The sequence below is a fragment of the Tabrizicola oligotrophica genome (assembly GCF_011008935.1).
GTDB lineage: Bacteria > Pseudomonadota > Alphaproteobacteria > Rhodobacterales > Rhodobacteraceae > Tabrizicola_A > Tabrizicola_A oligotrophica.
This window is the reverse complement of record NZ_JAAIVJ010000006.1, coordinates 56,522-164,926: the sequence shown is the minus strand read 5'-3', so window position 1 is coordinate 164,926 and position 108,405 is coordinate 56,522. Positions and strand designations below refer to the sequence as shown.

Genomic DNA, 108,405 nt, shown 5'->3' with positions numbered 1-108,405 from the left:
CGGCAATCCCTTCGCCGTGCATCAGGCGGCGGGCAATGTGCGGGCGCAGATGTTCGATGTCTGGCTCGGGCTGTTCGATTCGGTGCTGAAGCGGCACCTGCGACCCGAAACGGCGCAAAGCTGGTCGGAACTGGCGCACCGGATCGGGCGTGGGTTGCGGATGGGGGTCGAGGAAACCGGCGTGCCGGGCCTGCGCTGAAGCCGGCTCTGCACAGGCGTTTCGCCGCTCCTCGCGCGTTCTGGTGACGAGGCGGGGGGCGTCAGGCCTTCTTCAGCCGGATCACCACATCGACCCGCGCAATTTCGGCCCCTTCGGGCGCAGCGGGCAGTTCGGCGATCTTCAGCTGCGCGGCGGGCGCATCGGTCAGCGCGCCGGTGTCTTCCCAGTAGAAATGCGGGTGGTCATCAAGCCGGGTGTCGAAATAGGACCGCGAGCCGTCCACCACCACCTCGTTCATCAGACCGGCGTCGCAGAAGGCGCGCAGCGTGTTGTAGACGGTGGCAAGGCTGACCTTGTCCGCCGTGCCCGCCGCGGCGGCATAAAGCCCCTCGGCCGTGACATGGCGATGTTCACCGTCGCCAACCAGCAGCGAGGCAAGCGCAATGCGCTGCCGCGTGGGCCGAAGCCCCCCGCGCGCCAGCCACTCCACCAGCCGCTGTTCCGTGTGCATGACGGTCAGATCGTTCATGGGGTCAGAAGTAACGCGATATCCTGAACATTTCAATTGTCTTTCCCGCGCGGCACAGGGCCGGCCACTGCCCCCCGCCCTTGCTTCCCTATCCGTGGGGGTGATACACGGGGGAAACAACAGCCTTTGGGGGGACAGCGGGCGCATGGGCCAGTATCCGACATCGTTCAGCAAGGAAGACCTTCTGAAATGCGCGCGCGGCGAGCTCTTTGGCCCCGGCAATGCGCAGCTGCCCGCGCCGCCGATGCTGATGATGGACCGCATCACCGAGATTTCCGAGGAGGGCGGCCTGCACGGCAAGGGTCATGTGGTCGCCGAATTCGACATCACGCCCGACCTGTGGTTCTTCGACTGCCACTTTCCCGGCAACCCGATCATGCCGGGCTGCCTTGGCCTTGACGGGCTTTGGCAACTCACCGGCTTCAACCTGGGCTGGCGCGGCTGGCAAGGGCGCGGCTATGCGCTGGGTGTGGGCGAGGTCAAACTGACCGGCATGGTGCGGCCCGACCGCAAGATGCTGACCTACAAGGTCGACTTCACCAAGGCCATTCAGACCCGCCGGTTGACCATGGGCGTCGCCAACGGCATCGTCGAGGCTGACGGCGAGGTCATCTATCAAGTCACCGACATGAAGGTTGCCCTTTCGGCAAACTGAGGAAAGGAAAGCGCCCATGCGTCGCGTCGTTATCACCGGGATCGGGATCGTTTCGTCCATCGGCAACAATGCCGCCGAGGTTGAGGCCAGCCTGCGGGCCGGCAAATCCGGCATCGTCTTTGCCCCTGATTATGCCGAACACGGGTTCCGCTGCCGGGTGCATGGCCAGCCCAACATCGTGCTGGAAGACCACATCGACAAGCGCGACCTGCGCTTCATGGGCGACGGGGCGGCCTATACCTTCATCGCCATGGATCAGGCGGTAAAGGACTCCGGGCTCTCGGACAGCGACATCTCCAACGACCGCACCGGGATCATCGTCGGCTCGGGTGGGCCGTCGACCAAATCCTTCTTCAAGGCACATAACATCGTGCGCGAAACCGGTGCGCCCAAGCGGATCGGCCCCTTTGGCGTGACCAAGGGCATGTCCTCGACGGTGTCGGCCTGCCTTGCTACGCCGTTCAAGATCCGCGGCGTGAACTATTCGATCACCTCGGCCTGCTCCACCTCGGCGCATTGCATCGGCAATGGCACCGAGCTCATTCAGATGGGCAAGCAGGACATCGTCTTTGCCGGCGGCGGTGAGGAACTGGACTGGACGCTGTCGTGCCTCTTTGACGCCATGGGCGCGATGTCGTCCAAGTATAACGACGCCCCCGAAACCGCCAGCCGCACCTATGACGCCACGCGCGACGGGTTCGTGATTGCTGGTGGCGGCGGGGTCGTGGTGCTGGAGGAGCTGAATCACGCCCTCGCCCGCGGCGCCAAGATTTACGGCGAAGTCACCGGCTATGGTGCCACTTCGGATGGCTATGACATGGTGGCCCCCTCGGGCGAAGGCGGCGAGCGGGCGATGCGGCTGGCGCTGTCTACCCTGCCGCAGGGCCGCAAGATCGACTATATCAACAGCCACGGCACCTCGACCATGGTCGGCGACGTGACCGAGGTCGAGGCGATCCGCCGCGTCTTCGGTCGGGGCAAGACCCCGCCCATCGCGTCGACCAAATCGCTGACCGGCCATTGCCTCGGCGGCGCAGGCGTGTGGGAGGCGATCTATTCGCTCATCATGATGAACAAGGGCTTCATCGCCGCTTCGGCCAACGTCACCACGCTGGACCCTGCGCTCGACCCGTCGGAGATCGTGACCACGCTGCGCGAGGGGGTGGAGATCGACTCGGTCCTGTCCAACAGCTTTGGCTTTGGCGGCACCAACGCGACCTTGGTGATGAGCAAATATCTGGGATAACCGCCCGATTTTTGATAGAAATTCGCTTTGCGGAGAATATTATGGCCGATCTGATGAAGGGCAAGCGCGGGCTTGTCATGGGCGTGGCGAATGAGCGTTCCATCGCCTGGGGCATTGCCAGGGCCTTGGCCGACGAAGGCGCGGAACTGGCGTTCTCCTATCAGGGCGAGGCCTTCGGCAAGCGGGTGGAACCGCTGGCCGCCAGCGTCGGCAGCGACTTTCTGGTCGATGTCGACGTGACCAACGATGACAGCCTCGAGGCCTGTTTCGGCGCGCTGAAATCGCGCTGGGGCAAGATGGATTTCCTGATCCATGCCATCGCCTATTCCGACAAGAACGAGCTGACCGGCCGGTTCATCAACACCAGCCGCGGCAATTTCAGCAACTCGCTGGCGATTTCCTGCTTTTCCTTCATCGACGTCAGCCGCCGCGCGGCAGAGCTGATGCCGGACGGCGGCAGCCTGATTACCCTGACCTATGGCGGCTCGAACCGGGTGACGCCGAATTACAACGTCATGGGGGTCGCGAAGGCGGCGCTGGAAAGCGCCACGCGCTATCTGGCCAATGATCTTGGCCCGCAACAGGTGCGGGTGAACGCCATCTCGCCCGGCCCGATGAAAACCCTTGCCGGCGCGGCCATCGGTGGCGCCCGCGCCACCTTCCGCCACACCGAAGCCAACGCACCGATGCGCCAGAACGCCTCGTTGGAGGCGATTGGCGGCACCGCGGTCTGGCTCTGCAGCGACTATGGCGCCTGCACCACCGGAGAGGTGGTGCATGTCGACTGCGGCTTCCACGTCCTCGGCATGCCGCAGCAGGAGAATCTGTAACCCGACATGCTGTCGCTGCTTGCCGCGCTGGGTCTCTGTCTTGCCACCTGGAAGACCCTGCAGGGTGGCTGGCGCGGGCGCTCGGGTCTGCAGATCGCGGGGCTTGATCTCAACACGGTTGCAATGGCTGCCGTGGCAGTTGGCGCGGCGGTGTATTTCTGGGGCCTGCCCTACGGCATCGCCTTTGTCATCGCCGTGGCGGTTCACGAATTCGGCCATGTCGCGGCCTTCCGGGTCTGCGGCCACGCCGATGCCCGGTTCCGGCTGATCCCGCTGATGGGCGGTGTAACGATTTCAAACACCGCCCCCGCCAGCGCCGAGAAGGCAGTCTTCATCACCCTGATGGGGCCGGCGATCAACCTTGGCCCGATGGTGCTGTGCCTTGCGCTGGCCGAAATGCTGATGGCCTCGCAAAGCCTGGCGGTGTTCCAGATCGGCGGCTTTCTCTACGTTCAGGCTTTGGTCCTTGCGGCGCTGAACTTCTTCAACCTCTTGCCGCTCTGGCCGCTGGACGGCGGCAAGCTGACGCAACGGCTGGCCTACAGCTTTGCCCCCGACGTAACACGGCAGGTTTCCATCGCCATGACGGTGCTCGCCGCGGCACTTTGCCTTGCGACCCGGTCCTGGTTTCTCTTGTTCTTCGTTCTGATGGGCTGGCCGGGGCTGGCCCAATCGGAAACCCTGCTGCGCGCGCAGCGCCCCTTGTCCAGAAAGCGCAGCCTTCTGGCGCTTGCCGCCTATCTGGCCACTGCCGCGGCGTTCTTTGCCGGCGGGCATCCGCTGCTGCTGGGGTTCTTCTGAGAGAGTGGAGCGGGTGACGGGAATCGAACCCGTGTCTCTAGCTTGGAAGGCTAGGGTCTTACCATTACACAACACCCGCGCTGGGGGGTAGATAACACCGCCGGCGGGCAGGCTCAAGCGGGAGCAGGCAAAAACCCGCCCCCGCTTTGGCCGTTACTGGCCCAGCTTGCGGATCCGGCCTTCGACCGCCGGCTTCACCGTGCCCAGCTTCTCGACATAGGCCATCACGTCATTGGCCACGAGCTGTCCGCCCCCCGTGCCGGTGATGATCTTGCCACCGCCAAGGCTGGAATAACCGTCGCCGCCGCCCAGAATGTAGTCGTTGACCGCAACCGTATAGGTCTTGCCCGCATCTAGCGGTGCATCGCCCACCATGACCTCTGACACCCGGCTGCCGGGCTCGGCCGCCGCGTCAAAGGCAAAGCTCAGGCCCGAGACCTGCGCGAAACGGCCGGCGCCCTTTTCCACCTGGCTCACCGCGTTTTCCAGCGCCGCCAGCACCTGCGAGCCCGGCAATTCGGTCACCACCGTCACATTGCCAAAGGGCAGTTCCGTCAGGATGTCGCGCCGCGTCAGCCTGGCGCCCGCATCATAGGTCCGGTCGCCGCGAATGCCGCCGCCGTTCATGAGCGCAATGTCGGCCCCGGTCGCCGCGCGCATCGCATCGGCAATCAAGTTGCCCATGGTCGCCTCCTCGGCGCGCACCACGTTGCGCCGGCTGTCGATGGCGGTCTCGGAGGTGCCGATCTCGACGTTGAGCTTGGCATCCATGTCGGCGGTGAAGGTGTCGGCGAGCGTCTGGGATTCCGGGTCGGGCGTCACGGTTGCGGTGTCGATAAAACGAAACGCCGGCGTCCATTTGATCGTGCGCTTGCCGTCCTTGTCGCCGATCTCGACCGTCAGGTCGATCGGCGTCAGCAGCTGGGCATCGACGCTGGTCTCGACATAGGCCGTGACGCCATCATAGGCCGTGGCATAGGTGTGATCGTCGCCCGACAGGATCACGTCGAAGGCATGGCTTTTCATCAGCGCCCGGTCGTTTTCCATATTGGTCTGCACGACACCCACCACGATATCGGCCCCGCCCTCGCGCGCCGCCTTCGCCGCCTCGACCGCCGTATCGACCGTCGGCAGGAATTTCAGATCGCCCGTCGAGGACACTTCGGGCGAGGTATCCTGTGCCACCGGCACAAGCGCCACCTTCAGCCCGCCCACCTCTTTCACCGTCACCCCGCCAAGGCCCTCGATGGCAGACCCATCGGCCTTGGTGATGTTGATCGCCGCCCAGGGGTATTTCGACGCCTTCATCTTGTCGGCAAAGTTCTCGGGGCCGAAGTCGAATTCGTGATTGCCCGGCACGGCAAGGTCGAAGGGCACCAGATTGGTGAAATCAATGGTGTTCTGCCCCATGTCGAAGCCGGAAATCAGCGAGGGTGACAGCATGTCGCCGTTGAACAGGTAAAGCGTGTTGGGGTTGGCCGCGCGCTCGGCCCTGGCCACTGCATTCAGCCGCGGAAAGCCACCGCGCCCGTCTTCCTCGGCATAGCTGTAGACATCGCCCACGCCCAGCAGCGTCAGCTTCACCGTCTCGGCCATGGCAGGCAGCGCGGTCAGCGCGACAAGGCTGGTGGCCCCAAGGATCGGCCGCAGGGGTCTGAAAGAAATGGACATGGCGAACTCCCGAAGGTTGTGGCTGTTACAATGCCGGTACTTTGCGACCCGTCCCCCGAGTCTGTCAAAGCCGCATTTGACCTTCTGATAAAGCCCGGAACACGACAGGCGGATGACAGCCAAGCTTGACCAAAGGGGCCGCTTTCGGCATGGAAGGCCGATGCTGATCTACAAGATCCTCCGCCGCCCCGAATGGGATGCCTTCCGCGCCGCCGGCGAAACCGCCGGTGCGCCGGTCGATCTGGCCGATGGCTTCGTGCATTTCTCCACCGCGACGCAGGTGGCGGAAACCGCCGCCAAATGGTTTGCCAGCGAAAGCGATCTGGTGCTGGTGGCGTTCGATGCCGACCGCCTGGGCGACGCCCTGAAATGGGAGCCCTCGCGCGGCGGCGCACTGTTTCCGCATCTCTACCGCAAGCTCGCGCTGTCCGAAGTGGTCTGGGACAAGTCCCTGCCGCTTGGGGCGGCCGGCCACATCTTTCCCGAGGGCGTGATTTGACCCCGATCGAAACTCTGGGCCTCGCCCTTCTGCACCGCGTCGATCCCGAACGCGCCCATGGCCTGTCGCTTCTGGCGCTGCGGTCGGGCCTCGCGCCCTTGCCCGGCCCGGTCACCTCGCTCCGGCTGGCGACCACGCTGGCCGGACTGTCGCTGCCGAACCCGGTCGGTCTGGCCGCGGGCTATGACAAGAACGCCAGCGCGCTTGCGGCGCTGGTGCGCGCGGGCTTCGGTTTTGTCGAGGTCGGCGCGGCCACCCCCTTGCCGCAACCCGGCAACCCCAAGCCGCGGCTCTTTCGCCTGACCGAGGACCGCGCGGCGATCAACCGCTTCGGCTTCAACAACGCGGGGGCCGATGCCATCGCCGCCCGCCTTGCCGCCCATCCGCGCGGCGCGGTGCCGGTGGGCCTGAACCTTGGCGCCAACAAGACCAGCGCCGACCGCGCCGCCGATTTCGCCCGCGTGCTGGCCACCTGTGGCCCGCATGTCGATTTCGCCACCGTGAACGTCTCGTCGCCGAACACCGAGAAGCTGCGCGACCTGCAGGGCGCCGCCGCGCTTTCGGCGCTGCTGGCCGGTGTGATGGAAACTCGCGAGGGCCTCGCCCGCCGCATCCCGGTGTTCCTGAAGATCGCCCCCGACCTGAACTCCGACGAACTGGCGCAGCTGGCCGAGGTCGCCCTGGCCTCGGGCGTCGATGCCGTGATCGCCACCAACACCACGCTCTCGCGCGAAGGTCTGAAATCTGCACATGCGGGCGAAACTGGCGGGCTTTCCGGCGCGCCCCTGTTCGAAAAGTCCACCCGCGTTCTGGCGCAGCTATCCAGACTGACCGAGGGCCGGCTGCCGCTGATCGGCGTCGGCGGCATTTCCAATGCCGATGAGGCCTATGCCAAGATCCGCGCCGGCGCCTCTGCCGTGCAGCTTTACACCGCGCTCGTCTATCAGGGCCTGTCGCTCGTCGCCGAAGTGGCGCGCGGGCTGGAGGCGCTTCTGGCGCGCGATGGCCATGCCACCATCGCCGCGGCGACCGGGACCAACCGCGGCGTCTGGCTCTGATCCGGCCTTCAATGTGGCCGAAATATCCTCCGGGGGTGAGGCCGCAGGCCGAGGGGGGCAGACGCCCCCCTTTCCCCGGCGGGCGAAGGGCGCTACATCGGCAAAACCAATCAGGGGAGATCAGCCATGGCCGAGGACGGTTTGAACAGCTTCATGACGGGGCCGGATGAGGCGGGCCGCTTTGGCATTTTCGGCGGGCGCTTCGTGTCGGAAACCCTGATGCCGCTGATCCTCGATCTGGAAGAACGGTACAACCACGCCAAGACCGACCCGACCTTCTGGGCCGAGATGGACGATCTGTGGAAGCATTACGTCGGCCGGCCCTCGCCCTTGTATTTCGCCCCGCGCCTGACGGCGCATCTGGGCGGCGCCAAGGTCTACATGAAGCGCGACGAGCTGAACCATACCGGCGCGCACAAGGTGAACAACGTCCTTGGCCAGATCATCCTGGCCCGTCGCATGGGCAAGACCCGGATCATCGCCGAAACCGGCGCCGGCCAGCACGGGGTGGCGACCGCAACGGTCTGCGCCAAGTTCGGGCTGAAATGCGTGGTCTACATGGGCGCGCATGATGTCGAACGGCAGGCCCCGAACGTATTCCGCATGAAGCTCTTGGGCGCCGAGGTCATTCCGGTGACTTCCGGCCGCGGCACGCTGAAGGACGCGATGAACGACGCGCTGCGCGACTGGGTGACCAACGTGCGCGACACCTTCTATTGCATCGGCACGGTGGCTGGCCCGCACCCCTATCCGGCCATGGTGCGCGATTTCCAGTCGATCATCGGCAAGGAGGTGCGCTGGCAACTGGCCGAGCAGGAGGGCGAAGGCCGTCTGCCCGACACTCTGGTGGCTGCCATTGGTGGCGGCTCGAACGCCATGGGGCTGTTCTATCCCTTCCTCAATGACCCTTCGGTCAACATCATCGGGGTCGAGGCCGGCGGCAAGGGTGTGGATGACCGGATGCAGCATTGCGCCTCGCTCACCGGCGGCCGGCCGGGCGTGCTGCATGGCAACCGCACCTACCTGCTGCAAGATCCCGATGGCCAGATTCTGGAGGGCTTCTCGATCTCGGCCGGCCTCGACTATCCCGGCATCGGGCCGGAACATTCCTGGTTGCATGATGTGGGCCGGGCGAAATACGTCTCGATCACCGATGCCGAGGCGCTGGAAGCGTTCCAGCTTTGCTGCCAGCTGGAAGGCATCATCCCGGCGCTGGAGCCGAGCCATGCGCTCGCCCATGTGATGAAGATCGCCCCCACCCTGCCGAAAGACCACATCATCGTGATGAACATGTGCGGGCGCGGCGACAAGGACATCTTCACCGTCGCCAAACATCTCGGCGTGACGATGAAGGTCTGACGTCACAAGCCCTTGATTTTGCGCATAAACCTTTGTTTATGCGCGCCCATCCGCTCCACAAACTGCCAGCGCAAACCTTTTGCGAATGGTAGCATGCTCCTGTCTCGGGCCTCGTGAAGCTCCGGGCGAATCGTTTCGTCCGCATCTGACGTTTGGACAAGCACGAGTAGGAGATCTGATCGTGGCAAGTGATTTTCTGGTAAGGCGTCTGCTCCGGCAGGCCGGGGTTTCGGTTCTCGCAGGTCTGCTGTTGTCCACGGCCGCGAGCGCCGGGGGCTTCACCGAACCTGTGGGCGAACCGGACCCGGTTTCGATTGATGTCGAAGCAGGCGAGCCCGAGGTTTCCATCGACCCGGTCGATCCGATTGACAGCGAAGCCGACGAAACGGGGGCAGAGCCGGACGACGGCGGCTATGTGGATGGCGGTGAAGAGGATTATACCGACGGCGACGAAGGCGATTACGTCGACGAGGGTTCCGACGGCGAGGAGTACTGGGACGGCGACGAAAGCGACGACCCTGCCGAGGATGGCACCTATGAAGATGGCACCTATGAAGATGGGGACGGCACTGTCGAAGAGGGTTTCGAAGACGACCCGGACGGCGAAGTCACCGATCCCGAATGCGCGGAGTGCAGCGGCGTTCCGGAAATCTCCATTGACCCGATCGAAATGACCGGCGAGCCCCTGGAGCATGTGGCCGATGTCGAGGTCACCTATACCGCCGGGCCGGTGCGCGGCACCGAGCCGAACCAGCGCGGCGAGGTGGCAGGCAGCGCGGGCGACCCTGAGGTCGGCCGCGACGGCGGAACCTACTGGACGAAGCGCCAGCTGACGAACTGACAACAGCCCCGGCCCGGACGACCGGGCCGGGGTTTCCTGCCGACGCCGGGCCTTTTGCGGCTTGACCCCTTGTGCCTGCAAGGCCACTTTGCCCCTTGCACGCCGGAGAACCCAGATGAAACGTCCCCATGCTCCGACCCTTGCGCTGCTGCTGGCGCTGGCCGGGCCTGCTCTGGCGCAAAGCGACGCGACGCTGACCCCGACCGATGAGATCCTGAGTACGCTGTTGTCGCGGGGTTACACGATCCTTGAGGACGAACGCACCTGGCTGGGACGCCAGCGCATTCTGGCCGAGAAGGATGGCACGCTGCGCGAGGTGGTGTTCATTCCCGGCACGGGCGAGATCTTGCGGGACTACTCGGTGCGCAAGGTCATGTCCGACGACAGCCGGTTTGCCGGCACCGGCAATTCCGGTACGACCGGGATCGCCGCGTCCGGCGGCGCCATTGGCGTGACCGGCAGCGCGGATGCCGCCCCCGGCCTGAGCCTGACCGACACGCTCGGCACGGGCCGGGCGCTCGATGGCGCCGTAGTCGGTGCGGGCAGTTCTCCGTGACGCGGGCGTCTTTGGGCCGCGACAATGGGTACGGGACGGCGGCCAATTGACGAGACTTGCCGCATTCGCCCTGCTCTTGGTGCTTCAGGCCGCCTGTGCGCTGGTGTTCATGGGCGACATCCTGCTTTCGGCCTTCGGCATCTACCCGGCGCCGCTGTCTTGGGGCATGCGCGAATTGCTGGAAATCGGGGCGGGGCTTGGCCTGTTGCTGGGGCTCGTCCTCGGCACGCTGCTGGTCCTGCGCGCGGTGCGCGACCTGAAGCGGGCCGAAGCCCGGCTGGAGCGCGCTTCGGCAGCCTTCGTCGATCTGCTGAACGCCCGGTTTGACCAATGGGGGCTTACGGCAGCTGAACGCGATGTCGCGCTTTTTGCGATCAAGGGGCTGTCGGTGCAGGAAATGGCCCGGCTGCGCGAAACCTCCGAAGGCACCATCAAGGCGCAAACCGCGGCGATCTATCGCAAGGCCAATGTCACGGGCCGTCCGCAGCTCCTCTCGCTCTTCATCGAGGACCTGATGGGCACCGACCGCAGCAATCCGGCCGAGATCGAATCATCTGCCTGACGGGCAGACCCGGAAGCCCGGCAACCGCTGCCTCAAGGCCGCCACATTGCTGCCAGGGTTCCGACCAGAAGGGCGAAATTTTCCGACCATGGTCCTAAACTCAGGGTTATGCGCGTCTTCCCGGGGGTCTAAGCCCCCCTGTTTAAACTCAGCGCCGATTTCCTCCTGATCAGCGGGATGGCTTCCTGTGGCTGTCGACGCTGCCCCGAGGAAGGCTGGTCCGCCCAGACCTTCACGGGACAGCCTCACAGCAATGACTTGGCGCAGAACGCGCGGAACCCGCCAGCAATGGCTTGAACAGGAGACTGATGATGAAGCGTATTTTCCTCATTGCCACGATGTTTGCCCTTCCCTCCACCGCGGCGCTCGCCGCGATTGACACCGACGCGCTGATCGCGCAGTTCCAGTCCGAGGGCTACACCAGCATCGAAGTGAAGCAGGGCCCGACCGAAACCAAGATCGAGGCCGTCCGTGAAGGCGCCAAGGTCGAAGTGGTTTATGACAATACCACCGGCTTCGTTCTTGAAACCGAATTCGGCACCCCGGATGAGGACGAAGACATCCAGCCGGGCGTCTCCATCCGGGAAGTCGACGAAGATTTCGTCGGCAACGACGACAGCGACGATGAAGATGAAGACGAGGCCAGCGACGATGACGATGGCGACGACGACAGCAGCGATGACGACGGCGACGATGACAGCGGCGACGACGATGGCGACGATGACAGCGGCGATGACGACGGCGACGATGACAGCGACGGCGATGACAGCGGCGATGACGACGGCGGCGATGACGACGGCGACGACAACGACGGTGACGACAGCGGCGACGACAACGATGGCGATGACAGCGGCGACGACAACGGCGGCGATGACAGCGGCGACGACAACGATGGCGATGACAGCGGCGACGACAACGACGGTGACGACAGCGGCGACGACAACGGCGGTGACAACGGCGGCGATGACAACGATGGCGACGACGACTGATCCCACAAGGGGAAGAGTCCGAAACGTTGAATTCTGGTCGGCCCGGTCTTGCCGGGCCGGCCTTTCTTGAGGATGATGCAGGTCAGATATGACACATGCCCAGCCAAAATTTCGCCGGTCCTTCCTGCTGGCAGTCGCCACCGCAGCCTTGCTTGCGGCCTCCCCGGCGCATGCCGATTTTGTCGATGACGTGCGCGAGCAGTTGCAGCAACAGGGCTATCAGCAGATCTCGGTCAGCTCGACCCTGCTTGGTCGCAGCAAGATCGTTGCCTACGGCAAGAAGGGGATGCGTGAAATCATCATGAACCCCCGGACAGGGGAGATCCTTCGCGACCAGTGGACCTCGGCAGAGGGAGCGATCTTGCCGTCGATCGTTGGCGACGACGATGAGGACGACGACAGCGACGATGACGACGGTGATGACGACAGCGGCGATGACGACAGCGGCGATGACGACGGCGGAGACGACAATTCCGGCAGCGACAGCGACGACGGCGGTGATGACAATTCGGGCAGCGACGGCGACTCAGGCGGCGAAGATGGGGGAGAAGATGACTGACCCCGAATTTCGCCGGCAGGTGATCCGGTGATGCACAGGCAATGGGTCTTGTTGGTCATCTTGTTCGTGCAAGTGGTGTCCGCCGTGTTCTTCGTGGCCGATATCGCCTCGTCCTATGTCGGGCTGTGGTCGGCGCCGCTGCCTTGGGAGGTGCGGGAATATCTTGAACTTTCGGCAGCCTTCGGCCTTGCCCTGGGTGTCGGCTTTGGCATCTGGGCGCTGCGGCGCACATTGCAGGAACGCAATCTGGCCCAGGAACGCCTGCGCCGTGCCTCGGGCGCCTTCATGAACCTCATGGAAGAGCGTTTCGCCGAATGGAGCCTGACACCCGCCGAAAAGGACGTGGCGCTTTTTGCGATCAAGGGTCTGGCGACGCCGGAAATCGCGGCCCTGCGCGCCACTTCGGAAGGCACGGTCAAGGCTCAGACCAACGCCATCTATCGCAAGGCCGGCGTGACCGGGCGGTCGCAACTGCTGTCGCTTTTCATCGAAGACCTGATGCGCGACGCAGGCACGTTGCGCCCGGTCGAGACCGATCAGTCGGCGGCATAAAGCCGAAGCACTTCAAGCGGAACGATCTCCAGCGTCGTGCGGTGCGTGGCGGCAAGATGCACCTGCGGTGCGGCGCCCTCGTCATGCGCCTGCAGGAAGCGCCCGGCGCACAGGCACCAACGGTCGCCCGGCTTCAACCCCGCAAAGCCGAATTCGGGTCGCGGGGTCGACAGGTCATTGCCGAGATACTTCGACAGGGCGAGGAATTCTGCCGTCATCACCGCGCAAACCGTGTGCTGGCCGCGGTCCTCGGGCCCGGTGTCGCAACAGCCATTGCGGTAAAACCCGGTCACAGGAGCCGTGGAACAGGGCGCCAAGGCCCCCCCCAACACATTGATCGAAGCGTCGCGCATCCTGGCCTCCGGTCCGGGGCAGGAATTCCCGACTGGCCCTGCCCTGTCATCCAACCTAAGGTGCCAATCCAGAACGGCAAGCACAAGGGTGCAGGGCATGGACGGCATCATCCTGTTGGCAGCGTTGGCCGTCCTCGCGGTTCCGGTGGCGATCGTTCTGTTGTTCGTCCGGGTGGCGAGGCTGAACAGCCAGTTGAGGGATCTGGAAGCCAGGCTCGCGTCGCAAGACGCCGCCGCGCCCGTGACAGTGCAACCGCCAGAGTCCTTGGGCATTGTCGCGCCCCCCGAAGCTCCACCCGCCACCGCAGAGCGGGTTGCCAGCGGGCTTCCAGCGCCAAGCCCCTGGGAGCGTGCCAAGCCCGCGCCAGCCAAACCGCTGGCACCCCCGCCCCCGCTTGCCGCCACGACTGACCAGAACCGCCCGCTGGTCGTCCGCGCCGACCGTCTTGCCACTCTGGCGCGCTGGTTGCGCGACAATTGGGTCTATGCAGTCTCGGCGGTCTCTCTGGGGCTCGCCGGAATCTTCTTCGTGCAATACGGCGTGGAGCGCGGGTTGCTGCCACCAGCCGCCCGGGTGCTGGGGGCGCTGGTCTTTGGCGCGGGGCTGGTCGGCGCGGGTGAATGGCTGCGTCGTCGGCACGGCGATGAAGGCGCCGGTCCGACAGCCATGTTGCCCTCGGTGTTTTCCGGGGCCGGGATCGTCACGCTGTTCGCGGCTGTTCTGGCGGCGCGGCAGCTTTACGGGCTGATCGGACCGCAGATGGCCTTTGCCGGGCATCTGGCCACCGCCGCCCTTGCCGTGGCGATCGGCTGGTTCTCGGGGCCTCTCCTTGTGGCGGTGGGCCTGATCGGCGCCTTCGCCTCCCCTTTCATCGTCGGCGGATCGACCGAGAACCTGGACTGGCTCTATGGCTATTTCGCGCTGCTGTCCGCGGTTGGCCTTGGGGTCGATGCGGTACGCCGCTGGGCCTGGGTGTCGGTGCTGGCCCTGCTGCTGGGCTATGGCGGCGGCTTCCTGATACAGCTTGACGCGGGCAGCGATGCGGGTTGGGCCGTGCAGCTGGTGGCGCTGGTGGTGCTGAGCCTGACCTTGCCCGAGCTGCGGATCATCCCGGCGCAGTCCGCGCCCGCCGCGCTGCCGGCGCTTCTGACGCGCGGCAAACTCGGCTGGCCGGTCTTTCCGGTGCGGCTGGCGCTTGGGGCGACGCTGGCGGCCTGTGTCGGCCTGTGGTGCCTGTCAACCGGACCTGCCGAGACGGCCATGCTGGCCATGGCGGCGCTGACCGCGCTGGCGCTGGCCTTCCTGCTCTGGGCCGACAAGGCCGAGGGCCTGGCCGACATGGCGTTCTGGCCCACCGCGACGCTGCTGGTCAGCCTCGTGACGCTCGGGCAGGCGCGGGCCGCGCTTTGGCACGACCATGCGGCACAGGCCCTTGCCCTGCGCGGCCCCGAAACGGCGCCGTCGCTGGTGGCCTCGATCCTGCTCGCCATGGCGGCGCTGGTCAGCCTTGCCGCCGCCTGGCGCGCGCTTCGGCCCGGCCCCTGGGGCGTGCCTTTTGCACTTGCCGCCGCGCTGGCGGCGCCCCTCGCCGCAGTCGCGCTGGAAATCTGGTGGCAACCGGCGCTGGTGCTGGGGCCCTATGGTTGGGCCCTGCACGTCATCGCGCTGGCCGCGGGGATGGTGGGCTTCGCGCTGCGACTGGCCAGGACCGACGCCCCCGAGATGCGCCGCACGGCCCATGCCACGCTGTCGGCGCTGGCGCTGATTGCGCTGGCCCTGTTCATCCTGACGACGAAAACCGCCCTCACCCTGGCCCTGGCGGTGCTGGTGGTGGTCGCGGCAGCGCTTGACCGCCGCTTCCGCCTGCCCGAGATGAGCCTGTTCCTGCAGGCCGGCGCGGCGGTTCTGGGCTATCGCCTGCTGGTCGATCCCGGACTTGACTGGGCGCTGGCGGCACCACTCGTGCAGGTGCTGCTGGCCTTCGGCGGCGCCATTGCCGCCATGCTTGCCGCCTTGTGGCTGCAGCGCGGAATGGAGCGCCCCATGGCCCGCGCGGTGGCCGAAAGCGCCGCCGCCGGGCTGGCGGCCATTCTGGCCAACGTGCTTGTCACCCGCTGGCTGGACGCCCTGCCCGAGCCGGTCAGTACCGCCAGCTACGCCCCGCAAACTCCGGCGATGGCGACCCATTGGGGACTGACGCTGAATGCGCTGTCTTGGCTGGTCTTTGCCCTGATGCAGCTTTGGCGTGCCCGCTTGCCCGGCCCGCTGCAAAAGCTGCGGCTTGTGCTGGCGATCCTTGGCGGCCTGCTCGCGGCCCTTGGGCTGACCCTTGCCGCCACGCTCGGCAATCCCCTGTTCAGCTGGAGCGCCGAGGATGCCGGCTCGCTGGTCAAGGGGCCGCTCGTCCTCGACACGCTGGCGCTGGCCTATGCCGTGCCGGGGGGGCTGCTTCTGGCCGTCGCCTGGAGGCTGCCGGGCGTCGGTCGGCGGCTGCGGCTGGGTCTGGTCGTCGCTGGCGCGGCCTTCACCGCGCTTTACACCGGGCTGGAGATCCGCCGGTTCTGGCAGGGCGACTGGCTGGGCGCCCCGACTGTCCCGCAGGAAGAGCTGTATTCCTACACGCTGGCGCTGATGCTGCTGGGGGCGGGGCTTCTGTATCAGGCCATCGCCCGGCGATCCGACGGTCTGCGCCGTCTTGCCATGGCAGTAATCGGGGTGACGGTGGCCAAGGTGTTCCTGATCGACGCCGCCGGCCTGACCGGGCTGACGCGGGTTGTCAGCTTTGCCGGCCTTGGCCTGTCTCTGGCCGGCCTTGCCTGGCTCAACCGCTGGGTCGGACGGCGGCCGTAGGGTGGGCAATCTGCCCGCCTCGCGCTTTTCCTTGACAAAGACCGGCAAAACCCCCATCTGCGCCCCAGCCCTACCACCCCGTCCCGCGTGAGGACCAGGGGGTGCCGGGCCAGGTTCCCCCTTCACGCAAGGTAACCCTGCCGCCACGGCCAACCGCAATCGCGGGGGGCGAGTGGGGGTTGCCTTTTGATGACTGGACGATCCATGACCACTTTTGCCGAACTCGGCCTTTCCCCCTCGATCCTGAAGGCGCTGGAAAAGACCAACCTGAAAACGCCGACGCCGATTCAGGCGCAGGCCATCCCGCATATCATGAAAGGGGCCGACCTGATGGGTCTGGCCCAGACCGGCACCGGCAAGACCGCGGCCTTCGGCCTGCCGCTTCTGCACCGCATCCTTGACCTTGGCCATCCGCCGGGGCCGAAACACGTCCGCGCCCTGATCCTTGCGCCGACGCGCGAACTCATCATCCAGATCAAGGACAACCTTGAGGTCTTCACCAAGGGCACCGCCGTCAAGGTGACGATGGTCGTGGGTGGCGCCTCGGTCTTGAAACAGGCGCAGGCGCTGTCGCGCGGCACCGATGTTCTGGTCGCCACCCCCGGCCGGCTGATCGACCATCTGGAACAGGGCAACGTCAGCCTTGAGAAATGCGGCTATCTGGTGCTGGACGAGGCCGATCACATGCTGGACATGGGGTTCATCCATTCGCTGCGCAAGATCGCCAAGCACATCCCGCAGCGCCGCCAGACGCTCCTGTTCTCGGCCACCATGCCGAAGGACATCGAGGAAATCGCCGACACCTACCTGCGCAATCCCGTGCGCGTGCAGGTCTCGCCCCCCGGCAAACCGGCCGAAAAGATCGCGCAGGGTGTGCATTACATCCCGATGGGCGACAAGGCCAAGCTGCTGGAGGACTACCTGAAGAAGCATCCGACCGAACAGGCGCTGGTCTTTGGCCGCACCAAGCACGGCTCGGAAAAGCTGATGAAGCTCTTGGTAAGCTGGGGCTTCAAGGCCGGCTCGATCCACGGCAACAAGAGCCAGAACCAGCGCGAGCGCACGCTGGCCGAGTTCAAATCGGGTGAGCTCGACATTCTGGTGGCCACCGATGTTGCCGCGCGCGGCATCGACATTCCGACGGTGCGCCATGTCTACAATTACGACATGCCGAACGTGCCGGAAAACTATGTCCACCGCATCGGCCGCACGGCGCGCGCCGGGGCCGAGGGCACGGCGGTGGCCTTCTGCTCTCCGGCAGAGATGGACGAGTTGAAGGCGGTTGAAAAACTGTTGAAAAAGCCGATCCCGGTTCTGGGCGGCGCGCCTTGGGCCGCCGACATCGTGGCCGCCGCGCCGAAACCGGGCCAGAACCGCGGTCAGAACCGCGGCCAGCGTCCCGGCGGCCAGAAGAAGGGCAGCCAGCCGCCGGCCGCGAAACCGGCCCACGCCCGCCCCGCGCCCAAACCGGGCGCCCGTCTGCAAGGCGCGCGGCCGCAGGCCGGCAAGCCCGGTGGCGGCGGTCAGGCGCCGCGCCGCGATGGCGCACGGCCGAAACCGCGCCAGGCCTGACGAAACGGAAAGGGCGGGGAATTCCCCGCCCTATTTCGCCTCTTCCTCAAGGTTCAGCTTCATGTCCAGCAGAACCTGTTGCAGTGCCAGCGTCTCGCGCAACAGGCGCTTTGCCTCGTTGATGGAAATCTTGCCGTCGCCGATCGCCGAATTGTATTCGCTCATCAACATGGCAAAGCGCTGCGCCAGCGTCACCACGTCCTGATTGACGCCGGAGGACGAGGCGTTGCGCTTTTCCGCGTCATAGCTCAGCGTGATGCCGCGCAGATCGGCCAAGGCCGCCGTCACATGCGGAAAGCGCGCGGCGCCCTCCAGTTCGGCCACCACGTCGATCGGCATGAACCGGTCGCCATGTTCGTCATTGTCGGAATAATACCGCCCCAGCGTCGCCTTCGACTTTCCCGTCAGTTCGCAGGCCGCCTCGATCCCCACATCCTTGACCAGCGCTTCGCTATGTTTCTTGAGATAGCTGGCGATACTCATGATCTTCAACCTCTGACCCAACTTCGGGGAATTCGCACTGGGTTTTCCCATTAATGCTTTGGTAGGTATTTGTCATTGATAAAGGTGTTCCGGTCCACCCGGAACAGTAATGAGTGGCCAGCGTCCCCAGCGCTGGCTTGGGTGGGGGTCCGCCGTGCTTCAATCCCGTCAGGGGTGGCCTTGGTTCCAAAGTTCCACGGTCGCGCGGTGGGCCCGTCAGCTTGGTGACGAATTTCCCTGTCGGGTCTGTCCCGGCGGTCAAGGTTCGCTGATGGCCCCCGCGCCCCCTGCCCCTGTTTCCGCCCCCTGCCAAGGCGCGGCGCCCCGCTCGGGCGCTTGCGCCCGGCTTGGGGCATCGGATAGACCGTGCCATGGCCAAGCTCTATTTCAACTATTCCACCATGAATGCCGGGAAGTCGACGCTTCTCCTGCAAGCCTCGCACAACTACCGCGAAGGCGGGATGGAGACCTATCTCATCACCGCCCGGTTCGACAACCGCGCCGGACAGGGCCAGATCGCCAGCCGCATCGGCATCGGCGAGACGGCCGATACCTTCACCCCCGGCGAGGATTTGTTCGATAAGCTGAAGGAACGGTTCGCCCAAAGCCGCGTCGCCTGCGTCTTCATCGACGAGGCGCAGTTCCTGTCCAAGGAACAGGTCTGGCAACTGGCCCGCGCCGTGGACGATCTTGGAGTGCCGGTGATGTGCTACGGGCTGCGGGTGGATTTTCAGGGTAACCTGTTTCCCGGCTCGGCCGCGCTGCTGGCCTGGGCCGATGAGATGCGCGAGGTGCGCACCATCTGCCATTGCGGCAAGAAGGCCACCATGGTGGTGCGCAAGGGGCCGGACGGTCTGCCGCTGAAGGACGGCGATCAGGTGGTGATCGGCGGCAATGAGACCTATCAGAGCCTGTGCCGCCGGCACTGGCGCGAGGCGGTGGAGGCCTGAGGCTCAGCCTTCCTGCGCCCGCGCCCTGAGCGCGATCATCGTCCCCGCGGCCACGATCAGCGCCATGCCTGCGACTGCCAGCGGCTCCAGCCCTGTGCCCCAGATCACCCATGTCCAGAAGGCCGAGGCCGGCAGGATGATGTATTCCAGCACCGAGGCGCGGCTGGCGTCGGTGACCTGATAGGCGCGGATCATGAAGCCGACGCCGATCAGGCTGCCCGCCGCCTGCACGGCGGTCCAGAAATAGAACCCGCCCGAGGCCCAGACCGGCCCACGCTGCAGGAAGCCGTCGGCCCCGGCGGGCACCTCCAGCGGAAAGAGCGTCAGGAACACCATGCCAACCGCGCCGATGATGCCAAGCGCGGCGAAAAAGCCCGCCAGCAGCGTCTGCGCCGTCTCGCCCTCGCACCATTCGCGGGTGGCGATGTTGCCCATCGCGTAAAGCGCGCCGGCCAGGATGGGCAGCACCGCGGCCAGCGACGCCCCACCCATCGCCTCGGGGCCAAGCACCAGCAGGACACCGACGAACCCCAGCGCCACCGCGATGATCCGCACCGGGCCGATCCGGTGCCCATAGGCAAAGCGCGAGATCAGCAGCACCCAGATCGGCGCGGTGAACAGCCCGGCCGCCACCAGGGCAACATCAAGAAACGCCAAAGCGCCGAAATAGATCACCATGGCCGTGCCATGGATGGCCGAGCGCGCCACCACTGCCCCCCAGTTGCGCGGCCGGACCCGCCAGCCGAAGACCGCCGCGCCAAGACCGAGCAGCACCGCCGTCATGCAGGAGCGGGTGAAATGGAACTGCCACAGCCCCGCCTCCTCGGCGATCACCCGGACGTAATTGTCGGTAAAGCCGATGATGAAGGCATAGATCGAAATCAATCCGGCAGCCAGCAAGGTCCGGTCTTTGGTCGCAGTCACGGCAAGATCCTTCGCATTTATCGCTTCCCCTTTGCCCGCTTCCTTCGCAAACTGCCCGCCGGAAAGCGACATTCCACGGCAGAGGGGGCAAGATGGGTTGGCTGGCAGATGAAACCGGACTGGAAAAGACCGCAGCGAACTTTGCCGCGCTGACGCCGCTGTCGCATCTGAAACGCGCCGCCGGGATTTATGCCGGCCGCACCGCGGTCGTCTGGAAGTCCACGCGGCTGTCCTATGCCGACTATGCGGCCCGTGTCAGCCGTCTGGCCAGCGCGCTGGACCGTCGCGGCCTGCGGCCCGGCGACGTGGTGGCGACGCTGCTGCCCAACATCCCCGCCCAGGCCGAGGCGCATTTCGGCGTGCCGGCCTGTGGCGCAGTATTGAACACCATCAACACCCGGCTGGATGCCGACACCGTCGCCTATATCTTCGGCCATGCCGGGGCGAAGATCCTGCTCTGCGACACCGCCTTCCTGCCCCTGGCGCAAGAGGCGAGCCGCCGGATGGAGGGGCCGGCCCCCGAGATCATCGAAGTGGTGGACCATGGCTTCACCGCCTCGGGCGACCACCTGACCTATGAGGAGCTTTTGGCCGAGGGCGACCCCGACGCGCCTTGGCTGATGCCCGAGGATGAATGGGAATCCATCGCCATCAACTACACCTCGGGCACCACCGGGCGGCCGAAGGGGGTGGTCTACCACCACCGCGGCGCCTATCTGGCCACAACTGCCAATGCCATCGCCTGGCGGATGCAGCTTTTCCCGGTCTATCTGACCATCGTGCCGCTGTTTCACTGCAACGGCTGGTGCCACACCTGGATGGTGCCGATGATGGGCGGCACGCTGGTCTGCTGCCGCGATGTGACGGCTAAGGCGATCTATGAGGCCATCGCCGATGAGGGCGTGACTCATTTCGGCGGCGCCCCGATCGTGCTGAACACCATCATCAACTGCAAGGACGAGGACCGCCGCGCCTTTTCCCATATGGTCGAGGTATTCACCGCCGGCGCCCCGCCGCCCGCCGCGACGCTGGCCGCCTTTGAACCCCTGGGCTTCAACGTGACGCAGGTCTACGGCCTGACCGAAACCTATGGCCCGGCCACCGAATGCCTGTGGCAGCCGGAATGGGAGGCGGAAACCGGCGAGGCCCGCGCCGCCCTGAAGGCGCGCACCGGGGTCGCCATGGCGATGCTGGAGGGCGCGGAGGTGCAGGACGATCAGGGCCAGCCCGTACCGCGTGACGCGGCCCATCTGGGCGAGATCGCCATGCGCGGCAACATGGTGATGAAGGGCTATTACAGAAACCCCGAGGCCACGGCAGAGGCGTTCCGCGGCGGCTGGTTCCGCTCGGGCGACATCGCGTTCCAGCATCCGGACGGCTATCTGAAGATCACCGACCGCGCCAAGGACATCATCATCTCGGGCGGCGAGAACGTCTCGTCGGTCGAGGTCGAGGGCGCGCTGATGCACCACCCCGCCGTCAGCCTTTGCGCCGTGGTGGCCAAGCCCGACGACAAATGGGGCGAGGTGCCTTGCGCCTTTGTCGAGCTGAAACCCGGTGCGACGGCGACCGAGGCGGACCTCATCGCCCACTGCCGCGCCCGGCTTGCCGGGTTCAAGACGCCCAAGCATGTGGTTTTCACCGAATTGCCGAAAACCTCGACCGGGAAGATCCAGAAGTTCGAGCTGCGGGCGGTGGCCAAGTTGCTGGGCTGAGGGTCAGTAGATATAGCGGATCTGTTCCGTCCAGTACCGCTCCATCCGCTTCAGCGAGGTGTTCATCTGGTCCATGCCCGCGGCATCGACCAGCCCGCGCTTGGCCAGACCTTCGGCGTGGCGCGAGAAAAGATCGGCCAGCATGCCGCGCACCCGCCGGCCCTTTTCCGTCAACCGCACCCTGACCGAGCGCCGGTCGATTTCCGAACGCTGGTGGTGCATATAGCCCAGATCCACCAGTTTCTTCAGGTTGTAGGACACGTTCGAACCCTGATAATAGCCGCGCGATTTCAGCTCGCCCGCCGTCACCTCGTTCTCGCCGATGTTGAACAGCAACAGCGCCTGCACCGAATTGATCTCAAGGATCGCCAGCCGTTCGAATTCATCCTTGATGACGTCCAGAAGCAGCCGGTGCAGCCGTTCGACCAGCGCCAGATTGTCGAGATAGCCCGCCATCATGGCCTTTTGCGAGCCATCCAGAACCGGGGAATGCATTGTCATGTCGGCCTCCTGAGCAGAAAGGATCTCAGGCGGAGACTGCGGACAAAACGCAAACATAACGTAAACATTTCCGGCAATTTTCGGGCTTTTCAACGAAACCCGAGGACCGCCCCGGTCAGAACCACTGCCCCGGCTCCATCAAGCCAAGGTCCATCAGTTGCTGGGAATGCCACTCGAACCGCACCGAATTGTGCCAGCGGAAATCATGGATGTCGAACATCGAGCCGGCATTGCTGCGCAGGGCCTTTGCCGTGCGGAAGCTCATCACCGTCGTGGTGATGTTGTTGTGCCAAGGGCAGGCATAGGTGTTCATCTCCTCATCGGTCAGGGTGAAATCCGGGCGCATCTCCAGCCCCGGTTTGGTCTTGAACAGGGCGATCCGGTCGATCTTGCGCCGCGCCGGGGGGATGTGTTCCTCGAACCGCCAGCGCAGCCCGCCGAAGAAATCAAGCTGGCGTTCCTTGGGGTAATTGTGGTTGGCCGGATCGGGGCGGCCAAGGGCGTAATAACCCGAACGGTCGAGATGCGCCTGCTCCAGCGATACCGCGTTCGCAAACCGGCCCAGATCATCGGCGTAAAGGTCGATGACATAGGACAGCATCGCATCGCGGCGCTCCTCGGCGTGAAACGTCACCAGTTCGCGCACATTGCGGGCCTCGCAGAACGGGTGGAACAGGTATTCGGCGTTGTAGCAGTAATAAAGCCAGATCCCCGGCGCCGCCTCGATCACCCGGTTAATCGCCTGCACCAATGCCCCTTCGGCATGGACGTCATGGGTGATCCACTGGATCTTTCCGGCCAGCGGATCGGGAACAAGAATGCCCTCTGGCGCCAGCAGCAGCACCTGCACGAAGCCTGCCGCAAGATGGTGGCGCAGCGTGGTGTCGACCTCGACCGGGTCTTCGGCAAAGACGATGGCCACCGGCCCCTTGGCAAGCGTTTCCCTGCCGTCGGTCAGGAACTGGTCGAGCGAGGAATAGCGCATGGGGGCCTGCCGGTTGGATTGCCCCGCAAATTCAGTCAATGTTCCGCCCATTGCAAGCGCCGGATCGGCTGCATTTGGCCTTTGCGTTGCGAAGGGGGCGAGTTTGGCATATGGGCAAGGCCTGCAAACAGGTGCGCCATGGCCGATCCGAAGAAGCTTTTCATCAAGACCTACGGCTGTCAGATGAACGTCTATGACAGCGAGCGCATGGCCGAGGCCATGGGCGCCGAAGGCTATGTGCTGACCGAGGCCGCCGAAGAGGCGGACATGGTGCTGCTCAACACCTGCCACATCCGCGAGAAGGCCAGCGAAAAGCTGTTCTCGGATCTGGGCCGGTTGAAGCCCTTGAAACAGGCCAAGCCCGAATTGAAGATCGGCGTCGCCGGCTGCGTGGCGCAGGCCGAGGGCGATGAGATCCTGCGGCGGATGCCGCTTGTCGACATCGTGGTCGGCCCGCAGGCCTATCACCGCCTGCCCGAAATGGCCCGGGCCAATGGTCAGGCGGTGGACACCGACTTTCCCGAGGAAATGAAGTTCGACCGCCTGCCCGAGCGCAAGGCGCCGCGCGGTCCGACGGCTTTTCTGACGGTGCAGGAAGGCTGCGACAAGTTCTGCGCCTTCTGTGTAGTGCCCTACACCCGCGGCGCCGAGGTGTCGCGCCCGGTGGACCGCATCCTGACCGAGGCGCGCGGGCTGGTGGAGCGTGGCGTGCGCGAACTTACCCTCTTGGGGCAGAATGTGAACGCCTATCATGGCGCGGGGGCCTCGGGCGATTACACCTTGGGCCGTCTCTTGCGGGAAATGGCGCGGATCGACGGGTTGGAACGGCTGCGCTATACCACCAGCCACCCCAACGACATGGACGACGACCTGATCGCCGCCCATGGCGATCTGCCGCAGCTGATGCCCTACCTGCATCTGCCGGTTCAGTCGGGGGCGGACCGCATCCTGAAGGCGATGAACCGCAAGCATACCGCCGAGCAATATCTGCGGCTGGTCGAGCGTATCCGCGCGGCGCGGCCCGACATCCTGCTGTCGTCGGATTTCATCGTGGGCTTCCCCGGCGAAACCGACGCCGATCATCAGGCGACGCTGGATCTGGTGCGGGCGGTGGGCTTTGGCGCGGCCTTCACCTTCAAGTATTCCGCCCGCCCCGGCACCCCTGCCGCCGAGAAACCCCCGGTTCCGACCGAGGTTGCCGATGCACGGCTTTATGAATTGCAGGCGCTCATCACCGAACAACAGCGCGCCGCGCAGGACGCCATGGTCGGGCGCGAAGTTGGCGTGCTTTACGAAAAGCCCGGCAGGCTGGCCGGCCAGATGGTGGGCAAATCCGACCACCTGCACGCCGTGCATGTGACCGACCCCGAAGGCCGGGTGGGCGAACTCGTCCGGGTGCGAATCTCGGCTTCGGCCACCAATTCGCTGGCGGCAGTCCGCGTCGGCTGATCGGCGGCCTTCGCGCGCATTGCTTCTACCCCGGAAGCCCCCCGCGACACGCCCCCGAGATCCCTCCGATCTGCGGCGGCAGGCCCAAGTGGCCAAGGAAAATCCGCTTTACTTCACAAAACCGTGCGGGCAAATCTCGAGTATTGTCAGTAACGGCCCCTGCCAGGGCCGAAATCATAAATGGGGGCTGCCATATTGGAACGCATGTCCAAAACGGTGCTGGGTCTTGTTACGGGGGCAGCACTGGCTGTCGCCGGCTTTGGTGGAGCGGCCTTCGCCCACCCGTCGAAAACTCCACACGAAGCGCATCAGACGATCGAAGGGCCACAGGTCACCGGGCAAATCCAGTGGGGCGTCTGGATTGACGACGACGGCTGCATGCACTGGTGGGCCGATGGCGGCCTTGAAGGCTACATGCTGGACCGGGTGAACCCCAAGACCGGCAAGCCGGTCTGCCTCAAGCGCAACACCTGCCTTGTGGAAAACACCGACACCCTGTTTGCCACCGACAGCCACAAGCTGACCCCGGCCGGCCTGCGCCGGCTTGAAGACTTCTTCCGCAGCGCCGGGGCCTTTGGCTATGCCATCTACGGCCATACCGACAGCCGGGCCTCCGACGAATACAACATGGGCCTGTCGCAGCGCCGCGCCAAATCCGTGGCCGACGTCGCCCGCGCCATGGGGGGCATGGTCGACCGCGAGATCGGCTATGGCGAACGTCGGCCGATCGCCACCAATTCGACCGCGGCAGGCATGCAGAAGAACCGTCGCGTCGAAGTCGTCTGCTATCGGTGGTGATGAACAGGATGGACAAGATGAACACGTTGAAACTCGCCACCGGTCTTGTGTTGGCCACCCTGATCTCGGGCTGCGTTGACGGCCTGACGCCTTACAACGGCACCCCCGACACCGTGATTGCCACCGCCTATGACAAGGGCCGCGACAAGGGCGTTCTGGAAGAGGGCCATGCCGCCATCGCCTATGACCCGGACGGCTGCCAGGGCTGGATCATCGACGACGGCGTCGAAGGCTATTCGGGCCGCCGCTATGACCCGGTCAGCGGCCTGCCGGTCTGCGACAACCAGTATCCGCCGGGAACCGTGCTGAAGGACTACCAGTCGCAATCGCCGGGCCTGAAGGATTATGTGCCGGGCTGGGCCCAGCCCTGACCTTGCATCCTCGACGGCTTGCGCCCATCTGAAGGACAGGGGCCATGGCGCGAGCCGTGGCCCTTTGCCTTTTTGCAACCTGCCCCAGTCCCGCTACATCTTGTGGGATTGTCACGAAAATGAGGCACTTCTTGACGAAACTTGCGCCTGTCCTGCGGAATTTTCTTGCTCCAGAGCCAAAACCGGAGGACGATTCGAATGTGTCCCTCTCATGACCACGACTCTGACAAGGAGACCCAATTGGGCATCAGCGCGCTGACCCCCCCGTCCCGCCCCGAGGATGTTGTCGAAACAGTCCTCGAATTTCCCGACAATCGCCTGTTGATCGGCCTCTGCGGCGAGTTTGACCGCAATCTGGCGCAGATCGAACACCAGATGGGCGTGCATGTGCTGCGGCGCGGCAACCGGCTGTCGGTGATCGGAGACAAGGAGGCGCGCGAACAGGTGGCGGCGGTCCTGCGCGGGCTTTATGCCCGGCTGGAGGCCGGCCGTTCGGTCACGGCGGGCGACATTGACGGCGCGATCCGCATGGGCCGCCCGATGCCCGAAACCACCCGCCCCGAAGGCGAACAGATCGAGATGTTCACCGCCGGCGGCATGGAACTGCGCACCCGCAAGAAACCTATCGAGCCAAGAACCGAAGCGCAGAAGGAATACGTCAAGAACCTGTTTGCCAATGAACTTGGCTTCGGTATCGGCCCGGCCGGCACCGGCAAGACCTATCTTGCCGTGGCCGTGGGCGTGACCATGTTCATCTCGGGGGCGGTGGAAAAGATCATCCTGTCGCGTCCGGCGGTGGAGGCGGGCGAAAGGCTCGGCTTCCTGCCCGGCGACATGAAGGAAAAGGTCGATCCCTACATGCAACCCCTGTACGACGCGCTGAACGATTTCCTGCCGTCGAAACAGGTGCAGAAGCTTCTGGAGGAAAAGCGCATCGAAATCGCCCCCCTGGCCTTCATGCGCGGCCGCACCCTGTCGAACGCCTTTGTCGTTCTGGACGAGGCGCAGAACGCCACCACGATGCAGATGAAGATGTTCCTGACCCGTCTGGGCGAGGGCAGCCGCATGGTCATCACCGGCGACCGCACGCAAGTCGACCTGCCGCGCGGCGTGACCTCGGGTCTGGCCGATGCCGAGCGGATCCTGAAAGGCGTGAAGGGGGTTTCCTTCAACTACTTCACCTCGAAGGATGTCGTGCGCCACCCGCTGGTCGCCCGCGTGATCGAAGCCTATGAAAAGGACGAGGCGCAATCTGGCTGAGCCTGACGCGCGGTGGGCCGCATGGCTTGCCGCGCGGCCCTTTCCCCGCTAGGCAGCGCGCCATGGAACCGCTTGTCGATATCGTCATCGAGGATGACCGCTGGGACGCCGTCGGGCTCGAGCCTTTGGCCGACCGTGCGATCCGCGCCGCGCTGGCCGAACTGGGCCTTGCGCCGGAGGGCTTCACGCTGTGCCTGATGGGCTGCGACGATGCCCGCATTCTGGAGTTGAACGGCGATTTCCGCGGCAAGGCAAAGCCGACGAATGTGCTGAGCTGGCCATCTGACGAGCGCGGGGCCGAGGCAGAAGGCGACATGCCCGTGCCGCCCGAGCCCGGCGAAATGGACGATCCCGAATCGTTGGGTGACATTGCGATGTCGTATGACACCTGCGCCCGCGAGGCGCAGGAGGCCGAAAAGCCGATGGCCGACCATGTCACCCATCTGGTCGTGCATGGTTTCCTGCATCTTCTGGGCTATGACCACATCCGCGACGGCGATGCCACGCTGATGGAGGCTACCGAAGTGCGCATACTTGCGCGCCTGGGTCTTTCTGACCCATATTCATGAGGTCCGGCAGGTTGGCCGGATGTTTGGGACAAAGGACCAATGGGAAGTAGCAACGACGGCTCTCCTGCGGCGCAGGGCGCGCAGGACGGTGATGACGACGGCTCCGAACAGGGACCGCGCACATTCCTTGGGCGTATTCTCAGCGCCTTTTCTCCCTCTGACAGCCAATCCGGCGGGGAAGCCGCGGACCGCCCGGCCAGTGCCGCCGCCGCCGGCCCGGCCCAACTGGGCCTTGCCAACCTGCGCAAGCTGCGGGTCGATGACGTCGCCATCCCCAAGGTCGAGATTGCCGCCGTGCCGCTGGATATCGGCAAGGACGATCTGGTCGAAACCTTTCGCCAGCACGGCTTTTCCCGCCTGCCGGTCTACAAGGGCACGCTGGACCATCCGCAAGGTCTTGTCCTGCTGAAGGACCTCGCCTTGCAGCACGGCTTTGGCGCCACGGGCCGCTTCAGCCTGAAGCGCCTGCTGCGCCCGCTGCTTTACGCGCCGCCCTCGATGCCAGCCGCGACGCTGTTGCAGAAGATGCAACGCGACCGGGTGCATATGGCGCTGGTGATCGACGAATATGGCGGGGTGGATGGTCTGGTGACCATCGAGGACCTGATCGAAACCGTCATCGGCGAGATCGACGACGAACATGACGAGGTCGAAGGCGCGCTCTGGAAGGAAGAAAAGCCCGGCGTGTTCCTGGCCCAGTCCGTAGCGCCCCTGGAGGAGTTCGAAGCCGCCATCGGCATGACGTTGCGCACCGATGAGGATGACGCCGAAATCGACACGCTTGGCGGTCTGGTCTTTGTCCGCACCGGCCGTGTGCCGGCGCGGGGCGAGGTCGTGGCCCACGAAAGCGGGGTGGAGTTCGAGGTGGTCGATGCCGACCCCCGCCGCATCAAGCGCTTGCGCGTGCGTCTGCCCGGCGCCGGCAGCGCCAAACCGGCCGAGCCCGACGAGGCGTGAGGCGCATCTGGCACAGCCGCCCCGGCCCGCGCCCGGCCGTGCTGGCCCTTGTTGCCGGGGCGCTGGGCGCGCTTGGCCATGCGCCGCTCTATCTCTGGCCGCTGACGCTGATCGGTCTTGCCGCGCTGGCCCGGCGTGTCGCTCTGGCGGAAAGGGGTGCGGGTTGGATCGGGCTGCTTGGCGGGATGAGCTATGGCGCGGTGGCACTGTCATGGATCGTCGAGCCCTTCCTGATCGAGCCGGAAACCTACGGCTGGATGGCGCCCTTTGCGCTGGTGTTCATGGCGCTTGGTCTGGGCCTGTTCTGGGCCACCGCGGCATGGGCCGCCCGCGCCCTGCCCTTCCGCGCCCCGGCTTTCGGCTTTGCTCTGACGCTGACCACGGTGGAGTTTCTGCGCGGCCATATCCTGACCGGCTTTCCCTGGGCCATGCCCGGCCATGTCTGGATTTCTACCCCCGTGGCGCAGCTTGGCGCCTGGGTCGGCCCGACCGGGCTGACGCTGGGCCTGCTGCTGCTGACGGCCGCACTGTCCGCCTTGCGCTGGCGGCAGGCGTTGGCGGCAGGCATAGGCCTTGCCGCCGCCTGGGCCTTTGGCCTGTGGACCCTTGCCCAGCCCCTGCCCCCTGACCGTGCCGCCACGCTGCGGCTGGTGCAGCCTAACGCCGAACAGGCGCTGAAATGGGACCCCGATCAGGCCCGCGTGTTCTTTGACCGTCTCTTGACCGCCTCTGCAGCCCCCCCGCGCCCCGATCTGGTGATCTGGCCGGAAACCGCCCTGCCCTATCTGCTGGAGCGTCACGCTGACCTTGCGCCGATGATTGCCGCCGCCGCCCAAGGCGCCCCGGTGGCGCTTGGCGTCCAGCGCGAGGAAGGCAGCCGGTTCTGGAACAGCCTGACCGTGATCGACCCTGACGGTGGCCTTGGCCAACGCTATGACAAGCACCACCTCGTGCCCTTTGGCGAATACATTCCGCTGGGCGATCTGGCCTTCCGCCTGTTTGGCCTGCGCGCCTTTGCCGCACAGCACGGCGCGGGCTACTCGGCCGGCGACGGGCCGAAGCTGGTCGACTTCGGTCCCGGGATGGGCCGCGCCCTGCCCCTGATCTGCTATGAGGCGGTGTTCCCGCAAGACGTGAACGCTGCGCCAGAGCGCCCTGACTGGCTCTTGCAGATCACCAATGACGCCTGGTTCGGCACCCTCTCCGGCCCGTTCCAGCACGCGGATCAGGCCCGGATGCGGGCCATCGAGCAGGGCTTGCCGCTGGTGCGGGTGGCCAATACCGGCGTCACGGCGGTCTATGATGCGCGCGGGCGCGAACGGGCCAGCCTGCCCTTCGGCCGCGAAGGCCATCTCGACAGCGCGCTGCCTGCCCCACTGCCCGCGCCGCCCTTCGCGCGCTACGGCGAAGCCCCGGCGTTGCTGTTACTGGCCGGGCTCGCCCTGATGTCGATCCGCCGTCAAAGCGCCAAGCTTTCTTGACCTTTGCCCGGCAATCGGCCAAGGAAGCGGGCAGACTGCCACAACGGCTTCCTGGCGTGGCAGGTTACTCATATCGGAGCACTTCCATGAGCAGAAAGAACTACGTCTTCACCTCGGAATCGGTGTCCGAGGGCCATCCTGACAAGCTGTGCGACCGGGTGTCGGACGCGGTTCTCGATGCCTTCCTGACCGAAGAGGCCAATGCCCGCGTCGCCTGCGAAACCTTCGCCACGACCGGCCGCGTCGTGGTCGGCGGCGAGGTCGGCCTATCCGACAAGAAGGCGCTGAAGGTGATGAAGGACCGGGTGGAGGACATCGTCCGCGCCTGCGTCAAGGACATCGGCTATGAACAGGACGAGTTCCACTGGGAAACCCTGAAGGTGCAGAACTACCTGCACAGCCAGTCGGCGCATATCGCGCAGGGCGTTGACCGCGACGGTGCGGGCGATCAGGGCATCATGTTCGGCTATGCCTGCCGCGAGACGCCGGAACTGATGCCGGCGCCGATCCAGTATTCCCACGCCATCCTGCGCCGTCTGGCCGAGGTGCGCAAATCCGGCGCCGAGCCGACGCTGCGCCCCGACGCAAAATCGCAGTTGTCGCTGCGCTACGAGGACGGCAAGCCGGTCGAAGTCACCTCGATCGTGCTGTCCACCCAACATGCGCTGGAAAGCCAGACCTCTGCCGACATCCGCGCCATTGTCGAGCCCTATATCCGCGAAGTGCTGCCCTCGGGCTGGATCAGCGAAAAGACCGAATGGTGGGTGAACCCGACTGGCACCTTTGTCATCGGCGGCCCCGATGGCGACGCGGGCCTGACCGGCCGCAAGATCATCGTCGACACCTATGGTGGTGCTGCCCCGCATGGCGGCGGCGCGTTCTCCGGCAAGGACCCGACCAAGGTCGACCGTTCGGCGGCCTATGCCGCGCGCTATCTGGCCAAGAACGTGGTCGCCGCCGGTCTGGCTGAGCGCTGCACCCTGCAGGTCTCCTATGCCATCGGCGTCGCCAAGCCGTTGTCGATCTATGTCGACACCCACGGCACCGGTCAGGTCGAGGCCGAGCGCATCGAACATGCCGTCATGGAATGCATGGACCTGACCCCGCGCGGCATCCGCGAGCATTTGCAGCTGACCCGGCCGATCTACGCCCGCACCGCCGCCTATGGCCACTTCGGTCGCGCCCCCGAGGCCGATGGCGGCTTCTCCTGGGAAAAGACCGATCTGGTCGAGGCCCTGAAAAAGGCGGTCTGACACTGCCTTCCGGCCCAAGGACAGCGCGCCGCCCGCAGCCCGGGCGGCGCAGTCCTTTACCCCGCCGGGGTGAATTTGATCGCAATGTCGCCAGCGCGCTTCTGGGCAGCCAGAAACTCCGCCGAGGTGAAGGCCTGAACCGTCTTGAGCCCCGTCACTGAGCCCGTGGCGCCTGCCACGATCATCGCCGCCAGCATGTCCTGAAGATTGTCGGCCTGAATGACCATCAGGAAATCGGTGTCGCCCGTCGTCAGGTAATAGGCCTCAAGCTTGCCGCCCGCAGCGGAAACCAGCGCCGATGTCGCGGCTTCGCGGTCCGACGGCTTGGCCAGCATCCCCTTCATCCCTGACGAACTGTAACTTCCGGTGACGATGTAGCGTGACATCATATTCCTCCCCGACACCGCCTGCGGCCCGCTGCCACAAGTCCGGCGCCGCCGCGCAGGATAGCACGGGCCGCTCCCGAAGTATTGCGCGTCGCCGGCGGTCGGGCCGATTGACCGGGGCGCAATTGCGCAGTAGGGGGCATATCTTCGCAAGGAGCCATGCCATGACTGCGACCGACGTCTCCGGATTGACCCAGCTGGGCCAGAAGGCCGACCTGCCCGCCTCGCCCGATCAGGCCATTCTGGAAAGGGTTCCGGCCGGCCATGCCGGCACGCTCTATGTCGTGCGCTTCACCGCGCCGGAGTTCACCTCGCTTTGCCCGATGACCGGCCAGCCCGACTTTGCCCATATCGTCATCGACTATGTGCCGCGCGACTGGCTGGTGGAATCGAAATCGCTGAAGCTTTACCTGCACAGCTTCCGCAACCACGGCGCCTTCCACGAGGATTGCTCCATCGACATCGGCAAGAAACTGGTCGCCCTGCTCGATCCGGTCTGGCTGCGCATCGGGGCCTATTGGTATCCGCGCGGCGGCATCCCGATCGACGTCTTCTGGCAGACCGGCACTCCGCCCGACGGCGTCTGGATCCCCGATCAGGGCGTCGCCCCCTATCGCGGCCGCGGCTGAACCCGCCCTTGCGAGCCTCGCCGATCAAGGCTAGAGGCGCGGCAACACTCACGGGGCCCTGGTCATGTACAACTCAGCCGAACGGCGCAATTTCTATGGCCGGGTCCATGGCAAGACGCTGCGGGCGTCGCAGAAAACCTACCTGGACGAAGACCTCGCCCGGCTCAGCCTGCCCGGCGTGACGCTGGACAGCAATCCCGTACGCGCGCCCCTTGACCTTGCCCGCTTCCACGGCAAGCCGCTCTGGCTGGAGATCGGCTTTGGCGGCGGTGAACATCTGGTCCATATGGCCGCCACCTATCCGCAGGTCGAGATCATCGGCTGCGAGCCCTTCGTGAACGGCATCGCCATGCTGCTGGGCAAGATCCGCCAGGCCAAGGTTGCGAACCTCAGCCTGCATCCCGGCGATGTGCGCGACCTGTTCGACGTGCTGCCCGATGGCTGCCTGTCGAAGGTGTTCCTGAACTACCCCGACCCCTGGCCCAAGGCCCGCCACCACCGCCGCCGCTTCGTGACGCAGGACTACCTGCGCCCGCTGGCCCGCTGCATGGCCCCCGGCGCCGAGCTGCGGGTGGCCACCGACATTCCCGATTACGTCCGCCAGACGCTCGAGGAAGTTCCGCAGGCCGGCTTCGACTTCGTCCAGCAAACCGGCCCGGGCGAGGCCTGGGAGGACTGGCTCTCCACCCGCTACGAACAAAAGGCCCTGCGCGAAGGCCGCCAGCCGCATTACCTGACCTTCCAGCGCCGCGCGGGTTGAACCTGCGGGAGCCTCCGGCGGGGACATTGGCACCAAGATAAAGGCCCTTTCATCTTGGCAAAAATACCCCCCGCGGAGCGTCCGACATTTGCCAAAGGCCCGGCACCTCAGGCAATGGACCCCGCCCGCCGCTTGCGCTATCAGGCGGACAACGGGAATGAGGGAGACAGGGCATGTCCGGCCATGGTGACGCACAACCGATGACTTCCGCCAAGTGCGGGCCTTTGAAGGGCATGGCCTCGGTGCCGGGCGACAAGTCGATCTCGCACCGCTCGCTGATCTTCGGCGCGATGGCGGTGGGCCAGACGCGGATCACCGGGCTGCTGGAGGGGCAGGACGTGCTGGACACCGCCTCGGCGATGCGGGCCTTCGGTGCGACCGTGACGCGCCACGGCGAGGGCGCTTGGTCGGTGAACGGCGTCGGCGTCGGCGGGTTTCAGGAGCCGGCGGACGTGATCGACTGCGGCAATTCGGGCACCGGGGTGCGGCTCATCATGGGCTGCATGGCCACCACGGCGATGACCGCGACCTTCACCGGCGATGCCTCGTTGCGCAAGCGCCCGATGGGCCGCGTGACCGATCCCTTGTCGCTGTTCGGAACGCAAGCCTATGGCCGCAAGGGCGGGCGTCTGCCGATGACCGTGGTGGGCGCGGCCAATCCGGTGCCGGTGCGCTATGCCCTGCCTGTGGCCTCGGCGCAGGTGAAATCGGCGGTGCTGCTGGCGGGGTTGAATGCCCCCGGCCAGACTGTGGTGATCGAGAAGGAACCCACCCGCGACCATTCCGAGCGCATGCTTCTGGGCTTCGGCGCCGAGCTGACGGTCGAAAAGACGCCCGAGGGCAATGTCATCACCCTGACCGGCCGGCCCGAGCTGCGGCCGCAGACGGTCGCCGTGCCGCGCGACCCGTCCTCGGCGGCCTTTCCGGTCTGTGCCGCGCTGATCGTGGAAGGCTCGGACATCTTCGTGCCCGGCGTTTCCCAGAACCTTACCCGCAACGGGCTGTATCTGACCCTCGTTGAAATGGGGGCCGAGATCGAGTTCCAGAACCCGCGCGAGGAGGGCGGCGAGCCGGTCGCCGATCTGCGCGTGCGCTTCAGCGCCGACATGAAGGGCATCGAGGTGCCGCCCGAGCGCGCGCCCTCGATGATCGACGAGTACCCGATCCTGTCGGTCGTGGCGGCCTTCGCCAGCGGCAGGACGGTGATGCGCGGGGTCAAGGAGTTGCGGGTCAAGGAAAGCGACCGCATCGACGCCATGGCCCGCGGGCTGGAGGCCAACGGGGTGAAGATCGAGGAGGACGAGGACACGCTCATCGTTCATGGCATGGGCGCCGGCGGCATGCCGGGGGGGGCGACCTGCGCCACCCATCTTGACCACCGCATCGCCATGTCCTTCCTCGTCGCCGGCATGGCGGCGCAAAAGCCGGTCTCCGTAGATGACGCCTCGCCGATTGTCACCTCTTTCCCGATCTTCGAGAGCCTGATGAACGGCCTCGGCGCCGAGATCCGGCGCGGGTGATCCGACGAGAAGCCAACGGCGCGCGAGGAGGCGGCAATGATCTTCACGGTGGCGATCGACGGCCCGGCAGCGGCGGGCAAGGGCACAATCAGCCGGGCTGTGGCCGCGCATTTCGGCTTTGCCCATCTTGATACCGGGGCGCTTTACCGGGCCGTGGGGGTGAAGGGCGGCGATCCGGTTGCCGCCGCGCAAACCCTGACCCCCGAGGATCTGGCGCGCGACGACCTGCGCACGCTCGAGGCCGGGCAGGCCGCCAGCCGTGTCGCGGTGATCCCCGAAGTGCGGGCCGCCCTGTTCGACTTCCAGCGCCGCTTCGCCAGGGCCGAGGGCGGCGCAGTGCTGGATGGCCGCGACATCGGCACAGTGATCTGCCCCGAGGCCGAGGTGAAACTTTACGTCACCGCCAGCCCCGAGGTGCGGGCGCACCGCCGCTGGCTGGAACTGGGCGGCGACGCGGCCGAGGTTCTGGCGCAGGTGAAAGACCGCGACGCCCGCGACATGGGTCGGGCCGACGCGCCCCTGCGCCCGGCAGCGGATGCAGTGGAGATCGACACCAGCGAGCTTTCCATCGAGGAGGCCGTGGCGCGGGCCATCGAGGTGGTGCGCGCACGTCTGGCCTAGGCATTTCGCCGCCGGTGCCGCCGCCGTTTCACCCTTGCCCCGCAGGGGATTCGCGCCTATACGCGGCCCCGGAAAGGGTCCGGCGCTGCCGTGGCCCCTTTGTCATTTGAGCAGCAAGACCGGCGGAGCCAACCGCATGGCCTGTGAAAACGAAAGAAAAGGAACTGAACTGAATGTGCGCTAAAGCATCCATGGACGAATTCGAAGCCCTTCTGAAGGAAAGCTTCGAGATTGACACCCCCGAAGAGGGCACGGTTGTCAAAGGCAAGGTCATCGCGATCGAAGCGGGCCAGGCCATCATCGACGTCGGCTACAAGATGGAAGGCCGGATCGATCTGAAAGAATTCGCAAACCCCGGCGAAGCCCCGTCGATCAACGTGGGCGACGAAGTCGAGGTCTACCTTGACCGCGTGGAAAATGCCCGCGGCGAAGCCCAGATCAGCCGCGAGAAAGCTCGCCGCGAAGAAGCCTGGGACCGTCTGGAAAAAGCCTACGCTTCCGAAACCCGCGTCGACGGCGCGATCTTCGGCCGCGTCAAGGGTGGCTTCACTGTCGATCTGGGCGGCGCTGTTGCGTTCCTGCCGGGCTCGCAGGTTGACGTCCGTCCGGTGCGTGATGCCGGCCCGCTGATGGGCATGAAGCAGCCGTTCCAGATCCTGAAAATGGACCGTCGTCGTGGCAACATCGTTGTCTCGCGCCGTGCGATCCTGGAAGAATCGCGTGCCGAACAGCGCGCCGAAGTCATCGGCAACCTGACCGAAGGTCAGATCGTCGACGGCGTGGTCAAGAACATCACCGAATACGGTGCCTTCGTTGACCTCGGCGGCGTGGACGGCCTGCTGCACGTCACCGACATGGCATGGCGCCGCGTCAACCACCCGTCCGAGATCCTGACGATCGGCGAGACCATCAAGGTCCAGGTCATCAAGATCAACAAGGAAACCCACCGCATCAGCCTCGGCATGAAGCAGCTGCAGTCGGATCCGTGGGATGCGGTTGAAAAGCTTTACGCGCTTGGCACCGTCCACAAGGGCCGCGTCACCAACATCACCGATTACGGCGCCTTCGTGGAGCTGGAAGCCGGTGTCGAGGGTCTGGTTCACGTCTCGGAAATGTCCTGGACCAAGAAGAACGTCCACCCCGGCAAGATCGTCTCGACCTCGCAGGAAGTCGAAGTCATGGTGCTGGAAATCGACAGCGCCAAGCGCCGCGTGTCGCTCGGCCTCAAGCAGACCCAGCGCAACCCGTGGGAAGTCTTTGCCGAAACCCACCCGGTTGGCTCGGCCATCGAAGGCGAAGTCAAGAACATCACCGAATTCGGTCTGTTCGTCGGCCTCGACAACGACATCGACGGCATGGTTCACCTGTCCGACCTGTCGTGGGACCAGCGTGGCGAAGAAGCCATCCAGTCCTATCGCAAGGGCGACGTGGTCAAGGCCGCCGTCACCGAGGTTGACGTCGAGAAAGAGCGCATCTCGCTCTCGATCAAGGCGCTTGGCGACGACACCTTCACCGACGCCGTTGACGGCGTGAAGCGCGGCGGCATCATCACCGTCGCCGTCACTGCCATCGAAGACGGCGGCATCGAGGTGGAATACAACGGCGCCAAGTCGTTCATCCGCCGTTCGGACCTGTCGCGCGACCGCGCCGACCAGCGCCCCGAGCGCTTCAACGTCGGCGACAAGCTCGACGTGCGCGTCACCAACATCGACCCGAAGACCCGCAAGCTGGGCCTGTCGATCAAGGCGCGCGAGATCGCCGAAGAGAAGGAAGCCGTGGAACAGTATGGCTCGTCCGATTCGGGCGCCTCGCTGGGCGACATCCTTGGCGCAGCCCTCAAGGGCGGCAACAAGTGATCTGATACGCTTTGTATCGGAAACAATGACAGGAGGCCCCGTTGCAAGACGGGGCCTCTTTGTCATTCCGGCAGTCGTTGCAGCGAAAACGTTTGTGCGGGCGGAAAAATTTTGCCTATAGTCTTGTTGAAAAACAACAGGTGGCGGCTTCAAGGGTCCGAAAACAGGGCTCATCCGACCACGCAGGGGGATGATACGGATGATCCGCTCGGAACTGATCCAGAAGATTGCAGACGAAAACCCGCATTTGACGCAGCGCCATGTCGAGCGGATCGTCAACACGGTCTTTGAAGAGATCATCGAGGCTTTGGCCAAGGGCGACCGGGTGGAACTGCGCGGCTTTGGCGCTTTCTCGGTCAAGGCGCGCGATGCCCGGATCGGGCGTAACCCGCGCACCGGCGAGGCGGTCAAGGTCGATGACAAGAAGGTGCCCTTCTTCAAGACCGGCAAACTGCTGCGCGACCGGCTGAACGGCAAATAAGCCGCACTTGCCTCTGCCCGCCGCGCGCCCGATATTGGGGCAAAGCAATGCCTGGGGGCCGGGATGATCCGCTATCTGCGTTACCTGTTTCTTGCGGTTCTTGCCCTGTCATTGCTGACGGTGGCGATGGCGAACCGCGCGCCTGTGCAGATCAAGGCCCTGCCCGATGACATCGCGGCCTTCACCGGGCTTGCCTGGCAATTGGAATTGCCGCTGTTTCTGGTGATCTTCGGCGGCATGATCGCCGGTCTGTTGATCGGTTTCGTCTGGGAATGGTTGCGCGAACGCAAGCACCGCAGCGCCGCCAGCCGGCAAAGCCGCGAGGTGACGCGGCTGGAGCGGGAACTCGCGGTGATGAAGGACAGCGTTTCGGTGCCGAAGGACGATGTTCTGGCAATCCTTGAAAAACCGAAGGCGTGAGATGCCCGATATCCGCGTCAAGATCTGCGGCCTGAAGACCGAAGCCGATGTCGCCGCCGTTGCGGCCACCGGCGCGGCCTATATGGGGCTGGTGTTCTTTGCCAAAAGCCCGCGTCACCTGAGCATTGAACAAGCGCGGCGTCTGGCCTTGGTCGCGCCGGTCGGGCTGGCCAAGGTGGCGCTGACGGTCAATGCCGATGACGCGACGCTGGATGCGATCACCGAGGCGATGCCGCTGGACATGCTGCAACTGCATGGCCATGAGTCCCCCGACCGCGTGGCCGAAGTGCGCGCCCGCTATGGCCTGCCGGTGATGAAGGCGGTGGGCGTGGCCGACGAGGGCGATCTGGCGGCGGTGTTCGACTATTCGCTGGTGGCCGACCAGATTCTGGTCGACGCCAAACCGCCGAAAAACGCCGCGCTGCCGGGCGGCAACGGGTTGTCCTTCGACTGGCGGCTGGTGGCGCAGCGCCGCTGGCTGCGGCCGTGGATGCTGGCCGGCGGGCTGACGCCCGAAAACGTGGCCGAGGCGATCCGGCTGACCAACGCGCGGCAGGTGGATGTATCCTCGGGCGTCGAAAGCGCGCCCGGGGTAAAGGATGCAGGCCGGATTGCCGCCTTCGTGAAGGCCGCGATGATGGACGGCCCGCCGATCCTGCGGTGAGGCGGGGGGTGGGGTGAGACCCCACCCCATCGGGTCAGAACGCCTTGAAGGTCATCGTGGTCAGGGTTTTCACGATGCCCGGAATGTCAAACAGCCGGCCCGACAGGTAATGGCCGACATCCTCTTCGTCCGGGATATAGACCTTGGCGATCAGGTCATATTCGCCCGAGGTCGAGTAAAGCTCGCTCACCACTTCGCGGTCATAGATCGCGTCGGCAACCTCATAGGTCTTGCCGGGGGTGCAGCGGAACTGGACGAAGACGCATTTCATGGGCAGGCTCCTGTGGCTGGCCCCCGGGGGTTTCACACCCCCGGACCCCCGCGGGATATTTGAGCCAGTATGAAAGTGTTTGGCCTAGGCTAGCGGCTTTGGCGCGGCAGGAAAAGCCTAGTCGTCGTTGGATCGCAGCTCCAAAGGCGCAGCAGCAGGCTTGAGGTCGGCCACGGTGAGGGGATAGGTCGGGCGGCCAAGCCGGTTGCGCACCACCCACAGCAGGCGCTTTTCGGCGCGGGTGATGGCGACATAGGCGAGGCGCTTCCAGAGCGGCACGCCGGCTTCGGTCCGGCCCGCGGCGGCGGCGGCGTAAAGGTCGGGGGCGAAGACCTGCACGGTCTCCCACTGGCTACCCTGCGCCTTGTGGATTGTCACCGCCGCGCCGTGCAGGAAGGCCGCGCCCATGGTGGCGGCGTGCGGGATGAAGGGTTCTTCCTCGTCGGGCTTTTCGATCTTGATGATCGAGGCGGCGGAGAGCTGCGGCTCCTCGGCGCCGATGACATGAAGCTTGGCAAAGCCGGGGCGGTTGCCGGGGCCAAGGTAGATCACCTGCGCGCCCTTGATGAGGCCGCGCGCCTCGAGGTCGATGCGTTTCTTGCGGTGCTTCAGCGGCAGTTCGATGCCGTCGCAGATCAGCGGTTCGCCGGGCAGCAGGTCATCCTCGGGCGCGCCATGGGCGGCGCGGAAGGCGGTGATGAGCCGGATGCGGGTGGCGTTGCGCCACACCAGCACCGGGCTGCGCGCCATCAGGTCGGCGTCCACCCGCTCGGCCCAGACCACCCGGTCGTCGCGCCGGGCGGTTTCCTGGACCAGCCGTTCGAAATCGTCAAAGCCGACGCGCTCATCGGCCAGGGCATGCGCCAGATCGAGGATCGGATTGTCCTGCGTTTGTCGGTGGATGCGGTGCAGGGTCAGCTTCAGCGGCTCGGCCAGATTGTCGAACACCATCTCGCCGCTTTGGCCCACGGGGGCCAGCTGCGCCGGATCGCCGAACAGCACCAGCGCCGGGAAGATCTCGCGCAGGTCGCCAAGCTGGCGCTCGTCCAGCATCGAGCTTTCGTCGACGAAACCCACGTCCAGTGGTTCTTCGCGCCGTTTCCAGCCCTTGATGAAATCGCTGCCGCGCAGACCCGCCGCCGCCAGCGCGCCGGGGATCGAGGCCACCTGGTCGTAAAACGCCTTGGCCCGGTCGAGCGCCAGTTCGGTCAAGCCTTCGACCACCGGGCGGGTACCTTGCCCGGTCAGCCATTCGGCGATCTTTTCGTATTGCGGGTCATAGACCGGGGTGTAGAGGATGCGATGGATGGTAGTCGCCGGCACGCCGCTCAGGCGCAAGACCGAGGCAGCCTTGTTGGTAGGGGCCAGAATCGCCAGCGTCCGGCGGTCCTTGCGGCGGCGGCCTTCGTAATCGCCCGAGACGATGTCGACACCCGCCCCCTGCATCGCCTTGTAGAGATTGGCCAAAAGCATGGTCTTGCCCGACCCAGCCTTGCCGATCACGGCAAGAACCGAGGCCTTGCCCTCGGCCCGGGGCGTCAGCGTTCCTTCGGCAAGGTCAATGCCCATGGACAGAAGGCTGGCCGCCACGCGGTCATAGGCTTCGGCCTGATCGTCGGAAAAGGTAAGGGTCGGCAGCATGGGCCGACCATAGGCGGTCGGCCCGGAAAGGGCCAGTGCCGCTAATGCGGACGACGCGGCACCGCAGAGCCGGTGCCATCCGGATCGGCGCCCGCTTCGGTCGCAGGCCGCACGGCCATCTCGGCCCGGGCGACCCGCAGCGCCTCGTCCGCCTTCACCGCCAGAGCCGGCAAGCCGTTGGACAGCGCATAGGCCTTGAGATCGCGCAGCACGTCGAAAATCCAGTCATGGCGCATGAGGCCCCCCGTCAGCACATTGCTTGAACCACTGATCCTGCCAAAGGCATCCTGCCCACGGCCCGGAACTCTGCCTAGGATTGTATTGATTCTGGGAATAGTCTAGCGCCGCATGTGCAAAGAGTCCGACCAATAGTTCGGCCGATGGCAAAACACAGGGCCGCAGCGCGGTTCCGCTGCGGCCCTTTTGGCAGTGAGATGCCCGTTCGGGGAAGCTCAGCCCTTGCGACCCGCTTCCAGCGCGTCCTCAAAGGTGCGCAGGCCAGTGGTCGGTGCCTGCACCAGCACGGCCATGTTGCCGGGCTTGTGCTTGTTCTTCCACATCAGCGTATGGGCCTTCGGGATGTCGGCCCAGGGGAAGACCTCGGACATGCAGGGGTCAAGCCGGCGCTCGCACATCAGCTTGTTGGCTGCTGCCGCCTGTTTCAGGTGGGCGAAGTGGCTGCCCTGCAGGCGCTTCTGGTGCATCCACATGTAGCGCACGTCGAAGGTACAGTTGAACCCCGAGGTGCCGGCGCAGATCACCACCATGCCGCCCTTCTTGCAGATCAGTGACGAGACCGGGAAGGTCTGCTCGCCGGGGTGCTCGAACACCATGTCGACGTTCACGCCCTTGCCGGTGATGTCCCAGATCGCCTTGCCGAACTTGCGCGCCTCTTTCAGCCAGGCGTTGTATTCGTCGGAGTTGACCTTCGGGAGCTGGCCCCAGCACTTGAAGTCATTGCGGTTGATGACGCCCTTGGCACCAAGGCTCATCACGAAATCGCGCTTGGATTCGTCCGAGATTACCCCGATCGCATTGGCGCCGGCGGTGTTGACCAGCTGGATCGCGTAAGACCCAAGCCCACCGGAAGCGCCCCAGACCAGCACGTTCTGGCCCGGCTTCAGGTCATGCGGGGCGTGGCCGAAGAGCATCCGGTAGGCGGTGGCCAGCGTCAGCGTGTAGCAGGCCGATTCCTCCCAGGTCAGATGGCGCGGCCGCGGCATCAGTTGCTGGGCCTGGACGCGGGTGAACTGGCTGAAGCTGCCGTCGTTGGTCTCATAACCCCAGATGCGCTGGGAGGGCGAGAACATCGGGTCGCCGCCGTTGCATTCCTCGTCGTCGCCGTCGTCCTGATTGCAGTGGATCACCACCTCGTCGCCGACCTTCCAGCGCTTCACCTTGTCGCCCACCGCCCAGACGATGCCTGCCGCATCCGAACCGGCGATGTGATAGTCCTGCTTGTGGCCGTCAAACGGGCTGATCGGCTGGCCAAGGCCGGCCCAGACGCCGTTGTAGTTGACGCCGGCGGCCATCACCAGCACCAGCACTTCCTGGCTGTCGAGCTTCCAGGTGTCCACCACCTCCAGCTTCATGGCGTCTTCGGGGGCGCCGTGGCGTTCGCGGCGGATGGTCCAGGCGTACATCTGCTTCGGCACATGGCCCAGGGGGGGCATTTCGCCGATCTCGTACAGATCCTTCACCGGAGCGTCATAGGGCGCAATCGTGGGCGCGGTGTCCAAAGCCATCTGGGCCTCCTTGCAAATCGTGCCGCGCCGCAGAATCGGGGCGGGTTGAGGCAATGAAATACTTGGGATGCGCAATATTGCAATAGGTGCAGTGCAGAAATTGTAATTTTATGTCCGCCGCAATGCAGCGCCAGCGGGCAGTCCCGCCTCCAGACGTTGCCAGATCGGGGCGGCGTAAAAGGCCAGCACCGGGGCCGATCCCGCACTGGGCCGCAGATCCTCGCCAACCAACCCACGGCCGAGCAGCGGCGCAAGCCCCTCATCCAGCGCCTGCGCCAGCCCCTGCGGCGGCAGTTTCAACACCGCCCCTGCGCCGTCCAGGGCGGCCGCGAGAGCCGCCATGCGGTCCGCCAGCGCGGCGCGGTCGGCGGGCTGGCTTTCCAGCGCGGCGGCGACCAAAGGCACCGGCAGCACCGGCACGACCTTTTCGATCTCGGCCATCAGATGCGCGCCCAGCACCTCGGTCGGGGCTTCCGGATTGGCGGCCATGAAGGCCCTGAGCGATAGCGGCGGGCCAAACCCCGCCGCCGCCGTGCCAAAGCCCTTGAAGCGGCCGCGCAGCCGGCGCCAGAGATTGACCAGGACAAAGCGCAGGATCGCCCCGATGCCGGCGCGGAACCGCCGCTCCCCCGCCTGCCCGGCGCGGATCAGCACCCGATCCTCCAGCACCCGGTCATAGGCGATGCCGACCGGCACGAACAACACATCGCGCCCCAGTCCCGCCCCGGTGACGATGTAGTTCAACAGCCCCATCTTGGCCTGCCCGACCCGACCGTCCAGCGAAAGCCCGCCTTCGGGAAAGATCGCCTGCGTGGTGCCCTCTTCGGTCGCCATCTGCACATAGCGCGCCAGCACCCGGCGATAGAGCGTGTTGCGGCTGCCGCGCCTTATGAAATAGGCCCCCATCGCCCGGATCAGCCGCGACAGCGGCCAGACCCGCGCCCATTCGCCCACCGCATAGGACAGCGCCGAGCGGTTGGCCACCAGCCATGTCACCAGCACATAATCCATGTTCGAGCGGTGGTTCATCACGAAGATCACCGTCGCCTTTCGGTCAAGCCCGCTGGTCAGCGCCGGGTCCACCTTGCCGATGCGCACCCGGTAAAGCCCGCGGCTGATCCAGCGGGCAAGCCGCGTGGCGACGCCGAAATAGAGCGTCGCGGAGAACCCCGGCACGATCTCGCGCGCATAGTGGCGGGCCTCCTCGAAGGCCACCTCGCCGGGAATGCCCGCTTCGACCGCATGGTCCGCTACCGCCGCCATCACCTTCGGATCATAGGCCAGCCGCACGATCATGTCCTGCCGCCGGGCCAGCTTGAACCACTCGATCGGGCGGTCGAGCCTTGCGTTCAGTTGCGCCAACGCCCGTTCCGCCCGCTTGCGGAAAAACCAGCGCACCGAAGGGAACAGGAAATGCGAGGCGAAGGTCACGGCGGCAAAGCCGACGATCAGCACAAGCAGCCAAAACGGAAGCGCAACCTCACGAAACATGTCGCCAGCCTGCCCGAATTTCCGGCAAAGTCAAAATCCCTCTTCGTCGGCTGCGCCGCTCATCGGCCACCATCCCACGACGAGAAGCCGCAGGCGCCCGAGGAGTTCGCCGCAGCGCAGCGATTGACAGCGCCCGAAAATGTCGCCTATCTACCCCATGACGAAATAAAATTGCCGCCGCGATTCACCGATGAGGCCCGCCATGACCGCGCAAGAAACGACCGCGCAAAAAGAACAGCCCTGGCTTTTCCGCACCTATGCGGGCCATTCGACCGCCGCCGCCTCGAACGCGCTTTACCGCACCAACCTTGCCAAGGGTCAGACCGGCCTGTCGGTGGCCTTCGATCTGCCGACCCAGACCGGCTATGACAGCGACCATGAGCTTTCGAAGGGCGAGGTCGGCAAGGTCGGCGTGCCGGTCTGCCACCTTGGCGACATGCGCGCCCTGTTCAAGGACATCCCGCTTGAGCAGATGAACACCTCGATGACGATCAATGCCACCGCCCCCTGGCTCTTGGCGCTGTATATCGCCGTGGCCGAGGAACAGGGCGCCGATATCACCGCCCTGCAAGGCACGGTGCAGAACGACATCATCAAGGAGTATCTCTCGCGCGGCACCTATATCGCCCCGCCGAAACCCTCGCTGCGCATGATCACCGACGTTGCCGCCTATACGCAGAAGCATCTGCCGAAGTGGAACCCGATGAACGTCTGTTCCTACCACCTGCAAGAGGCCGGCGCGACGCCCGAACAGGAACTGGCCTTTGCGCTGGCCACCGCCTGCGCCGTGCTGGATGATCTGAAAGGGAAAGTTTCGGCGGCAGATTTCCCGAATATGGTCGGCAGAATCTCGTTTTTCGTCAATGCCGGCATCCGGTTCGTGACCGAACTGTGCAAGATGCGCGCCTTCGTCGACCTCTGGGACGAGATCCTGTCGGACCGCTACGGCATCGCCGACGCCAAGTATCGCCGCTTCCGCTATGGGGTGCAGGTGAACTCGCTGGGGCTGACCGAGCAGCAGCCGGAGAACAACGTCTACCGCATCCTCTTGGAAATGCTGGCCGTCACCCTGTCGAAAAAGGCCCGCGCCCGCGCCGTGCAATTGCCCGCCTGGAACGAGGCTTTGGGCCTGCCGCGGCCCTGGGATCAGCAATGGTCGCTCAGGATGCAGCAGATCCTCGCCTATGAAACCGATCTTCTGGAATATGATGACCTCTTTGACGGCAACCCGGCCATCGACCGCAAGGTCAGCGCGCTGAAAGACGGCGCGCGGGCGGAACTGGCGCAGATCGACGCCATGGGCGGGGCGGTGGCGGCCATCGACTACATGAAGGGCCGGCTGGTGGAGGCCAATGCCGAGCGGATCGGCAAGATTGAGGCGAAGGAAACCGTGGTCGTCGGTGTCAATCGCTGGACCGAAGCCGCGCCCTCACCGCTGACCGCGGGGGATGGTGCGATCATGGTGGTCGACGCGGCGGCTGAGGCCGACCAGATTGCCCGCCTGAGGGACTGGCGCGCAACCCGCGACGAAGCCCGCGTGAATGCCGCCCTCGCCGCGCTGCGGCAGGCGGCGGCCTCGGGCGAGAACATCATGCCGGCCTCCATCGCCGCGGCCAAGGCGGGATGCACCACCGGCGAATGGGGCGCCATGGTGCGCAGCGCTTTCGGCGAATACCGCGCGCCTACCGGCGTGTCGCGCAGCCCGTCGAACCGCACCGAAGGGCTGGAGCCGGTGCGCGAGGCCGTCGATGCGGTGTCCTCGAAACTCGGCCGCCGGCTGAAGTTCCTTGTCGGCAAGCCGGGCCTTGACGGCCATTCCAACGGCGCCGAGCAGATCGCCGCCCGCGCCCGCGATGTCGGCATGGACATCCATTACGACGGCATCCGCCTGACCCCGGCCGAGATCGTCTCGGCCGCCGCCGACCAGGAGGCGCATGTCGTCGGCCTGTCGATCCTGTCTGGCAGCCATATCCCGCTGATCACCGAAACGCTCGACCGGATGCGGCAGGCGGGGCTGGACCATGTCCCGCTGGTCGTCGGCGGCATCATCCCCGAGGACGACGCCGCAAAGCTGCGCGCCATGGGCGTCGCCGCCGTCTACACGCCCAAGGATTTCGAGTTGAACCGCATCATGCTCGACATCGTGGCGCTGGTCGATCAGGCGCCGCTGGCGGCGGAATGATGGAAACCCATCAGGATTTCCGGCGTTGAGCCCGCCGGAAACCGCCTGACTTGCGCCAGATCAAGGTTTCCCCTGACAAAGGGAGGACATTGGCCGCAACCGCAAGTCAGGAGACGGCCATGTTCGAACGGATCAAAGCCCTTGTTGAACGCTGGAACGAAGTGCGCGAGGTCGATGCGCTGACCGACCGCGACCTTGACGATCTCGGCATGAGCCGGGCTCAGGTCGAGGCCTTCGTGCGCATGCCGCATGACGTGCCGGACCGGGTGATTGCCATGGCCGCGATCTTCGGTCTGTCCGAGGACGAGGTGAAGGCCGACCACGCCGAATGGCTGGAGCTGCTGGAAACCTGCGGCACCTGCCATGATCGCGGCGCCTGCCGGTTGGTGCTGGACCGGGGCGAGTTGTCCCGGCCGCAGGATTGCAGCTTCTGCCTCAATGCCCATCAGTTCGAAGCCAAGACCCATCAGCACGCCTGACGGGCTTTCGCTTCCGGAGAACCTGTCATAGCCTGCCCGGCGACGGGGAGATTGCGATGACGTTCCATATCGGTGCCAAACCCGGCGAGATTGCCGAGACTGTGCTTTTGCCGGGCGACCCTTACCGCGCCCGCTGGGCGGCCCAGACCTATCTGGAAAACCCGGTTCTGGTGAACGAGGTGCGCGGGATGCTGGGCTACACCGGCACTTGGCGCGGGCATCGCGTGACGATCCACGGCTCGGGCATGGGCATGCCGTCGCTGTCGATCTACGCCAATGAGCTGATGCAGGATTACGGCGCGCAGACCCTGATCCGCATCGGCAGCGCCGGGGCTCTGCAACACCACGTCAAGGTGCGTGATCTGGTGCTGGCGCAGACCGCTTCGACCTGCGGCTCGCCCTCGCGGTCGATCTTCCGCGAGCTGAACTTCGCCCCCTGCGCGGATTTTGGGCTGCTCATGGCCGCCCACGCCGCCGCATTGAAGGTTGGCGTGCCGGTGCATGTCGGCGGCATCTTTTCGTCGGACACCTTCTATGACGAACGCCCCGACCTGTCGGACCAGTTGCAGCGCCACGGCACGCTTTGCGTCGAGATGGAAGCGGCCGAGCTTTACCACCTTGCCGCGCGTCACGGTCGTCGGGCGCTTGCGGTGCTGACAATCTCGGACCACATGCTGACCAATGAGGCCCTGCCCGCCGACCAGCGGGAAACAAGTTTCGGCGCCATGGTCGAGGTGGCGCTGGAGGCAGCCTTCGCCTGACGCCGCCCCCGCCGCCAGTGCCCCGGCTCAGCCGCCGAGGAAATCCACCTTGCCGACTTCGACGCCATTGGCGCGCAGGATGTTGTAGGCCGTGCTCATGTGGAAATAGAAATTCGGCACGGCATAGCTGTGCAGATATTGCAGGGCCGGAAAGGTCAGTTCGCGCGAACCGGCCCGGACGGTGATGGTGCGGGCCTCGGCACCTTCATAGGCGCTGTCGGGAATGGTCTTCAGAAAGTCGATGGTCTTGGCGATGCGGGCCTGCAAGTCCGCGATCGTGGTTTCGGTGTCGGGAAAGGACGGCACCTCCAGCCCGGCCAACCGGGCCGAGGCGCCCTTGGCATGGTCGGTCACGATGGCGATCTGCCGCCAGAGCGGGAACATGTCGGCGATCAGCCGCAACTGCGGCAGCACCTCGGGCTTGATCTTCTTCGCCTCGGCATGGGCCTCGGCCTTGGTGAGGATGGCCGAAAGGGCGGTCAGGGAATGGATGAAATGGGATGTGGGGGCGTGCATCGCGGTCTCCTGTCAGCGTGCGCCCATCAAGCGCCAAGAGGCGGACGGGCGCAAGGCTGTTCCGGGCAGCGACAAGGTCAGTCACGCCACTGGGTGGCTTTCCACTCGGCCAGAACAGCCGCGCGGAGGCGGGGCGGGCTGTCCGGCAGGACGTCCACCTCAAGCATGCGGTCAAACCGAAAGCTGCGGTATTCGCCGCGCAACTCGCACCAGCCGACAAGGCAGGCGTCGCGATAGTGCAGAACCAAGGGCCATAGCGTGCGCTCGGTAATCGCGCCAGAGGCGGCCTCATAGCGCAGCCGCAACCGACGCCATTGGCGGATCGCATCGACCACCGGGGCGAGGGCGGCGGGTTCCTCCCCCTCCAGCCCCGGCGCGACAGGCGGGGCGGCAACATCGACCAGCTGGCGCAGGGTGGGCGGCAGCATGAAAGACAGCCGGTTGCGCAGCACCGCATAGTTTTCGGATTGCGTGGTGGACAGGCTGAGGTCTTGCGCCTGTTTCAGCGCGGCAAAGATCAGCGCCAGTTGCGCGCCGTCAAGGTCGAAGATCAGCGGGCCAGTGGCGGCGGAACTGCCGACCAGACGGTTGCGCCCGGCCCAGAGGATCTGGCCATGATGCGGGCCGGGTTCGCAGAGCCAGCCGTCGATTTCCGCGCGCAGGTCACGCCGGCGCAGCCCCAGCGCGCGGCCAAGGGCTCTGGTCAGCTTCAGACAGCCGGAGCATGCGACGAGAAAGCGGATCAGGTTGCGGCGGGCAAGCATGGCGTCGTATTCGGCGCGCGACAGGCCGGTCGCGAGGCGCAGGATGCCGTCGGCATCCATCGCCTGCAGGGCGAAAGATTGCGGCCCGGCTGTCTTGCGCTTTGCCATGCCTGCCCTCCTCCTCGTCGCCTCTGGCACACGTCCTGGTCTGCGATGCGGCGCCGAAGGCCCCGAGAGGGTCAGACCCCGAGGCACCAGCGCATGATCGCCTTTTGCGCATGCAGCCGGTTTTCCGCCTCGTCGAAGATCACCGAATGCGGGCCGTCCATCACGGCCGAGGTCGCCTCGTCGTTGCGATGCGCCGGCAGGCAATGCATGAACAGGCTGTCGGGCTTGGCGCGCGCCATCAGCGCCTCGTTGACCTGATAGCCGCGCAACTGGTTGTGGCGACGCTCCTTGGCGCTTTCGGGATCGTGCATCGACACCCAGGTGTCCGTGACCACCAGATCAGCCCCATCCACGGCCTTGTGCGGGTCGCGTTCGATCTGGACGTTGGCGCCCTTGGCGCGCGCGAAGTCGACAAAGGCGGCCTCGGGGTCCAGCGTCTCGGGGCCGGTGAAGGTGAAATCGAAACCGAACTGTCCGGCGGCGTGCAGGAAGGAGGCGGCGACGTTGTTGCCGTCGCCGGCCCAGACCACCTTCTTGCCGGCGATCGGACCGCGATGTTCCTCATAGGTCATGACATCGGCCATGATCTGGCAGGGGTGGGTGCGGTTGGTCAGGCCGTTGATCACCGGCACGGTGGCATGTTCTGCCATTTCGAGCAGCGTCGCCTCCTCGAAGGTGCGGATCATGATGAGATCGACATAGCGCGACAGAACGCGCGCGGTGTCGGCGATGGTCTCGCCATGGCCAAGCTGCATTTCCTTGCCGGACAGCACCATGGTCTGCCCACCCATCTGCCGCACGCCGACATCGAAGGACACGCGGGTACGGGTCGAGGGTTTCTCGAAGATCAGCGCCACCATGCGGCCCGCCAGCGGCTGGTCGTCATCGGGCGTGCCCTTGGGGCGATTGTTGCGGGCGATCTTCATGGCATGGGCGTTGTCGATCATCGCCCTGAGGTCGGAAGCTTGGGTCTTGTGGATATCGAGGAAGTGTTTCATGTCGAACCGGTTTTCTGGTGGAGCCCCCGGGGGTTTTGCACCCCCGGACCCCTGCAGGATATTTGTGAACAGATGAAGTCAGCGTCAGTTCACAGTCGTCGGCGGCTGCGGTGTGCGGTTTCGATGGCGGCGTGCATCAGGCCTCCAGTGCGCTGGCGGCGCGGTCAAGCCGGGCCAGCGCCTCGGTGATGTCGGCGTCGGGAATGTTCAGGGCCGGCAGCAGGCGGATCACGTTGTCAGCCGCGGCGACGGTCAGCAGGTGCTGGTCATAGTTGGCCTTGACCACATCGGTATTGGTCGCCTTGCATTTCAGGCCGAGCATCAGGCCCTGGCCGCGCACGGCCTCGTAGACCTTGGGGTGGCGGGCGACGAGGGATTCGAGGCCCTGGGCGAAGAGCCCGCCCTTGCGGTTGACCTCGGCGAGGAAGGCGTCGTCGGAGACGATCTCCAGCACCTTGGACCCGATGGCGCAGCCCAGCGGGTTGCCGCCATAGGTGGAGCCATGGCTGCCCGCGACCATGCCGGAGGCGGCGTTTTCGGTGGCCAGCACCGCGCCCAGGGGAAAGCCACCGCCGATGCCTTTGGCGACCATCATGATATCGGGGGTGACGCCGGCCCATTCATGGGCAAAGAGCCGTCCCGTGCGCGAGACGCCGCATTGCACCTCGTCGAAGATCAGCAACGCGCCGTGCTGGTCGCACAGGTCGCGCAGGCCCTTCAGGCAGGCGTCGGGCAGGGTGCGGATGCCGCCCTCGCCCTGGATCGGCTCGATGATGACGGCGCAGGTCTGCGGCCCGACGGCGGCCTTCAGCGCCTCGTGGTCGCCGAAGGGCAGATGGGTGAAGCCGGGCATCAGGGGGCCAAAGCCCTTGACCATCTTCTCCGACCCGGCCGCGGCAATCGCCCCGGTGGAGCGGCCATGGAACGCGCCTTCGAAGGCGATGATCTCGGCCCGCGGGGTGCCTTTGTCATGGTGGTACTTGCGGGCCATCTTGATGGCGAGTTCGGCGGCTTCCGTGCCGGAATTGGTGAAGAACACCGTGTCGGCAAAGGTCTTGTCGACCAGCGCCTCGGCCAGCTTCTCCTGTTCGGGGATGCGATAGACGTTCGACACATGCCAGAGCTTCTGCGCCTGTTCGGTCAGCGTCTGCACCAGCGCCGGGTGGGCATGGCCAAGCGCGTTCACCGCGATGCCAGCACCGAGATCGAGGTATCGGCTGCCGTCCTCGGCAGTCAGCCAGCTGCCTTCGCCTTTGACGAAAGCGATCGGGGCACGGTTGTAGGTCGGCAGGACGGCGGAGATCATGGGCAGGGTTCCTTCAGGGAAGGCCAAGGGATGCCAAGGCCGGGACGAAAGGTCAATGCTGTAAGGGGATTTGGCCGGGATCACGACGGATCGGGCCACGGCAGATCGGGCGCAGGCGCTCAGCGTCGGCGTCGGGGCAGCGAGATCAGGGTGCCATGTGCGATCATGCCTGCGCCATAGCCGCAAGTCGGCCCGTTGCAAAGCGGATTCTCGGGCGGCGGTGCAGAACTGGAGCGGTCTCCGGACGATTGCCGGAGGATAGTTGCGGAAATGCATGGGTTCGGCTTTCGGAACCGGCGGAGCGCCTCCTCCGCCACTTTGCCGAATTCCCCTTCTCAGGTGCATGCCGGAAAGCCGGCTACCGCCCGGAACACCGGGTGACCTGCAGCCCCGGCGCCGCAGGCCTGTAAACCCTTATCCAGCCAATCGCCGGGCCAGTATCTTCTGCCGCTCCACCACCCGGGCGAGGTCGATCGTTCTCGTCTCGCCGTCGCGCACCACCTGTCGCCCCTCGACGAACAAATCCCGCACCCGGGGCGGGCCGCACAGCACCAGCGCCGCGACCGGGTCCCACGCTCCCGCCGCCTCGATGCCCGAAACGTCCCAGATCGCGATATCGGCGCGCTTGCCGACCTCCAGCGCGCCGCAGTCGGGGCGGCCCAGCACCCGCGCGCCGCCCAGCGTGGCGATTTCAAGCGCCTCGCGCGCGCTCATCGCGTTGGCGCCACGCGCCACGCGCTGCAGCAAAAGCGCCTGACGCGCCTCCAGCACCAGATTGCCGGCGTCGTTGGAGGCCGAGCCATCCACCCCCAGCCCCACCTTGACCCCCGCGTCGCGCATGGCCCGCACCGGCGCAATGCCGGAGCCGAGACGGCAGTTCGAGCAGGGGCAATGCGCCACCCCGGTGCCGGTGCGGGCGAACAGATCTATTTCGCCGGCGTCGAGCTTGACACAATGGGCGTGCCAGACGTCCTCGCCCGTCCAGCCCAGATCCTCGGCATATTGCCCGGGCCGGCAGCCGAACCGTGCAAGGCTATAGGCGATGTCCTCGTCATTCTCGGCCAGATGGGTGTGCAGCATCACCCCCTTGTCGCGCGCCAGCAGCGCGGTGTCGCGCATCAGATCGCGCGTGACCGAGAAGGGCGAGCAAGGTGCCAGCCCCACCCGTACCATCGCGCCCTCACGCGGGTCATGATGGGCGTCCACCACGCGCACCATGTCCGCCAAGATCGCCGCCTCGCGCTCCACCAGCGAATCCGGCGGCAGGCCCCCCGCGCTTTCGCCGATGCTCATGGCGCCGCGGGTCGGGTGGAAACGCAGCCCCACCTCCTGCGCGGCGGCAATGGTGTCATCCAGCCGCGCGCCGTTGGGAAAGAGGTAGAGATGGTCCGACGTCAGGGTGCAGCCCGAAAGCGCCAGTTCCGCCAACCCCACCTGCGCCGAAACGAAGATCTCCTCGGGGCCGAACCCTGCCCAGATCGGGTACAGCGTCTTGAGCCAGCCAAAAAGCAGGGCATCCTGCCCACCGGGAACGGCCCGCGTCAGGGTCTGGTAGAGGTGATGATGCGTGTTGACCAAACCCGGCGTCACGACGCAGCCCCGGGCTTCCACGATCTCGGCCCCCGGCGCGACGATGCCCTTGGCCACAGCCGCGACGGCTCCGCCGCGGATCAGCACGTCGCCGCCGGAAATTTCGTCACGCGCGCCGTTCATGGTGACGACGACGTCGGCATTGCGGATCAGGATATCAGGCATGGCGGTTCCCTTGTCTGCCCACCCCTTCGGTGGATCGGGAACGCCGGGCGCGACAGAAGGGGGAAGGACTCGCGGCCTGCCCGTGGCACTCTACCAGCCCGCCTCGGCAAGCCCAAGCCCTTTCATACTGGCGGAAATATCCCGGGGGAGTCGCGGGAACCGCGACGGGGGCGGCGCCCCCTTCGCGACGAGAAGCGCGGCCGCGCGGCCGAGGAGCTAGCCCCGCAGCAGCGCCAGCGCCTCGGCATGGATCGCGGCATTGGCGGCGGCGAGAACCCGGCCCCCGTCATGGCAGGGCCGGCCCTCCCAATCGGTGACCACCCCCCCCGCGGCCTCGATCACCGCGATCGGAGCCTGCACGTCATAGGCCTGCAGCCCCGCCTCGATCACCAGGTCGATCTGGCCCGCCGCAATCAAGGCATAGGCATAGCAATCGTTGCCATAACGTACGAGCCGCGCCTTGTCCGCCACCCGGCGAAAGGCCGCCCCTTCGACGGGGCTGCCGACCTCGGGGAATGTGGTCATCACGATGGCCTCGGACAGCGGCCGCGGCGGTCTTGCCTGCAGCTCTGCCCGGCCCATCGGACCGTTCACCTCGGCCCGGCCGAAACCGCCCTCGAAGCGCTCGCGGATATAGGGCTGGTCGATCAGGCCGAACAGCGGCCCCTGCGCGTCGGCAACCGAGATCAGCACGCCCCAGGTCGGCGTGCCGGAGAGATAGCCGCGTGTGCCGTCGATCGGATCCAGCACCCAGGTCAGGCCGCTTTGGCCGGTGGTGCGGCCATATTCCTCGCCCAGGATGCCATCCTGCGGCCGGCGTGCCGCCAGAATGGCCCGCATGCGTTCCTCCGACAGCCGGTCGGCCACCGTCACCGGATCAAACCGCGCGGTTTCCTTGGTATCCGCCGTCAACCCGCGCCGGCGGAAATGCATCAGCGTCGCCTCGCGTGCGGCATCCGCAAGCGCATGGGCTGTCGCCATCAGCTCTGCTTCTTCTGCCCCATCCAACCTGCGCATGACCCACTCCCGGAAAATGAAAAGCCCCCGCAGCCGGGCTAGCGGCACGGGGGCTTGCGGTCAAGCGACCGAAATTTCAGGCAGCGTCAGACAGCACGCGCGCCAGGTCGAACAGGCGGCGGCGCTGGGCTTCGGGAATGGCGTAGTAGGACCGCACCAGTTCCAGCGCCTCCTTGTCGGCCATCAGGTCGCTTCCGGCGGCCTTCGGCACGTCGCTCTCGGCAAGACCATCGAAAAAGAAGGCGATCGTCACCCCAAGTGCTTCGGCAACATCCCAGAGCCGCGAGGCAGAGACCCGGTTCATGCCCGTCTCATACTTCTGGATCTGTTGAAACTTGATGCCGACCTTGTCCGCCAGCTGCTGTTGGGTCATCCCGATCATCCAACGGCGATGACGGATTCTCTTGCCCACATGGGCGTCGACCGGATGCTTCATTCGTGGCTTCCCTCTTTTCAAAATCTTACCAGGTACAGGGGCACACCCCTGCTCATCTATAAGCAAATTTTACGCCAAAATGTGCATTTCACATTGTTTACGATAAATTTTTCGGCCCCACCCCGACAAGCCCGGCAAACCTGTCCTTTTGGATATGTCCAATTATACAGATGTAGAAAATCACATGGGCAACGGCCCATCTGCGCGCTAAAATTTCATTGTCGTCGCCGGACTCGCGCCTAAGGCGTTTTGCATTTTGCACTGCATTATGCAATGCTTTCGCTGCCGTTCTTTGCATCCTGCAAATTCCGCCGCCTCTTGACGGGTCGACCCCGCCCGAGTCTGATGCGGCGGCGCGCATTCAGGGGCAGGCAGGATGAAAAGCTGGAGACTGGCAGAGTTGAACGGCACCTTCCAGCTGCAGGAGGTGCCCCTGCCCTCTCCCGGCCCGGGAGAGCTGCTTGTCAGGGTCATGGCTTGCGGGCTGAACTTCGCCGACCTCCTGATGCGCGAAGGCAAGTATCAGGAGAAGCCCCCCCTGCCCTATACGCCCGGCATGGAAGTGGCGGGCGTCGTCACCGCGCTTGGTCCGGGCGTGGCGGGTCCGCTGCCCGGCACGCGGGTTCTGGCCTTCCTGAACCATGGGGGCCTGGCGGATGAGGCGCTTGCCCCGGCCGAGCGGGTGGTGCCGATCCCCGACGCCATGCCCTTTGATCAGGCCGCCGCCTTTCCGATCGCCTATGGCACCTCGCATCTGGCGCTGGCGCACAAGGCGCGGCTGCAACCGGACGAGACGCTGCTGGTGCTGGGCGCGGCGGGCGGCGTGGGGCTGACGGCGGTCGAGATCGGCAAGCGCATGGGCGCGCGGGTGGTGGCCTCGGCGCGCGGGGCCGAGAAACTTGAGATCGCCCGCGCCGCCGGCGCCGACGCGGTGATCGACAGCGACACGCCCGACCTGAAATCCGCCTTCAAGGCGCTGGGCGGGGTTGACGTGGTTTATGACGCCGTGGGCGGCGCGGGGTTTGACGCCGCGCTCTCGGCCTGTCGGCCCGAGGGGCGGCTTCTGGCCATCGGCTTTGCCAGCGGTCAGGTGCCGCAGGTGCCGGCCAACCTGCTTCTGGTGAAGAACCTGTCGGTCATGGGGCTTTACTGGGGCGGCTACCTGAAATTCGCCCCGCAGCTGCTGACCGGCAGCCTTGCCACCCTGCTGGGCTGGTATGCCGAGGGCGGCCTGCGCCCCCATATCAGCCACCGCCTGCCCTTCGCGCAACTGCCGCAGGCGCTGGAGCTGTTGCGCGACCGCAAGTCCACCGGCAAGGTGGTCGTCCGGGTTCAGGACTGAACCAGCTTCAACTCGCGCTCCTGCACCACCTGGCGCCCGCCGCTTTGGGTATAGGCCCGGTGGATCATCTCGGCCAACGCCTGAATGGTCGGCGAATGCGCGGGTTGGGCGATGTAGAGGTTGACCTTCTTCGTCGCCAGATCCGGCAGCGTTCCGCCATGGTTGATCCGCTCGACATAGGGCGGCTCGGACCCGGCCAGCACGGTATGCACCGCGAGATCGGCCGAAACGCTGGCCTCGACCGTGCGGGTCGAATCGCTTTCGACCGCCATCTCCCAGGCAATGCCGGCCTTGTCCAGGGCCGCCTGCACCCCTTGCCGGAAGATGCAGTTGTGCTCATAGGCCAATCGCAGCGGGCGGCTTTTCCAGGCCGTGCCCTGCGGCGCCCCGACCCAGACCAGCGGCAGTTCGGCGATGGTCTCGCCCTCCGGCTCCACCTCGGATTCGGTGGTCAGGATCAGGTCGCATTCCCCCCGCGCGAACTGCGCCTTCAAGACCCGCGTGAACGATGACAACAGCGTCACCTTCATCTTCGGATAGTCCTTGGAAAAGCGGCGCAGCACCTGCGGGATGGCGGGATAGACGATGTCATGCGGCACGCCGAGAATGATCTCGCCCTCATGTACGTCTGTGGTAAGCCGATGAAATGCCTCGTCATTCAGCGCCAACATCTTGCGGGCATAGCCCAGAAGCTGTTCGCCCTCCGCCGTGATCCCCACCTTGCGGGCCGAGCGGTCCAGGAGCTGGCAGCCCAGTAATTCCTCCAGCCGCTTGATCTGCATCGACACCGCCGATTGCGTCAGGTTCAGAAAGCCCGCGGCACGGGTCACGCCGCCGGCATCGACGATGGCCACGAACGACCGCAGCGAGGTCAGGTCCAGATTGCGGATCATATCACAACTCCTGATGTCAGCCGTCAAAAGCATTCATTTTCGAAATGTCGATGATTCGAGTAGAACAATCAAGTGCCCTGATGGAATTCCCCAAAAGGATCACCGCTGCAAATGTCCTGAAAGGAAAGATCATGTTCGCCTCTGTCACCACCTCCACGATGACGATCCGTCGCGTCCAGAAGCAGAGCATCCTCGGCCGTCTGGCCGAAACCCTGCGTCTGGGCGCCGCCGCCCGCCGTCAGCGCGCCGCGCTGGCCAATCTCGATGACGCCCTGCTGACCGACATCGGCCTTTCGGCCCGCACCGCCAGGACCGAGGCCGACCGCCCGTTCTGGGACGTGCCCGCCAGCTGGCGCCGCGGTATGTAAATTCCGCGGACGAAATGCCGGATTTCCACCGGAAATCCTTGAAATCCCGGCCCTGCCTCCCGATATTCAGCGCATAAGGCGGCGCGCGGAACCTCTGCGCGCCGCCTGCCAGAAACATCGGAGGCTATACATGGCACAGTTTGACACGATCCGGACCGTGGGCGCTGCCCAGCAGGCCCAGATCGACGCGGGCCTTCGCGCCCATATGAACAAGGTCTACGGCCTGATGTCGGTGGCCATGCTGGTCACTGCAGGCGTGGCTTGGGCGGTCGGCACCAATGAGGCGATGCTGAGCGTGATCTTCGGCTCGCCGCTGAAATGGGTGGTGATGTTCGCGCCCCTGGTCATGGTCTTTGCCTTCGGCGCGCTGATCAACCGCCTGTCGGTCGCGGCCGCACAGCTGTTCTTCTATGTCTATGCCGCTGCGGTCGGCCTGTCGCTGTCGTTCATCTTCGCCGTCTACACCGGCACGTCGATCGCGCAGACCTTCCTTGTGACCGCCATCGCCTTCGCCGGCCTGTCGCTTTACGGCTACACCACGAAGAAAGACCTCTCGGCGATGGGTTCGTTCCTCATCATGGGTCTGATTGGCCTGGTCGTCGCCTCGATCGTGAACATCTTCCTCGCCTCCTCGGCGCTGGCCTTCGCGATCTCGGTGATCGGCGTGCTGATCTTCGCCGGCCTCACCGCCTGGGACACGCAGAGCATCAAGAACACCTATATCGAACATGCCGTGCATGGCGATCAGGAGTGGCTGGGCAAGGCCGCCGTCATGGGCGCGCTGAACCTCTACCTCGACTTCATCAACATGTTCATGTTCCTGCTGCAATTCCTCGGCAACCGCGAGTAACGCCGTCCGCAGCAAAACCGCAAAGGCCGGGGGAAACCCCGGCCTTTTTCATTTCGAAGCCCCCGCGACACGCGGGCGACGATGGGGCGCAAAGCAAAACCGCGCCCGGTGGGGCGCGGCGTGCGGTTCGGCAATCGGGCAGGCAGATCTTACTTGATCTTGCCTTCCTTGTATTCGACATGCTCACGCTTGACGGGGTCGTACTTCTTCACGACCATCTTTTCGGTCATGGTGCGCGCGTTCTTCTTGGTCACATAGAAGTGCCCGGTGCCAGCCGTCGAGTTCAGACGGATCTTGATCGTCGCCGGTTTGGCCATGGTCGTCTCTCCTGCATCGGGGAAGCGGCGTCCCCCGGTCAAATCCTTGAAGCCCGCCTTTTACCCGGGACCAAGGCAGAGTCAACAGCAAAAGCGCCCTTTCAGGCAACCGATCGTGCCGCCGCGTCGCCCCCGGCCCCGGCATCGCGGCTTGCGGGGGCGTCGGCGTCCTCATCCACCTCGTCCAGCTGCACCAGAAGCCGGCGGAACCAGTCGGCGGCGGCCAGTTCAAAGCGGTCCGCCCCGGCGGTATGGCGCAGCTCGTCCATGCGGGCGCGCAGCCAGTCGAGCGCAATGCCCTCCTGCTCCGCCAGACCCCGAGCATCGACCAGATCCTGAAACCGCCCCCGGAACCAGGCCATCGCGGCGGCCTCCAGTTCGGCGACCCGGGGCAGGCCGCGAATCTGCGCCTCGATGGCGGCAACCTGCGGGCGGAAGCGGACAAGCGACTTGCTTTCCACCTCGTTGCGATTGGCAAGGTTGTAAAAGTCGGAGCCGATCACCCGCTTCTTGTTCTTGCGGCCGTTGGCATCGCCGCGGGCGTGCTTCAGCAGATGCAGGTCATCGGACTTGACGTGGTGGTGGTGCAGGCTCGCGTTGGCCCAGGTACACTGCGCCGCCTCGACCGGGTAGCCCGACTTGCGCCTGGACAACATGGCATCCACCGGCATCGGCACGCCTGCGGTGTTGACCACCACCGGCACCCGCCGTTTGAGCGGCAGCTTCGGCGTATGCACCCCCATCATGCGGAATTTCTGCGGCCGGAACAGGGTCTTGAACCCGATCTGCGCCGCGGCCCCCGGCACCGGCACCTCGCGCTCGCAGCGGGTGAAGGTTTCCACCACCGAGCCCCCCTGCCAGCGCGCCACCCCGGCGCTGCCGAAATGGCGCCACTGCACCGCAATGGCGTCGACCTCGGGATAAAGCGTGATCAGATCGTCGATGCGGCGGTTTCCGGCCTCGATGTTCAGGTATTCATCGGCATCAATGTGCAGCACCCATTCCGCCTGCCGCACCTGCGGCAAGGCAAAGGCCAGCTCCAGAGCCTGCTTCTGGATGGTGCCGGCCGGATAGGGGCCGGGGTTGTCGTAATGCTCGACCGGCACGAAGCCAGCCATGGCATCCAGCAGCCTGTCGGTTCCGTCCGAACAATCGTTGGTATAGACGATGATCCGGTCGAACCCCGCCGCCAGATGATGCGCCACCCATTCCACCACGAACAGCGCCTCATCTCGCATGCAGGCGACGATGACCTTTTCGGCAGGTGTGGTAGCGGCTTTGTCGGGTTTTGGCATGGGCAATCAGGGCGACCGTTTGACGATGGTGCGAACTATTCAACATTTCGCCGCAAATCGCCATGGCTTTTGCCCATAGGGGGAAATCGCGCGGAGGGCCTGTAAGCCGGATTCTGTCCAAGGGCCCCGGCTTGCGCCATTGCCCTCTGGATGACCATTCCTCTGCCGCACCCGTTGCCGGGGCGGTCAAGCTGCCAACCCGGACCTCTGGGCTGAAGTGTCCCTGTGGAGGTCTCCGCCGTCGCCTTGCGGCGGTCGCGGACCTTTCCACGCGAGGCCCCTATTCGGCATTGCTCCGGGTGGGGCTTGCCGTGCCGTCCCTGTTGCCAGGGCCGCGGTGGGCTCTTACCCCACCGTTTCACCCTTACCCCGCGTGCGGGGCGGTCTCTTCTCTGTGGCGCTTTCCCTGGGGTTGCCCCCGCCGGGCGTTACCCGGCACCCTTCCTTCATGGAGTCCGGACTTTCCTCGAACCGATCGGCCCGCGGTCATCCAGCCCTCCGCGCGATTGCGGGCATAGGCCGAAAGCACCGGCGCTTCAAGCCCCTGCGGCGCTGGCCCTGCCGCCGGATTGCCCCGGCCCGGCGGCAGGAGCCTCCGGCGGGGATATTTGGAAACAGATGAAGGGCCTTCGCCGAAGCGCGCGCATCAGGCGGCGGGGAAGCGGGCCGCAAGATCAGCGGCCAGCGCGCGGTCAGCGGCGTCTTCCGGCCCGTTTGCCCAAGGGCGGAACCGCAGGCGGAAGGCCGCCAGGCGCACGTCGGGCGGCGCCTCGGGATAGCCGAAAGCCGTCAGGCTTTCGGCAAGCGGCGCGTCAGCCCTGCCCGGTTCGGGCCAGACCGCCAGACCCTGCCGTGCCAGCCTGTGCCAGTCGAAATGCGGGCCGGGATCGGATTTGCGGGCCAAGGCCATGTCGGAATGGCCGATGACGCGCTGGGCCGGGATCGCCCAGCGCGCCATGATGGCCGCCAGAAGCGTCTCCAGCGCCACCATCTGCGGCTCGGCAAAGGGCTGGCTGCCGTCATTGGCCAGCTCGATGCCGATGGAGTGGCTGTTGATGTCGTCCAGCCCCGCCCAGCCGCCCGCGCCGGCGTGCCAGGCCCGGTGGCGCTCGTCCACCAGCGCCTCGGCCGTGCCGGTTTCGGAAATCAGCCAATGCGCCGACACCTCGGCCGCCGGATCGCAGAGCCGCGCGCGCGCCGCATCACAGGAAATCGCCGTGTAGTGGATCACCACCAGCGAGGGCGCGACACCCCCGCGCCGGTCGCCAAAATTCGGCGAGGGCAGGCTCACTGCAGGGCGGCGCGGAAGGGCGCGGGATCCCAGCCGCAGGCATAGCCGTCGCCGTCCGGGTCGATGCCGCGGCGGTCACGCTCCGGCCCGCCGGCGGCGAGGAAATCTTCCTGCGCCTCGATGTCGGAGGAATATTTCAGGCAGGCCGCGTCGGGGCTTTTCAGCTTCAGCCCGGCGCGGTCATACATCTGGGTGCCAACCGGGTGGCTGGTGGACAGCGCGAACTGGATGGCCGGCGAGGCCCCGGCATCGCCCGGCCGCGACGGCAGCGCCGTGGGCTGGTCGACGGTGTATTGCGCCTTGTTGCGCTCGATCCGTTCCTTGTCGCTGGCAATGGTCTCGCGGGCACTGACGGCCTGAAAGTCGTTCTCGTCCGAGATGCCGGCATGGGTCATCTCGCCGCTTTCTTCCTTGATGCCTTCGGGCGCATTGCCGCGCGGGCGCTGGCCGTTCGCGTCAAGCGGCACTGTATCCATCGGCGCGGGAGCAAGCGTCGAGGCCATCGGCGCGGGGGCGGCGGGGAAAGCCGCCGGATCGGTCGAGGTGACGCCGGTTGCGCGGTCGATTGCCGCCGAGGCACCCGCCGGCGAAAAGCCGGTTGCGGGGGGCATCGTCACCGGGGCGGGCTGGGCGCTCATCGGGGCAAGCGGCACTGCCGGGGCGGGCTGGGCGTTACGGACGTACGAGTTGTAATCCGTGAACCCCACGCCGCCTCCCGACTCCGGGACTTGCGGAGAACAGGCGGCCAAACCGAGAACGGCGGCGACAACAGGAAGAACGCGCATCATGTCTGCCTTTGTAGAAGGGCGAATTTTTCCGCCCCTTACCACCATTTTTCGGGCTTGGAAACAAAGCCGGCGGCGCGTTCCAGCACATAGGCGTGATTGAGCAGATCGCCTTCTTCCCAGGGCTTGCCGATCAGTTGCAGCCCCAGCGGCAGGCCTTTGGCATCCAGCCCGACCGGCACCGAGATGCCCGGCAGCCCGGCAAGGTTCACCGTCACGGTAAAGACGTCGTTCAGATACATCTCGACCGGATCGGCGCTGGCAATCTCGCCCAGACCGAAGGCCGAGGAGGGGGTGGCGGGCGTCAGGATCGCGTCGATCCCGGCGGCGAAGACCTGTTCGAAGTCGCGCTTGATGAGCGCGCGCACCTTGCGGGCACGGTTGTAATAGGCGTCGTAGAACCCCGCCGACAGCACATAGGTGCCGACCATGATCCGGCGCTGCACCTCTTTGCCAAAGCCCTCGGCGCGGGTCTTTTCATACATCTCGGTGATGCCGTCGCCCTGCGCCAGCTTGGCGCGGTGGCCATAGCGCACCCCGTCATAACGCGCGAGGTTCGACGAGGCTTCGGCGGGGGCGATGACGTAATAGGCCGGCAGCGCGTATTTGGTATGCGGCAGCGAGATGTCGACGATCTCGGCGCCGGCGTCGCGCAGCATCTCGATGCCCTGCTGCCAGAGCGCGTCAATTTCCGCCGGAATGCCATCGAGCCGGTATTCGCGCGGAATGCCGATCTTCTTGCCGCGGATGTCGCCGGTCAGCGCCGCCTCGAAATCCGGCACCGCGATGTCGGCGCTGGTCGAATCCTTCGGGTCATGGCCCGACATGGCGTTGAGGAAGATCGCCGCATCGCGTACCGATTTGGTCATCGGACCGGCCTGATCCAGCGAGGAGGCGAAAGCCACCACTCCCCAGCGCGAGACGCGGCCATAGGTCGGCTTGATGCCGGTGATGCCGGTAAAGGCCGCCGGCTGGCGGATCGAGCCGCCGGTGTCGGTGCCGGTCGCGGCAAGGCAAAGATCGGCTGCCACGGCAGAGGCCGAGCCGCCGGACGATCCGCCGGGCGTCAACGCCGTGGTATCTCCCTTGCGCCGCCAGGGGCTGACGACATTGCCATAGCAGGCGGTCTCATTGGACGAGCCCATGGCAAATTCGTCCATCGACAGCTTGCCGAGCATCACCGCGCCAGCATCGAAAAGCTTCGTCGTGACGGTCGATTCGTATTCCGGCTTGAACCCCTTCAGGATGTTCGAGGCCGCCTGCGACGGCACGCCTTTGGTGCAGAACAGATCCTTGATGCCAAGGGGAATGCCGCACATCGCCGGCGCATCGCCCGCCTTCAGCCGCGCATCGGCGGCGCGGGCCTGCTCCAGCGCAATCTCGGGTGTCTTGTGGACAAAGGCGTTCAGCCCGTCGCCCGCGTCGATCGCGGTGAGGCAGGACATCGTTAGATCGACGGCGGAAATCTCGCCCTTGCGCAGGGCTTCGCGGGCGGCCGCGATGGTCCAGGAGTTCGGGGTGGTCATCGGCTTACTCCACAACCTTCGGGACGGCGAAAAAGCCCTCGCGGGCGTCGGGGGCGTTCTTCAGCACCTGGGCCTGGATATTGCCATCCGTCACCACATCGGCCCGCCGCTTCAGCCGCATCGGCGTGACCGAGGTCATCGGCTCCACGCCCTCGACATTCACCTCGTTGAGCTGTTCCATGAACCCGAGGATGCCCGACAGTTCGCGGGCAAGCTCGGGCAGCGCCGCTTCTTCGACGCGGATGCGCGCCAGCTTGGCCACCTTGCGGGCGGTGTCGATGTCGATGGACATGGAAAACCTCGGAAAAAGAGTCTGGCCCCGTTTAGCCCCCCGCCCCCGGTCCTGCAAGCCTTGGGGCGCGGCTTTTGCACCCTGCCGACACACGAGCGCCCGACCAACCGCCATGGCGAGGTCGGCCCTTCCCCGAATCCCGGATCACGCTAGACTTTGCCGGACAGGTTCACGAGGCACCCCCATGCGCATCATCTGGCTTGGCCATTCCGGCTTTCGCATCGAGATCGAACAGGCGGTCCTGCTGATCGACCCCTGGCTGACCGGCAATCCGATGTTTCCCGCCGGCCGCCGGGCCGAGGCGATTGCCGGCGCGACCCATGTGCTTGTCACCCACGGGCACGGCGACCATTCCTCCGATGCCGCAGCCATTGGCAGGGAACGGCGCATCCCCCTCGTCGGCATCTATGACCTGATGAGCTGGCTGGAGGCCAAGGAGGGCGTGGCGACCATCGGTTTCAACAAGGGCGGCACGGTCGATCTGGGCGGTGCCCGCGTGACCATGGTGAACGCCTGCCATTCCTCGTCGGTCTCCACCCCCGACGGCCCGCGTTATGCCGGGGCCGAGGCGGGGTTCATGATCGCGGGCGACGGCCATGTGACCTATGTCTCGGGCGATACCGACATCATGGCCGACATGGGCTGGATGGGCGAATATCACCAGCCCGACATCGGCATTCTGGCGGCGGGCGGGCATTACACCATGGACATGGCGCGCGCCGCCTTTGCCGCGCGTCGGTTCTTCAATTTCAAGACGGTGATCCCCTGCCACTACCGCACCTTCCCGGCGCTGGCGCAATCGGCCGGCGTTCTGGCAGATGGCCTGCCCGGGGTTCGCGTCATCGAACCGCAGGTGCTGCAGGCGATTGCGCTTTAGGCCGGGCTCAGGCAGCCTGCCAGACCGGACCGAGCATGGCGGCGAGGGCGGCAAAGGCCTCATCCCGGCCCTCGCAGACCGGCCCGGCCTTGACCGCCACCGATGAGGCCCAACCGAACCGCCCGGCAAGCGCGGGCTTCAAGGTGATCTCCAGCCCCTTCGGGCCGGCTACCACCCGCTCCAGCGCATCTTCCGCGCCAAAGCTGTCATCCGTCACCTCGAACCAGACCGGGCCGCCAGTCAGCGGCTGGCGAAAGAGGCAATAGACCTCGTCCTCGGCCTCGCCTTCCGCGAAGCCGACAAACAGCTGGCCTTCTTCTTCATCCTCAACCACCGAGGCATAGGCCGCCCTGATCGTGATATCCGCCATGGTCACTCCTTACGTCTTTGCCAGCACCCAAAGCGCCACCAACCCCAGCGCCAGCGCCTGAACCCGGTGCAGCCGCGCCGAGGCCACCGGGTTTTCCGCGATCCGCCGGGCCTTGGCCGCAGCAAGGCAGATGCCAAGGTGAACGCTGCTTGCCACGATCAGATAAAGCAGCACAAGCAGCGCCGCATCCGGCCAGCCGCTGCCCTTCGGCAGAAAACCAGGCAACATGGCAAGATAGAACAGTGCCGCCTTGGGGTTCAGCAGATTGGTCACCAGGCCCGAACGAAAGGCCGCGCCCGGCGTCTCGCCGCCACCGGGCCGGTGATGCGCCGGATTGCCGGCATCCTGCCAGCTTTGCCAGCCCAACCACAGCAGGTATCCGACACCCGCCCAGCGCAGGGCCTGATAGGCGGCTGGCACAGCCTCGAACAGCGCGCTGATCCCTGCCATGGCCAAGGCGCCCTGCAGCGCCAGACCAAGCGTGATTCCCGCCACCGCCGCCATGCCCGTCCGACGCCCTTCGGTGGCCGACATCAGCGCCAGCCAGACCATGTTCGGGCCGGGGGTGATCTCGACGATCAGCACGGTCAGCAGAAAGCCTGCCAGCGCCCCCGCTGTCAGGTCCACTTGGCCACCGGCGGCAGGCTCATCAGCACGGCATTGGCGTCATGGCCGGTTTCCAGCCCGAATCTGGTGCCGCGGTCGTAGACAAGGTTGTATTCGGCATAAAGCCCGCGATGGATGAGCTGGGTCTCGCGGTCGGCCTCTGACGCCGGCGTGCCAAGGCGGCGTTCGGTCACCGGCAGGAAAGCGGGCAGGAAAGCCTCGCCCACGCTTCGGGTAAACGCGAAATCGGCCTGCCAGTCGCCGGTGTTCAGATCATCATAGAAGATGCCGCCCACTCCGCGCGCCCGGCCACGATGGGGAACAAAGAAATACTCGTCCGCCCAGGCCTTGAAGCGGGCGTAATAGGCCGGGTCATGGGCATCGCAGGCCCGCTTCATCTCGGCGTGAAAATGCGCGGTGTCCTCGGGGTATTCGATGCAGGGGTTGAGATCGGCCCCCCCGCCGAACCACCAGGCGCCGGGGGTCCAGAACATCCGGGTGTTCATGTGGACGGCGGGGGTATGGGGGTTCACCATATGCGCCACCAGAGAGATGCCGCTGGCCCAAAACCGCGGATCGCCCTCGATCCCCGGCACGCCGCGCGCCGCCATGGCCTTTTGCGCGCGCTCGCCCAAAGTGCCATGCACCTCCGACCAGTTGACCCCGACTTTCTCGAACACAAGACCGCCGCGCAGCACCGACATGATCCCGCCGCCGCCGTCATCGGCGCGTGTGGTGGGCGTGACCTCGAACGTCGCAGGCGGCGTTCCCACCGGCGCCGCCCGGCGTTCCAGCTCTTCGAAGGCGGCCACGATCCGGTCCCGCAGGGTGCGGAACCAGGTGGCGGCCTCGCCCTTGCGAACGGCGACATCATCGGTCATCGGCAATCTCCTTGCTGCAACCCTGCCTAACACCCGCCGCGTGGCGGCTCAACGTGCCGCGAACGGGGCGGCGTGATATGGCATAGCGGCGGGCAAAGCGTATAGTGGGGCGCAGTGGTCATCCTTGCGAGTCGCCCTCATGAAACGCCTTTTCCTTGCATCATTTCTGCTGCTTGCCGCCTGCGGCACCCCGCAAGAGCAGTGCATCAGCATCAATACCCGCGACTTGCAGGTCGTCGACCGGCTGATCCGCGAATCCGAAAGCAACATCGCACGCGGCTATGCCATTGAGACAGAAACCGTCTACGAACCGGATTGGATTGACTGCACGCCGATGCCGACCGCCGCGCGTCCGAAACCCGTGCGCCGGATGTGTTATGATCAGGTCCCCGTCACGGTGAGGCGTGAAGTGGCCATCGACCTGAACGCCGAGGCCGCCAAGCTGCAAAGCCTGAAAGCCAAGCGGGCGAGTCTTGCCGCCGCCGCCGAAGGCGTCATTGCCGCCTGCCGGACGAAATACCCCGAATAGGGCGCGTCGAAGCCCGTTCCGGGCACTCCTTGCAAGGCACCCCCGGGGCGGCTCAATGCGCCGGGGCGAACACTGAATCCAGCAGGCTGCGCCCGCCGTCGACCGTCAACACCTGCCCGGTCAGGAAGGACGAGGCGTCCGAGGCGAGATATTGCACGGTCTCCACGATCTCCGAGGCCGGCGCGATGCGGCCAAGCGGCGTGCCGGCCTCGATCTGCCCGCGCCAGTCCGGCTCGGCCTTCAGCGCCGCTTGCAGGCTGCCCGACAGCACCGAGCCGAAGGCCACGGCATTGACGCGGATGCCGTGCGGCGCCAGCGCCACGGCCATCGAGCGGGTCATCTGATCCACCGCCGCCGAGGCGATGGAATAGCCCATCAGGCAGGTCTGCGTCCGGGTCGCGGCAATCGACGACAGGTTGATGATGCTGCCTGCTGCCGGCTGCGGCCCGTCGGTTTCGGCCAGACCCTCAGCCTGCTTCATCATCCGCCGCGCGGTCATCTGGCTGAGCCGCAGGCTGGTCATCAGGTTCTGCTGGATCATCTCCTCGACCGCATCCTCCTCGACCTTCAGCGGATCCGAGACCTTCATCATCCGGCTGGCATTGACCAGAATGTCCACCCGGTCAAAGGCGTCGATCGTGGCCGACAGGAGGTTGGCGATGGTCAGCTTCTGCCGCAGGTCGCCCGAGAACATCCGCACCGGACCATCGCCGCGCGCCTCGTCGCCGATTTCATCGGTCAGCCGCGCTTCGTCCATGTCGGCGAACATCACCTGCACGCCCTTGTCCAGAAAATGCCGGGCAATGGCGAGCCCGATGCCGTTGGCCGAGCCGGTGACGATGGCGGTCTTGCCGGAGATGGAGAAGGACATGGGCTTCCTTTCGAGAAGTCAGAGCCGCGCGCGGATCGGGTTTGCGGCGCGGATCAGGCGGAAGGCGGCGTCACCGCCGATGTCCTCCACGCTGCGGAACAGGGGCGTCAGGATGCGATCATAGGGAAGGTGGCGATTGGCGACCAGCCAGAGCGTGCCGGTCGGCAAGAGGCCACGATGCGCGGCGCGGATGAAGGCCGCGCCCAGTTCGGGGTCCGCAGCGCGCGAGGTGTGAAACGGCGGGTTCATCACCACCGCATCCCAAGGCCGGGCCGGTTTGAAGCCGGTGGCATCGGCCCAATGGAACTGGGCGCGCGGGTCGGTGATGTTTTCGCGGGCACAGTCCAGCGCCTCGCGGTCGGCCTCCACCAGATCCAGCGAGGTCACGCCCTGCCGGGCCAGAATGGCGCGGGCAAGATAGCCCCAGCCTGCCCCCAGATCGGCGACATGGCCCTTGATCTTGTCCGGCAGGACCGCCGCCAGCAGCTCCGAGCCCCGATCCGGTCCGTCGGCCGAGAACACGCCGGGTCGGGTAACAAACCCGCCAGCAACCCGCCGCGGCGCCGCGGTCCAACCCGCGGGCGCCGGACCGGCGCGCAGGACAAAGGCCTTGCCATGGGCTTTCGAGATCACCTCGCCATGGGCAATGCCCGCCGCGCAGGCCAGCTTCAACACTGCTTCCGGCCCGTCGGTCTTTTGCCCGTCCACCAGCACCGGCGCCCCGGCGGGCAAAAGTGAAAAGGCCTGCGCGATCAAGGCCAAAGCCTCGGCCTTGGCGCGCGGCAGGCACAGCACGGCTGCCGTCGCGCGGGCGGTGTCCATCCGGTAACCCAGCCGCTGAAAGTGGTCGTAATCCGGCTTGAACCCGGTCAGCACCACAACCCGCAGCTTTGGCAGCGCCGAAAGGTCATCGCCGGCCTGCGGCGCCAGCACGACGACATCGCCTTCGGGCGGCACGACAAAGGCGCCGCTCTCCAGCGCCATTTCAAGGCGGGCAGATCGCATGGGCGGGGGCCTTCCGGCCTACTCCTTTTCCATGGTGCATTGCAACGGATGCTGGTGCCGGCGGGCGAAATCCATCACCTGCGCCACTTTGGTCTCGGCGATCTCATAGGAGAACACCCCCACCACCGCGAGCCCCTTCTTGTGAACGGTCAGCATGATTTCGAAGGCCTGCGCATGGTTCAGTCCGAAGAACCGCTCCAGAACATGCACGACGAATTCCATCGGCGTATAATCGTCGTTCAAGAGCATGACCTTGAACAGCGGCGGGCGCTGGGTGCGCGTCTTGGTTCTGGTCATGAGCCCGGTTTCCGGGCCGCGTCCCGGCCCGTTCCCGTTGTCCGACAATGTGTAGGGCTCAAGCGCCAAGGTCGCCTCGTGGTCCGGGATTCGCAAATGCGGGGTCTGACATCGGAATATAGCGGATTTCCGGCTTGCGAAAAGACCCCCGCTCCGCAAAGCCTGCAGGATGAAGGAGTTCCCCATGCTGACCACCATCGGATTCGATGCCGACGACACGCTTTGGCACAACGAGACCTTCTTTCGCCTGACGCAGGACCGGTTCACCCGGCTGCTGGCCGACCATTCCGACCCCGTCCGTCTGCACGACCGGCTGCTGGCCGCCGAGCGGCGCAACCTTGGGGCCTATGGCTTTGGCGTCAAGGGCTTTACCCTGTCGATGATCGAAACCGCGATCGAGGTTTCCGGCGGGCAGGTGCCGGCCTCGGTCATCGGAGAAATTCTGGCGGCGGGGCGCGAGATGCTGGAGCATCCCGTCAACCTCTTGCCCCACGCGCGGGCGACGGTGACGGCGCTGGCCGCCGAATACCGCGTCGTCCTCATCACCAAGGGCGATCTTCTGGATCAGGAGCGCAAGCTCGCGCAGTCGGGTCTGGGCGAGCTGTTCGACGGGGTGGAGATCGTGTCCGACAAGACGCCCGAGATCTACCGCGCCGCCTTTGCCCGCCATGGCACCGGCGCGGATCAGGGGCTGATGGTCGGCAATTCGCTGAAATCCGACGTGCTGCCGATGCTGGCGGCAGGCGGCTGGGGCGTGCATGTGCCGCATGAGCTGACCTGGGCGCTGGAACGCGCCGATCCGCCCACCGGTCACGGCCGGTTTCACCACCTGCCCGACCTGTCGTTGCTGCCCGATTTGGTGGGCAAGCTGGCCTCACCCCACAACAGGTAGTAGGGACAGGGGCGGCAGCGGCAAATTGCAACTTTGAAGAATGACGCGAAACCCATTGAAACAAAGGGGTTTTCCGACTGCGCGGCTCATGCTAGACTTTTGCAAAGAACAGATAAGCCTCCGGCAACAGGGGGCATCGAGGCAGAATATGATCGGCAAGGCCATTGCGCTCCGGGCGGGGCAGTATGTCCGCAATTTCATTGCATTCGCGGCCTTTGCGCTGCTTGCGGCCTGTTCCGGCCCGCAAGCGGCGGATGCCGCCCCCTATGCCGCCTATGTGATGGACGCCCGCACCGGCGAGACGCTCTATTCCGAGAATGCCGATACCCGCCTGCACCCGGCCTCGCTGACCAAGATGATGACGCTGTATATCGCGTTTGAAGAGATCGAGCGCGGCCGGCTGTCGCTGGATACCATGGTGACGGTGTCGAAGAATGCAGCCGGGCAGCCGCCCTCGCGCCTTGGGCTGAAGGCCGGGCAGAAGATCCAACTGCGCTATCTGATCCGGGCGGCGGCGGTAAAATCGGCCAATGACGCCGCGGCCGCGATCGGCGACCATATCGGCGGCGACACCGCAAGCTTTGCCGCCCGCATGACCAAAACCGCGAAGGCGCTTGGCATGAAGAACACCACCTTCAAGAATGCCAACGGCCTGACGGCCAAGGGCCATCTGTCCACCACGCGCGACATGTCCATCCTTGGCCGGCACCTGTTTTACGATTTCCCGCAATATTACAACATCTTCTCGCGCCGATCGACCGATGCCGGCATGGCCGAGGTGAACAATACCAACCGCCGCTTCCTTGACGCCTACAAGGGCGCCGACGGCATCAAGACCGGCTATACCGACGCAGCGGGCTTCAACCTGACCGGCAGCGCCGAGCGCGGCGGGGTGCGGATCATCGCCACGGTGTTCGGTGGCAAATCCACCGCCGACCGTAACGCCAAGATGGCCGACCTGCTGGACCTTGGCTTCCGCAAGGCCGGCAAGAACGTGGTCGAAGAACCGCCGACCAAGGTCGCCCCCGCCGATGACGAGGCGCTGGTGGCCGATGCCGGGACCGACGAGGCCTTGCCCGAGATCGAGGGCGGCGCGGCCAAGACCATCCGGGTGCAGATGGCGGTTGCCAGCTCTCCCCGGCCGATGGCCCGCCCCGAGACCGGCGAGGCTGCGGGTCAGGCCGTGGCCGCGATGCAGGACAGTATTGCCGGCGCCCTGGCCGAAGCCACCGCCCCGCCGCCGCCCGCCGACAGTCTGGAAGGTCAGGCTGTGGCCTTGGCCGAAGCCGAGACCGCGCCGCAAGAGCTGACTGTGACCGCCGCCCCGGCCTCCGGCACGCAGCTGGCGCTGGTCGCCGTCGCCCCGCGCCCGCCAAAGCGCAAGGCCCCGATCTATGACGAACCGCAGATCGCCAAGGCCGATGCGGCCGAAGTGGAGGCGACCGAGGCCGAGGTGATTACCCTGTCAACCTCGGGCGGGCGGCATTACGGCGTGACCGTGGGTCGCTTTTCCAGCAATTACGAGGCCGATCGCTTCCTGACCAAGACGGTGCTGGCCGAGGGCGCGACGCTGGGCAACGGCCTGCGCAAGGTGGTCAAGGGCAAGAAGGGCTTTGACGCCAACGTCGTGGGCCTGACCCAGCGCGAGGCCGAAATCGCCTGTTCGCGGTTGCAGGCCAAGGGCGTTTCCTGCTTCACGCTGGGCGAGTGAGCGCATGGCGGGGTTCGTCTTTGCCCCGCCGCCGCCGGTTTCCATCGCCATTGACGGGCGGGCCGAGCGCTTTGCGGTCCGCCGGATCTTCTGCGTCGGGCGCAACTATGCCGAACATGCCCGCGAGATGGGCCATGACCCGGCAGCCGAGCCGCCGTTCTTCTTCACCAAGCCCGCCGATGCAGTGGTGGAAAGCGGGGCGCAGATCCCCTACCCGCTCGCCACCACGGACCTGCATCACGAGGCCGAGCTTGTCGTGGCCATCGGCCGCGCCGGGGTTGCGGTTCCGCCAGCCGAGGCCCTGGCGCTGGTCTTCGGCTATACCGCGGGCAATGACCTGACCCGCCGCGACCTGCAGGCCGCCGCCAAGGCGGCACGCCGGCCCTGGGACATGGCGAAGGGATTCGACCAAAGCGCAGTGATCGGGGCGATCCGGCAGGGGGCAGAAGTGCCGCAAGGCCGCATCCGCTGCTCGGTCGGCAGGCGCGTGACGCAGGACGCGGCCTTGTCCGAAATGATCTGGCCGGTGCCCGACATCATCGCCCATCTGTCCCGGCTGGTGGCGCTGGCGCCCGGCGATCTCATCATGACCGGCACGCCGGCGGGCGTCGGCCCGATTGCCCGCGGCCAGACCTGCACGGTAGAGATCGACGGGCTTTCGCCGGCCAGTGTCACGGTGAACTGACCGGACCCCGGCGCAGGCCGCTAGGGGCGCGGAGCCGCGGCGCGGGCGAGCCGGTCGTTGATGGCGCGGCCGAGCCCTTCGTTCGGGATCGGGGCCGCGGAAATCCGGCCTTGCGGCCCGGCCAGACGATCCGCCTCGCGCAGCATGTGAAAGAGGTTGGCGGCAGCCTCTGCCAGATCGCCGGCGGGTGACAGGTTCAGCGTCGCCGGGCCGGCTGCGGTATCGGGACCGAACCCGATGTGAACCTCTCCGGCCGCGGGCTGCGCGTTCAGGCGCAGGGGCGCGGCGGGGGCGTAGTGGCTGGCCAGTTGCCCCGGCGCGCTGAGCTTGTCGCCCGTCTGGCGCAGCGCGACGGGACCGATCAACGCCTCCAGCGCCTCCAGCGCGACGCCGCCGGGGCGCAGCAGCGTGGCGGGGCCAGCAAGGCCGAGGATCGTCGATTCCACGCCCACCGCACAGGCGCCCCCATCGACAATGGCGGCGATTCGGCCCGAAAGCCCCTGCGCCACATGCTCGGCGCGGGTGGGCGAGACCTTGCCGGAAGGATTGGCCGAGGGGGCGGCAAGCGGGCCCCCGAAGGCACGGATCAGCGCCTGTGCCACCGGATGCGCCGGAATGCGGATCGCGACGGTGTCAAGCTCTGCCGTGACCAGCGGCGACAGGCCGGTGTCGGGCAAAAGCGGCAGCACCAGCGTCAGCGGGCCGGGCCAGAAAGCCGCCGCAACCGCGCGCGCGCGGTCGTCGAAGAGCGCGAAGCGTTCGGCCATGGCAAGATCGGCCACATGCACGATCAGCGGGTTGAAGCGCGGCCGGCCCTTGGCCTCGTAGATCCCGGCCACCGCGAGGCTGTTCTTCGCGTCGCCTCCCAGCCCGTAGACCGTCTCGGTCGGAAAGGCCACCAGCCCGCCTTTCGCCAGAATGGCGGCGGCGCGGGCAAGACCCGGTGCATCGGGCGACAGGCTTTCGGTCAAAGGCAGGGCGGGATCGGGCATCTCGTGACGCAGCGTTGGGGTTGCGGGGTTGGGCAAAGGGTCTAGCTTGACGGGCAAGGCCATACCCGGCCACAAGCCATTTGCCAAGCACAGCTCACGGAGCCTTTCATGCCCTATCGTGCCCCCCTGATCGATTTGCGCTTTGTGCTGGACCATGTGGCGGGCTTTGCCGACGTGGCTGCAACCGACCGCTTTGCCGAGGCCGTGCCGGAAACCGTCGAGGCGATCCTGACCGAAGCCGGGCGGCTTTGCGAGGAAACCCTCGCCCCTTTGAACCGCGCGGGCGACATGCACCCGGCGCGGCTGGAAAACGGCGTGGTGCGCACCTCGCCCGGCTTTGCCGAAGGCTACAAGGCGATCACCGAAGGCGGCTGGGTCGGCATCGCCGCCGATCCGGCCTTTGGCGGCATGGGATTGCCAATGGCCCTGGCCACCTGCGTCAATGACATGATGGGCTCGGCCTGCCTGTCGTTGCAGTTGAACCCGCTGATGACCCAGGGCCAGATCGAGGCCCTGGAGCATCACGCCAGCGACGCGATCAAGGCGCTTTATATTCCGAAGCTGATTTCGGGCGAGTGGTGCGCCACGATGAACCTGACCGAGGCGCAGGCCGGATCGGACGTCGGCGCGCTGCGCACCCGGGCGGAACCCTTGGGCGACGGCACCTATGCCATCACCGGGCAGAAGATCTTCATCACCTGGGGCGACAACGACTTCAGCGCGAACGTCTGCCATCTGGTCCTTGCCCGCCTGCCGGACGGGGCCGCAGGCACGCGCGGCATCAGCCTGTTCATGGTGCCAAAGATCATCCCCGACGATCAGGGCGCCCTTGGCGCACGCAATTCCCTGAACGTGGTCAGCCTTGAGCACAAGCTTGGCCTGCACGGCTCGCCCACCGCCGTCATGCAGTTTGACGCGGCCAGGGGCTGGCTGGTGGGCGAGCCGCACAAGGGCATGGCCGCGATGTTCACCATGATGAACAACGCCCGCCTTGGTGTGGGCGTGCAGGGCATTTCGGTGGCCGAGGCCGCATTCCAGCAGGCGCTGGCCTATGCGATGGAGCGCAAGCAGGGCAAGACGCCGCTGGGATCAGGCGCGATCATCGACCACGCCGACGTGCGCCGCATGCTGGGCCAGATGAAGGCCGAGATCTTTGCCGCACGCTCGATTGCGCTTGCCTGTGCTGTGGCGATCGACATGGGCCGGGCCACGGGGGATGCCGCATGGGCGGCCCGGGCGGCGTTCCTTACCCCCATCGCCAAGGCCTATGGCACCGACATCGGCAATGAGGTGGCCTATCTTGGCGTGCAAGTGCATGGCGGCATGGGCTTTATCGAGGAGACCGGCGCGGCGCAGTTTGCCCGCGACGTGCGGGTCACGGCGATCTATGAGGGCACCAACGGCATTCAGGCGATGGATCTGGTGGGCCGCAAGATGATGGATGGCGGCGAGGCCGCTTTCCGGCTGATCGACGAGATCGAGGCCGGGGCCGAGGCGGCCCGCAGCGCCTTTCCCGATCTGGCCACGCCGCTGTGGCACGCCGCCGAGGCGCTGCGCGACGGCACCGAGGCGCTGCTGGCACAACAGGGAAATGACCGCAATGCCGGGGCGGTGCCCTATCTGCGGGCCTTTGCCCGCGTGCTGGGGGGACATTGCCACCTGAAAGCCGCGCTGGCCGATGCCAGCCGCGCCGATCTGGCCCGGTTCCACATCCGCCGGCTTCTGCCCGAACATGGCGCGCTGCTGGCGCAGGTGCGCGAGGGGGCCTCTGGGATCTATGCCCTGACACCCGAGGTCTTGCAGGCGTGATCATCCGGCATCCCTTCGAAGTTCCGCCCGCGCACGGGCAGGCGGTTGAGGTGGCCGAGGGCATCCTGTGGTTGCGCCTGCCGCTGCCGATGGCGCTGGATCATGTGAACGTCTATGCCTTGGCCGATGCCGATGGCTGGACGCTCATCGACAGCGGCATGAACAGCCGCAAGACCCGCGCAATCTGGGAGACGGCGCTGGCTGGGCCGCTGGCCGGCAAGCCGGTGGCGCGGGTTCTCCTGACCCATCATCACCCCGACCATGTCGGCCTTGTCGGCTGGTTTCAGGAGCGCGGCGCGGAGTTGCTGACCACCCGCACGGCCTGGCTTTACGCCCGCATGCTTACGCTCGACGCGCAGGACCGCCCCGGCCCGCAGGCGATGCAGTTCTATGCACGGGCAGGCATGGCGCCGGACATGCTGGCCAAACGCGCCGGCGAGCGGCCCTTCAACTTTGCCGACGTGGTGGCCCCGATGCCGCTTGGCTTTACCCGCGTCGAGGAAGGCCAGACCCTGACGCTTGCCGGTCGGCGCTGGCGCGTGCGGCTGGGTCAGGGCCATGCGCCCGACCACATCACGCTCTGGTCCGACGACGGGCTGGTGATCGGCGGCGACCAGCTTCTGCCCGGCATATCGCCCAACATCGGCGTCTACCCGACCGAACCTGAAGCCGATCCGCTAACCGACTGGATCGCCGCGACCGACAGCTTCAAACCCCACGCGCGCAGCGATCACCTGGTCCTGCCCGGCCACAAGATGCCCTTCACCGGCCTGCCCTTCCGGCTGGAGCAGATGACCGACAACCACCATGCCGCGCTGGAGCGGCTTCTGGATCATCTGCGGACGCCCCGCACCGCCGTCGGGTGTTTCCCCGCCCTGTTCCGGCGCCAGATCGGTGAAGGCGAATACGGCCTTGCGCTGGTCGAAGCGGTGGCGCATCTGAACTGCCTCTTGCGGCGGGGCTGCGTTTGGCGTTCCTTGGGACAGGACGGGGCTTACCTCTGGCAAGCCCTTTGAGACCGGATCAGGACTGGCGCCACCTGCCCGCCCCCCTCGGAGGAAACGGGAGGCGGCATGAGGAGGAACACCATGGCGCAAAAAGACCCCGATGCAGAGGCCAAGCTGGCCGAAGCGGTCCACAAGGCCACCGGCCTGCCCGACCTGCCCGACCATGAAAGCGAAACCGCACTCGCCCCGGCCGGCCCGCCGGTGGATCTTCCCGAACCCCAGCCCGTACACAAATCCCCGGCACGCTGGGCCTATGAACGGCTAGTGCAGTACATCCGCAACTTCGAGGCCCAGCTGGATGGCAATCACGAGGTTGCCATGGGCTTTGCCGGCTCCGAAGTGGGCGTGCTGCGGATCGAGGGTCTTGGCTATTACGACCCCGATATCCTGACCTTCTACGGCCGCGACGACGAAGGGCTGAACACGCAGCTCATCCAGCATGTCACCCAGTTGTCGGTCATGCTGCGGGCGGTGCCCAAAACCGTGCCGGAAGTCCCCGCCCGCCGCATCGGCTTTCACCTGCCGCCGGGCTGGAGCGGCGGTGAAGCGGGGGACGGTTCGGCCTGAGCGCGGGGCGACATCACGCCGGGCGCTTGACATTCCCGGCGTCAGGCGGACTAGACGGGGCAACCTTGCCCTTGACCGGAGTCCAGTCATGACCACCCGCCCCCGCATCGTCCTGTCGAGCGATCACGCCGCCATTGCCCTGCGCCAGACCATTGCCGCCCATGTCGCCAGCCTTGGCTGGGAGCCGGTGGACATCGGCCCGATGACCCCCGAAAGCACCCCCTACCCGCAGCATGGCGAGGCGGCGGCGCGGCGCGTGGCTTCGGGCGACTGTCAGCTGGGCATCATCCTGTGCGGCACGGGACAGGGCATCATGATGGCCGCCAACAAGGTGAAAGGCATCCGTTGCGGCGTGTGCGGCGATGCGTTCTCGGCCCGGATGATCCGCCAGCACAACGATGCCAACATGCTGTCCATCGGCGCGCGTGTCGTGGGCGAAGGTCTGGCGCTGGACATCGTGACAGCCTTCCTGACCGCCACGTTCGAAGGCGGCCGGCATGCAACCCGCGTTGACATGATCACCGCGCTTGAGCCCTGAGACCGGACCGGGGCCACGACAGCCGCCGGCAAATCTTGCTGGCGGTTTGCGACGTCTCCCCCCGTGACAGTCGCGCATGAATCGGCTAAAGGCCAAGGAAACGCGACAGGAAGGGACTGCGACATGGCCGAACACAAGCATGGCTCGATGGATATCCGCGCTCAGGAAAAGACCTTTGCCGGCTTTGTGAAGCTGAGCATCTGGGTGGCGGGTCTGGCGATTGCCGCCCTGATCTTCATGGCGCTCGTGAACGCCTGATCCCGTAACCAGTTACCGACGGACCCAGCCCATGCTGCGCAAATCGCTTGTCCGCAATGCCTTTGCCATCACGGCGCTTGCGGTCCTGACTGCCTGCGGCGGGGGGAATGCCTCGGCCCCCTTTGCGCCGGACAGCGCAGTCGCGGCGGCGCGCTATGTGCATGCCGGCCCGCCGATGGTGACGCTGTTCACCGTGGTCAACAACCGCACCGGGGCCGGCGCGCATTCGGGGCTGCTCATCAACGGCTCGGAGCGGGTGCTGTTCGACCCGGCGGGCAGCTTCTACCACCCCCGCCTGCCCGAGCGGAACGACCTGCACTATGGCATGTCCGACCGCATGGTGGCCTTCTACATCGACTACCACGCCCGCGAGACCTATCGCGTGATCGAGCAGAACGTGCCGGTTTCGCCGCAGGTTGCCGAACTGGTGATCGCCCGGGCCAAGGCGCGCGGGGCGGTGGCGAAATCGTTCTGCGCCAACTCGATTGCGGGCATCCTTGACGAGGTGCCGGGCTTTGAGGGCATCAATTCCACGATGTTCCCGAACAAGCTGTCCGAGCGCTTTGCCGCGCTGCCGGGCGTCACCACCCGCACGATCACCGACGACGACGCCGACGACAACCATGGCGTGCTGCTGATCGACCCGGTCAAGGTCGAGCCGACCATCACCATCGCCGAACATTGATCAGCCGATCAGCTGCGGCAGCAGATAGAACGTCACGCCGCCCGCGGCGATGGCCGCGATCATGTTGCGGCTGAAAATGCCGGCCAGCAGCGTTACCGCCACCGTCGCCAGCCGCACCGGATCGGGGCTGCCGCCGGTCGCGGGCGGCCACAGCACCGCGGGCGCGACAAGCGCCGGCAAGACCGCCACCGCCGTATAGCGCAGCGCGCGCACCAGCCACAGCGGCAGCGGATGGTTGCCGAGGATGCCCAGAAAGGAAAACCGGATGAGGTAGGTGGCAAGTCCCAGCACCGCCACCACGATCCAGAAGGTCGTGCGGTCGATCATCCGTTGTCCTTCCAGCTTTCCGCGATGGCCCCGGCCGCCATTCCGGCCGCAGCCCCCACCAGAAGCCCGGTGCCATAGGGCATGGCCCACAGGACCAGCGTGACACCCACCGAAACCACCATGGCCACCCCGTGCGGCACTGTGCGCAGCATGGCCGCCGTCATGCCGATGAAGGTGATCGGCATGGCAAAATCCAGCCCCCAGCTTTCCGGCACCGCGCGGCCCATCTGCACCCCGACGGCGGTTGCGACGTTCCAGATCGCGGTGATGGGCGCAATGGTGCCGAAGAAATAGGCCACCTTCTCCGGCAAGGTCAGCCCGGCCCGCTTGTCGAATTCTGCCAGCGACAGGGCAAAGCTCTGATCGACAAGGAAATAGGCGATTGTCGCGCGGATGCCCAAGGGGGCGCCGCCCAGATGCGGGGTCAGCGCGACCGAATACATCATCATCCGCAGATTGACGGCGATGCCAGTGGCAAGGATGACCAGCAGCGGCGCCTGATCCTGCATCAGCTGCAGCGCGGCCAGCTGGCTGGCGCCGGCAAAGACCGCAATCGAGAAGATCTGTGTCTCCCAGGGGCCAAGGCCCGCCTCGGACGACAACACGCCGAACAGCATGGCAAAAGGCACGATGACCACGAAGAAGGGCAGCGCATGGGCCGCGCCGCGGAAGAAAGCCTTGCGGGAACTGGACATGGAAAGGGCAAGCCGCTTGTCGAACCAAGGCTCGGGGTTTACGGCTTTCCGCAGGCAAGGAAAAGGGGCGGCATGCGGATCTTCGGGGTGATCCTGGCGGGCGGGCAAGGGCGGCGGATGGGCGGGCGGGACAAGGCCCTGCTGCCCCTGGCCGGTCGCCCGCTGATTGCCCATGTCATCGACCGGCTGGAGCCGCAGGTGGAGCGGCTGGCAATTTCCGCCAATGGCGAGGCGGGGCGTTTCCGCCTTGGCCTGCCGGTGTTGCCCGACGAGGCCCCGGCCGGGCCGCTGTCCGGTCTGCTGGCCGCGCTGCGATGGGCCGGTCCCCTGGGTGCGACGGCGGTGCTGACCGCCCCGGTCGACGCGCCGTTCCTGCCGGGCGATCTTTGCCCGCGCCTGTGTCTGGCGGCCGAGCGCACGCCGGGCGGGCTGGCGATTGCCGTCGCGGGCGGGCGGGTGCATCCGACCTTTGGTCTGTGGCCCGTGGCCCTGGCCAAACCGCTCGCGGATTTCCTTGCGTCGGGGGCCAACCCAAAGGTGATGGATTTCGCCCGCGCGCAGGACGCCGCCGAGGCGGCCTTCCCCGACCCCGCCGCCTTTGACAACCTGAACACGCCCGAAGACCTTGCCCGCGCCGAGGCGCTTCTGGCCGGTGGCGCGGCATGAGCGGCTTTGACCGGGTGATCGTGGCCGACTGGTCGGCGGCGGGCGTCCTGTCGCCCGTCCGGCCTTCGCCCGATGCGATCTGGCTGGGCAGCACCGATGCAGGTGGCACCGAGACGCGCTATTTCCGCAGCCGGGCCGAGGCCGAGGCCGAGGCGTTTCTCGCGGCGGCCATCGCCGCGCGACCCGGCCGGCTCCTGATCGGCTTCGACTTCCCGCTGGGCTATCCGGCCGGCTTCGCGGCCCGGCTGACAGGTCAGCCGCAGGCTCGCGCAGTCTGGCGCTGGCTGGCCGGAAGCCTGACGGACGGGCCGGACAACCGCAACAGCCGCTTCGAGACCGCAGCCCGCATCAACCGGGGCTTTGGCGGCCGGGGGCCGTTCTGGGGCCGGCCGCGCAGCCTGCCGCTGCCCGACCTGCCCGAGACCAAGGCTGTCGATTACCCCGCCCTCGGCCTTGCCGAACGGCGGCAGGTCGAGACTGTGGAGCCGCGGGCCCAGCCGGTCTGGAAACTTTACACCACGGGGGCGGCGGGCGGTCAGGGGCTGGTCGGCCAACCGATGATCCACCGGCTCTCGGCCCTGCCGGGGGTTGCGGTCTGGCCTTTCGACAGCCCCGAGGCGCCCGTCGTGCTGACCGAGGTCTATCTGTCGCTGCTGGCGCGCGCCGTCGCGGCCGAAGCAGCTTCGATCAAGGACGAGGCGCAGGTGCGGCTGTTGTCCCGCGCGCTCTGGACCCTGTCGCAAGCCGGCTCGCTTGGCCCGCTGCTTGCAACGCCCCCCGCCCCGGTGACAACCGAGGAGGGCTGGATCCTTGGCGCGGGCCATAAGGCCGCGCTCGCGGGGGCGCTGCAATGCGCCTGACCATATCGCAGGGCCTGCCCGACCACCTGATCCCCGCCGCCGCCGCGCTGTACTGGCAGGCCTTCGGCGGCAAACTGGGCCGGGTGATGGGCCCGGACGCGCGGGCGCTGCGGTTTCTGGAGCGCGTGATCCGCGCCGATCAGGCGCTGGTGGCGCTGGACGAGCGGGGCCGGCTGCTGGGCCTTGCCGGGTTCAAGACGCCGGAGGGCAGTTTTGCCGGCGGGGCGCCGGCCGACCTGCGCGCGATCTATGGGCTGGCCGGCACGGCCTGGCGCATGCCGCTTCTGTCGCTCCTGTCGCGCGAGGTGGACAATGACCGCTTCCTGCTGGACGGCATCTGCGTCGCCCCCGCCGCCCGCAGCAAGGGCGTCGGCCGCGCCCTTCTTTCCGCGATCGAGGACGAAGCAAGGGCGCGCGGCTATGACCATGTGCGGCTGGATGTGGTGGACAGCAACTGGCGCGCGCGGGCGCTTTATGAACGGCTGGGCTATCGCGCGGTCAAGACCGACAGCATCGGGCTCTTGCGCCATGTCTTCGGGTTTGACGCGGCCGTGACCATGGTGAAGCCGGTGTAGGCCCCCCCTTCTCTCCCCAAAAGGGGAGGCGATCTGTCGGGTCGCGGGCCGGACCGCCTCGGCCATGGGGATGGCCGGCCGTGGCGGCCGCAGATGTCAGTCGAACACGCCCGTCACCCGGCCAAGCAGCATGAAGGCCTTGACAGTGCGGGTTTCGGCCAGATCGGTCAGGTCGCTATCGGTCGCGGCCTTTTCGAACTCCTGAAACACCTTGTCGAAGCTGCGCAGGAAGTGGTGGGCCGCGTCCTTGAAGATGGCGTCCTCGCGCATCCGACCGGCGGCCAGCGCCAGCGAGGAGCGGTCGCGCACGCCCCCCAACGCTGCGATGCCGCGACCGCGTTCGCCCTGGGCAAAGCGCCGCCACAACTCGGGCCGGGCGCGATCGGGCTTCAGGTCATCCATGAAGATGCCTTCCTGGCTGAGCAGCGTCAGCACATCCTGCGAGGCCCGGATCAGCTTGGCGACATTGCGATCCTCCAGCGCGGCGCGCAGTGACCGGAAGCCGGCCTTGTCATCCGGACTTTCGGGGAACTGCAGGGCGCGGATGAAGTCGCTGTTGGCCAGCGGCGGACGCAGCGCCTCGGCCGGCGTGCCAAGCGCAAGGGCGGGTTGTTCGGCGGCGGGGTCGGGCTGCGGCGCGGCCAAGGCCGTCTTGCGGTCGGCCGATGCCACCACCAGCGCGCCATCCCGCCGCGAGGTAAAGGTCGCAAGCGCCGTTTCGGTCTGCTTGGCGGTCTGGGCGATCTCGTTCAGCTTCTTCTCGACCGAAGGCTTGATGCCGCCCTGCTGTCCCACGACATAGGCCGCCCGCATCGCCTCGACCGTGGCCTGCAACCGCGCCGCCTCGTGGCGCAGCGAGCGGACCGAGCGCAGCGTCACTGCCGCCGCCCAGATCAGCGCCAGCGGCAGGAACACCACCAGAAGCGTCAGGACCAGACCAAGCGGCTCCACCTCGGGCGGAGCTTTCCAGACATAGGCCGCCACCGCCCCGACCCAGATGAGGCAAAGCCCGACTGCGATCCATTCGGCCGGCGACATCCGAGGCTCTGCCTCGCGGGCCGCATAAAGGCCAAGATCCACCGGGCGCGGGTCGCTCCGCGTCTCGTGGTCTCGGGGGTCTTGCGGGGCCTTGTCGGATTTGGCGTCGGGCATGGGTTTGCCTCGGGCTCAGACGTAACGGATCGACAGGACTTCGTAGCTGCGCTGGCCGCCCGGCGTCTTCACCTCGACCGAATCGCCTTCATCCTTGCCGATCAGCGCACGCGCGATGGGGGAGCGGATGTTCAGCTTGCCGGCCTCGATATCCGCCTCGGTCTCGCCGACGATCTGGTAGGTCTTTTCCTCGTCGCTGTCCTCGTCGACGATGGTGACGGTCGCGCCGAACTTGATCGGGCCGGACAGCCGCGAGGGGTCGATCACCTCGGCCAGCGACAACAGGCCCTCAAGTTCCTTGATGCGGCCTTCGATGAAGCTCTGCTTCTCGCGCGCGGAATGATATTCGGCGTTTTCCGACAGATCGCCATGCTCGCGCGCCTCGGCGATGGCGCGGATGATGGCGGGGCGTTCCACCGTCTTCAACTCTTTCAGTTCTTCATCCAGCGCGACAAAACCCGCGCGGGTCATCGGGATCTTTTCCATGGGCCTTTTCACATAAATGACAAGGCCACGGGCCGGGTGCGGACCATGACCTTGGGAAACTTGCCCTACAACCTGAACCGGAAGGCGGGACAAATGCAAGGGGGAACGGGCGGAGAATGCCGCGAATGGGCGGCATCCGGTCGGGCGTGGCAAAGTGGGCGGGACAGAAAGTTTCCCTCATGCCGGGATGCGAAAACATGATGTTGCGTCGAGGTTGACGCGGCATCCCCTACGGGGCAAACACGTCGCAGCGAAAAAACCGGGGACCGGGGAGAACAAGCCATGACCGAGATCGTGCGCGAAACGATGGAATATGACGTTGTGATCGTGGGCGCGGGGCCGTCCGGCCTGTCGGCGGCGATCCGGTTGAAGCAGATCAACCCCGACCTCAGCGTCGTGGTGCTGGAAAAGGGCTCCGAAGTCGGCGCGCATATCCTGTCCGGCGCGGTCCTGGACCCGTCGGGGCTGGATGCGCTGATCCCGAACTGGCGCGAAAAGGGCGCCCCGATCAAGACCGAGGTGACGGAGGACAACTTCTTCATCCTCGGCCCGGCCGGGAAGATGCGCATCCCGAACTGGCCGATGCCGCCCCTGATGAACAACCACGGCAATTACATCGTGTCGATGGCCAATGTCTGCCGCTGGCTGGGGCAACAGGCCGAAGAACTGGGCGTCGAGATTTTCCCGGGCATGGCCTGCTCCGAAGTGGTCTATGGCGACAAGGGCGAAGTGCGCGGCGTGGTGGCGGGCGAGTTCGGCCGCAACCCCGACGGCACGCCGGGGCCGAGCTATGAGCCGGGCATGGTGCTGGCGGGCAAATATGTCTTCCTTGGCGAAGGCGTGCGCGGCAGCCTGTCGAAGGAAGTCATCGCCAAGTATGAGCTTTCGAAGGGCCATTGCCCGCAAAAGTTCGGCCTCGGCATGAAGGAAATCTGGGAGATCGACCCCAAGAAGCACAAGCTTGGCACCGTCACCCACACCATGGGCTGGCCGCTGGGGTCGAATGCCGGGGGCGGCTCGTTCATCTATCACATCGAGAACAATCAGGTTTACGTCGGCTTCGTCGTCCACCTGAACTATGAGAACCCCCATCTCTACCCCTATATGGAGTTCCAGCGCTTCAAGCATCACCCGATGGTGGCGGAACTGCTGAAAGGCGGCAAGCGCGTGGCTTATGGCGCGCGGGCGATTTCGGAAGGCGGCTGGCAGTCGATCCCGAAAATGGTGGCGCCGGGCGTGGCGCTTCTGGGCTGCACCGCGGGTCTGGTGAACGTGCCGCGCATCAAGGGCAACCACAACGCCATGCTCTCGGGCATCGCCGCCGCCGAGGCCGCCGCCAAGGCGATTGCCGCCGGCCGGTCGGGCGACGAGCTGCCCGATTACGAGGCCACCGTGCGCAACGGCGCCATCGGCAAGGACCTGAAGAAGGTCCGCAACGTCAAGCCGCTCTGGTCGAAATTCGGCCTGATCGCCTCGCTCACCCTCGGCGGGGCCGACATGTGGGCCAACACCTTCGGCCTGACCATCCTCGGCACGCTGCGCCACCGCAAGAGCGATGCCAAGGCCACCGGCAAGGCCAAGGACTTCGCGCCCATCGACTACCCGAAACCCGATGGCGTGCTGTCCTTCGACCGGCTGACCAACGTCGCGTTTTCCTTCACCAACCATGACGAAAACCAGCCGGCGCATCTGAAGCTGAAGGATCCCTCGATCCCGATTTCGGTCAACCTGCCGGACTACGCCGAACCGGCGCAGCGCTATTGCCCGGCCGGGGTTTATGAGGTGATCGCCGAAGACGGCAAGGAGCCGCGCTTCCAGATCAACTTCCAGAACTGCGTGCATTGCAAGACCTGCGACATCAAGGATCCGTCGCAGAACATCGTCTGGACTACGCCGATGGGCGGCGGCGGGCCGAACTACCCGAACATGTGATCGGGGTTCAGGCAAAATTCATGCGGGCCGGGGAAACTATTCCCCGGCCCGCATTGCCTTTGGCACCGGCTCTGACTAGCTATTTCCCAAGTCCTTGGAGGAAGCCGCCCATGCCGTCCCTTGCCCCCTGTGCGCCTCGCCGCCGCTTCGGCCCCGCACTGGTTGCGCTGAGCCTTGCATTTTCCCTGCCCGGCCATGCGCAAGAGACCGGGGCCGCGCCGGTGGCGGAGGAAGAAGTGGGCGTGGCCGGGGCCTTCCTTGCCGCCCGCGCTGCCGCCAGCCACGCCGACTATGCCGCCGCGGCCGAATGGTATGCGCGCGCGCTTCTGGCCGAGCCGACCAACCCGGGATTTCTGGAAGGCGCGGTGATGGCCAATATCGGCCTTGGCGAGTTCACCCCCGCCGCCAACATGGCCCGCGCCCTGCACGATCAGGGCGTGGACACCCAGATCAGCTATCTGGCGCTGCTGATCGCCAGTCTGCAGGCCGAGGATTATGCCGGCGTCATCGAGCGCAGCACTGACGGTGTGGAGAAAGGCGCGCTTCTCGACACGCTGGTCACTGCCTGGGCGCAAGCCGGGCTTGGCCGGATGTCGGAAGCGACCGAGACCTTCGACAAGCTGACGCGCAGCCCGGAAATGGCAGCCTTCGGGCTGTATCACAAGGCGCTGGCGCTGGCCTCGGCGGGCGATTTCGAAGGCGCGGATGCGATCTTTGCCGATGAGCGCGCCGGGGCTTTGCGGGAAATGCGGCGCGGAGTGCTGGCGCATGTCCGGGTGCTGTCGCAGCTGGAACGCAACGCCGATGCCCTGAAGCTTCTCGACGACAGCTTCACCGGCGAGCCGGACTTCGAGCTTGACCAACTCCGCCACCGCCTTGCCGCCGGAGAGCCGGTGCCCTTCGACATGGTCACGACCGCCAAGGACGGCATGGCCGAGGTGTTCTACACCCTCGCCATGGCGCTGGGTCAGGAGGGCGATCCCGCCCATACGCTGGTCTACGCCCGGGGCGCGCAGGCCCTGCGCCCGGCGCAGGACGACACCGCGCTTCTGGTGGCCGGGCTTTTGACCGAACAGGGCCAGCACGATCTGGCGATCGAGGTCTATGCCGCCATTCCCGCCGACAGCCCGTCGTTCCACATCGCCGAAATCGGCCGGGCCGAGGCCACCCATGCCGCGGGCCGCACCGAAGCCTCGATCGAGATCCTGCAAGGCCTTGCCCGCGCCAAGCCCGACCTCCTGGTCGCCCAGATTGCCCTGGCGGACGGGCTGCGCCGCGAAGAGCGCTTTGACGAGGCCCGCAAGGCCTATGACGCCGCCATCGGCCTTCTTGGCCCCTCTGCCCCAGACCATTGGGCGCTTTATTTCAGCCGGGGCATCTGCGCCGAACGGCTGGGGGATTTCGACGGCACCGTCGCCGACATGCGCGAGGCCCTGCGGCTGAACCCGGACCAGGCGCAGGTTCTGAACTATCTCGGTTACAGCTATGTCGATCGCGGCGAGAATCTGGACGAGGCCTTGGGCATGATCGAACGCGCCGTCGCCAAGGAGCCCGGCTCGGGCTACATCATCGACAGCCTTGCCTGGGCCTATTACCGCCTTGGCCGCTACGGCGAAGCGGTGGAGCCGATGGAACGCGCCTCGCTGCTGGAGCCGGTCGACCCCATCGTCACCGACCATCTGGGTGATGTCTACTGGGCTGTGGGCCGCACGCGCGAGGCCGAATTCCAGTGGCACCGCGCATTGTCCTATGGGCCGGAGGAAAAGGACGCGCTGCGCATCCGGGCCAAGATCGAAAAGGGGCTGGATGCGGTGCTGGCCGAAGAGGGCGCCAAACCCATCGCCCCGGTCGAGGCCAAGGCGGCCCCGTGAAGGCACGCCCCATGAGCGCCGCCCCAGTGACGGTTGCGGAATTCGCCCGCGCCAAGGTCAACCTTTGCCTGCATGTCACCGGACAGCGCGCCGATGGCTATCATCTTCTGGACAGTCTGGTGGTCTTTGCCGATCTCGGCGACCGGATCACCTGCGCCCCCGCCGACCAGCTGTCGCTGACCATCACCGGGCCGGAAGCCGCGGGGCTTGCGGCGGATCAGGACAATCTGGTCTTGCGCGCCGCCCGGGCCTTTGGCCGCCCCGAGGGGGCTGCAATCACGCTTGAGAAAAGCTTGCCGGTCGCCTCGGGCATCGGTGGCGGCTCGGCGGATGCGGCGGCGGCGCTGGTGGCGCTGTCAAAGCTCTGGCACGTCGGCCTGCCGGATGCGGGCGCAGTGCTGCGGCTTGGGGCAGATGTGCCGGTCTGTCTTGCCGGCCACCCGGCGCGCATGCGCGGCGTGGGCGAGCTGCTCAGCCCCCTGCCCCACCCCTTGCCCGCCGCCCATCTGGTGCTGGTCAATCCCCGGGTTCAGGTTTCAACCCCCAGCGTGTTCAAGGGTCTGGCGCGGAAGGACAATCCCCCGCTTCCCCCCGAGCTGCCGCGGCTGAAATCTCTGACTGATCTGGCCACGTTCCTGACCATGCAGCGCAATGACCTTGAGGCCCCCGCGCAGGCGGCAGAGCCGGTGATCGCAGCGGTCAAGACGGCGCTTGGCGGGCAGCCGGGCTGCCATCTCGCACGGATGTCGGGGTCGGGCGCCACCTGCTTTGGCCTGTTCCCCGATGCCCAAAGCGCTGCCGCCGCCGCTCACGCCCTCCGCGCCCGACACGCCGGCTGGTGGGTGGAGGCCGCCGCGATGGCGGCCTGAGCTACTCCTGCGCCCGCAGCACCCCGGCGGGTCGCGCCGCCAGCGGCCGCCAGACAAAGGCCAGCCCGGCCAGCAGCGTCGCCAGCACCCCGCCTGCCACGATCATCAGCGCCGAGACCCCGTCGAAGGCATAGGCGCTGTCCATCACCTGCGTCAGCACCGCCCATCCGGCCACCGCGCCGGCAAGGATGGCGACCAGCCCCGCCGCCGCCCCCATCAGGACGGAGCGCAGGGCGAAACTGGCCAGAATCCGGCCCCGCTCTGCCCCGATCACCTTCAGCACCGCCGCCTCATAGACCCGCGCCCGCTCGCCCGCCGCCGCCGCGCCGATCAGCACGACAAAGCCGGTGACAAGCGTGGCCATGGCGGCCAGCGTCGTCGCCTGCGCGATGGCGGTCAAAGCCTCGGTCACGCGGCCGATCGCGGCCTTGACGCCGATCGCCGTGACATTGGGAAAGGCCTTGGCCAGATCGCGCAGCAAACCCGCCTCGGCCGCGGCATCAGCATAGACCGTGGCGATATGGCTGTGCGGCGCCTCTGCTACGGCTGCCTTGTTCAAGGTCAGCACAAAGCCCATGCCGCCGGTCGAGAAATCCACCGCGCGGAACGAGGTGATCTCGGCCTCGATGTCGCGGCCCAGCACGTTGACGGTGATGCGGTCGCCAAGCTTCAGCCCCATCTCCGCGGCCTCTTCGGCGGCAAACGAGATTTGCGGCGGGCCATCATAGCCCTCGGGCCACCAGCGCCCCGCCGTCAGCTTGGTGCCCGCCGGCATCGCGTCGGCATAGGTGATCCCCCGGTCGCCCCGCACCACCCAGTGATTGCCCGCCACCGTCATCGCATCCGCACCGTTGATCTTCGCCACCACGCCCCGCATCATCGGCGCGCTTTCCACCCCGGTCACGGCAGGGTTGGCCGTGACCTGAGCGAGAAAGGCTTTGATCTGGTCGGGCTGGATGTCGACGAAGAAGAAGGACGGGGCCTTTTGCGGCAGATCACGGGCGATTGCGCTGCGCAGGTTGGAATCGATCTGGCCCACGGCGGCCAGCACCGAAAGCCCCAGCCCCAAGGCCAGCACCACCTGCACGGTTTCCGCCCGCGGCACCCCGATCGAGGCAAGTGCCATCCGCAGGGCCACCCGACCGTGCAGCAGGTGCGCCCGCGCCAGACGCCGGGCCAGCCTGGCCAGACCCCAGGCCGCCAATGCCAGCACCAGAAGCGCGCCTGCGACGCCCCCCGCCGTGCCAAGGGCCAGCGTCGGCACGCCGGAAAACACCACAGCGCCCCCCAGCAGCAGCGCCGCCAGTCCCAGCGTCGCCGCGACGAACCGCTTGCGCGGCCATAGCCCGGCGACACCGCCGCGATAAAGCGCGGCGGCGCGGATGCGTTCGGTCTGCGCCAGGGGCCAAAGCGCAAAGAGGAAGGCCGACACAACGCCGTAGAACGTGGCCTCCATCACCGGGCGCGGGTAAAGCGCGATCTCGGCGGGAAAGGGAAGCGCGGCCTCGATCACGCCTGACAGCAGCAGGGGAAGGCCTGTGCCCAGCCCCAGCCCCAGCGCGACGCCCAAGCCCACCAGCACCGCGATCTGCATCAGGTAGGCGGCGAAGATCAGCCCGCCATCGGCGCCAAGCGTGCGCAGAGTGGCGATGGTGGCGATCTTGCCCTCGAGATAGGCGCGCACCGCCGAGGCCACCCCGACCCCGCCCACCGCAAGGCCTGCAAGGCCGACGAGGATCAGGAACGCGCCGATCCTTTCCACGAATTGCTCCACCCCCGGCGCGGCGCGGCGGCTGTCGGACCAACGCAAGCCAGAGTCGGGCATCGCCGCCTTGGTCGCGGCTTCCAGCGCATCCAGATCGGTGCCGTCCGGCAGGTCCAGCCGATAGGCGCTGTCATAAAGCGTGCCGGGGGCAAGAAGGCCCGACGCCGCCAGATCGGCCAGCCGAACCAGCGTGCGCGGGGCCAGCGCAAAGCCGCCGGTGGCGCTGTCGGGCTCGCGGGTCAGAAGCGCCCGGAGGGTGAATTCGGCATCACCCAGCGCGAAGATGTCGCCCGGCACAAGGCCCATCTGGCCCGCCAGAACCGGGTCCATCACCGCGCCCCGGTCGGCCAGTGCCTGATCCAGCGGGATGCCGCCTTCAAGCGCCACCTGACCCACCAGCGGATAGGCCGCATCCACCGCCTTAACCTGCGTCAGCACCCGGGCGTCCCCCGCCACGGCCATCGAGCGGAATTCGGCGATTTCCGAGACCTTTTCGGCACGCTGTCCCAGATATGCGCGCTCTTCGGCGCTGGCAAAACGGTAGGTGAATTCCACCTGCGCATCGCCGCCAAGCAGCACCGCGCCCTGTTCGCTCAACCCCGCCTGAATCGCCGCCCGCACCATGCCGACCCCGGCAATGGCGGCGACCCCGAGAGAAAGACAGGCAAGGAACACCCAGAACCCGCGCAACCCGCCGCGCAATTCGCGCCGCGCAATGGCCCAGGCCAGATTCGGAGCCAGATTCGGGGCCAGACGCGCGGCCAGCCTCATGCCGCAGCCCCGTCGATCCGGCCATCGGCCAGCCGCACCACCCGGTCGCAGCGCGCCGCCAGCTCCGGCGCATGGGTGACCAGCACCAGCGTCGCCCCGTGCCGGTCGCGCAGCGCAAAGATCAGCTCCATGATCGCCGCGCCGTTGGCGCTGTCGAGATTGCCCGTCGGCTCGTCGGCCAGAAGGATCGCCGGACGGGGGGCCACGGCGCGGGCCAGCGCCACGCGCTGCTGCTCGCCCCCCGACATCTGGGCCGGGTAATGGTGCATCCGCGCGGACAGTCCGACGGCGACAAGTTCGTCTTCCGCGCGCTCAAAGGCGCGCGCCTCTCCCGCGATTTCCATTGGCAAGGCAACATTTTCCAGCGCGGTCATCGTCGGGATCAGGTGAAAGCTCTGGAACACCACCCCCATCCGGCCGCGGCGAAAGCGGGCGAGTCCGTCCTCGTCCATGCCCGTCAGATCCTGCCCCAAGGCGGCGATCTTGCCCGAGGTTGCGCGCTCAAGCCCCCCCATCAGCATCAGGAGCGAGGATTTGCCAGACCCTGATGGCCCGACGAGGCCAACGCTCTCTCCCTGCTTCACATTCAGCGAAATGCCCTTAAGTATCTGCACAGGTCCGGCATTGCCCTGCAAGGTCAGGCCCACCTCATTCAGGGCCAGAACGGTATTCGACATGATCCACCTGCGTTTGCCTGCTTTCAGATATGCAGCCGCCCGCGCGTTCCGCAATGCCGCGCTCACGCTGATTTGCACGATTTCTCCGCTCCTTGCCGAGCCGCTTACTCTGGTTGCCTTGGGCGACAGCCTGACGGCGGGCTACGGGCTGCCCGAAGGTCAGGGGCTGGTGCCGCAGCTGGAGGGCTGGCTGAAGGCCAAGGGCGCCGAGGTGGCGGTGATCAATGCCGGGGTGTCGGGCGACACCACGGCGGGCGGGTTGTCGCGGCTCGACTGGTCGCTGACACCCGAGGTTGACGCGCTGATGGTGACGCTGGGCGGCAATGACATGCTGCGCGGCCTGCCGCCCGAGACGGCACGGGCCAATCTCGCCGCCATTCTGGAAGCGGCCAAGGCCAAGGGCTTGCCGGTGCTTCTGATCGGCATGCAGGCGCCGGGAAATTACGGTGCCGAGTACAAGACTGCCTTCGACGCGATCTACCCCGATCTTGCCACCGCCTTCGGCGCGACGCTTTACCCGTCCTTCTTTCAGGGTCTGGCGGGCGGCAGCTTGGATCCTGCCGCGTTGCGCCCCTTCCTGCAGGACGATGGCATCCACCCGAATGCCGAAGGCGTGGCCCGGATCGTCGCCGATCTTGGCCCCGCCGTGCAGGCCTTCCTCGCCGCGCCTCGGCCCTGAACCCGGGCGGGTTCAGGCCTGTCGCAGGGGCTTGCGGCTGGGGGCTTGCGGCGGGGGGGCGATTGACAGATCAATGACGCTGACCAACTCCGAAAGCCCGCCATGACCCTGATCGCCGACCTTGCCGCCGCCCTTGGCCCCTCGCATGTGCTGACCGACGACGATCTGGCAAAATACCGCCATGAGTGGACGCAGCATTACCCCTCGAACCCCTGCGCCGTGGCCCGACCGGCCACAACCGCCGAAGTCGCTGAAACCCTGCGCATTGCGGCCCGCCATGGCGTGCCGGTGGTGCCGGTCTCGGGGCTTACCGGCCTTGTCGGCGGGGCCTATACCGACGGCGGCTTGATGCTGTCGGTCGAGCGGCTGAACCGCATCCGCGAGCTGCGCCCCGACGCGCGCATCGCCATTGTCGAGGCCGGCGTGGTGCTGGAACGGCTGCACGAGGCGGCCGAGGCTGCGGATCTGTATTTCCCGCTGTGGTTCGGCGCGCGCGGCTCGGCGATGATCGGCGGCGTGCTGTCGACCAATGCGGGCGGCTCGAATGTCCTGCGCTATGGCTCCACCCGGTCCCTGTGTCTGGGGCTGGAGGTGGTGCTGGCCGATGGCCGGGTGCTGAACCTGATGTCGGAACTGCACAAGGACAATTCGGGCTATGACCTGAAACAGCTGTTCATCGGGGCCGAGGGCACGTTGGGCGTCATTACCGCCGCCGTGATGAAGCTGGTCCCCCGCCCCCGCGCCTATGCCACGGCGACGCTGGCTGCCCGCAGCCTGCCGGATGCACTGGTGCTGCTGAACCGGCTGCGCGAAGCGACGGGCGGGCTGGTCGAGGCCTTTGAATACATGTCGCACAGCTACATGACCCGGCTTTCCGAGGCCCGGCCCGATGTGGCGCTGCCCTTTGGCGGCACCCGCCATGAAACCAATATCCTTGTCGAAATCGCCGCCACCGCGCCCCGTGATGCACTGCCCGATGACGCGGGCGAGGTGCCGCTGACCGGCCTTTTGCAAGAAACGCTGGCAACCCTGATGGAAGAAGGCGCGGTCTTGGACGCCGAGATCGCCCAGACCGAGGCGCAGCGCCGCGCGATGTGGCATCGCCGGGAACTGGCCGCCGAGATCACCGTGGCGCGCCAGCCGACCATCGACACTGACATCTGCCTGCCCTTGGACAAGGTTGCGGTCTTTCTTGACCGCATCCACGCCCGGCTGCCCGGTTATGATGCCGGGGCCGACACCCTGTCGATTGCCCATCTGGGCGATGGCAACATCCATTTCACCGTCTTTCCAACCCGCGACGACCCCGCGCTTTCGGATGCCGTGATCGGGGCGGTGGAGGATGAGGTGCAGGCGCTTGGCGGCTCTTTCAGCGCCGAACATGGGGTGGGCCTGTCGAAGAAGGCCTCGATGAAGCGGCGCAAGGACGCGGTGGCGCTGGACGTGATGCGCGCCGTGAAAGCGGCGCTCGACCCCGACAACCGGATGAACCCCGGCAAGATCATTCCCGAGTAACCCATGCCCGCGCTTGGCCTGATCCTGCGCGATCCGCTGTTTCGCGCCATTGCCGCCATGGCCGGGCTTTACGGCGCGGTGAATGCCTGCATCTACCCCTACCTCTCGCTGATCGCCGTCGGGCGGGTCGGCGTCAGCGATGCCACGCTGGCGCTCTTGCTGGCCCTCGCGTCGGCAAGTGCGGTCGCGGCCTCGGTGCTGTTCGGCATCCTCGCCGACCAGATCGGCAACCGGCGCCTGATCGCATTGCTGACGGTTGCGGCGACGCTCGTTGGCACCGGGCTGATGGTGCTGGCCCCGCTTCCCGGCGTGATGCTTCTGGCGCATGGCCTCCTGATCCCGATGGGCACCGCGATTTTCGGGCAGATCTTCGCGCTGAACAATCTGGCGACGCAGGCGCATCCCGCCCAGCGCGACGCGCTGCAGGCAAGCGTGCGGGCGGTGGTTTCGGCGGTATTCCTCATGACGCTGCTGTTCTGGACCTGGGGGCTTGGCAAGGGCGGGTTCGACGTGATGGCGGTCTATGTCACCGCCGCCCTCGCGGCCGCGGTGCTCATGGTGGTGATCTGGCAGGGCTGGCCGCGCAAAGGCACAGAGCCTTGGCAGGACCGCCCGCTCGGCCTGAACCTGCGCGCGGCGCTTGTCGAACTCTCCCACCCCGCCATTGCGCTGCGCCTTCTGGCGATGGGCGCGATCGGCGGACTGCCGATGCTTTACATCGTGCTGACGCCGCTGATCTTTGCCGCCACGCCCGCGCGCCAGATCTCGGATGTGGCGCTGATGGTCGGGCTGGTGGCCGGCTTCGAGGTGCCCTTCATGCTCGCCCTGCCGCGCCTGCAGCGGCGGGTCAGCCGGCAGAGGCTGATCCTCGCCGGCGCGCTGATCTACGCCGGCTTCGTCACCTTGCTGGCGCTTTACCCCGACGGGCGCTGGCTTTGGGCGCTGCCGGTTCTGGCAGGCCTTGGTGCGGCCCCGATCCTGACCCTACCCATCGGCTATTGGCAGGACCTGATGGAGGGCCGCCCGGGCACTGCAGCCGCGCTTATGGCGCTGCAACGGCTGGCAGGGGATCTGTTGTCCGCCGCGGCCTTTGCCCTTGGCACGGCGCTGGGCGGCCATACCACCGCCGCACTGATCGGCGGCGGGTTGGCGCTGGTGGGCGCGGTTGCGCTGATCCTGATCGACGGCAGGGCGAAATCCGGCCGGATTTCGTGACCGATTTCTGCGCCAGAAATCGGCGCGCGATGTCAGGCGAAAAAGCCCGGTCCCGCGCGTGTCAGCAATTCTGCCGCAAGCTCGGTGCCCATCGCCGCGCCGTCGGTGGCCAGTCCGCGGCGCTCGCCCGTGATGACCTGGGTTCCGTCCGGGCGCAGCACCTCGCCGCGCAGCCACAGCTTGTCCCCTTCCAGCAGCGCCAGCCCGGCGATCGGCGTCTCGCACGATCCATCCAGCCGCAAGAGAAACGCGCGCTCCGCCGCCAGCCTGAGGCCCGTGTCGCGGTCATGGATCGCCGCCAGCAGCGCCGCGACCCGGTCATCCGCCGCGCGGCGTTCGATGCCGATGGCGCCCTGCGCCACGGCCGGCAGCATTTCTTCCGGATCAATGGCCGAACGCGCGACTTCGGCCAGCCCGAGCCGGTTCAGCCCCGCCATCGCCAGGAAGGTCGCCACCGCAACCCCGTCGGCCAGCTTCTTCATCCGGGTCTGCACATTGCCGCGGAATTCGACCAGCTGCAGATCGGGCCGCCGGTGCGCCAGTTGCGCCCGCCGCCGCAAGGAGGATGAGCCGACCACGGCACCCTGCGGCAGGTCGATCAGCCGCGCCACGGTGGGCGAGACGAAGGCATCGCGCACATCTTCGCGCGGCAGGTAGCAATCCAGCACCAGCCCCTCGGGCTGGATCGTCGGCATGTCCTTCATCGAATGCACGGCGATGTCGATGCTGCCGTCCAGCAGCGCCTCTTCGATCTCGCGGGTAAACAGCCCCTTGCCGCCGATATCCTTCAAGGCCCGGTCAAGGATCTGGTCGCCCGTCACCTTGATGACCACGATCTCGAACGCCTCGGACGGCAGCGCGAAGGCCGCGGCCAGCCGGTCACGGGTCTCATGCGCCTGCGCCAGCGCGAGGGGCGAGCCACGGGTGCCGATTTTCAGGGGACGGCCCGGGGAGGGAAGGTCGGGGGAGGGAAGATCATGTGCCATGCGCCAGACTTACCCGCGACGGAAGCACCTTTCAACCGCTCGCCGACCGAAGGCCGCTTGACAAGGCGCCGCATCCGGCTGCCCATGGCGCCGGAGCGACCGGAGCCGCCATGACGCTTTTCCTTGCCCTCAGCCTTGGCCTTTCGATGCTTGTCCTCGGCCTTGCCTATGTCATGGACCGTGGCGCGATCCGGGGCAGAGTGAACGGCGCCAATGGCTTTCCGCTTGCTGCCGCGCTTGTCGTCTCGGCGCTGGGGTCGCTGGCCGTCGCCGCCCTGACGGCGATCTTCTGGGGCTGGACGGCGGCGCTTGGCGTCCTGGGCTTTTCCGCCCTGTGGCACTGGGGCGCGGCGAAACTCCTGATCGGGGCCTTGCAACAGCTGGCCGACCGCGTCAAAGCAAAGGCCTGAAGCGGAGAACCCGATGAGCAAAGCTGACAAGACCATCCTGCGCGCCCTTGCCGGGGAAACCCTGCCCACGCCTCCGATCTGGATGATGCGGCAGGCCGGGCGCTATCTGCCGGAATATCGGGCCACCCGCGCGCAGGCCGGGGATTTCCTGTCCTTGTGCTACAATTCGGACCTCGCCGCCGAGGTGACGCTGCAGCCGATCCGGCGCTATGGCTTCGATGCTGCGATCCTTTTCGCCGACATCCTGCTTCTGCCGCAGGCGCTCGGGGCGGATCTGTGGTTCGAGACCGGCGAAGGTCCGCGGCTTTCGACCATCACCACCATGGCAGGGGTCAAGGGCCTGAAGCCGAAGGAGGCCATCCACGACAAGCTGGCTCCGATCTATGAGACCGTCCGCATCCTTGCGCGCGAGCTGCCGCGCGAAACCGCGCTGATCGGCTTTGCCGGAGCGCCCTGGACCGTGGCCACCTATATGATCGCGGGCCGTGGCACCCCGGACCAGGGCCCGGCCCATGCCCTGAAGGCCGCCGACCGGGCGACCTTTTCCGCCCTGATCGACGTGATTACCGAGGCGACGATTGATTATCTGTCCGAGCAGGTGAAGGCCGGAGCCGAGGTGGTCAAGCTGTTCGATTCATGGGCCGGCAGCCTGAAAGGGCAGGATTTCACCGATTTCGCCGTGAAACCCGCCGCGCGGATCATCACCGCGCTGAAGGCCCGCCACCCCGGCCTGCCGGTCATCGCCTTCCCGCGGGAGGCAGGCGCGGGTTATATCGGTTTCGCCAAGGCAACCGGGGCGGACTGCGTTGCGGTGGACAATTCGGTCAGCCCGGAATGGGCGGCGGAGAATGTGCAGAAAGATGGCTGCGTGCAGGGCAATCTTGCCCCTGACCACATGGTGACCGGTGGTCAGGCGCTGATCGACGCCACCCGCCGGGTGGTCGATGCCTTCCGCGGTGGCCCGCATATCTTCAACCTCGGCCATGGCATTACCCCCGATGCCGACCCCGACAACGTGGCCCTGATGATCGAGACGGTGCGGAACGCATGACCGTCGACCTCACGGTGTTTCAGGGGCGCGCCGGTGATCACAACGATCTGGCCATCCCCGGGGCGCGTGCCCTTGGCGCCGCGCTGGCAGAGCGGCTGGGGATCGTGCCTGTCACCATAGGCGCCCCCGAACCGGCGCTGAACACTGGCTGGGAAGTGGAACTGGCAGCGGCCCTGCCCGCGCTGCGCCAGATGCAGGCCCGGATGGATCAGGTCTTGTCCCGACCGGCGCGCAGCCTTGCCGCCACCAGCCGCTGTGCGGTGTCGCTGGCCACTCTGCCCGCCGTCGCCCGGCATCACCCCGGGGTCTGCATCGTCTGGCTTGATTCCCATGCCGATCTGAACACCCCGGAAGCGACCACCTCCGGCTATCTCGGCGGCCTTGCCTTTGCCGCCCCGGCGGGGCTGTGGGACGCGGGCCTTGGCGCGGGGCTGTCGCTGAACCAGATCGTGCTTGTCGGCCAGCGCGACCTTGATCCCTTTGAGGCCGATCTGATTGCGACCCATGCCATCCCCCATGTCACCCCCGGCGCGGGGATTGCCGAACGACTGCGTCAGGTCATCGCGGGCCGCGCGGTTTATGTGCATCTGGACTGCGACGTTCTGAACCCCGGCATCGTGCCGACGGATTATGTGCTGGACGGTGGTCTGTCGCTGGATGATCTGCGGGCCTGCGCCGAGGTGATCGCCGAAGGCCCGGTGATCGGGCTGGAGATTGCCGAGTATCAGATCAGCTTTGTCCCCGGTGGACCGGCGGTTTCGCCCGCACCGCTGCTGGACGCGCTTGCCCCGCTCCTGACGTAAGCCTGCTTGCCCCCCTACCTCGCCCCCCAGGTATCGCTCAGCCGATAGCCGCCGGGCCAGGGGTCAGACGGGTCCAGCATGTGCTGGTGGATGCCGGTGATCCAGCCACGGCCCGAGATTTCCGGCAGCACCGCCGGCGCATCGCCCACCGTGGTCGTGCCGACGATTCGCCCCGAGAAGGTGGACCCGATCAGCGAGCGCGTGGTCAGCCGGTCCTCGCCCCCCATCTGCCCCCGCGCGTGCAAAACCGCCATGCGGGCCGACAGCGCCGTGCCGGTGGGCGAGCGGTCCACCTTGCCGGGCTGGATCGCCACAGCCGAGCCGGCCGTCAGCTCCTTGCCCTGTCGCGTCACCTCGCCCGCGAAAAGACAGAAGGAGAAATGCCGCCAATCGGGGTTTGTCGGGTGGTGGAACCCCAGGGCCTCGGTCCCGGCCCGGGTGATGCGCGCGCCCAGAACCGCGATGTCATGCGCCTCGTCCGGGGTCAGGGCAAAGCCCAGCGCCCTGGCATCGACCATCACGAAACTGTCGCCACCAAAGGCGGTATCGACCGTCAGCGTGCCCAGCCCCTCAACCTCCAGCGGCACGGCAAGCTTTTGCGCAAAACTGGGCAGGTTCTGCACGAAGATGCGCTCGGCCTTGCCGTCCTTGCACTCTGCCCGCACCCTGACCAACCCGCCCGGCGCTTCCAGCACGAATTCCGTCACGGGTTCCACCATCGGGATGATCCCGCCGTCCAGCAGCACGGTCGAGACACAGATCGAGTTCGAGCCCGACATCGGCGGCGTGTCCTCCGGCTCCATGATGATGAAGGCGGCCTGCGCGACAGGGTTCTTCGGCGGCACCAGAAGGTTCACATGCCGGAACACCCCACCCCGCGGTTCGTTCAGCACGAAATTCCGCAGGGTCTGGTCGCGCGCGATGAAGCGGCTTTGCTCCCAGACTGTCGCGCCCGGCGGCGGCGCCACGCCCCCGACGATGACATCGCCGACCTCGCCCTCGGCATGGGCGGAAATCACATGAATGGTCTTGATGCTGCGCATGGCGTCCTCCCGATGCGTGATGCCTACACCATGTCGCCAGAGTGGCGAAGCCCCGTCTTAGGTCATGAATATTGACATATCCCTTCCGCCGCATCAGGTTTCGCGGCAAGCTGTGGAGGGATTCTGATGGACTGGAACAATGTGCTGGCAACCCGCTCGTCGCGGATGAAGGCCTCGGAAATCCGCGAGCTGCTGAAGCTTCTCGACCAGCCCGACATCATCTCCTTCGCGGGTGGCATTCCCGACCCGGCGCTGTTCCCGGCCGAAGCCTTCAAGGACGCGTTTTCCGACGCGCTGACCACGCAGGCCAGCGCCGCGCTGCAATATTCGGTGTCCGAAGGCTACAAGCCCCTGCGCGACTGGATCGCGGGCGAAATGGGCAAGATCGGCATTCCCTGTGCGGCCGAGAATATCCTCATCACGTCCGGGTCGCAGCAAGCGCTTGATTACCTTGGAAAACTCATGCTCTCGCCCAAGGATACGGCGCTGGTCGGCTGGCCAACCTATCTTGGCGCACTTGGCGCCTTCAACGCCTATGAGCCGAATTACGACCGGCTGGACCCCAAGGGCAACCGCGCTGCGACCGATTTTGCCGCCGCCGCCGAGGCCGCCGGCGGCCGGGTGAAATTCGCCTACCTGTCGGTCGATTTCGCCAACCCGACCGGCGAAACGCTGGACCGCGCCGCACGCGAGGCGGTGATCGACCTTGCCGACGAGATGGACATCGCCATCATCGAGGACGCCGCCTATCAGACCCTGCGCTTTGACGGCGAACCGATTCCGCCGATTCTGGCGCTGGAAATCCAGCGCAAGGGCAGCATCGAAGCGTGCCGCACCCTCTATTGCGGCTCTTTCTCCAAATCGCTCGCGCCGGGCCTGCGCGTCGGCTGGATCTGCGCCGCGCACGAGATCATCAGCCGCCTTGTGCTGATGAAACAGGCCGCCGACCTGCATTCCTCGACCGTGAACCAGATCGTGACCCACAAGGTCGCCTCGACCATGTTCGAACCCCATGTCGCCAAGCTGCGCTCGACCTACATGGCGCGGCGCGATCACCTTCTGGCCGCCTTGGCGCGCGAGATGCCCGAAGGGGTGGACTGGACCAGACCCGAAGGCGGCATGTTCGTCTGGGTCACGCTGCCCAAGGCCATGGACGGGGCCGACCTTCTGGCGCAATCGCTCAAGACCGAGCGGGTGGCCTTCGTGCCCGGCCGGGCCTTCTACGCCGATGGCTCGAACGGCAACACGCTGCGACTGTCATTCTCCTGCGCCAACGAACCGCAGATCGACGAAGGCATGAAACGCCTCGGCCGCCTGATCCGGGCCAACCGCTGATGCCGCTCTGGGCACTTGTGGCGCTGGTCGCGGCGGCGGCCCAGACCGCGCGCAACGCGGCTCAGGTCAGCCTGACCGCGACCATCGGCACGGTCGGCGCCACGCAGGTCCGGTTCCTGTTCGGCCTGCCCTTCGCAATCCTGTTCCTTGGTCTGGTGATGGTCGCCACGGGCGAGACCCTGCCCACCCTGACCGCCCGGAACCTGATCTACACGACGCTTGGCGCCATGGCGCAGATCGGGGCGACAGCGCTCATGCTCATCACCATGAAAAGCCAAAGCTTTTCGGTGACGACCGCCTGGCTGAAAACCGAACCCGTGATCGTGGCCCTGGCGGCGGCGGCGGTGTTGCGCGATCCGCTCAGCTGGTCCGCGCTGGCCGCCATCGCGGTCGCCACGGCTGGTGTTCTGGTGATGTCGGTCAAGCCGGCGAAGCACCCGCGCGACTGGCTCACCCCCGGCCCGGCGCTGACCGGCCTCGCCGCGGCCACCCTGTTCGGCCTCTCCGCCATCGGCTTTCGCGGTGGCGTGACGGGCCTGGAAACCGGCGGCACCCTGATCCGCTCCACCACCACGCTTGTCCTGTCGCTGACGATCCAGACCGGCACGCTTCTGGTCTGGATGACCCTTTTCGACCGCAAGGCGCTGGCCGCCAGCCTGACCCACTGGCGCCGCTCGCTTGGTGCCGGATTCCTCGGCGCCTTCGCCTCGCAGTTCTGGTTTCTTGGCTTTGCCCTGACCTCTGCCGCCAATATCCGCACGCTCGCTCTGGCCGAGGTGATCTTTGCGCAACTGGTCGCACGCGTGCATTTCGGCCAGAAACTGCCCCTGCGCCAAGGGCTTGGCATGGCCCTGATCGTGCTGGGAGTCGGTCTTTTGTTGCAGTCGCAGCCCTAGCCGCGCCTGGCCGCGAAGAAATCCCGGAGCAACCCCTCCGCCTCCCCCGCGGCAATGCCGTCGTAAACCTCGGGCACATGGTGGCACTGCGGATGGCTGAACACCCGCGCCCCCACTGCAACGCCGCCCGATTTCGGGTCCGACGCCCCGTAGTAAAGCCGCTCCACCCGGGCGGCGGCAATCGCGGCCGCACACATCGGGCAAGGTTCCAGCGTCACATAAAGATCCGCCCCCGGCAGCCGTTCCGACCCGGCCGCCGCACAGGCCGCCCGGATCGCCAGGATCTCGGCATGGGCCGTCGGGTCCGCCAGTTCCCGCGTCCGGTTGCCCGCCCGCGCCACCACGGCCCCGGCCCGCACCACACAGGCGCCCACCGGAACCTCGCCGCGCGCGCCCGCCGCCCGCGCCTCCTCCAGCGCGATCGCCATGAAGGACTGGAACCCACGTTGCTCTTTCATCTGTTCCCAAATATCCTCGGGGGTCCGGGGGGTGAGCCCCCCGGGGTTGGCCACCCTGCGCCACAGCTTCGCGCGAAGGATGACCCCGATGGCCGAAAAAGAAAACCCCACCCCCGAGGGCGAGCGTATCGCCAAGGTGCTGTCGCGCCGGGGCGTCGCCTCGCGGCGCGAGGCGGAACGCCTGATCGAGGCGGGGGAGGTGACGGTGAACGGCAAGATCATCACCTCGCCGGCGCTGAATGTGACCGAGGCCGACCGCATCACCATCTCCGGCCACCCCCTGCCCGCGCTCGAACCGGCGCGGCTCTGGCTTTACTACAAGCCCGACGGGCTGGTGACCTCGGCTTCCGATGAAAAGGGCCGCGACACGGTGTTCGACCACCTGCCCGAGGACATGCCACGGGTGATGTCGGTCGGCCGGCTTGACCTCAATTCCGAAGGTTTGCTCTTGCTGACCAATGACGGCGAGCTGAAGCGCCGGCTCGAACTGCCGTCGACCGGCTGGCTGCGCAAATACCGGGTGCGGGTGAACGGCAACCCGACCGATCCCGATCTCGAACCCCTGCGCAAGGGCATCACCATCGAGGGCGAGAAGTTCCAGCCGATGAGCGTGGTGCTTGACCGCCATCAGGGGGCAAACGCCTGGCTGACTGTCGGCCTGCGCGAAGGCAAGAACCGCGAGATCCGCCGCGCCATGGCCGCGATCGAGCTGACGGTGAACCGGCTGATCCGCGTCAGCTACGGCCCGTTCCGGCTGGGCGAACTGAAACCCGGCGAGGTGGAGGAGGTCCGCCAGAAGACCCTGCGCGAGCAGCTCGGCGAGGGCGGCGGCAAGGACGCCCCCGATCCCGCCGCCCGCAAGCCGCGCGCCCCGACCACCCGCCGCCTGCGCCCCGGCGACGCGGTCAAGGCACTCGCCAAGGCCTGGGATGAGGCCAACGCCCCGCAAAAAACCGCTGTCGCCCGCACGGGCGCCGAAGGGCGCAGTCCCAGGCCGCGCGACACGGCTCCCTCCGACAAACCCGCCACCGCCCCGCGTGACGCGGCCCGCGCAGGCACCGAAGGGCGCAGCCCCAGGTCGCGCGACACGGCTCCCTCCGACAAACCCGCCACCGCCCCGCGTGACGCGGCCCGCGCTTCCCGCGCGGTCGCAGAAGGGCGCAGCCCCAAACCGCGCGGCACGGCCCCCTTCGGCAAATCCGCCGCCGCCGCACGCGACGAGGCCCGCGCCCCGCGCGCGGGCAACGAGGAGCGCGGCAGCGCAACCCCGCGCAAGCCGACCGCCCCCCGCACCGGGGCCCCCGCGCCGCGCCCGGGACCCGACGAACGCAGCCCCAGACCGCGCGCCGGGGGCGGCGGCCGGGGGTCGGGCAAGCCGCCGGCCCGGCCGCGCAAGGGCTGAGCCCGGCGTGCAAGGGGAACTCTCCCGGCGAATTCCCGCCGGGGGCACTGGCAGGACGGCAGACCATTGCCTATAGTCCCCCGAGACCCTGATCGACAGGTCGCAGGGCATGTGCATGGATCCTTGAGGGTGGCCTGACAATGTCGCAAAACCTGCTGCGCTCCTTGTCCTTTCTGCTGCTTCTGGGCCTTGTCCTTTATGTTGCCCTTGGCGGCGCGCTGAGCGGGGGCCTCTGATGGCGCAGCGGTTCGGCGGAAAATACAGCCCCTTGCCGTCGACGTCGAAAGGCGCGGACGGCCCGCATCCGCCGACCCTGCCCGCCGCCCCAGACCAGCGCCGGGCCAGCCTGCTGGGGGTCGCCGCGCTGGCCCTGATCCTGCCCGGTTTTCTCGGCGACCAGCGCCAGCTTCTGCTGGCGCTGGCCTCGGGCGGAACGCTTCTGCTTGCCGCCCTGCTGACCCGCGAGGGCATCCGCGCGGCCGAGGCCTTTGCCGCCCGCGCAGTCGCGCGCCGCCCTGCCCTGCCGCGCAAGATGGCGGGTGCGATCCTGACCGCGCTCGCGCTTGGCCTTGGCAGTCTGGCCCAGCAAACCGGCCTGCTCTTGCCCTTGCTGATCGGGCTGGCCGGTCTTGTCCTGCATCTTCTGGCCTTCGGCCCGGACCCGCTGCACGACAAGGGCGCTGAAGGCATCGACCCGTTCCAGACCGACCGTGTCGCCCGCGCGGTGGATGAGGCAGAGGCTCATCTTGCCGCGATGAAGGATGCGATCCTGCGGGCGGGCGACCGGGCGCTGGAGGCCCGGGTGGAGCGGTTTGCCCAGATCGCGCGCGGCCTGTTCCGCAGCGTCGAAAGCGACCCCCGCGACCTGACGGCGGCGCGCAAGTTCCTGTCGGTCTACCTGATGGGCGCCCGCGACGCGACAGTCAGGTTCGCCGATCTTTACGCCCGGAACCGCAGCCAGCAGGCCCGCGCCGATTACGAGACCCTGCTGGGCGAGCTTGAAACCACCTTTGCCAACCGCACCACCGCGCTACTGGCCGATGGCCATACCGACCTTGATGTGGAAATCGCGGTGTTGCGCGACCGGTTGAAACTGGAAACCTGATCCCTTGTCCTTGTGAGTGTGCCATGACCGATACTGTCCGATCCGCTGCCGCCTCTGCCCTTGCCGAAGTGGAAAAGGTCACTGCCGTGATCCTGCCCGAACCCGGCGCCGCCGTCGTTGCCTTGCCGGAGGCCAGCCCCGATCAGGCCGCCGCCATCCGCAAGCGCATGGACGAGATCGACATGGGCAACAGCCAGTCGATCCTTGCCTTCGGTTCGGCGGCGCAGGCCGAATTGCAGGTCATCTCGCAGGACATGCTGTCAGGCGTGAAGAACAAGGATGTCGGCCCCGCCGGCGATTCGCTGCGCGACATCGTCACCACCCTGCGCGGCTTTTCGGTCTCGGAGCTTGACGTCCGGCGCGAGCGCAGCTGGTGGGAAAGGCTGACCGGCCGCGCCGCGCCCCTTGCCCGGTTCGTCGCCCGGTTCGAGGAGGTGCAGGGCCAGATCGACAAGATCACCGGCACGCTTCTGACCCATGAGCATACCCTGCTCAAGGACGTCAAATCGCTCGACCTGCTCTATGCAAAGACCCTGACCTTCTATGACGAGCTGGCGCTTTACATCGCCGCCGGCGCGGCCAAGCTGGCCGAGGTCGATGCCCGCGACATCCCGGCCAAGGCCGCCGCCGTCGCCGCCGCGCCCGAGGCCGATCAGGTGAAGGCGGCGCAGGAGTTGCGCGACCTGCGCGCCGCCCGCGACGATCTGGAGCGCCGGGTGCATGACCTGAAGCTGACGCGGCAGGTGACGATGCAGTCGCTGCCCTCGATCCGCCTCGTGCAGGAAAACGACAAAAGCCTGATCACCAAGATCAACTCCACCCTCGTCAACACCGTGCCGCTGTGGGAAACCCAACTGGCCCAGGCCGTCACCATCCAGCGCTCGAAAGAGGCGGCCGTGGCGATCCGCGAGGCCAATGACCTGACCAACGACTTGCTGACCTCGAACGCGGAAAACCTGCGCGAGACGAACCGCGTGGTGCGCACCGAAATGGAGCGCGGGGTGTTCGACATCGAGGCCGTGAAGCAGGCCAATGCCGCGCTGATTGCCACCATCGAAGAAAGCCTGCAAATCGCTGACGAGGGCAAGGCCCGCCGCGCTGCGGCCGAGGAGGACCTGGTGAAGATGGAACACGAGTTGCGCGACACTCTTGCCGCGGCGCGGTCGCGGGCCGATGGCACCGGCGCGAGCCTTGGCGGGACGGTCTGACGCAGATGGGGGACCGGCAGCAAAGACGGATTGCCTTGACCCTGGCGCTGGGGGTTCTTGCCGCCTGCGGCACGCCCGCCGTGTCGCCCCGTCCGATGCCCGCCCCGGCAAGCCAGGCACCTCTGGCGGCACCGCAGCCACCCAGTGCCGAGAGTGCGGCTGCCCAGGCCTATTACGCCCAGGTGCAGCAGGCGCTGCTGGCGCAGGGTCTGTTGCGCACCGATGGCGGCGGCAAGGACACCCCCTACACCGACCGCATGCTGGCCGAAACCTTCCTCGACATCGCGCTGCATGACGAATACCGCCCCGGCACCGGCGGGCTGGTGGCCAGCACGGGCGAGCCGACCGCGCTTCGGCGCTGGGAAGGTCCGGTGCGGGTGGGCCTGCGCTTTGGCGCCTCGGTGCTGCCCGAGACGCGGGCGACCGACACGGCGCGCGTCGCCTCCTTCCTTGCCCGGTTGTCGCAGGTCACGGGCCATCCGATCCGGCTGGATGACACCAACCCCAACTTCCTGCTGCATATCGTCAACGAGGACGAACGCCGCCTGCTGGGGCCGGCCATCCATGCCGCCCTGCCGGGGCTGGGGGCCGCCGATGTGGCCGGCATGACCCAGATGCCGCAATCGACCTATTGCGCGGTGCTGGCGCAATCGCGCGGGCAAAGCGGCGTCTATACCCGCGCCTTCGCCGTGGTGCGCGCCGAACACCCCGACCTCCTGCGGCTGTCCTGCATCCATGAAGAGGTGGCGCAGGGCCTTGGCCTGCCGAATGACAGCCCGCGCGCCCGGCCCTCGATCTTCAATGACGACGAGGAATTCGCCCTCTTGACCCGCATGGACGAGGATCTGCTGCGCATGCTTTACAACCCGGCACTGCGGCCCGGCATGCGGCTGGACGAGGTCCGCCCCATCGTTTTCGACCTTGCCGCCCGACTGACGGGCGGCGCATCATGACCGCATAAGGACGCGTCAAGGAGCGACCCATGGTTTTCGATTTTCTCAAAGGCGAATTCATTGATGTCATTTCCTGGCGGGATGACAGCCGCGACACCATGGTCTGGCGCTTTGAACGGCGCGGCAATGCGATCAAATACGGTGCCAAGCTGACGGTGCGCGAAGGGCAGGCGGCAGTGTTCGTGCATGAGGGGCAACTGGCCGATGTCTTCGGCCCCGGCCTTTACATGCTGGAAACCAACAACATGCCGATCATGACCACGCTCCAGCACTGGGACCACGGCTTTGACAGCCCGTTCAAGTCGGAGATCTACTTCGTCAACACCACCCGCTTCAATGACCAGAAATGGGGCACCAAGAACCCGATCATGGCGCGCGATCCCGAGTTTGGCCCGGTGCGACTGCGCGCCTTCGGCACCTATTCGATGCGCGTCACCGATCCGGGCAAGTTCCTGACCGAGATCGTCGGCACCGATGGCGAGTTCACCGCTGACGAGATCAGCTTCCAGATCCGCAACGTGATCTTGCAGGAGGTCAGTCAGGTGCTGGCCAAATCCGGCATCCCGGTCTTGGACATGGCGGCCAACACCGCCGATCTGGGCCGCATCGTGACGCAGGCGATTGGCCCGAAGATTGCCGATTACGGGCTGACGATCCCGGAATTCTACATCGAGAACATCAGCCTGCCGGAAGAGGTGGAAAAGGTGCTGGACAAGCGCACCTCGATCGGCATTGCCGGCGATCTCAACCGCTACATGCAGTTCAATGCCGCCGAGGGCATCGCCAACCCCGCCTCGGGCACGGGCGCGATGATGGGGGCAGGCATGGCCGCCGGGATGGGCGCGGCCATGGCGCAGACCATGGGACCATGGGGATCGGGCGGCGTGGCGGCTTCGGCTTCGCCTCCCCCGCCGCCGCCCGCGGCCAAGCTCTGGCATATCGCGGTGAATGGCGAGACCAAGGGGCCGTTTTCCGAAGCCGACCTCGCCGCCATGGCCCAGTCGGGCGGGCTGAGCCGCGCCTCGCATGTCTGGACCGCCGGGCAGGACGGCTGGAAAGCCGCTGGCGAGACCGAACTTGCCCGCCTTTTCGCACAAGTTCCGCCGCCCGCGCCTGCCGGGTAAACCATGGCGGTTGCCGAAGCCCATCGCACCCCCTGCGCGCAATGCGGGGCCGACCTGCGCTTTGCGCCGGGCCAGACGCAACTCGTCTGCGACCATTGCGGCCATGTGCAGGACATTCCCGGCGCCGCGCCGCGCCGCAAGGCCCGCGCCTTGGGGGAAATTCCGCTGGCCCGCGGGCTGGCCAATGATCTGCCCGACGGCGACACCGAGGAGGTCCGCTCCACCACCTGCCCGAACTGCGGCGCGGTGGTGGAATTTCAGGGCGCCTCGCATGCCGCCGAATGCCCGTTCTGTGCCACCCCGGTCGTGGTCGACACCGGCACCCGCCGCCGGATCAAGCCGCAGGCGCTGGTGCCCTTCGCCCTGACCGAGCCGCAGGCGCATGACGCGCTGACGAAATGGCTGGGGGGCCTGTGGTTCGCGCCGAACGGCCTTCTGGACTACACCCGCAAGGGCCGGGCAATGGCCGGCATCTATGTGCCGTTCTGGACCTTCGACGCCGCCACCGCCAGCCAGTACACCGGCCAGCGCGGCGAGGCCTATTACGAGACACGCACGGTCACGGTGAACGTCAAGGGCCGGGCCGAGCAGCGACAAGAGCAGGTCCGCAAGATCCGCTGGTATCCCGCCGCGGGCCGTGTCTCGCGCGATTTCGACGACGTGATGGTCATGGCCTCGACCAGCCTGCCCGAACGGTTGGGCAATGACCTGACGCCCTGGGATCTGGCCCGGCTTGAAGCCTACGCGCCGGAGTTCCTGTCAGGGTTTCAGGCCGAAGGCTATACCGTGGCGCTGGCCGACGGTCATCAGACCGCACGGGCGCAGATGGCGCGGGTCATCGAATCCGATGTGCGCCGCGACATCGGCGGTGACGAGCAGCGGATCCACACCCTCACCACCCGCCATGCAGACGAAACCTTCCGGCATGTGCTGCTGCCGGTCTGGACGGCGGCCTACAAATACAACGGCAAGAGCTATCGCTTTCTGGTCAACGGCCAGACCGGCGAGGTGCAGGGCGAGCGGCCCTACAGCTGGTGGAAGATCGGCTTTGCCGTGCTGGCGGTGGCAGCGGTGGTCGCTGTCGCGGTCTATCTGAACGGCGGCACCGAGATCGGCGGGACAATTCCGCTGCCTGACTGGCTGAACTGAAACCCCGGCCCCTCGTCGCCTGCGGCGCGCTTCGCATGGCCCCACGCCACAAGGAGCGCCGCAGGCGACGACGAGCGCCGGTTGACAATGTCCTCCCCCCGCGCGATAGCGCGCCATCCCTGCCCGGAGGCCATAGATGCGCGTTCTTGACCACGCCCGCATTCCCGAACTGCCGAACCCCTATTTCGGCAAGGTCCGCGATTGCTACGACCTGCCGGACGGAAGCCGCATCCTGATTTCGTCTGACCGCATCAGCGCCTTTGACCGCATTCTGGCGGCCATTCCCTTCAAGGGCCAGGTGCTGACCCAGCTGGCCCGCTGGTGGTTCGACCGCACTTCGGACATCTGCCCGAACCATGTGATTTCCTATCCCGACCCGAATGTGGTGATCGGCAAGCGGCTGGATATCCTGCCGGTCGAAGTCGTGGTGCGCGGCTATCTTGCCGGCACCACCTCGACCTCGGTCTTGACGCAGTACAAGGCCGGGGCGCGGCAGATGTATGGCCATACCCTGCCCGAAGGCCTGCGCGACAATCAGGCCCTGCCGCAAGCGATCATCACCCCCACCTCCAAGGCCTTTGACGGTGGCCATGACGAACCGCTGACCGAAGCCGAAATCGTGGCGCAGGGGCTGTTGACCCGCGCGCAATGGGACGAGGTGTCGGCACGCGCGCTGGCGCTTTTCGCGCGCGGGCAGAAGATCGCCGCCGAACGCGGGTTGATCCTTGTCGATACCAAATAC

At 66.4% G+C, this 108,405-nt stretch carries 115 protein-coding genes, 1 tRNA gene, 1 other RNA gene and 1 riboswitch (2 of these 118 only partly in view); of the genes, 72 read left to right on the top strand and 45 right to left on the bottom strand.

From position 1 onward, the window contains the following. Positions 1 to 199, top strand: the 3' portion of a protein-coding gene (locus G4Z14_RS11815; RefSeq protein WP_164625936.1) for a group III truncated hemoglobin. The gene continues 197 nt to the left of window position 1, outside the view; 199 of the gene's 396 nt are visible here — the last part of the coding sequence; its start codon lies off the left edge, out of view; the stop codon is at positions 197 to 199. A gap of 61 nt (positions 200 to 260) precedes the next feature. On the opposite strand, the gene irrA is transcribed toward G4Z14_RS11815, so the two are convergent. Further along, positions 261 to 689: an iron response transcriptional regulator IrrA gene (irrA, locus tag G4Z14_RS11810; RefSeq protein ID WP_321573031.1), complete on the bottom strand. Its 429-nt coding sequence runs from the start codon at positions 687 to 689 to the stop codon at positions 261 to 263. A 145-nt stretch (positions 690 to 834) separates the two neighbouring features. Here irrA and fabA point away from each other — a divergent pair, with 145 nt between their 5' ends. The 4 genes from fabA to G4Z14_RS11790 are packed head-to-tail and all read left to right on the top strand — an operon-like array spanning position 835 to position 4,221. Next, positions 835 to 1,344: a bifunctional 3-hydroxydecanoyl-ACP dehydratase/trans-2-decenoyl-ACP isomerase gene (gene fabA, locus G4Z14_RS11805; protein WP_164625934.1), complete on the top strand. Its 510-nt coding sequence runs from the start codon at positions 835 to 837 to the stop codon at positions 1,342 to 1,344. Between the two features lie 16 nt (positions 1,345 to 1,360). Next, complete coding sequence (fabB, locus tag G4Z14_RS11800) at positions 1,361 to 2,590, top strand: beta-ketoacyl-ACP synthase I (protein ID WP_164625932.1); 1,230 nt, start codon at positions 1,361 to 1,363, stop codon at positions 2,588 to 2,590. Positions 2,591 to 2,631: 41 nt separating this feature from the next. Further along, entirely contained in the window at positions 2,632 to 3,420 is a 789-nt protein-coding gene (locus G4Z14_RS11795) for an enoyl-ACP reductase FabI (RefSeq protein WP_164625929.1), read from the top strand. Between the two features lie 6 nt (positions 3,421 to 3,426). Beyond that, the gene (locus tag G4Z14_RS11790; protein WP_164625927.1) at positions 3,427 to 4,221 is read left to right on the top strand and encodes a metalloprotease; all 795 of its coding nucleotides are present in this window, start codon (positions 3,427 to 3,429) and stop codon (positions 4,219 to 4,221) included. 5 nt (positions 4,222 to 4,226) lie between these two features. On the opposite strand, the gene G4Z14_RS11785 is transcribed toward G4Z14_RS11790, so the two are convergent. Then, positions 4,227 to 4,300, bottom strand: a tRNA-Gly gene (locus G4Z14_RS11785). Positions 4,301 to 4,374: 74 nt separating this feature from the next. Then, positions 4,375 to 5,892: a bifunctional metallophosphatase/5'-nucleotidase gene (locus tag G4Z14_RS11780; RefSeq protein ID WP_164625925.1), complete on the bottom strand. Its 1,518-nt coding sequence runs from the start codon at positions 5,890 to 5,892 to the stop codon at positions 4,375 to 4,377. 160 nt (positions 5,893 to 6,052) lie between these two features. On the opposite strand from G4Z14_RS11780, the gene G4Z14_RS11775 reads away from it, so the two are divergent. The 9 genes from G4Z14_RS11775 (at position 6,053) to G4Z14_RS11735 (ending at position 12,867) form a co-directional block, all read left to right on the top strand. Beyond that, positions 6,053 to 6,391 carry a DUF952 domain-containing protein gene (locus G4Z14_RS11775; protein ID WP_164625924.1) on the top strand — a complete coding sequence of 113 codons (339 nt, stop codon included), beginning with the start codon at positions 6,053 to 6,055 and terminating at the stop codon, positions 6,389 to 6,391. Beyond that, the gene (locus G4Z14_RS11770) at positions 6,388 to 7,449 is read left to right on the top strand and encodes a quinone-dependent dihydroorotate dehydrogenase (RefSeq protein ID WP_164625923.1); all 1,062 of its coding nucleotides are present in this window, start codon (positions 6,388 to 6,390) and stop codon (positions 7,447 to 7,449) included. The genes G4Z14_RS11775 and G4Z14_RS11770 overlap by 4 nt, the downstream gene beginning before the upstream one ends. 126 nt (positions 7,450 to 7,575) lie before the next feature. Beyond that, a complete protein-coding gene (trpB, locus tag G4Z14_RS11765) occupies positions 7,576 to 8,808 on the top strand; it encodes a tryptophan synthase subunit beta (protein WP_164625922.1) in 1,233 nt (410 codons plus the stop codon). Positions 8,809 to 8,989: 181 nt separating this feature from the next. Further along, a complete protein-coding gene (locus tag G4Z14_RS11760; protein ID WP_164625921.1) occupies positions 8,990 to 9,649 on the top strand; it encodes a hypothetical protein in 660 nt (219 codons plus the stop codon). Positions 9,650 to 9,764: 115 nt separating this feature from the next. Then, positions 9,765 to 10,205, top strand: a complete 441-nt coding sequence (locus tag G4Z14_RS11755; RefSeq protein WP_164625920.1) for a hypothetical protein — start codon at positions 9,765 to 9,767, stop codon at positions 10,203 to 10,205. Between the two features lie 46 nt (positions 10,206 to 10,251). Continuing rightward, positions 10,252 to 10,767 carry a helix-turn-helix transcriptional regulator gene (locus G4Z14_RS11750; protein WP_227751688.1) on the top strand — a complete coding sequence of 172 codons (516 nt, stop codon included), beginning with the start codon at positions 10,252 to 10,254 and terminating at the stop codon, positions 10,765 to 10,767. A 311-nt stretch (positions 10,768 to 11,078) separates the two neighbouring features. Further along, positions 11,079 to 11,756, top strand: a complete 678-nt coding sequence (locus G4Z14_RS11745) for a PepSY domain-containing protein (protein WP_227751687.1) — start codon at positions 11,079 to 11,081, stop codon at positions 11,754 to 11,756. A gap of 88 nt (positions 11,757 to 11,844) precedes the next feature. After that, the gene (locus tag G4Z14_RS18895; protein ID WP_227751686.1) at positions 11,845 to 12,315 is read left to right on the top strand and encodes a hypothetical protein; all 471 of its coding nucleotides are present in this window, start codon (positions 11,845 to 11,847) and stop codon (positions 12,313 to 12,315) included. Positions 12,316 to 12,381: 66 nt separating this feature from the next. Beyond that, complete coding sequence (locus G4Z14_RS11735; RefSeq protein ID WP_321573030.1) at positions 12,382 to 12,867, top strand: helix-turn-helix transcriptional regulator; 486 nt, start codon at positions 12,382 to 12,384, stop codon at positions 12,865 to 12,867. Here the strand turns inward: G4Z14_RS11735 and G4Z14_RS11730 are convergent. Then, positions 12,852 to 13,220: a DUF2237 family protein gene (locus tag G4Z14_RS11730; RefSeq protein WP_164625918.1), complete on the bottom strand. Its 369-nt coding sequence runs from the start codon at positions 13,218 to 13,220 to the stop codon at positions 12,852 to 12,854. The genes G4Z14_RS11735 and G4Z14_RS11730 overlap by 16 nt on opposite strands. A gap of 97 nt (positions 13,221 to 13,317) precedes the next feature. Here G4Z14_RS11730 and G4Z14_RS11725 point away from each other — a divergent pair, with 97 nt between their 5' ends. Together G4Z14_RS11725 and G4Z14_RS11720 are read left to right on the top strand one after the other, a co-directional pair. Beyond that, entirely contained in the window at positions 13,318 to 16,071 is a 2,754-nt protein-coding gene (locus tag G4Z14_RS11725; protein WP_164625916.1) for a DUF2339 domain-containing protein, read from the top strand. Between the two features lie 204 nt (positions 16,072 to 16,275). Then, positions 16,276 to 17,643, top strand: a complete 1,368-nt coding sequence (locus tag G4Z14_RS11720; RefSeq protein WP_164625914.1) for a DEAD/DEAH box helicase — start codon at positions 16,276 to 16,278, stop codon at positions 17,641 to 17,643. A 30-nt stretch (positions 17,644 to 17,673) separates the two neighbouring features. Here the strand turns inward: G4Z14_RS11720 and G4Z14_RS11715 are convergent, their stop codons facing one another. After that, complete coding sequence (locus G4Z14_RS11715) at positions 17,674 to 18,126, bottom strand: hypothetical protein (protein WP_227751685.1); 453 nt, start codon at positions 18,124 to 18,126, stop codon at positions 17,674 to 17,676. Between the two features lie 371 nt (positions 18,127 to 18,497). On the opposite strand from G4Z14_RS11715, the gene G4Z14_RS11710 reads away from it, so the two are divergent. Then, on the top strand, positions 18,498 to 19,076 hold the full coding sequence (locus tag G4Z14_RS11710) for a thymidine kinase (protein ID WP_164625912.1): 579 nt from the start codon (positions 18,498 to 18,500) through the stop codon (positions 19,074 to 19,076). 3 nt (positions 19,077 to 19,079) lie between these two features. On the opposite strand, the gene G4Z14_RS11705 is transcribed toward G4Z14_RS11710, so the two are convergent. Beyond that, the gene (locus G4Z14_RS11705; protein ID WP_321573029.1) at positions 19,080 to 20,000 is read right to left on the bottom strand and encodes a DMT family transporter; all 921 of its coding nucleotides are present in this window, start codon (positions 19,998 to 20,000) and stop codon (positions 19,080 to 19,082) included. A gap of 92 nt (positions 20,001 to 20,092) precedes the next feature. On the opposite strand from G4Z14_RS11705, the gene G4Z14_RS11700 reads away from it, so the two are divergent. After that, entirely contained in the window at positions 20,093 to 21,715 is a 1,623-nt protein-coding gene (locus tag G4Z14_RS11700; RefSeq protein WP_164625908.1) for an AMP-binding protein, read from the top strand. A gap of 3 nt (positions 21,716 to 21,718) precedes the next feature. Here the strand turns inward: G4Z14_RS11700 and G4Z14_RS11695 are convergent, their stop codons facing one another. Beyond that, positions 21,719 to 22,216 carry a MarR family winged helix-turn-helix transcriptional regulator gene (locus tag G4Z14_RS11695; RefSeq protein WP_164625907.1) on the bottom strand — a complete coding sequence of 166 codons (498 nt, stop codon included), beginning with the start codon at positions 22,214 to 22,216 and terminating at the stop codon, positions 21,719 to 21,721. 115 nt (positions 22,217 to 22,331) lie between these two features. Further along, positions 22,332 to 23,201, bottom strand: a complete 870-nt coding sequence (locus G4Z14_RS11690) for a hypothetical protein (protein ID WP_164625905.1) — start codon at positions 23,199 to 23,201, stop codon at positions 22,332 to 22,334. Between the two features lie 138 nt (positions 23,202 to 23,339). Between G4Z14_RS11690 and miaB the strand changes: the two genes are divergently transcribed. From miaB to metK, 8 genes are all read left to right on the top strand, one after another. Further along, the gene (miaB, locus tag G4Z14_RS11685) at positions 23,340 to 24,650 is read left to right on the top strand and encodes a tRNA (N6-isopentenyl adenosine(37)-C2)-methylthiotransferase MiaB (RefSeq protein WP_164625903.1); all 1,311 of its coding nucleotides are present in this window, start codon (positions 23,340 to 23,342) and stop codon (positions 24,648 to 24,650) included. Positions 24,651 to 24,854: 204 nt separating this feature from the next. Beyond that, positions 24,855 to 25,448, top strand: a complete 594-nt coding sequence (locus G4Z14_RS11680) for an OmpA family protein (RefSeq protein WP_227751684.1) — start codon at positions 24,855 to 24,857, stop codon at positions 25,446 to 25,448. A 17-nt stretch (positions 25,449 to 25,465) separates the two neighbouring features. Further along, complete coding sequence (locus G4Z14_RS11675; RefSeq protein ID WP_164625901.1) at positions 25,466 to 25,819, top strand: hypothetical protein; 354 nt, start codon at positions 25,466 to 25,468, stop codon at positions 25,817 to 25,819. 240 nt (positions 25,820 to 26,059) lie between these two features. Continuing rightward, the gene (locus tag G4Z14_RS11670) at positions 26,060 to 27,079 is read left to right on the top strand and encodes a PhoH family protein (RefSeq protein WP_227751683.1); all 1,020 of its coding nucleotides are present in this window, start codon (positions 26,060 to 26,062) and stop codon (positions 27,077 to 27,079) included. A gap of 62 nt (positions 27,080 to 27,141) precedes the next feature. Then, a complete protein-coding gene (gene ybeY / locus G4Z14_RS11665; protein ID WP_164625897.1) occupies positions 27,142 to 27,648 on the top strand; it encodes an rRNA maturation RNase YbeY in 507 nt (168 codons plus the stop codon). Between the two features lie 39 nt (positions 27,649 to 27,687). After that, positions 27,688 to 28,605, top strand: coding sequence for a hemolysin family protein (locus tag G4Z14_RS11660; protein WP_164625887.1), 918 nt, complete (start codon positions 27,688 to 27,690; stop codon positions 28,603 to 28,605). Beyond that, positions 28,602 to 30,086, top strand: coding sequence for an apolipoprotein N-acyltransferase (gene lnt, locus G4Z14_RS11655; RefSeq protein WP_407703829.1), 1,485 nt, complete (start codon positions 28,602 to 28,604; stop codon positions 30,084 to 30,086). Before G4Z14_RS11660 ends, lnt begins: the two co-directional genes overlap by 4 nt. A gap of 32 nt (positions 30,087 to 30,118) precedes the next feature. After that, positions 30,119 to 30,167: riboswitch (SAM-SAH riboswitch) on the top strand. A gap of 5 nt (positions 30,168 to 30,172) precedes the next feature. Next, positions 30,173 to 31,339 carry a methionine adenosyltransferase gene (gene metK, locus G4Z14_RS11650; RefSeq protein ID WP_164625886.1) on the top strand — a complete coding sequence of 389 codons (1,167 nt, stop codon included), beginning with the start codon at positions 30,173 to 30,175 and terminating at the stop codon, positions 31,337 to 31,339. 56 nt (positions 31,340 to 31,395) lie between these two features. Here metK and G4Z14_RS11645 read toward each other — a convergent pair whose 3' ends face one another. Continuing rightward, entirely contained in the window at positions 31,396 to 31,725 is a 330-nt protein-coding gene (locus G4Z14_RS11645) for a GYD domain-containing protein (protein ID WP_164625884.1), read from the bottom strand. 164 nt (positions 31,726 to 31,889) lie between these two features. Here G4Z14_RS11645 and queF point away from each other — a divergent pair, with 164 nt between their 5' ends. The 8 genes from queF to G4Z14_RS11605 all read left to right on the top strand — a co-directional run bounded on the left by queF (position 31,890) and on the right by G4Z14_RS11605 (position 38,676). Beyond that, a complete protein-coding gene (queF, locus tag G4Z14_RS11640) occupies positions 31,890 to 32,354 on the top strand; it encodes a preQ(1) synthase (protein ID WP_164625882.1) in 465 nt (154 codons plus the stop codon). Between the two features lie 64 nt (positions 32,355 to 32,418). Beyond that, positions 32,419 to 33,114: a tRNA (guanine(46)-N(7))-methyltransferase TrmB gene (trmB, locus tag G4Z14_RS11635; protein ID WP_164625880.1), complete on the top strand. Its 696-nt coding sequence runs from the start codon at positions 32,419 to 32,421 to the stop codon at positions 33,112 to 33,114. Positions 33,115 to 33,287: 173 nt separating this feature from the next. Then, positions 33,288 to 34,634: a 3-phosphoshikimate 1-carboxyvinyltransferase gene (gene aroA / locus G4Z14_RS11630; protein WP_164625878.1), complete on the top strand. Its 1,347-nt coding sequence runs from the start codon at positions 33,288 to 33,290 to the stop codon at positions 34,632 to 34,634. 36 nt (positions 34,635 to 34,670) lie between these two features. Continuing rightward, positions 34,671 to 35,255 (top strand): (d)CMP kinase, encoded by a 585-nt coding sequence (locus tag G4Z14_RS11625; RefSeq protein WP_164625876.1) that lies wholly within the window; start codon positions 34,671 to 34,673, stop codon positions 35,253 to 35,255. A 173-nt stretch (positions 35,256 to 35,428) separates the two neighbouring features. Then, positions 35,429 to 37,111: a 30S ribosomal protein S1 gene (gene rpsA / locus G4Z14_RS11620; protein WP_164625874.1), complete on the top strand. Its 1,683-nt coding sequence runs from the start codon at positions 35,429 to 35,431 to the stop codon at positions 37,109 to 37,111. Positions 37,112 to 37,310: 199 nt separating this feature from the next. Beyond that, on the top strand, positions 37,311 to 37,592 hold the full coding sequence (gene ihfB, locus G4Z14_RS11615) for an integration host factor subunit beta (RefSeq protein ID WP_164625872.1): 282 nt from the start codon (positions 37,311 to 37,313) through the stop codon (positions 37,590 to 37,592). Positions 37,593 to 37,655: 63 nt separating this feature from the next. After that, positions 37,656 to 38,012, top strand: a complete 357-nt coding sequence (locus G4Z14_RS11610; protein WP_227751682.1) for a lipopolysaccharide assembly protein LapA domain-containing protein — start codon at positions 37,656 to 37,658, stop codon at positions 38,010 to 38,012. A 1-nt stretch (position 38,013) separates the two neighbouring features. After that, positions 38,014 to 38,676 (top strand): phosphoribosylanthranilate isomerase, encoded by a 663-nt coding sequence (locus G4Z14_RS11605; RefSeq protein WP_164625870.1) that lies wholly within the window; start codon positions 38,014 to 38,016, stop codon positions 38,674 to 38,676. 34 nt (positions 38,677 to 38,710) lie between these two features. Here the strand turns inward: G4Z14_RS11605 and G4Z14_RS11600 are convergent, their stop codons facing one another. The 5 genes from G4Z14_RS11600 to G4Z14_RS11580 form a co-directional block, all read right to left on the bottom strand. Further along, entirely contained in the window at positions 38,711 to 38,947 is a 237-nt protein-coding gene (locus tag G4Z14_RS11600) for an Lrp/AsnC family transcriptional regulator (RefSeq protein ID WP_164625868.1), read from the bottom strand. 117 nt (positions 38,948 to 39,064) lie between these two features. Next, positions 39,065 to 40,588, bottom strand: a complete 1,524-nt coding sequence (locus G4Z14_RS11595; protein ID WP_164625866.1) for an ATP-dependent DNA helicase — start codon at positions 40,586 to 40,588, stop codon at positions 39,065 to 39,067. Between the two features lie 41 nt (positions 40,589 to 40,629). Further along, positions 40,630 to 40,824: a hypothetical protein gene (locus tag G4Z14_RS11590; RefSeq protein ID WP_164625651.1), complete on the bottom strand. Its 195-nt coding sequence runs from the start codon at positions 40,822 to 40,824 to the stop codon at positions 40,630 to 40,632. Positions 40,825 to 41,040: 216 nt separating this feature from the next. Then, positions 41,041 to 42,333 (bottom strand): crotonyl-CoA carboxylase/reductase, encoded by a 1,293-nt coding sequence (gene ccrA, locus G4Z14_RS11585; RefSeq protein WP_164625864.1) that lies wholly within the window; start codon positions 42,331 to 42,333, stop codon positions 41,041 to 41,043. 108 nt (positions 42,334 to 42,441) lie between these two features. Then, complete coding sequence (locus G4Z14_RS11580) at positions 42,442 to 43,824, bottom strand: 1-acyl-sn-glycerol-3-phosphate acyltransferase (RefSeq protein ID WP_164625862.1); 1,383 nt, start codon at positions 43,822 to 43,824, stop codon at positions 42,442 to 42,444. Positions 43,825 to 44,026: 202 nt separating this feature from the next. Here G4Z14_RS11580 and G4Z14_RS11575 point away from each other — a divergent pair, with 202 nt between their 5' ends. The 3 genes from G4Z14_RS11575 (at position 44,027) to deoD (ending at position 47,246) form a co-directional block, all read left to right on the top strand. Continuing rightward, positions 44,027 to 46,006, top strand: coding sequence for a protein meaA (locus G4Z14_RS11575; RefSeq protein WP_164625860.1), 1,980 nt, complete (start codon positions 44,027 to 44,029; stop codon positions 46,004 to 46,006). A 119-nt stretch (positions 46,007 to 46,125) separates the two neighbouring features. Next, the gene (locus G4Z14_RS11570; RefSeq protein WP_164625857.1) at positions 46,126 to 46,485 is read left to right on the top strand and encodes a DUF1127 domain-containing protein; all 360 of its coding nucleotides are present in this window, start codon (positions 46,126 to 46,128) and stop codon (positions 46,483 to 46,485) included. Positions 46,486 to 46,541: 56 nt separating this feature from the next. Beyond that, positions 46,542 to 47,246 (top strand): purine-nucleoside phosphorylase, encoded by a 705-nt coding sequence (deoD, locus tag G4Z14_RS11565; protein WP_164625855.1) that lies wholly within the window; start codon positions 46,542 to 46,544, stop codon positions 47,244 to 47,246. A 27-nt stretch (positions 47,247 to 47,273) separates the two neighbouring features. On the opposite strand, the gene G4Z14_RS11560 is transcribed toward deoD, so the two are convergent. The 7 genes from G4Z14_RS11560 to G4Z14_RS11530 form a co-directional block, all read right to left on the bottom strand. After that, positions 47,274 to 47,762 carry a DUF1993 domain-containing protein gene (locus tag G4Z14_RS11560; protein WP_164625853.1) on the bottom strand — a complete coding sequence of 163 codons (489 nt, stop codon included), beginning with the start codon at positions 47,760 to 47,762 and terminating at the stop codon, positions 47,274 to 47,276. A 77-nt stretch (positions 47,763 to 47,839) separates the two neighbouring features. Next, complete coding sequence (locus G4Z14_RS11555; protein ID WP_164625851.1) at positions 47,840 to 48,634, bottom strand: helix-turn-helix transcriptional regulator; 795 nt, start codon at positions 48,632 to 48,634, stop codon at positions 47,840 to 47,842. 71 nt (positions 48,635 to 48,705) lie between these two features. Further along, complete coding sequence (gene argF, locus G4Z14_RS11550) at positions 48,706 to 49,632, bottom strand: ornithine carbamoyltransferase (protein ID WP_164625849.1); 927 nt, start codon at positions 49,630 to 49,632, stop codon at positions 48,706 to 48,708. 136 nt (positions 49,633 to 49,768) lie between these two features. After that, positions 49,769 to 50,938: an aspartate aminotransferase family protein gene (locus tag G4Z14_RS11545; RefSeq protein ID WP_164625847.1), complete on the bottom strand. Its 1,170-nt coding sequence runs from the start codon at positions 50,936 to 50,938 to the stop codon at positions 49,769 to 49,771. Between the two features lie 414 nt (positions 50,939 to 51,352). After that, positions 51,353 to 52,693, bottom strand: coding sequence for an 8-oxoguanine deaminase (locus G4Z14_RS11540; protein ID WP_164625845.1), 1,341 nt, complete (start codon positions 52,691 to 52,693; stop codon positions 51,353 to 51,355). Between the two features lie 216 nt (positions 52,694 to 52,909). Then, the gene (locus G4Z14_RS11535) at positions 52,910 to 53,710 is read right to left on the bottom strand and encodes an inositol monophosphatase family protein (protein WP_164625843.1); all 801 of its coding nucleotides are present in this window, start codon (positions 53,708 to 53,710) and stop codon (positions 52,910 to 52,912) included. A 76-nt stretch (positions 53,711 to 53,786) separates the two neighbouring features. Beyond that, positions 53,787 to 54,146: a helix-turn-helix domain-containing protein gene (locus G4Z14_RS11530; RefSeq protein WP_164625841.1), complete on the bottom strand. Its 360-nt coding sequence runs from the start codon at positions 54,144 to 54,146 to the stop codon at positions 53,787 to 53,789. A gap of 376 nt (positions 54,147 to 54,522) precedes the next feature. Between G4Z14_RS11530 and G4Z14_RS11525 the strand changes: the two genes are divergently transcribed. Further along, positions 54,523 to 55,488 (top strand): NADPH:quinone oxidoreductase family protein, encoded by a 966-nt coding sequence (locus tag G4Z14_RS11525; protein WP_164625839.1) that lies wholly within the window; start codon positions 54,523 to 54,525, stop codon positions 55,486 to 55,488. On the opposite strand, the gene G4Z14_RS11520 is transcribed toward G4Z14_RS11525, so the two are convergent. Further along, positions 55,479 to 56,381: a LysR family transcriptional regulator gene (locus G4Z14_RS11520; protein WP_164625837.1), complete on the bottom strand. Its 903-nt coding sequence runs from the start codon at positions 56,379 to 56,381 to the stop codon at positions 55,479 to 55,481. The two genes, G4Z14_RS11525 and G4Z14_RS11520, sit on opposite strands and share 10 nt — an antisense overlap. Positions 56,382 to 56,512: 131 nt before the next feature. Between G4Z14_RS11520 and G4Z14_RS11515 the strand changes: the two genes are divergently transcribed. Further along, entirely contained in the window at positions 56,513 to 56,749 is a 237-nt protein-coding gene (locus G4Z14_RS11515; protein ID WP_164625835.1) for a DUF1127 domain-containing protein, read from the top strand. A gap of 130 nt (positions 56,750 to 56,879) precedes the next feature. Further along, positions 56,880 to 57,599 (top strand): Bax inhibitor-1/YccA family protein, encoded by a 720-nt coding sequence (locus G4Z14_RS11510; protein WP_164625833.1) that lies wholly within the window; start codon positions 56,880 to 56,882, stop codon positions 57,597 to 57,599. A gap of 149 nt (positions 57,600 to 57,748) precedes the next feature. On the opposite strand, the gene rpmG is transcribed toward G4Z14_RS11510, so the two are convergent. From rpmG to gatC, 7 genes are all read right to left on the bottom strand, one after another. Next, positions 57,749 to 57,916: a 50S ribosomal protein L33 gene (gene rpmG / locus G4Z14_RS11505; protein WP_008027883.1), complete on the bottom strand. Its 168-nt coding sequence runs from the start codon at positions 57,914 to 57,916 to the stop codon at positions 57,749 to 57,751. A 101-nt stretch (positions 57,917 to 58,017) separates the two neighbouring features. Beyond that, complete coding sequence (locus G4Z14_RS11500; RefSeq protein ID WP_164625831.1) at positions 58,018 to 59,211, bottom strand: glycosyltransferase family 2 protein; 1,194 nt, start codon at positions 59,209 to 59,211, stop codon at positions 58,018 to 58,020. Positions 59,212 to 59,297: 86 nt separating this feature from the next. Then, positions 59,298 to 59,713: RNase P RNA component class A (rnpB, locus tag G4Z14_RS11495), an RNA gene on the bottom strand. 144 nt (positions 59,714 to 59,857) lie between these two features. After that, on the bottom strand, positions 59,858 to 60,502 hold the full coding sequence (locus G4Z14_RS11490) for an N-acetylmuramoyl-L-alanine amidase (RefSeq protein WP_164625828.1): 645 nt from the start codon (positions 60,500 to 60,502) through the stop codon (positions 59,858 to 59,860). Further along, the gene (locus G4Z14_RS11485) at positions 60,499 to 61,113 is read right to left on the bottom strand and encodes a hypothetical protein (RefSeq protein WP_227751681.1); all 615 of its coding nucleotides are present in this window, start codon (positions 61,111 to 61,113) and stop codon (positions 60,499 to 60,501) included. Before G4Z14_RS11485 ends, G4Z14_RS11490 begins: the two co-directional genes overlap by 4 nt. Before the next feature lie 212 nt (positions 61,114 to 61,325). Next, positions 61,326 to 62,813, bottom strand: coding sequence for an Asp-tRNA(Asn)/Glu-tRNA(Gln) amidotransferase subunit GatA (gene gatA, locus G4Z14_RS11480; RefSeq protein ID WP_164625824.1), 1,488 nt, complete (start codon positions 62,811 to 62,813; stop codon positions 61,326 to 61,328). A 4-nt stretch (positions 62,814 to 62,817) separates the two neighbouring features. Further along, complete coding sequence (gene gatC / locus G4Z14_RS11475) at positions 62,818 to 63,105, bottom strand: Asp-tRNA(Asn)/Glu-tRNA(Gln) amidotransferase subunit GatC (protein WP_164625822.1); 288 nt, start codon at positions 63,103 to 63,105, stop codon at positions 62,818 to 62,820. A gap of 184 nt (positions 63,106 to 63,289) precedes the next feature. Here gatC and G4Z14_RS11470 point away from each other — a divergent pair, with 184 nt between their 5' ends. Next, positions 63,290 to 63,982 (top strand): metal-dependent hydrolase, encoded by a 693-nt coding sequence (locus tag G4Z14_RS11470; RefSeq protein WP_164625820.1) that lies wholly within the window; start codon positions 63,290 to 63,292, stop codon positions 63,980 to 63,982. Between the two features lie 7 nt (positions 63,983 to 63,989). On the opposite strand, the gene G4Z14_RS11465 is transcribed toward G4Z14_RS11470, so the two are convergent. The 3 genes from G4Z14_RS11465 to hemF are packed head-to-tail and all read right to left on the bottom strand — an operon-like array spanning position 63,990 to position 65,839. Continuing rightward, positions 63,990 to 64,352, bottom strand: a complete 363-nt coding sequence (locus tag G4Z14_RS11465) for a hypothetical protein (RefSeq protein WP_164625818.1) — start codon at positions 64,350 to 64,352, stop codon at positions 63,990 to 63,992. A 9-nt stretch (positions 64,353 to 64,361) separates the two neighbouring features. After that, complete coding sequence (locus G4Z14_RS11460) at positions 64,362 to 64,979, bottom strand: LysE family translocator (RefSeq protein ID WP_164625816.1); 618 nt, start codon at positions 64,977 to 64,979, stop codon at positions 64,362 to 64,364. Beyond that, a complete protein-coding gene (hemF, locus tag G4Z14_RS11455) occupies positions 64,970 to 65,839 on the bottom strand; it encodes an oxygen-dependent coproporphyrinogen oxidase (protein WP_164625814.1) in 870 nt (289 codons plus the stop codon). The genes G4Z14_RS11460 and hemF overlap by 10 nt, the downstream gene beginning before the upstream one ends. Positions 65,840 to 65,978: 139 nt before the next feature. On the opposite strand from hemF, the gene G4Z14_RS11450 reads away from it, so the two are divergent. Then, positions 65,979 to 66,368 (top strand): hypothetical protein, encoded by a 390-nt coding sequence (locus G4Z14_RS11450; protein ID WP_164625812.1) that lies wholly within the window; start codon positions 65,979 to 65,981, stop codon positions 66,366 to 66,368. Between the two features lie 52 nt (positions 66,369 to 66,420). Here the strand turns inward: G4Z14_RS11450 and G4Z14_RS11445 are convergent, their stop codons facing one another. The 3 genes from G4Z14_RS11445 to clpS are packed head-to-tail and all read right to left on the bottom strand — an operon-like array spanning position 66,421 to position 68,541. Then, the gene (locus G4Z14_RS11445) at positions 66,421 to 67,239 is read right to left on the bottom strand and encodes an SDR family NAD(P)-dependent oxidoreductase (protein ID WP_164625810.1); all 819 of its coding nucleotides are present in this window, start codon (positions 67,237 to 67,239) and stop codon (positions 66,421 to 66,423) included. A gap of 18 nt (positions 67,240 to 67,257) precedes the next feature. Next, positions 67,258 to 68,244, bottom strand: a complete 987-nt coding sequence (locus G4Z14_RS11440) for a class I SAM-dependent methyltransferase (RefSeq protein ID WP_164625808.1) — start codon at positions 68,242 to 68,244, stop codon at positions 67,258 to 67,260. An 18-nt stretch (positions 68,245 to 68,262) separates the two neighbouring features. Next, entirely contained in the window at positions 68,263 to 68,541 is a 279-nt protein-coding gene (gene clpS, locus G4Z14_RS11435) for an ATP-dependent Clp protease adapter ClpS (RefSeq protein ID WP_164625806.1), read from the bottom strand. A gap of 169 nt (positions 68,542 to 68,710) precedes the next feature. Between clpS and G4Z14_RS11430 the strand changes: the two genes are divergently transcribed. The 3 genes from G4Z14_RS11430 (at position 68,711) to G4Z14_RS11420 (ending at position 71,829) form a co-directional block, all read left to right on the top strand. Then, the gene (locus G4Z14_RS11430; protein WP_164625804.1) at positions 68,711 to 69,433 is read left to right on the top strand and encodes an HAD family hydrolase; all 723 of its coding nucleotides are present in this window, start codon (positions 68,711 to 68,713) and stop codon (positions 69,431 to 69,433) included. 148 nt (positions 69,434 to 69,581) lie between these two features. Then, a complete protein-coding gene (locus tag G4Z14_RS11425) occupies positions 69,582 to 71,144 on the top strand; it encodes a D-alanyl-D-alanine carboxypeptidase family protein (protein ID WP_164625802.1) in 1,563 nt (520 codons plus the stop codon). Positions 71,145 to 71,148: 4 nt separating this feature from the next. Further along, positions 71,149 to 71,829: a fumarylacetoacetate hydrolase family protein gene (locus tag G4Z14_RS11420; RefSeq protein ID WP_164625800.1), complete on the top strand. Its 681-nt coding sequence runs from the start codon at positions 71,149 to 71,151 to the stop codon at positions 71,827 to 71,829. A gap of 20 nt (positions 71,830 to 71,849) precedes the next feature. On the opposite strand, the gene G4Z14_RS11415 is transcribed toward G4Z14_RS11420, so the two are convergent. Continuing rightward, a complete protein-coding gene (locus G4Z14_RS11415) occupies positions 71,850 to 72,821 on the bottom strand; it encodes an L-threonylcarbamoyladenylate synthase (protein ID WP_164625798.1) in 972 nt (323 codons plus the stop codon). A gap of 108 nt (positions 72,822 to 72,929) precedes the next feature. Here G4Z14_RS11415 and G4Z14_RS11410 point away from each other — a divergent pair, with 108 nt between their 5' ends. From G4Z14_RS11410 to G4Z14_RS11385, 6 genes are all read left to right on the top strand, one after another. Further along, on the top strand, positions 72,930 to 74,630 hold the full coding sequence (locus G4Z14_RS11410) for an acyl-CoA dehydrogenase (RefSeq protein WP_164625796.1): 1,701 nt from the start codon (positions 72,930 to 72,932) through the stop codon (positions 74,628 to 74,630). After that, a complete protein-coding gene (locus G4Z14_RS11405; RefSeq protein ID WP_321573034.1) occupies positions 74,630 to 75,646 on the top strand; it encodes an MBL fold metallo-hydrolase in 1,017 nt (338 codons plus the stop codon). The genes G4Z14_RS11410 and G4Z14_RS11405 overlap by 1 nt, the downstream gene beginning before the upstream one ends. A gap of 72 nt (positions 75,647 to 75,718) precedes the next feature. Then, on the top strand, positions 75,719 to 76,204 hold the full coding sequence (locus tag G4Z14_RS11400) for a DUF6173 family protein (RefSeq protein ID WP_164625794.1): 486 nt from the start codon (positions 75,719 to 75,721) through the stop codon (positions 76,202 to 76,204). Between the two features lie 88 nt (positions 76,205 to 76,292). Then, the gene (gene rpiB, locus G4Z14_RS11395; protein ID WP_164625793.1) at positions 76,293 to 76,742 is read left to right on the top strand and encodes a ribose 5-phosphate isomerase B; all 450 of its coding nucleotides are present in this window, start codon (positions 76,293 to 76,295) and stop codon (positions 76,740 to 76,742) included. A 123-nt stretch (positions 76,743 to 76,865) separates the two neighbouring features. Continuing rightward, the gene (locus G4Z14_RS11390) at positions 76,866 to 77,000 is read left to right on the top strand and encodes an aa3-type cytochrome c oxidase subunit IV (RefSeq protein ID WP_164625791.1); all 135 of its coding nucleotides are present in this window, start codon (positions 76,866 to 76,868) and stop codon (positions 76,998 to 77,000) included. Between the two features lie 31 nt (positions 77,001 to 77,031). Then, positions 77,032 to 77,685: a hypothetical protein gene (locus G4Z14_RS11385; protein ID WP_164625789.1), complete on the top strand. Its 654-nt coding sequence runs from the start codon at positions 77,032 to 77,034 to the stop codon at positions 77,683 to 77,685. On the opposite strand, the gene G4Z14_RS11380 is transcribed toward G4Z14_RS11385, so the two are convergent. Together G4Z14_RS11380 and G4Z14_RS11375 are read right to left on the bottom strand one after the other, a co-directional pair. Then, positions 77,686 to 78,012 carry an AzlD domain-containing protein gene (locus G4Z14_RS11380; protein ID WP_164625787.1) on the bottom strand — a complete coding sequence of 109 codons (327 nt, stop codon included), beginning with the start codon at positions 78,010 to 78,012 and terminating at the stop codon, positions 77,686 to 77,688. It lies immediately after the preceding gene. Next, positions 78,009 to 78,707 carry an AzlC family ABC transporter permease gene (locus tag G4Z14_RS11375; RefSeq protein WP_164625785.1) on the bottom strand — a complete coding sequence of 233 codons (699 nt, stop codon included), beginning with the start codon at positions 78,705 to 78,707 and terminating at the stop codon, positions 78,009 to 78,011. Before G4Z14_RS11375 ends, G4Z14_RS11380 begins: the two co-directional genes overlap by 4 nt. A gap of 72 nt (positions 78,708 to 78,779) precedes the next feature. Here G4Z14_RS11375 and mobA point away from each other — a divergent pair, with 72 nt between their 5' ends. Genes mobA through G4Z14_RS11360 form a run of 3 tightly spaced genes read left to right on the top strand, consistent with a single transcriptional unit; the run spans position 78,780 to position 80,808 of the window. After that, positions 78,780 to 79,373 (top strand): molybdenum cofactor guanylyltransferase MobA, encoded by a 594-nt coding sequence (gene mobA, locus G4Z14_RS11370; RefSeq protein ID WP_164625783.1) that lies wholly within the window; start codon positions 78,780 to 78,782, stop codon positions 79,371 to 79,373. Continuing rightward, positions 79,370 to 80,233 (top strand): molybdopterin guanine dinucleotide synthesis, encoded by an 864-nt coding sequence (locus G4Z14_RS11365; RefSeq protein ID WP_164625781.1) that lies wholly within the window; start codon positions 79,370 to 79,372, stop codon positions 80,231 to 80,233. Before mobA ends, G4Z14_RS11365 begins: the two co-directional genes overlap by 4 nt. Then, complete coding sequence (locus G4Z14_RS11360; RefSeq protein ID WP_164625779.1) at positions 80,224 to 80,808, top strand: GNAT family N-acetyltransferase; 585 nt, start codon at positions 80,224 to 80,226, stop codon at positions 80,806 to 80,808. Before G4Z14_RS11365 ends, G4Z14_RS11360 begins: the two co-directional genes overlap by 10 nt. 96 nt (positions 80,809 to 80,904) lie before the next feature. Here the strand turns inward: G4Z14_RS11360 and G4Z14_RS11355 are convergent, their stop codons facing one another. Together G4Z14_RS11355 and greA are read right to left on the bottom strand one after the other, a co-directional pair. Further along, positions 80,905 to 81,960 carry a hypothetical protein gene (locus G4Z14_RS11355; RefSeq protein ID WP_164625777.1) on the bottom strand — a complete coding sequence of 352 codons (1,056 nt, stop codon included), beginning with the start codon at positions 81,958 to 81,960 and terminating at the stop codon, positions 80,905 to 80,907. Positions 81,961 to 81,975: 15 nt separating this feature from the next. Further along, positions 81,976 to 82,446 carry a transcription elongation factor GreA gene (greA, locus tag G4Z14_RS11350; protein WP_164625775.1) on the bottom strand — a complete coding sequence of 157 codons (471 nt, stop codon included), beginning with the start codon at positions 82,444 to 82,446 and terminating at the stop codon, positions 81,976 to 81,978. A gap of 282 nt (positions 82,447 to 82,728) precedes the next feature. Between greA and G4Z14_RS11345 the strand changes: the two genes are divergently transcribed. The 3 genes from G4Z14_RS11345 (at position 82,729) to G4Z14_RS11335 (ending at position 87,118) form a co-directional block, all read left to right on the top strand. Beyond that, positions 82,729 to 84,378, top strand: a complete 1,650-nt coding sequence (locus G4Z14_RS11345) for an electron transfer flavoprotein-ubiquinone oxidoreductase (RefSeq protein ID WP_164625773.1) — start codon at positions 82,729 to 82,731, stop codon at positions 84,376 to 84,378. Between the two features lie 110 nt (positions 84,379 to 84,488). Then, positions 84,489 to 86,249, top strand: coding sequence for a tetratricopeptide repeat protein (locus G4Z14_RS11340; RefSeq protein ID WP_164625771.1), 1,761 nt, complete (start codon positions 84,489 to 84,491; stop codon positions 86,247 to 86,249). Between the two features lie 11 nt (positions 86,250 to 86,260). Next, the gene (locus G4Z14_RS11335; protein WP_164625769.1) at positions 86,261 to 87,118 is read left to right on the top strand and encodes a 4-(cytidine 5'-diphospho)-2-C-methyl-D-erythritol kinase; all 858 of its coding nucleotides are present in this window, start codon (positions 86,261 to 86,263) and stop codon (positions 87,116 to 87,118) included. 1 nt (position 87,119) lies between these two features. Here G4Z14_RS11335 and G4Z14_RS11330 read toward each other — a convergent pair whose 3' ends face one another. Both G4Z14_RS11330 and G4Z14_RS11325 read right to left on the bottom strand, forming a co-directional pair. Then, on the bottom strand, positions 87,120 to 89,654 hold the full coding sequence (locus G4Z14_RS11330) for an ABC transporter permease (RefSeq protein WP_164625767.1): 2,535 nt from the start codon (positions 89,652 to 89,654) through the stop codon (positions 87,120 to 87,122). Beyond that, complete coding sequence (locus tag G4Z14_RS11325) at positions 89,651 to 90,331, bottom strand: ABC transporter ATP-binding protein (protein WP_164625765.1); 681 nt, start codon at positions 90,329 to 90,331, stop codon at positions 89,651 to 89,653. The genes G4Z14_RS11330 and G4Z14_RS11325 overlap by 4 nt, the downstream gene beginning before the upstream one ends. Between G4Z14_RS11325 and G4Z14_RS11320 the strand changes: the two genes are divergently transcribed. The 3 genes from G4Z14_RS11320 to G4Z14_RS11310 all read left to right on the top strand — a co-directional run bounded on the left by G4Z14_RS11320 (position 90,330) and on the right by G4Z14_RS11310 (position 93,740). Next, a complete protein-coding gene (locus G4Z14_RS11320; RefSeq protein ID WP_227751680.1) occupies positions 90,330 to 91,010 on the top strand; it encodes an arylesterase in 681 nt (226 codons plus the stop codon). The two genes, G4Z14_RS11325 and G4Z14_RS11320, sit on opposite strands and share 2 nt — an antisense overlap. 102 nt (positions 91,011 to 91,112) lie before the next feature. After that, on the top strand, positions 91,113 to 92,525 hold the full coding sequence (locus tag G4Z14_RS11315; RefSeq protein ID WP_164625763.1) for an FAD-binding oxidoreductase: 1,413 nt from the start codon (positions 91,113 to 91,115) through the stop codon (positions 92,523 to 92,525). Positions 92,526 to 92,528: 3 nt separating this feature from the next. Then, a complete protein-coding gene (locus G4Z14_RS11310; RefSeq protein WP_164625761.1) occupies positions 92,529 to 93,740 on the top strand; it encodes an MFS transporter in 1,212 nt (403 codons plus the stop codon). A gap of 32 nt (positions 93,741 to 93,772) precedes the next feature. Here G4Z14_RS11310 and hemC read toward each other — a convergent pair whose 3' ends face one another. Next, a complete protein-coding gene (hemC, locus tag G4Z14_RS11305) occupies positions 93,773 to 94,726 on the bottom strand; it encodes a hydroxymethylbilane synthase (RefSeq protein ID WP_164625759.1) in 954 nt (317 codons plus the stop codon). A 110-nt stretch (positions 94,727 to 94,836) separates the two neighbouring features. On the opposite strand from hemC, the gene G4Z14_RS11300 reads away from it, so the two are divergent. Genes G4Z14_RS11300 through G4Z14_RS11290 form a run of 3 tightly spaced genes read left to right on the top strand, consistent with a single transcriptional unit; the run spans position 94,837 to position 96,990 of the window. After that, a complete protein-coding gene (locus tag G4Z14_RS11300; protein ID WP_164625757.1) occupies positions 94,837 to 95,136 on the top strand; it encodes a hypothetical protein in 300 nt (99 codons plus the stop codon). A 13-nt stretch (positions 95,137 to 95,149) separates the two neighbouring features. Further along, positions 95,150 to 96,187, top strand: coding sequence for a uroporphyrinogen decarboxylase (hemE, locus tag G4Z14_RS11295; RefSeq protein ID WP_164625755.1), 1,038 nt, complete (start codon positions 95,150 to 95,152; stop codon positions 96,185 to 96,187). Continuing rightward, positions 96,184 to 96,990 (top strand): arginase family protein, encoded by an 807-nt coding sequence (locus tag G4Z14_RS11290; protein ID WP_164625753.1) that lies wholly within the window; start codon positions 96,184 to 96,186, stop codon positions 96,988 to 96,990. The genes hemE and G4Z14_RS11290 overlap by 4 nt, the downstream gene beginning before the upstream one ends. A 14-nt stretch (positions 96,991 to 97,004) precedes the next feature. On the opposite strand, the gene G4Z14_RS11285 is transcribed toward G4Z14_RS11290, so the two are convergent. Continuing rightward, complete coding sequence (locus G4Z14_RS11285; protein WP_164625751.1) at positions 97,005 to 98,033, bottom strand: trans-3-hydroxy-L-proline dehydratase; 1,029 nt, start codon at positions 98,031 to 98,033, stop codon at positions 97,005 to 97,007. Positions 98,034 to 98,159: 126 nt separating this feature from the next. On the opposite strand from G4Z14_RS11285, the gene G4Z14_RS11280 reads away from it, so the two are divergent. Next, positions 98,160 to 99,368, top strand: coding sequence for an aminotransferase-like domain-containing protein (locus G4Z14_RS11280; RefSeq protein ID WP_227751679.1), 1,209 nt, complete (start codon positions 98,160 to 98,162; stop codon positions 99,366 to 99,368). Then, positions 99,368 to 100,264, top strand: coding sequence for an EamA family transporter (locus G4Z14_RS11275; RefSeq protein ID WP_164625749.1), 897 nt, complete (start codon positions 99,368 to 99,370; stop codon positions 100,262 to 100,264). Before G4Z14_RS11280 ends, G4Z14_RS11275 begins: the two co-directional genes overlap by 1 nt. Here the strand turns inward: G4Z14_RS11275 and G4Z14_RS11270 are convergent. Continuing rightward, a complete protein-coding gene (locus G4Z14_RS11270) occupies positions 100,261 to 100,722 on the bottom strand; it encodes a nucleoside deaminase (protein WP_164625747.1) in 462 nt (153 codons plus the stop codon). The genes G4Z14_RS11275 and G4Z14_RS11270 overlap by 4 nt on opposite strands. Before the next feature lie 88 nt (positions 100,723 to 100,810). Here G4Z14_RS11270 and G4Z14_RS11265 point away from each other — a divergent pair, with 88 nt between their 5' ends. From G4Z14_RS11265 to G4Z14_RS11235, 7 genes are all read left to right on the top strand, one after another. Beyond that, positions 100,811 to 102,124 carry a pseudouridine synthase gene (locus tag G4Z14_RS11265; protein WP_407703828.1) on the top strand — a complete coding sequence of 438 codons (1,314 nt, stop codon included), beginning with the start codon at positions 100,811 to 100,813 and terminating at the stop codon, positions 102,122 to 102,124. Positions 102,125 to 102,359: 235 nt separating this feature from the next. Then, on the top strand, positions 102,360 to 103,229 hold the full coding sequence (locus G4Z14_RS11260; protein ID WP_164625745.1) for a 5-bromo-4-chloroindolyl phosphate hydrolysis family protein: 870 nt from the start codon (positions 102,360 to 102,362) through the stop codon (positions 103,227 to 103,229). Positions 103,230 to 103,252: 23 nt separating this feature from the next. Next, on the top strand, positions 103,253 to 104,437 hold the full coding sequence (locus tag G4Z14_RS11255; protein WP_164625743.1) for a toxic anion resistance protein: 1,185 nt from the start codon (positions 103,253 to 103,255) through the stop codon (positions 104,435 to 104,437). A 5-nt stretch (positions 104,438 to 104,442) separates the two neighbouring features. After that, entirely contained in the window at positions 104,443 to 105,390 is a 948-nt protein-coding gene (locus G4Z14_RS11250; protein WP_164625741.1) for a DUF2927 domain-containing protein, read from the top strand. Between the two features lie 29 nt (positions 105,391 to 105,419). After that, the gene (locus G4Z14_RS11245; RefSeq protein WP_164625740.1) at positions 105,420 to 106,514 is read left to right on the top strand and encodes an SPFH domain-containing protein; all 1,095 of its coding nucleotides are present in this window, start codon (positions 105,420 to 105,422) and stop codon (positions 106,512 to 106,514) included. Between the two features lie 3 nt (positions 106,515 to 106,517). After that, positions 106,518 to 107,663 (top strand): primosomal protein N' (replication factor Y) - superfamily II helicase, encoded by a 1,146-nt coding sequence (locus tag G4Z14_RS11240; RefSeq protein ID WP_227751676.1) that lies wholly within the window; start codon positions 106,518 to 106,520, stop codon positions 107,661 to 107,663. Between the two features lie 136 nt (positions 107,664 to 107,799). Then, positions 107,800 to 108,405, top strand: partial view of a phosphoribosylaminoimidazolesuccinocarboxamide synthase gene (locus G4Z14_RS11235; RefSeq protein WP_164625738.1) — the 5' portion only. 339 nt of this gene lie beyond the right edge of the window; only the first 606 of its 945 coding nucleotides appear in the window; it begins with the start codon at positions 107,800 to 107,802; its stop codon lies off the right edge, out of view.

Excerpts from the sequence above, each read along its gene's own strand:
- G4Z14_RS11355 (WP_164625777.1), bottom strand. The coding sequence starts at position 81,960 with ATGCCCGACGCCAAATCCGACAAGGCCCCGCAAGACCCCCGAGACCAC.
- deoD (WP_164625855.1), top strand. The coding sequence starts at position 46,542 with ATGACGTTCCATATCGGTGCCAAACCCGGCGAGATTGCCGAGACTGTG.
- G4Z14_RS11245 (WP_164625740.1), top strand. The coding sequence starts at position 105,420 with ATGGTTTTCGATTTTCTCAAAGGCGAATTCATTGATGTCATTTCCTGG.
- G4Z14_RS11470 (WP_164625820.1), top strand. The coding sequence starts at position 63,290 with ATGCGCATCATCTGGCTTGGCCATTCCGGCTTTCGCATCGAGATCGAA.
- G4Z14_RS11400 (WP_164625794.1), top strand. The coding sequence starts at position 75,719 with ATGGCGCAAAAAGACCCCGATGCAGAGGCCAAGCTGGCCGAAGCGGTC.
- G4Z14_RS11310 (WP_164625761.1), top strand. The coding sequence starts at position 92,529 with ATGCCCGCGCTTGGCCTGATCCTGCGCGATCCGCTGTTTCGCGCCATT.
- G4Z14_RS11725 (WP_164625916.1), top strand. The coding sequence starts at position 13,318 with ATGGACGGCATCATCCTGTTGGCAGCGTTGGCCGTCCTCGCGGTTCCG.
- G4Z14_RS11335 (WP_164625769.1), top strand. The coding sequence starts at position 86,261 with ATGAGCGCCGCCCCAGTGACGGTTGCGGAATTCGCCCGCGCCAAGGTC.
- aroA (WP_164625878.1), top strand. The coding sequence starts at position 33,288 with ATGTCCGGCCATGGTGACGCACAACCGATGACTTCCGCCAAGTGCGGG.
- G4Z14_RS11605 (WP_164625870.1), top strand. The coding sequence starts at position 38,014 with ATGCCCGATATCCGCGTCAAGATCTGCGGCCTGAAGACCGAAGCCGAT.
- G4Z14_RS11485 (WP_227751681.1), bottom strand. The coding sequence starts at position 61,113 with ATGCCCCCCGCAACCGGCTTTTCGCCGGCGGGTGCCTCGGCGGCAATC.
- G4Z14_RS11610 (WP_227751682.1), top strand. The coding sequence starts at position 37,656 with ATGATCCGCTATCTGCGTTACCTGTTTCTTGCGGTTCTTGCCCTGTCA.
- G4Z14_RS11340 (WP_164625771.1), top strand. The coding sequence starts at position 84,489 with ATGCCGTCCCTTGCCCCCTGTGCGCCTCGCCGCCGCTTCGGCCCCGCA.
- G4Z14_RS11325 (WP_164625765.1), bottom strand. The coding sequence starts at position 90,331 with ATGTCGAATACCGTTCTGGCCCTGAATGAGGTGGGCCTGACCTTGCAG.
- G4Z14_RS11660 (WP_164625887.1), top strand. The coding sequence starts at position 27,688 with ATGGGAAGTAGCAACGACGGCTCTCCTGCGGCGCAGGGCGCGCAGGAC.
- queF (WP_164625882.1), top strand. The coding sequence starts at position 31,890 with ATGACTGCGACCGACGTCTCCGGATTGACCCAGCTGGGCCAGAAGGCC.
- hemC (WP_164625759.1), bottom strand. The coding sequence starts at position 94,726 with ATGGCACATGATCTTCCCTCCCCCGACCTTCCCTCCCCGGGCCGTCCC.
- G4Z14_RS11415 (WP_164625798.1), bottom strand. The coding sequence starts at position 72,821 with ATGCCCGATCCCGCCCTGCCTTTGACCGAAAGCCTGTCGCCCGATGCA.
- G4Z14_RS11575 (WP_164625860.1), top strand. The coding sequence starts at position 44,027 with ATGACCGCGCAAGAAACGACCGCGCAAAAAGAACAGCCCTGGCTTTTC.
- G4Z14_RS18895 (WP_227751686.1), top strand. The coding sequence starts at position 11,845 with ATGACACATGCCCAGCCAAAATTTCGCCGGTCCTTCCTGCTGGCAGTC.
- argF (WP_164625849.1), bottom strand. The coding sequence starts at position 49,632 with ATGAAACACTTCCTCGATATCCACAAGACCCAAGCTTCCGACCTCAGG.
- G4Z14_RS11315 (WP_164625763.1), top strand. The coding sequence starts at position 91,113 with ATGACCCTGATCGCCGACCTTGCCGCCGCCCTTGGCCCCTCGCATGTG.
- G4Z14_RS11555 (WP_164625851.1), bottom strand. The coding sequence starts at position 48,634 with ATGGCAAAGCGCAAGACAGCCGGGCCGCAATCTTTCGCCCTGCAGGCG.
- G4Z14_RS11430 (WP_164625804.1), top strand. The coding sequence starts at position 68,711 with ATGAAGGAGTTCCCCATGCTGACCACCATCGGATTCGATGCCGACGAC.
- G4Z14_RS11570 (WP_164625857.1), top strand. The coding sequence starts at position 46,126 with ATGTTCGAACGGATCAAAGCCCTTGTTGAACGCTGGAACGAAGTGCGC.
- G4Z14_RS11280 (WP_227751679.1), top strand. The coding sequence starts at position 98,160 with ATGGACTGGAACAATGTGCTGGCAACCCGCTCGTCGCGGATGAAGGCC.
- G4Z14_RS11730 (WP_164625918.1), bottom strand. The coding sequence starts at position 13,220 with ATGCGCGACGCTTCGATCAATGTGTTGGGGGGGGCCTTGGCGCCCTGT.
- G4Z14_RS11510 (WP_164625833.1), top strand. The coding sequence starts at position 56,880 with ATGGCACAGTTTGACACGATCCGGACCGTGGGCGCTGCCCAGCAGGCC.
- G4Z14_RS11700 (WP_164625908.1), top strand. The coding sequence starts at position 20,093 with ATGGGTTGGCTGGCAGATGAAACCGGACTGGAAAAGACCGCAGCGAAC.
- G4Z14_RS11320 (WP_227751680.1), top strand. The coding sequence starts at position 90,330 with ATGATCCACCTGCGTTTGCCTGCTTTCAGATATGCAGCCGCCCGCGCG.
- G4Z14_RS11410 (WP_164625796.1), top strand. The coding sequence starts at position 72,930 with ATGCCCTATCGTGCCCCCCTGATCGATTTGCGCTTTGTGCTGGACCAT.
- G4Z14_RS11780 (WP_164625925.1), bottom strand. The coding sequence starts at position 5,892 with ATGTCCATTTCTTTCAGACCCCTGCGGCCGATCCTTGGGGCCACCAGC.
- fabA (WP_164625934.1), top strand. The coding sequence starts at position 835 with ATGGGCCAGTATCCGACATCGTTCAGCAAGGAAGACCTTCTGAAATGC.
- G4Z14_RS11520 (WP_164625837.1), bottom strand. The coding sequence starts at position 56,381 with ATGATCCGCAATCTGGACCTGACCTCGCTGCGGTCGTTCGTGGCCATC.
- G4Z14_RS11645 (WP_164625884.1), bottom strand. The coding sequence starts at position 31,725 with ATGTCACGCTACATCGTCACCGGAAGTTACAGTTCGTCAGGGATGAAG.
- G4Z14_RS11690 (WP_164625905.1), bottom strand. The coding sequence starts at position 23,201 with ATGCGCTATTCCTCGCTCGACCAGTTCCTGACCGACGGCAGGGAAACG.
- G4Z14_RS11755 (WP_164625920.1), top strand. The coding sequence starts at position 9,765 with ATGAAACGTCCCCATGCTCCGACCCTTGCGCTGCTGCTGGCGCTGGCC.
- trpB (WP_164625922.1), top strand. The coding sequence starts at position 7,576 with ATGGCCGAGGACGGTTTGAACAGCTTCATGACGGGGCCGGATGAGGCG.
- G4Z14_RS11360 (WP_164625779.1), top strand. The coding sequence starts at position 80,224 with ATGCGCCTGACCATATCGCAGGGCCTGCCCGACCACCTGATCCCCGCC.
- G4Z14_RS11580 (WP_164625862.1), bottom strand. The coding sequence starts at position 43,824 with ATGTTTCGTGAGGTTGCGCTTCCGTTTTGGCTGCTTGTGCTGATCGTC.
- G4Z14_RS11300 (WP_164625757.1), top strand. The coding sequence starts at position 94,837 with ATGACGCTTTTCCTTGCCCTCAGCCTTGGCCTTTCGATGCTTGTCCTC.
- fabB (WP_164625932.1), top strand. The coding sequence starts at position 1,361 with ATGCGTCGCGTCGTTATCACCGGGATCGGGATCGTTTCGTCCATCGGC.
- G4Z14_RS11365 (WP_164625781.1), top strand. The coding sequence starts at position 79,370 with ATGAGCGGCTTTGACCGGGTGATCGTGGCCGACTGGTCGGCGGCGGGC.
- G4Z14_RS11345 (WP_164625773.1), top strand. The coding sequence starts at position 82,729 with ATGACCGAGATCGTGCGCGAAACGATGGAATATGACGTTGTGATCGTG.
- G4Z14_RS11275 (WP_164625749.1), top strand. The coding sequence starts at position 99,368 with ATGCCGCTCTGGGCACTTGTGGCGCTGGTCGCGGCGGCGGCCCAGACC.
- gatA (WP_164625824.1), bottom strand. The coding sequence starts at position 62,813 with ATGACCACCCCGAACTCCTGGACCATCGCGGCCGCCCGCGAAGCCCTG.
- G4Z14_RS11255 (WP_164625743.1), top strand. The coding sequence starts at position 103,253 with ATGACCGATACTGTCCGATCCGCTGCCGCCTCTGCCCTTGCCGAAGTG.
- G4Z14_RS11710 (WP_164625912.1), top strand. The coding sequence starts at position 18,498 with ATGGCCAAGCTCTATTTCAACTATTCCACCATGAATGCCGGGAAGTCG.
- miaB (WP_164625903.1), top strand. The coding sequence starts at position 23,340 with ATGGCCGATCCGAAGAAGCTTTTCATCAAGACCTACGGCTGTCAGATG.
- ccrA (WP_164625864.1), bottom strand. The coding sequence starts at position 42,333 with ATGGCTTTGGACACCGCGCCCACGATTGCGCCCTATGACGCTCCGGTG.
- irrA (WP_321573031.1), bottom strand. The coding sequence starts at position 689 with ATGAACGATCTGACCGTCATGCACACGGAACAGCGGCTGGTGGAGTGG.
- G4Z14_RS11795 (WP_164625929.1), top strand. The coding sequence starts at position 2,632 with ATGGCCGATCTGATGAAGGGCAAGCGCGGGCTTGTCATGGGCGTGGCG.
- ihfB (WP_164625872.1), top strand. The coding sequence starts at position 37,311 with ATGATCCGCTCGGAACTGATCCAGAAGATTGCAGACGAAAACCCGCAT.
- G4Z14_RS11525 (WP_164625839.1), top strand. The coding sequence starts at position 54,523 with ATGAAAAGCTGGAGACTGGCAGAGTTGAACGGCACCTTCCAGCTGCAG.
- G4Z14_RS11330 (WP_164625767.1), bottom strand. The coding sequence starts at position 89,654 with ATGAGGCTGGCCGCGCGTCTGGCCCCGAATCTGGCTCCGAATCTGGCC.
- clpS (WP_164625806.1), bottom strand. The coding sequence starts at position 68,541 with ATGACCAGAACCAAGACGCGCACCCAGCGCCCGCCGCTGTTCAAGGTC.
- greA (WP_164625775.1), bottom strand. The coding sequence starts at position 82,446 with ATGGAAAAGATCCCGATGACCCGCGCGGGTTTTGTCGCGCTGGATGAA.
- G4Z14_RS11260 (WP_164625745.1), top strand. The coding sequence starts at position 102,360 with ATGGCGCAGCGGTTCGGCGGAAAATACAGCCCCTTGCCGTCGACGTCG.
- G4Z14_RS11530 (WP_164625841.1), bottom strand. The coding sequence starts at position 54,146 with ATGAAGCATCCGGTCGACGCCCATGTGGGCAAGAGAATCCGTCATCGC.
- rpiB (WP_164625793.1), top strand. The coding sequence starts at position 76,293 with ATGACCACCCGCCCCCGCATCGTCCTGTCGAGCGATCACGCCGCCATT.
- G4Z14_RS11380 (WP_164625787.1), bottom strand. The coding sequence starts at position 78,012 with ATGATCGACCGCACGACCTTCTGGATCGTGGTGGCGGTGCTGGGACTT.
- G4Z14_RS11450 (WP_164625812.1), top strand. The coding sequence starts at position 65,979 with ATGAAACGCCTTTTCCTTGCATCATTTCTGCTGCTTGCCGCCTGCGGC.
- ybeY (WP_164625897.1), top strand. The coding sequence starts at position 27,142 with ATGGAACCGCTTGTCGATATCGTCATCGAGGATGACCGCTGGGACGCC.
- G4Z14_RS11375 (WP_164625785.1), bottom strand. The coding sequence starts at position 78,707 with ATGTCCAGTTCCCGCAAGGCTTTCTTCCGCGGCGCGGCCCATGCGCTG.
- G4Z14_RS11440 (WP_164625808.1), bottom strand. The coding sequence starts at position 68,244 with ATGCGATCTGCCCGCCTTGAAATGGCGCTGGAGAGCGGCGCCTTTGTC.
- G4Z14_RS11445 (WP_164625810.1), bottom strand. The coding sequence starts at position 67,239 with ATGTCCTTCTCCATCTCCGGCAAGACCGCCATCGTCACCGGCTCGGCC.
- G4Z14_RS11720 (WP_164625914.1), top strand. The coding sequence starts at position 16,276 with ATGACCACTTTTGCCGAACTCGGCCTTTCCCCCTCGATCCTGAAGGCG.
- G4Z14_RS11265 (WP_407703828.1), top strand. The coding sequence starts at position 100,811 with ATGGCCGAAAAAGAAAACCCCACCCCCGAGGGCGAGCGTATCGCCAAG.
- G4Z14_RS11385 (WP_164625789.1), top strand. The coding sequence starts at position 77,032 with ATGCTGCGCAAATCGCTTGTCCGCAATGCCTTTGCCATCACGGCGCTT.
- G4Z14_RS11745 (WP_227751687.1), top strand. The coding sequence starts at position 11,079 with ATGAAGCGTATTTTCCTCATTGCCACGATGTTTGCCCTTCCCTCCACC.
- G4Z14_RS11515 (WP_164625835.1), top strand. The coding sequence starts at position 56,513 with ATGTTCGCCTCTGTCACCACCTCCACGATGACGATCCGTCGCGTCCAG.
- trmB (WP_164625880.1), top strand. The coding sequence starts at position 32,419 with ATGTACAACTCAGCCGAACGGCGCAATTTCTATGGCCGGGTCCATGGC.
- G4Z14_RS11560 (WP_164625853.1), bottom strand. The coding sequence starts at position 47,762 with ATGCACGCCCCCACATCCCATTTCATCCATTCCCTGACCGCCCTTTCG.
- metK (WP_164625886.1), top strand. The coding sequence starts at position 30,173 with ATGAGCAGAAAGAACTACGTCTTCACCTCGGAATCGGTGTCCGAGGGC.
- G4Z14_RS11680 (WP_227751684.1), top strand. The coding sequence starts at position 24,855 with ATGTCCAAAACGGTGCTGGGTCTTGTTACGGGGGCAGCACTGGCTGTC.
- G4Z14_RS11625 (WP_164625876.1), top strand. The coding sequence starts at position 34,671 with ATGATCTTCACGGTGGCGATCGACGGCCCGGCAGCGGCGGGCAAGGGC.
- G4Z14_RS11590 (WP_164625651.1), bottom strand. The coding sequence starts at position 40,824 with ATGCGCCATGACTGGATTTTCGACGTGCTGCGCGATCTCAAGGCCTAT.
- G4Z14_RS11390 (WP_164625791.1), top strand. The coding sequence starts at position 76,866 with ATGGCCGAACACAAGCATGGCTCGATGGATATCCGCGCTCAGGAAAAG.
- hemF (WP_164625814.1), bottom strand. The coding sequence starts at position 65,839 with ATGACCGATGATGTCGCCGTTCGCAAGGGCGAGGCCGCCACCTGGTTC.
- rpsA (WP_164625874.1), top strand. The coding sequence starts at position 35,429 with ATGTGCGCTAAAGCATCCATGGACGAATTCGAAGCCCTTCTGAAGGAA.
- G4Z14_RS11775 (WP_164625924.1), top strand. The coding sequence starts at position 6,053 with ATGCTGATCTACAAGATCCTCCGCCGCCCCGAATGGGATGCCTTCCGC.
- G4Z14_RS11695 (WP_164625907.1), bottom strand. The coding sequence starts at position 22,216 with ATGACAATGCATTCCCCGGTTCTGGATGGCTCGCAAAAGGCCATGATG.
- G4Z14_RS11535 (WP_164625843.1), bottom strand. The coding sequence starts at position 53,710 with ATGCGCAGGTTGGATGGGGCAGAAGAAGCAGAGCTGATGGCGACAGCC.
- G4Z14_RS11240 (WP_227751676.1), top strand. The coding sequence starts at position 106,518 with ATGGCGGTTGCCGAAGCCCATCGCACCCCCTGCGCGCAATGCGGGGCC.
- G4Z14_RS11540 (WP_164625845.1), bottom strand. The coding sequence starts at position 52,693 with ATGCCTGATATCCTGATCCGCAATGCCGACGTCGTCGTCACCATGAAC.
- G4Z14_RS11715 (WP_227751685.1), bottom strand. The coding sequence starts at position 18,126 with ATGAGTATCGCCAGCTATCTCAAGAAACATAGCGAAGCGCTGGTCAAG.
- hemE (WP_164625755.1), top strand. The coding sequence starts at position 95,150 with ATGAGCAAAGCTGACAAGACCATCCTGCGCGCCCTTGCCGGGGAAACC.
- G4Z14_RS11790 (WP_164625927.1), top strand. The coding sequence starts at position 3,427 with ATGCTGTCGCTGCTTGCCGCGCTGGGTCTCTGTCTTGCCACCTGGAAG.
- G4Z14_RS11500 (WP_164625831.1), bottom strand. The coding sequence starts at position 59,211 with ATGCCAAAACCCGACAAAGCCGCTACCACACCTGCCGAAAAGGTCATC.
- G4Z14_RS11675 (WP_164625901.1), top strand. The coding sequence starts at position 25,466 with ATGAACACGTTGAAACTCGCCACCGGTCTTGTGTTGGCCACCCTGATC.
- gatC (WP_164625822.1), bottom strand. The coding sequence starts at position 63,105 with ATGTCCATCGACATCGACACCGCCCGCAAGGTGGCCAAGCTGGCGCGC.
- G4Z14_RS11425 (WP_164625802.1), top strand. The coding sequence starts at position 69,582 with ATGATCGGCAAGGCCATTGCGCTCCGGGCGGGGCAGTATGTCCGCAAT.
- G4Z14_RS11595 (WP_164625866.1), bottom strand. The coding sequence starts at position 40,588 with ATGCTGCCGACCCTTACCTTTTCCGACGATCAGGCCGAAGCCTATGAC.
- rpmG (WP_008027883.1), bottom strand. The coding sequence starts at position 57,916 with ATGGCCAAACCGGCGACGATCAAGATCCGTCTGAACTCGACGGCTGGC.
- G4Z14_RS11250 (WP_164625741.1), top strand. The coding sequence starts at position 104,443 with ATGGGGGACCGGCAGCAAAGACGGATTGCCTTGACCCTGGCGCTGGGG.
- G4Z14_RS11270 (WP_164625747.1), bottom strand. The coding sequence starts at position 100,722 with ATGAAAGAGCAACGTGGGTTCCAGTCCTTCATGGCGATCGCGCTGGAG.
- G4Z14_RS11465 (WP_164625818.1), bottom strand. The coding sequence starts at position 64,352 with ATGGCGGATATCACGATCAGGGCGGCCTATGCCTCGGTGGTTGAGGAT.
- G4Z14_RS11290 (WP_164625753.1), top strand. The coding sequence starts at position 96,184 with ATGACCGTCGACCTCACGGTGTTTCAGGGGCGCGCCGGTGATCACAAC.
- G4Z14_RS11545 (WP_164625847.1), bottom strand. The coding sequence starts at position 50,938 with ATGATCTCCGCCGTCCTGCCGACCTACAACCGTGCCCCGATCGCTTTC.
- G4Z14_RS11285 (WP_164625751.1), bottom strand. The coding sequence starts at position 98,033 with ATGCGCAGCATCAAGACCATTCATGTGATTTCCGCCCATGCCGAGGGC.
- mobA (WP_164625783.1), top strand. The coding sequence starts at position 78,780 with ATGCGGATCTTCGGGGTGATCCTGGCGGGCGGGCAAGGGCGGCGGATG.
- G4Z14_RS11420 (WP_164625800.1), top strand. The coding sequence starts at position 71,149 with ATGGCGGGGTTCGTCTTTGCCCCGCCGCCGCCGGTTTCCATCGCCATT.
- G4Z14_RS11600 (WP_164625868.1), bottom strand. The coding sequence starts at position 38,947 with ATGAAATGCGTCTTCGTCCAGTTCCGCTGCACCCCCGGCAAGACCTAT.